General features: G+C 55.2%; 97 protein-coding genes and 2 tRNA genes (1 of these 99 running past the window's edge). 77 read left to right on the top strand and 22 right to left on the bottom strand.

What is annotated here, in order from left to right; translation table 11 throughout:
- From NFR25_RS05600 to clpB, 15 genes are all read left to right on the top strand, one after another.
- Positions 1-194: the end of a TetR/AcrR family transcriptional regulator gene (locus tag NFR25_RS05600; protein WP_251198266.1), read on the top strand. The gene continues 448 nt to the left of window position 1, outside the view; the window shows 194 of its 642 coding nt (coding positions 449-642); its start codon lies off the left edge, out of view; it ends in the stop codon at positions 192-194.
- A gap of 135 nt (positions 195-329) precedes the next feature.
- On the top strand, positions 330-1,553 hold the full coding sequence (locus tag NFR25_RS05595) for a glycosyltransferase (protein WP_251198265.1): 1,224 nt from the start codon (positions 330-332) through the stop codon (positions 1,551-1,553).
- Between the two features lie 107 nt (positions 1,554-1,660).
- Positions 1,661-2,323: an HAD family hydrolase gene (locus NFR25_RS05590; RefSeq protein ID WP_251198264.1), complete on the top strand. Its 663-nt coding sequence runs from the start codon at positions 1,661-1,663 to the stop codon at positions 2,321-2,323.
- A 9-nt stretch (positions 2,324-2,332) separates the two neighbouring features.
- Entirely contained in the window at positions 2,333-2,815 is a 483-nt protein-coding gene (locus tag NFR25_RS05585; RefSeq protein ID WP_251198263.1) for a hypothetical protein, read from the top strand.
- A gap of 110 nt (positions 2,816-2,925) precedes the next feature.
- Entirely contained in the window at positions 2,926-4,050 is a 1,125-nt protein-coding gene (gene galE, locus NFR25_RS05580) for a UDP-glucose 4-epimerase GalE (protein ID WP_251198262.1), read from the top strand.
- A gap of 245 nt (positions 4,051-4,295) precedes the next feature.
- The gene (locus NFR25_RS05575; protein ID WP_251198261.1) at positions 4,296-4,550 is read left to right on the top strand and encodes a dynein gamma chain protein; all 255 of its coding nucleotides are present in this window, start codon (positions 4,296-4,298) and stop codon (positions 4,548-4,550) included.
- Between the two features lie 21 nt (positions 4,551-4,571).
- Positions 4,572-4,994 (top strand): nickel-responsive transcriptional regulator NikR, encoded by a 423-nt coding sequence (gene nikR / locus NFR25_RS05570; RefSeq protein ID WP_251198260.1) that lies wholly within the window; start codon positions 4,572-4,574, stop codon positions 4,992-4,994.
- Positions 4,995-5,014: 20 nt separating this feature from the next.
- Entirely contained in the window at positions 5,015-6,034 is a 1,020-nt protein-coding gene (hypE, locus tag NFR25_RS05565; protein ID WP_251198259.1) for a hydrogenase expression/formation protein HypE, read from the top strand.
- A 228-nt stretch (positions 6,035-6,262) separates the two neighbouring features.
- Positions 6,263-6,532 carry a hypothetical protein gene (locus tag NFR25_RS05560; protein WP_251198258.1) on the top strand — a complete coding sequence of 90 codons (270 nt, stop codon included), beginning with the start codon at positions 6,263-6,265 and terminating at the stop codon, positions 6,530-6,532.
- Between the two features lie 419 nt (positions 6,533-6,951).
- Positions 6,952-7,140 (top strand): DUF362 domain-containing protein, encoded by a 189-nt coding sequence (locus NFR25_RS05555; RefSeq protein ID WP_178478207.1) that lies wholly within the window; start codon positions 6,952-6,954, stop codon positions 7,138-7,140.
- Positions 7,141-7,584: 444 nt separating this feature from the next.
- Positions 7,585-9,492 carry a molecular chaperone DnaK gene (gene dnaK / locus NFR25_RS05550; RefSeq protein WP_251198257.1) on the top strand — a complete coding sequence of 636 codons (1,908 nt, stop codon included), beginning with the start codon at positions 7,585-7,587 and terminating at the stop codon, positions 9,490-9,492.
- A 2-nt stretch (positions 9,493-9,494) separates the two neighbouring features.
- Positions 9,495-10,133: a nucleotide exchange factor GrpE gene (locus NFR25_RS05545; RefSeq protein WP_251198256.1), complete on the top strand. Its 639-nt coding sequence runs from the start codon at positions 9,495-9,497 to the stop codon at positions 10,131-10,133.
- A 72-nt stretch (positions 10,134-10,205) separates the two neighbouring features.
- Entirely contained in the window at positions 10,206-11,183 is a 978-nt protein-coding gene (locus NFR25_RS05540; RefSeq protein ID WP_251198312.1) for a DnaJ C-terminal domain-containing protein, read from the top strand.
- Between the two features lie 3 nt (positions 11,184-11,186).
- Positions 11,187-11,567 carry a heat shock protein transcriptional repressor HspR gene (locus tag NFR25_RS05535; RefSeq protein ID WP_251198255.1) on the top strand — a complete coding sequence of 127 codons (381 nt, stop codon included), beginning with the start codon at positions 11,187-11,189 and terminating at the stop codon, positions 11,565-11,567.
- A 165-nt stretch (positions 11,568-11,732) separates the two neighbouring features.
- Positions 11,733-14,495, top strand: coding sequence for an ATP-dependent chaperone ClpB (gene clpB / locus NFR25_RS05530; RefSeq protein WP_251198254.1), 2,763 nt, complete (start codon positions 11,733-11,735; stop codon positions 14,493-14,495).
- A gap of 229 nt (positions 14,496-14,724) precedes the next feature.
- Here the strand turns inward: clpB and NFR25_RS05525 are convergent, their stop codons facing one another.
- The gene (locus NFR25_RS05525; RefSeq protein ID WP_251198253.1) at positions 14,725-15,528 is read right to left on the bottom strand and encodes a nitroreductase family protein; all 804 of its coding nucleotides are present in this window, start codon (positions 15,526-15,528) and stop codon (positions 14,725-14,727) included.
- A 222-nt stretch (positions 15,529-15,750) separates the two neighbouring features.
- A complete protein-coding gene (locus NFR25_RS05520; RefSeq protein WP_251198252.1) occupies positions 15,751-16,113 on the bottom strand; it encodes a hypothetical protein in 363 nt (120 codons plus the stop codon).
- A gap of 222 nt (positions 16,114-16,335) precedes the next feature.
- Here NFR25_RS05520 and NFR25_RS05515 point away from each other — a divergent pair, with 222 nt between their 5' ends.
- Entirely contained in the window at positions 16,336-16,899 is a 564-nt protein-coding gene (locus NFR25_RS05515; RefSeq protein WP_251198251.1) for a hypothetical protein, read from the top strand.
- Between the two features lie 166 nt (positions 16,900-17,065).
- Here the strand turns inward: NFR25_RS05515 and NFR25_RS05510 are convergent, their stop codons facing one another.
- A complete protein-coding gene (locus NFR25_RS05510; RefSeq protein ID WP_251198250.1) occupies positions 17,066-18,781 on the bottom strand; it encodes a hypothetical protein in 1,716 nt (571 codons plus the stop codon).
- A gap of 436 nt (positions 18,782-19,217) precedes the next feature.
- On the opposite strand from NFR25_RS05510, the gene rpsF reads away from it, so the two are divergent.
- The 27 genes from rpsF (at position 19,218) to purB (ending at position 54,687) form a co-directional block, all read left to right on the top strand.
- Positions 19,218-19,511: a 30S ribosomal protein S6 gene (gene rpsF, locus NFR25_RS05505; RefSeq protein ID WP_251198249.1), complete on the top strand. Its 294-nt coding sequence runs from the start codon at positions 19,218-19,220 to the stop codon at positions 19,509-19,511.
- A 101-nt stretch (positions 19,512-19,612) separates the two neighbouring features.
- Complete coding sequence (locus NFR25_RS05500; protein WP_251198248.1) at positions 19,613-20,083, top strand: single-stranded DNA-binding protein; 471 nt, start codon at positions 19,613-19,615, stop codon at positions 20,081-20,083.
- A 22-nt stretch (positions 20,084-20,105) separates the two neighbouring features.
- On the top strand, positions 20,106-20,366 hold the full coding sequence (gene rpsR, locus NFR25_RS05495) for a 30S ribosomal protein S18 (protein ID WP_251198247.1): 261 nt from the start codon (positions 20,106-20,108) through the stop codon (positions 20,364-20,366).
- Positions 20,367-20,378: 12 nt separating this feature from the next.
- Positions 20,379-20,957: a 50S ribosomal protein L9 gene (gene rplI / locus NFR25_RS05490; RefSeq protein WP_251198246.1), complete on the top strand. Its 579-nt coding sequence runs from the start codon at positions 20,379-20,381 to the stop codon at positions 20,955-20,957.
- 112 nt (positions 20,958-21,069) lie between these two features.
- Positions 21,070-22,458, top strand: a complete 1,389-nt coding sequence (gene dnaB / locus NFR25_RS05485) for a replicative DNA helicase (protein ID WP_251198245.1) — start codon at positions 21,070-21,072, stop codon at positions 22,456-22,458.
- A 159-nt stretch (positions 22,459-22,617) separates the two neighbouring features.
- Complete coding sequence (locus NFR25_RS05480; RefSeq protein ID WP_251198244.1) at positions 22,618-23,874, top strand: metallophosphoesterase family protein; 1,257 nt, start codon at positions 22,618-22,620, stop codon at positions 23,872-23,874.
- 6 nt (positions 23,875-23,880) lie between these two features.
- Complete coding sequence (locus NFR25_RS05475; protein ID WP_251198243.1) at positions 23,881-26,115, top strand: ATP-binding protein; 2,235 nt, start codon at positions 23,881-23,883, stop codon at positions 26,113-26,115.
- A 40-nt stretch (positions 26,116-26,155) separates the two neighbouring features.
- Positions 26,156-27,445, top strand: a complete 1,290-nt coding sequence (locus NFR25_RS05470) for an adenylosuccinate synthase (RefSeq protein WP_251198242.1) — start codon at positions 26,156-26,158, stop codon at positions 27,443-27,445.
- A gap of 67 nt (positions 27,446-27,512) precedes the next feature.
- A complete protein-coding gene (gene purD / locus NFR25_RS05465) occupies positions 27,513-28,811 on the top strand; it encodes a phosphoribosylamine--glycine ligase (protein WP_251198241.1) in 1,299 nt (432 codons plus the stop codon).
- Positions 28,812-29,032: 221 nt separating this feature from the next.
- Positions 29,033-30,169, top strand: coding sequence for an acyl-CoA dehydrogenase family protein (locus tag NFR25_RS05460; protein ID WP_251198240.1), 1,137 nt, complete (start codon positions 29,033-29,035; stop codon positions 30,167-30,169).
- 12 nt (positions 30,170-30,181) lie between these two features.
- Complete coding sequence (locus tag NFR25_RS05455; protein WP_251198239.1) at positions 30,182-31,000, top strand: electron transfer flavoprotein subunit beta/FixA family protein; 819 nt, start codon at positions 30,182-30,184, stop codon at positions 30,998-31,000.
- 20 nt (positions 31,001-31,020) lie between these two features.
- Entirely contained in the window at positions 31,021-32,016 is a 996-nt protein-coding gene (locus NFR25_RS05450; protein WP_251198238.1) for an electron transfer flavoprotein subunit alpha/FixB family protein, read from the top strand.
- Between the two features lie 331 nt (positions 32,017-32,347).
- Positions 32,348-32,423: transfer RNA gene (locus NFR25_RS05445), tRNA-Phe, on the top strand.
- 583 nt (positions 32,424-33,006) lie between these two features.
- Complete coding sequence (locus NFR25_RS05440) at positions 33,007-35,205, top strand: hypothetical protein (protein ID WP_251198237.1); 2,199 nt, start codon at positions 33,007-33,009, stop codon at positions 35,203-35,205.
- A gap of 14 nt (positions 35,206-35,219) precedes the next feature.
- Positions 35,220-40,544 carry a SpaA isopeptide-forming pilin-related protein gene (locus tag NFR25_RS05435; protein ID WP_251198236.1) on the top strand — a complete coding sequence of 1,775 codons (5,325 nt, stop codon included), beginning with the start codon at positions 35,220-35,222 and terminating at the stop codon, positions 40,542-40,544.
- Between the two features lie 116 nt (positions 40,545-40,660).
- Positions 40,661-41,482 carry an Mrp/NBP35 family ATP-binding protein gene (locus tag NFR25_RS05430; RefSeq protein ID WP_251198235.1) on the top strand — a complete coding sequence of 274 codons (822 nt, stop codon included), beginning with the start codon at positions 40,661-40,663 and terminating at the stop codon, positions 41,480-41,482.
- Positions 41,483-41,542: 60 nt separating this feature from the next.
- Positions 41,543-43,264, top strand: coding sequence for a glucose-6-phosphate isomerase (locus tag NFR25_RS05425; RefSeq protein WP_251198234.1), 1,722 nt, complete (start codon positions 41,543-41,545; stop codon positions 43,262-43,264).
- Positions 43,265-43,333: 69 nt separating this feature from the next.
- Positions 43,334-45,832 (top strand): carbamoyltransferase HypF, encoded by a 2,499-nt coding sequence (gene hypF / locus NFR25_RS05420; protein ID WP_251198233.1) that lies wholly within the window; start codon positions 43,334-43,336, stop codon positions 45,830-45,832.
- A gap of 34 nt (positions 45,833-45,866) precedes the next feature.
- Positions 45,867-46,103 (top strand): HypC/HybG/HupF family hydrogenase formation chaperone, encoded by a 237-nt coding sequence (locus NFR25_RS05415; protein WP_251198232.1) that lies wholly within the window; start codon positions 45,867-45,869, stop codon positions 46,101-46,103.
- 2 nt (positions 46,104-46,105) lie between these two features.
- Positions 46,106-47,188: a hydrogenase formation protein HypD gene (hypD, locus tag NFR25_RS05410; protein WP_251198231.1), complete on the top strand. Its 1,083-nt coding sequence runs from the start codon at positions 46,106-46,108 to the stop codon at positions 47,186-47,188.
- Between the two features lie 130 nt (positions 47,189-47,318).
- Complete coding sequence (locus NFR25_RS05405) at positions 47,319-47,813, top strand: PH domain-containing protein (RefSeq protein WP_251198230.1); 495 nt, start codon at positions 47,319-47,321, stop codon at positions 47,811-47,813.
- A gap of 3 nt (positions 47,814-47,816) precedes the next feature.
- Complete coding sequence (locus NFR25_RS05400; RefSeq protein ID WP_251198229.1) at positions 47,817-49,820, top strand: PH domain-containing protein; 2,004 nt, start codon at positions 47,817-47,819, stop codon at positions 49,818-49,820.
- A 62-nt stretch (positions 49,821-49,882) separates the two neighbouring features.
- A complete protein-coding gene (trhA, locus tag NFR25_RS05395) occupies positions 49,883-50,581 on the top strand; it encodes a PAQR family membrane homeostasis protein TrhA (RefSeq protein ID WP_251198228.1) in 699 nt (232 codons plus the stop codon).
- 283 nt (positions 50,582-50,864) lie between these two features.
- Entirely contained in the window at positions 50,865-51,632 is a 768-nt protein-coding gene (locus NFR25_RS05390) for a septal ring lytic transglycosylase RlpA family protein (RefSeq protein ID WP_251198227.1), read from the top strand.
- A 182-nt stretch (positions 51,633-51,814) separates the two neighbouring features.
- Positions 51,815-52,474 carry a potassium channel family protein gene (locus NFR25_RS05385; protein WP_251198226.1) on the top strand — a complete coding sequence of 220 codons (660 nt, stop codon included), beginning with the start codon at positions 51,815-51,817 and terminating at the stop codon, positions 52,472-52,474.
- A gap of 17 nt (positions 52,475-52,491) precedes the next feature.
- Positions 52,492-53,163 (top strand): potassium channel family protein, encoded by a 672-nt coding sequence (locus NFR25_RS05380; RefSeq protein ID WP_251198225.1) that lies wholly within the window; start codon positions 52,492-52,494, stop codon positions 53,161-53,163.
- Positions 53,164-53,343: 180 nt separating this feature from the next.
- The gene (gene purB, locus NFR25_RS05375) at positions 53,344-54,687 is read left to right on the top strand and encodes an adenylosuccinate lyase (protein WP_251198224.1); all 1,344 of its coding nucleotides are present in this window, start codon (positions 53,344-53,346) and stop codon (positions 54,685-54,687) included.
- Between the two features lie 177 nt (positions 54,688-54,864).
- Here the strand turns inward: purB and NFR25_RS05370 are convergent, their stop codons facing one another.
- Entirely contained in the window at positions 54,865-56,367 is a 1,503-nt protein-coding gene (locus NFR25_RS05370) for a Tat pathway signal protein (protein WP_251198223.1), read from the bottom strand.
- A 238-nt stretch (positions 56,368-56,605) separates the two neighbouring features.
- Between NFR25_RS05370 and NFR25_RS05365 the strand changes: the two genes are divergently transcribed.
- From NFR25_RS05365 to NFR25_RS05315, 11 genes are all read left to right on the top strand, one after another.
- Positions 56,606-57,316: a response regulator transcription factor gene (locus tag NFR25_RS05365; protein ID WP_251198222.1), complete on the top strand. Its 711-nt coding sequence runs from the start codon at positions 56,606-56,608 to the stop codon at positions 57,314-57,316.
- Positions 57,317-57,350: 34 nt separating this feature from the next.
- Entirely contained in the window at positions 57,351-58,820 is a 1,470-nt protein-coding gene (locus NFR25_RS05360; RefSeq protein ID WP_251198221.1) for a sensor histidine kinase, read from the top strand.
- Positions 58,821-59,087: 267 nt separating this feature from the next.
- Positions 59,088-59,963, top strand: a complete 876-nt coding sequence (locus NFR25_RS05355) for a phosphoribosylaminoimidazolesuccinocarboxamide synthase (RefSeq protein WP_251198220.1) — start codon at positions 59,088-59,090, stop codon at positions 59,961-59,963.
- 84 nt (positions 59,964-60,047) lie between these two features.
- On the top strand, positions 60,048-60,725 hold the full coding sequence (locus tag NFR25_RS05350) for a hypothetical protein (RefSeq protein WP_251198219.1): 678 nt from the start codon (positions 60,048-60,050) through the stop codon (positions 60,723-60,725).
- A 5-nt stretch (positions 60,726-60,730) separates the two neighbouring features.
- A complete protein-coding gene (locus NFR25_RS05345; protein WP_251198218.1) occupies positions 60,731-61,522 on the top strand; it encodes an exodeoxyribonuclease III in 792 nt (263 codons plus the stop codon).
- A 108-nt stretch (positions 61,523-61,630) separates the two neighbouring features.
- Complete coding sequence (gene folE, locus NFR25_RS05340; RefSeq protein WP_251198311.1) at positions 61,631-62,188, top strand: GTP cyclohydrolase I FolE; 558 nt, start codon at positions 61,631-61,633, stop codon at positions 62,186-62,188.
- A 178-nt stretch (positions 62,189-62,366) separates the two neighbouring features.
- Positions 62,367-62,636 carry an ACT domain-containing protein gene (locus NFR25_RS05335; RefSeq protein ID WP_251198217.1) on the top strand — a complete coding sequence of 90 codons (270 nt, stop codon included), beginning with the start codon at positions 62,367-62,369 and terminating at the stop codon, positions 62,634-62,636.
- Positions 62,637-62,743: 107 nt separating this feature from the next.
- The gene (locus tag NFR25_RS05330) at positions 62,744-63,529 is read left to right on the top strand and encodes a nuclease-related domain-containing protein (RefSeq protein WP_251198310.1); all 786 of its coding nucleotides are present in this window, start codon (positions 62,744-62,746) and stop codon (positions 63,527-63,529) included.
- An 11-nt stretch (positions 63,530-63,540) separates the two neighbouring features.
- A complete protein-coding gene (gene mazG / locus NFR25_RS05325; protein WP_338024384.1) occupies positions 63,541-64,443 on the top strand; it encodes a nucleoside triphosphate pyrophosphohydrolase in 903 nt (300 codons plus the stop codon).
- A gap of 27 nt (positions 64,444-64,470) precedes the next feature.
- Complete coding sequence (locus NFR25_RS05320; protein ID WP_251198216.1) at positions 64,471-65,169, top strand: SOS response-associated peptidase family protein; 699 nt, start codon at positions 64,471-64,473, stop codon at positions 65,167-65,169.
- Between the two features lie 55 nt (positions 65,170-65,224).
- Positions 65,225-65,301, top strand: a tRNA-Arg gene (locus tag NFR25_RS05315).
- A 149-nt stretch (positions 65,302-65,450) separates the two neighbouring features.
- Here the strand turns inward: NFR25_RS05315 and NFR25_RS05310 are convergent.
- Both NFR25_RS05310 and NFR25_RS05305 read right to left on the bottom strand, forming a co-directional pair.
- A complete protein-coding gene (locus tag NFR25_RS05310) occupies positions 65,451-67,079 on the bottom strand; it encodes a Na+/H+ antiporter NhaC family protein (protein WP_251198215.1) in 1,629 nt (542 codons plus the stop codon).
- A gap of 18 nt (positions 67,080-67,097) precedes the next feature.
- On the bottom strand, positions 67,098-67,790 hold the full coding sequence (locus NFR25_RS05305; RefSeq protein ID WP_251198214.1) for a DUF5662 family protein: 693 nt from the start codon (positions 67,788-67,790) through the stop codon (positions 67,098-67,100).
- A 93-nt stretch (positions 67,791-67,883) separates the two neighbouring features.
- Here NFR25_RS05305 and NFR25_RS05300 point away from each other — a divergent pair, with 93 nt between their 5' ends.
- The 3 genes from NFR25_RS05300 to NFR25_RS05290 all read left to right on the top strand — a co-directional run bounded on the left by NFR25_RS05300 (position 67,884) and on the right by NFR25_RS05290 (position 73,056).
- Complete coding sequence (locus NFR25_RS05300) at positions 67,884-69,227, top strand: citrate/2-methylcitrate synthase (protein ID WP_251198213.1); 1,344 nt, start codon at positions 67,884-67,886, stop codon at positions 69,225-69,227.
- Positions 69,228-69,552: 325 nt separating this feature from the next.
- The gene (locus NFR25_RS05295; protein ID WP_251198212.1) at positions 69,553-71,499 is read left to right on the top strand and encodes an MDR family MFS transporter; all 1,947 of its coding nucleotides are present in this window, start codon (positions 69,553-69,555) and stop codon (positions 71,497-71,499) included.
- Positions 71,500-71,700: 201 nt separating this feature from the next.
- Positions 71,701-73,056, top strand: coding sequence for a glycosyltransferase (locus NFR25_RS05290; RefSeq protein ID WP_251198211.1), 1,356 nt, complete (start codon positions 71,701-71,703; stop codon positions 73,054-73,056).
- 24 nt (positions 73,057-73,080) lie between these two features.
- Here NFR25_RS05290 and NFR25_RS05285 read toward each other — a convergent pair whose 3' ends face one another.
- Positions 73,081-74,415, bottom strand: coding sequence for a DNA-binding protein (locus NFR25_RS05285; protein ID WP_251198210.1), 1,335 nt, complete (start codon positions 74,413-74,415; stop codon positions 73,081-73,083).
- Between the two features lie 218 nt (positions 74,416-74,633).
- Between NFR25_RS05285 and pyrE the strand changes: the two genes are divergently transcribed.
- Positions 74,634-75,311 carry an orotate phosphoribosyltransferase gene (gene pyrE / locus NFR25_RS05280; RefSeq protein ID WP_251198209.1) on the top strand — a complete coding sequence of 226 codons (678 nt, stop codon included), beginning with the start codon at positions 74,634-74,636 and terminating at the stop codon, positions 75,309-75,311.
- A gap of 197 nt (positions 75,312-75,508) precedes the next feature.
- On the opposite strand, the gene NFR25_RS05275 is transcribed toward pyrE, so the two are convergent.
- Positions 75,509-76,222 (bottom strand): putative ABC transporter permease, encoded by a 714-nt coding sequence (locus NFR25_RS05275; RefSeq protein ID WP_251198208.1) that lies wholly within the window; start codon positions 76,220-76,222, stop codon positions 75,509-75,511.
- On the bottom strand, positions 76,222-77,607 hold the full coding sequence (locus NFR25_RS05270) for a serine hydrolase (RefSeq protein WP_251198207.1): 1,386 nt from the start codon (positions 77,605-77,607) through the stop codon (positions 76,222-76,224). The genes NFR25_RS05275 and NFR25_RS05270 overlap by 1 nt, the downstream gene beginning before the upstream one ends.
- 176 nt (positions 77,608-77,783) lie before the next feature.
- Here NFR25_RS05270 and NFR25_RS05265 point away from each other — a divergent pair, with 176 nt between their 5' ends.
- From NFR25_RS05265 to NFR25_RS05250, 4 genes are all read left to right on the top strand, one after another.
- Positions 77,784-79,109 carry a hemolysin family protein gene (locus NFR25_RS05265; protein WP_251198206.1) on the top strand — a complete coding sequence of 442 codons (1,326 nt, stop codon included), beginning with the start codon at positions 77,784-77,786 and terminating at the stop codon, positions 79,107-79,109.
- Positions 79,110-79,113: 4 nt separating this feature from the next.
- Complete coding sequence (locus NFR25_RS05260) at positions 79,114-81,147, top strand: MDR family MFS transporter (RefSeq protein ID WP_251198205.1); 2,034 nt, start codon at positions 79,114-79,116, stop codon at positions 81,145-81,147.
- Between the two features lie 120 nt (positions 81,148-81,267).
- Entirely contained in the window at positions 81,268-82,539 is a 1,272-nt protein-coding gene (locus NFR25_RS05255) for a molybdopterin molybdotransferase MoeA (protein WP_251198204.1), read from the top strand.
- Positions 82,536-83,003: a MogA/MoaB family molybdenum cofactor biosynthesis protein gene (locus tag NFR25_RS05250; protein ID WP_251198203.1), complete on the top strand. Its 468-nt coding sequence runs from the start codon at positions 82,536-82,538 to the stop codon at positions 83,001-83,003. Before NFR25_RS05255 ends, NFR25_RS05250 begins: the two co-directional genes overlap by 4 nt.
- 146 nt (positions 83,004-83,149) lie before the next feature.
- Here NFR25_RS05250 and moaC read toward each other — a convergent pair whose 3' ends face one another.
- The 5 genes from moaC to modA form a co-directional block, all read right to left on the bottom strand.
- Positions 83,150-83,692, bottom strand: coding sequence for a cyclic pyranopterin monophosphate synthase MoaC (moaC, locus tag NFR25_RS05245; protein ID WP_251198202.1), 543 nt, complete (start codon positions 83,690-83,692; stop codon positions 83,150-83,152).
- Between the two features lie 87 nt (positions 83,693-83,779).
- Positions 83,780-84,790, bottom strand: a complete 1,011-nt coding sequence (gene moaA, locus NFR25_RS05240; RefSeq protein ID WP_251198201.1) for a GTP 3',8-cyclase MoaA — start codon at positions 84,788-84,790, stop codon at positions 83,780-83,782.
- A 60-nt stretch (positions 84,791-84,850) separates the two neighbouring features.
- Positions 84,851-86,017: a sulfate/molybdate ABC transporter ATP-binding protein gene (locus NFR25_RS05235; RefSeq protein ID WP_251198200.1), complete on the bottom strand. Its 1,167-nt coding sequence runs from the start codon at positions 86,015-86,017 to the stop codon at positions 84,851-84,853.
- Positions 86,014-87,432, bottom strand: coding sequence for a molybdate ABC transporter permease subunit (gene modB / locus NFR25_RS05230; protein ID WP_251198199.1), 1,419 nt, complete (start codon positions 87,430-87,432; stop codon positions 86,014-86,016). Before modB ends, NFR25_RS05235 begins: the two co-directional genes overlap by 4 nt.
- Positions 87,432-88,268, bottom strand: a complete 837-nt coding sequence (modA, locus tag NFR25_RS05225) for a molybdate ABC transporter substrate-binding protein (protein ID WP_251198198.1) — start codon at positions 88,266-88,268, stop codon at positions 87,432-87,434. Before modA ends, modB begins: the two co-directional genes overlap by 1 nt.
- Before the next feature lie 128 nt (positions 88,269-88,396).
- Here modA and NFR25_RS05220 point away from each other — a divergent pair, with 128 nt between their 5' ends.
- Positions 88,397-88,744 (top strand): winged helix-turn-helix domain-containing protein, encoded by a 348-nt coding sequence (locus NFR25_RS05220; protein ID WP_251198197.1) that lies wholly within the window; start codon positions 88,397-88,399, stop codon positions 88,742-88,744.
- A gap of 132 nt (positions 88,745-88,876) precedes the next feature.
- On the opposite strand, the gene NFR25_RS05215 is transcribed toward NFR25_RS05220, so the two are convergent.
- Positions 88,877-90,145, bottom strand: a complete 1,269-nt coding sequence (locus tag NFR25_RS05215; protein WP_251198196.1) for a 4Fe-4S binding protein — start codon at positions 90,143-90,145, stop codon at positions 88,877-88,879.
- Positions 90,146-90,498: 353 nt separating this feature from the next.
- Between NFR25_RS05215 and NFR25_RS05210 the strand changes: the two genes are divergently transcribed.
- The 4 genes from NFR25_RS05210 to dmsD all read left to right on the top strand — a co-directional run bounded on the left by NFR25_RS05210 (position 90,499) and on the right by dmsD (position 95,450).
- A complete protein-coding gene (locus NFR25_RS05210) occupies positions 90,499-92,997 on the top strand; it encodes a DMSO/selenate family reductase complex A subunit (RefSeq protein ID WP_251198195.1) in 2,499 nt (832 codons plus the stop codon).
- Between the two features lie 11 nt (positions 92,998-93,008).
- A complete protein-coding gene (locus tag NFR25_RS05205; RefSeq protein WP_251198194.1) occupies positions 93,009-93,629 on the top strand; it encodes a DMSO/selenate family reductase complex B subunit in 621 nt (206 codons plus the stop codon).
- Between the two features lie 5 nt (positions 93,630-93,634).
- Positions 93,635-94,495, top strand: a complete 861-nt coding sequence (locus tag NFR25_RS05200; protein WP_251198193.1) for a dimethyl sulfoxide reductase anchor subunit family protein — start codon at positions 93,635-93,637, stop codon at positions 94,493-94,495.
- 301 nt (positions 94,496-94,796) lie between these two features.
- Positions 94,797-95,450 carry a Tat proofreading chaperone DmsD gene (dmsD, locus tag NFR25_RS05195; protein ID WP_251198192.1) on the top strand — a complete coding sequence of 218 codons (654 nt, stop codon included), beginning with the start codon at positions 94,797-94,799 and terminating at the stop codon, positions 95,448-95,450.
- 70 nt (positions 95,451-95,520) lie between these two features.
- Here the strand turns inward: dmsD and mobB are convergent, their stop codons facing one another.
- Both mobB and NFR25_RS05185 read right to left on the bottom strand, forming a co-directional pair.
- On the bottom strand, positions 95,521-96,717 hold the full coding sequence (gene mobB / locus NFR25_RS05190) for a molybdopterin-guanine dinucleotide biosynthesis protein B (RefSeq protein ID WP_251198191.1): 1,197 nt from the start codon (positions 96,715-96,717) through the stop codon (positions 95,521-95,523).
- Positions 96,718-96,770: 53 nt separating this feature from the next.
- Positions 96,771-97,190: a molybdopterin biosynthesis protein gene (locus NFR25_RS05185; RefSeq protein WP_251198190.1), complete on the bottom strand. Its 420-nt coding sequence runs from the start codon at positions 97,188-97,190 to the stop codon at positions 96,771-96,773.
- Between the two features lie 255 nt (positions 97,191-97,445).
- Between NFR25_RS05185 and glf the strand changes: the two genes are divergently transcribed.
- Positions 97,446-98,585 (top strand): UDP-galactopyranose mutase, encoded by a 1,140-nt coding sequence (gene glf, locus NFR25_RS05180; RefSeq protein ID WP_251198189.1) that lies wholly within the window; start codon positions 97,446-97,448, stop codon positions 98,583-98,585.
- A gap of 108 nt (positions 98,586-98,693) precedes the next feature.
- Here the strand turns inward: glf and NFR25_RS05175 are convergent, their stop codons facing one another.
- Positions 98,694-99,176 (bottom strand): aminoacyl-tRNA deacylase, encoded by a 483-nt coding sequence (locus NFR25_RS05175; protein WP_251198188.1) that lies wholly within the window; start codon positions 99,174-99,176, stop codon positions 98,694-98,696.
- A gap of 41 nt (positions 99,177-99,217) precedes the next feature.
- Positions 99,218-100,549, bottom strand: a complete 1,332-nt coding sequence (locus tag NFR25_RS05170; RefSeq protein ID WP_251198187.1) for a glycosyltransferase family 4 protein — start codon at positions 100,547-100,549, stop codon at positions 99,218-99,220.
- 187 nt (positions 100,550-100,736) lie between these two features.
- On the opposite strand from NFR25_RS05170, the gene NFR25_RS05165 reads away from it, so the two are divergent.
- A complete protein-coding gene (locus NFR25_RS05165; RefSeq protein WP_251198186.1) occupies positions 100,737-101,843 on the top strand; it encodes a glycosyltransferase family 2 protein in 1,107 nt (368 codons plus the stop codon).
- A gap of 182 nt (positions 101,844-102,025) precedes the next feature.
- Here NFR25_RS05165 and NFR25_RS05160 read toward each other — a convergent pair whose 3' ends face one another.
- Both NFR25_RS05160 and NFR25_RS05155 read right to left on the bottom strand, forming a co-directional pair.
- Positions 102,026-102,499 (bottom strand): universal stress protein, encoded by a 474-nt coding sequence (locus NFR25_RS05160; RefSeq protein ID WP_251198185.1) that lies wholly within the window; start codon positions 102,497-102,499, stop codon positions 102,026-102,028.
- A gap of 92 nt (positions 102,500-102,591) precedes the next feature.
- Positions 102,592-103,089: a VanZ family protein gene (locus NFR25_RS05155; RefSeq protein ID WP_251198184.1), complete on the bottom strand. Its 498-nt coding sequence runs from the start codon at positions 103,087-103,089 to the stop codon at positions 102,592-102,594.
- A gap of 172 nt (positions 103,090-103,261) precedes the next feature.
- On the opposite strand from NFR25_RS05155, the gene NFR25_RS05150 reads away from it, so the two are divergent.
- The 4 genes from NFR25_RS05150 (at position 103,262) to nrfD (ending at position 109,581) form a co-directional block, all read left to right on the top strand.
- Positions 103,262-104,638, top strand: a complete 1,377-nt coding sequence (locus tag NFR25_RS05150; RefSeq protein WP_251198183.1) for a DHA2 family efflux MFS transporter permease subunit — start codon at positions 103,262-103,264, stop codon at positions 104,636-104,638.
- A 372-nt stretch (positions 104,639-105,010) separates the two neighbouring features.
- Positions 105,011-107,680, top strand: coding sequence for a molybdopterin-dependent oxidoreductase (locus tag NFR25_RS05145; RefSeq protein ID WP_251198182.1), 2,670 nt, complete (start codon positions 105,011-105,013; stop codon positions 107,678-107,680).
- A 3-nt stretch (positions 107,681-107,683) separates the two neighbouring features.
- Positions 107,684-108,424 carry a 4Fe-4S dicluster domain-containing protein gene (locus NFR25_RS05140; RefSeq protein ID WP_251198181.1) on the top strand — a complete coding sequence of 247 codons (741 nt, stop codon included), beginning with the start codon at positions 107,684-107,686 and terminating at the stop codon, positions 108,422-108,424.
- A gap of 2 nt (positions 108,425-108,426) precedes the next feature.
- Positions 108,427-109,581 carry an NrfD/PsrC family molybdoenzyme membrane anchor subunit gene (nrfD, locus tag NFR25_RS05135; RefSeq protein ID WP_251198180.1) on the top strand — a complete coding sequence of 385 codons (1,155 nt, stop codon included), beginning with the start codon at positions 108,427-108,429 and terminating at the stop codon, positions 109,579-109,581.
- Between the two features lie 258 nt (positions 109,582-109,839).
- Here the strand turns inward: nrfD and NFR25_RS05130 are convergent, their stop codons facing one another.
- On the bottom strand, positions 109,840-110,433 hold the full coding sequence (locus tag NFR25_RS05130) for a GNAT family N-acetyltransferase (protein ID WP_251198179.1): 594 nt from the start codon (positions 110,431-110,433) through the stop codon (positions 109,840-109,842).
- Between the two features lie 137 nt (positions 110,434-110,570).
- Between NFR25_RS05130 and NFR25_RS05125 the strand changes: the two genes are divergently transcribed.
- The 4 genes from NFR25_RS05125 to NFR25_RS05110 all read left to right on the top strand — a co-directional run bounded on the left by NFR25_RS05125 (position 110,571) and on the right by NFR25_RS05110 (position 115,296).
- Positions 110,571-111,425, top strand: coding sequence for an amino acid ABC transporter substrate-binding protein (locus NFR25_RS05125; RefSeq protein ID WP_251198178.1), 855 nt, complete (start codon positions 110,571-110,573; stop codon positions 111,423-111,425).
- 162 nt (positions 111,426-111,587) lie between these two features.
- Complete coding sequence (locus NFR25_RS05120) at positions 111,588-112,241, top strand: amino acid ABC transporter permease (protein WP_251198177.1); 654 nt, start codon at positions 111,588-111,590, stop codon at positions 112,239-112,241.
- Between the two features lie 177 nt (positions 112,242-112,418).
- Positions 112,419-114,311 (top strand): DHA2 family efflux MFS transporter permease subunit, encoded by a 1,893-nt coding sequence (locus NFR25_RS05115; RefSeq protein WP_251198176.1) that lies wholly within the window; start codon positions 112,419-112,421, stop codon positions 114,309-114,311.
- A gap of 256 nt (positions 114,312-114,567) precedes the next feature.
- Positions 114,568-115,296, top strand: a complete 729-nt coding sequence (locus NFR25_RS05110; protein ID WP_275556939.1) for an amino acid ABC transporter ATP-binding protein — start codon at positions 114,568-114,570, stop codon at positions 115,294-115,296.
- Positions 115,297-115,343 lie beyond the last annotated feature (47 nt).

Here is a 115,343-nt window from a genome sequence, read left to right as displayed (position 1 = left end):
GCAACGAACTTGCCATGCGCGATCTGTACCTGAGGCTCATCTATCAGGCTCCAGGACTTTACGACCATTTTCATTGCGCCGATCGTACCGCCGAAGCGATGCGTTTGGCTGGCATGCAGCCCTTCACGGGTACGTTCGAAGAGGCTTATACCGATTTCGTGCTCATGTGCCTCGATCACGCGGCAGCGGTGTAATCAAAAGAAGGCGGAAGAAGACACGAAGCGCAGCAGCGCCTCAACCGCCATTGCTCTACTCGATGATGAACGCGTTCGTTTCCCGCAGAGGGTTGAGCTCAAAACAAGACAGAAAGGTTGGAACGAAGACCACCTATGAAGATCCTGATGATCAACCATTTTCCACTTGAAGGTTCTGGCAGCGGCACGTATACGAAGAATCTTGCAACTCAGCTGGCAAAACACGGTCACGAAGTTTGCGTGATCCTACCCGAGAACACTCCAGATTTTCCGCACTATGAAGGCATCCGTATCCATCCTGTCCACTTCACGGATCCACTGCATCCCGAAGCGGCCACATCAGAAGCGGTCGATTTCAACTTTCCGTGCTTCACCACGCACCCGCGTTCGACGACCTCGTTCGCAGACTTGAGCGACCAACAACTCGAGCAGTATTGCACCGCTTTTCAGGAAGCGATCGACTTTGAAATAGAGAGCTTTTCACCTGATGTGATCCATGGGCAGCATGTTTGGATCTTGCCTTCGCTCGCGTGCGATCATGGCGTTCCGCTCGTGCTGACAGCGCATGGGACCGACCTGATGGGATACGAGAAATGGCCGCATTTGCACGCATTCGCCGATCGCGCGATCGAAGATTGCGAGAAGGTCATTTGCATTTCGGAAGATAACGAAGAGCTGGTGCGTGCAACATTTCCCGAACAAGCGCACAAGATCGTGCGTCGTCGCAATGGATATAACCCCGACATCTTCAAGGTAGAAGACATCGATAGAGAGGCAGTTTTGGCTGACCATGGCGTTGACGCGCGGGATCGCAACGTGATCTTGTTCGCGGGCAAGATGACTCGCTTCAAGGGTATTGATGTACTGCTGGATGCAGCCGCGATCTATGAAAAGGATCTGCCGAACGCCATCACCGTGCTGGCGGGCGATGGCGAAGAGCGCGAGGCGTTGGAGCGCCAAGCTCGCGAACTCGGTCTTGGGCGTGTGTTCTTCATCGGCAATGTTTCTCAAAGCGAACTGGCGCGACTCTATAACAGCGCTGATGTGAGCGTGGTCCCTTCTCGCCGAGAGCCGTTCGGTTTGGTGGCGGTGGAGGCGATGGCCTGCGGAACTCCTGTGGTAGCTACCGATCAAGGTGGGCTTCCGGATTTCGTCGATCGTGAAGTGGGAGAACTGGTCGAACCCGAAGATGCGACCGACCTAGCTCGTGGTATCGAAGAAACGCTCGAACGCGCCTTGACGGATAAGGATTGGCGAAAAAGGATCGCCGCTTATGCTGAAAGCAACTATTCCCAGGAGGTCATCTTACAAGAGCTGGTCGACCTCTATGAATCCGTCGGGCTTGTTGGGCACAGATAGCCTGTCCTATCTGTTATCTACTTCATCGCTGCATGCAGCTGATAGAATAAAGGCGAATGGATAGTGCGCGACCGATCGATCTTGCGCGAGTTCAACAAGGAAAGCACATGTGCAACCAGCCCGCATACAAAGCATTCATCTTCGATCTGGATGGCACGCTGCTCAATACGCTGCCTGACTTGGTGAACGTCACCAACAAAGCGCTCGAGGAAGAGGGCTTTCCTACTCACACACCTGAACAGATCCTTACCTACATTGGCGACGGGGCGGCATCGCTCATAAGCCAAGCCGTTCCCTCAGACGCATCTCAAGAGGAATTCGAGCGCACGTTCAAACGCTTCAAGGACTTCTACCACGATTTCGGCATCCTCTATACCACCGAGTTCGAAGGTATGAGCGAAGCGCTGCAGCAGGCAAAAGCCGCCGGTGTGAAGTTGGCCATCATGTCCAACAAGTTCGAGCAGGGCGTGCTCGATGTGCGCGATCGCTTCTTTCCTGATCTGATCGATGTGGCTCATGGTGAATCTGCGCAGGTTCCTCGCAAGCCTGACCCCACGGGGATCTTGCTGTGTGCCGAAGAGCTTGGTATCGACCCTGCGGAGTGCTTGTTCTTTGGCGATTCCGCGAGCGATATCGAAGCTGGACATAATGCTGGGATGAAGTCGGTGGCCGTGAAGTGGGGCTATCAACCTCACGAGCGCCTGATGGCCGCGAACCCTGACTACGTGCTCGAACGCCCTGAAGACATGCTCGTTCTGGCAGGGCTTTAGGAAACCATGATGCCAAACCCCGAGCAGATCTCTCCGCTACCCCAAGCTCAGTCGGTCTATGAACGACAGATCCAGGCCGAATGCGCTTCGTTCACTGCCAGCTTCGAAGGCAGTTTGAATGCGCTCTTCTGCATCATCTTCAGCAAACCAATAACCAGCTCTACGCGAGAAGCCCTGCTGGCAACAGCCAAGCGCGGTGGCTTTTCTGCATCAGATATCGTATGGATGAACACAGAAGCGCTCGAACCTTCCGATCTTATGCATCTGATCGAAGCCATCGATCCGCTTTGCGCGGTAGTGCTCGATCAGCGTGCTGCCGAAACGCTTTCGCGCGCCTATAACCAGCCTATCAAGCTAGCCGGATGCGATTTCATCCTGGGCCGTCCGTGCGCAGCCTTCGTCGATTTCGAACGTATGCTCAAGACTGAAGAACGCAAGCAACAGGCCTGGTCGTTGATGAAAGAGATGCTCTCTCAGACCAACGACGTGTAGGCCACCGCGATACGGCGACCATGCATCTGCAGGGCCGCGACTCACGTGCTTCTGGCGACTATAATATGAAGCGAACACAACACCCATGACGCATGAACGAAAGGCATTTCATGGCGAACAAGAGCTTAGCGACCAACCCCGATCAGCAGACCATCCTCGTAACAGGTGGTGCTGGTTTCATTGGCAGCCACACTTGTGTCGAGCTGCTGGAAAAAGGCTATGACGTGGTGGTGGTCGATGACCTTTCGAATTCGAGCGAGGTTGCGATCGAGCGCATCCGTAAGATCTCGGGCAAACCCGACAAACTTACGTTCTACCAGGTAAACATCCTCGATCGCGAGGGCCTTGAGAAGGTCTTCGCTACACACGATATCGATGCCATCATCCATTTTGCTGGCTTCAAGGCGGTGGGTGAGAGCACGCAAAAGCCGCTCGAATATTATTGGAACAACGTCACGGGCTCGCTCGTGCTCTTCGATGTGGCGCGCAACCACAACGTGAAGAACATCATCTTCTCCAGTAGTGCCACCGTCTATGGCGACCCCGAAATGATCCCCATCACCGAAGAGTGTCCGTTGCATGAAGCTACGAATCCCTACGGCGAGACCAAAGCTATGCTCGAGCGAATCCTCACTGACTTGTATCGCGCAGACAACGAATGGAACGTGGTGCTGCTTCGCTACTTCAATCCTATCGGTGCGCATGAAAGCGGCATGATCGGCGAAGACCCCAAGGGCATCCCGAACAATCTGCTGCCTTATGTGGCGCAGGTGGCAACGGGCAAGCTCGAATGCATCCAAGTCTTCGGTGACGACTATCCCACGCCCGATGGCACTGGCGTGCGCGACTACATCCATGTGGTCGACCTAGCACGCGGGCATGTGAAAGCGCTCGACTATATGGGCGGTAAAGTGGGCACGGGCAAAGCCATTGGCCTTGGTAGCTACGAAGGCCCCGTTGCGGAAGATGGAACGCGCAGCGGCGTGGCCATCTTCAATCTGGGTACGGGCAAAGGTTCGAGCGTGCTCGAAGTGATCAAGGCTTTCGAACAGGCATGCGGCAAAGAACTGCCCTATAAGATCGTCGATCGCCGTCCTGGTGATATCGCTGAGAATTATGCAGCGTGCAATAAGGCAGCCGACGAACTCGAATGGAGAGCCGAATACGATCTGGCTCGTATGTGCGAAGACACCTGGAATTGGCAAAGCCAGAACCCTAACGGTTACAACGCCTAAAAACACCTAAAGAGCGCCTAAAGAGGGACGGAGGCAGAAGTGGCCTGGATGTAGCTGCCTCGACCCCATCAGATGGGGGTACGCGCCGCTGCCCCTCTCCGTTAACACTAATTACGGAAAAATTCACACCGTTAGTAAAAATGAGAGTGCGACCCTCGCATTTTCGGGTCGATAATACAGCCAGCGATCAATAGCCTTTGTGGGTGCGTTCGAAACGTGTCCATCGACAGAAAAGGATCGAAGATATGTGCACTAACGGAGTGAACACCGACCAATTCAAGATGATGCTCGAGCAGATGGACGACCAGGTTGCCCTGAACCGTCGCTGGACGCATAAGCTCTTCCATAAGGCCGATGATAGCGGATACGAGAACACCGCAAAGGTCCTCAAAGAGATCCAGAGCCTGATGGATGAAGCACGTGCATTGCTCACCGATGCGCAAGATGCAGTCGACAAGGATGCCAGCTCCGCACCTGGCGTTACCGTCAATTTGGTCTAATCGCGGGCGAAGGCAGTATCCATGAGCAGTGATCTGGTTCGTTTTTCGGTAGCCATGCCGGAAGACCTTCTTATCAAGTTCGATCGGCTCGTTGCGCGCCGTGGCTTGGCGAAGAACCGTAGCGAAGTGATCCGTGATCTGGTGCGCGACGCGCTCGTCGAAGGCGAGTGCGCTACTCCAGGCCGCATAGTCATGGGCACGCTCACCATCGTCTATAGTCATCACGCGAGCGACTTGCAGGAAAAGCTGCACTACATTCAGCATAACTATCTCGATCACATCATCACTTCCACGCATGTGCACGTGGATCACGACAATTGCCTTGAGGTGATCATCCTCAAAGGCGAAACTGGTGAAGTGCAAGATGTGGCGAATCTCATCCTCGGAACCAAGGGCGTCAAGACTGGCCGTTTGGTCATGACCACCACCGGCGCTTTCATCTAGGAATCATCAAGGAATCGAATATGGACGAAACAGTACTTCTCGGGCACGGTAGCGGCGGGTCTATGATGAAGCGTATCATCGACCAAGTCTTCTTCGAGGCATACGCGGGCGATGAACTGCGTACGGGTGACGATGCTGCGCGCCTTGCAGCTCCCGAAAGCGGACGCATCGCGTTCTCTACTGATAGCTTCGTGGTCACGCCGCAGTTCTTCCCCGGGGGAGATATCGGCCGCTTGGCAGTATGCGGTACGGTGAACGATGTAGCAACGAGTGGCGCAATCCCGCAATACCTGAGCTGCGGATTCATCCTAGAAGAGGGTTTTCCCATGGAAGATCTGAAGCGCATTTGCGCCAGCATGGCCGAGATGGCGAAAGAGGCTGGTGTGCGCATCGTAACGGGCGATACCAAGGTGGTGAATCGCGGCCATGGTGATGGCGTGTTCATCAACACTTCGGGAGTGGGCTTCATCCCTGAAGGTATCGATCTTTCAGGCGCGTATTGCAAGCCAGGCGATAAGATCTTGGTCACGGGCACGCTCGGCGACCATGGCATCACCATCATGAGCTGCCGCGAGGAGCTTGGCTTCCAAGCCGATCTGCAGACCGATGCGGCTCCGCTCAATCATCTTATTCAAGAAGTGCTCGCGGTTGCGCCTTCCACGCGTTGTTTCCGCGATCCTACTCGTGGCGGCATCGCTTCCACGTTGAACGAACTAGCCGATCAATCTCAGGTGGACTTCATCATCGAAGAAGACGCGGTGCCCGTGAAGGATGCGGTGCGCGGTGCATGCGAGATGCTCGGCTATGACGTCTTTCAAGTAGCCAATGAAGGCAAGATGGTGTGCGTGGTGGGTGCTGAAGATGCCGAAGCAGCGCTCGCGGCGATGAAGGCCAACAAATATGGTAAGGATGCTGCCGTCATTGGCGAAGTGGTTGAAAAGCCCGCAGATCGCGATCCGCGTGTTTCTCTGCGCACAGGGTTTGGCTCACTGCGCATCATGGATATGCTCGTAGGCGAGCAGCTCCCCCGCATCTGCTAACAAGAAGGGGGACGGGTTCGTTTTTGTCCGGGACAGTTTGGGGACAGGCTAGAGGTATCAAAAGATATCTCTGGCCTGTCCTTTGTTCATCAGGGACAAAAAACGGACCTGTCCCTCAAGAATCTGTTTCCAAGCATTAGGTTTCAATTAGGCAACCATCGACAAAAGCTGCTCCACCTGCGCAGGAAAGCTATAATAATAGAGCTATCCGAACAGAAAGGATCTCTCATGGCACGCATTGACGCATTTGGTATGCCCAGCGCAGAACTGCTCGAAAGCATCAAAGTACTTGCTGGCGCTGGCGACCGCGATATCATCGTAACCACCGACAGCAAGGACACGCTCGAAGATCTTACCTCCTACGCGAACAGCTCTGACAGCTATATGGAAGTGCATGACATCGACAATGGTTGGGAAGTGCATCTCGGTATTGGCGAAGTGAACACTACGCCCGTGCCCCACTCCAGCAAATCCTCCGTTCCCGAGGATGCTGTCTAGTCTAGCCCCTCATAAATAGGCAACCGATCAACGACCCAGGAAGAATCCTGGGTCGTTTTTATTTGGGGAATCGTACACGTGCTGTAGCTGTAGGGCAGGGGTGAGGGGGTAGAGGTCGTAGATTCATTCTGAACGCCTATACGAAACGGAGAAAGCAACCCTAGGGTTGCTTTCGTGTATCAATGTATGAGGCAGTGCAGCGCATGAGCCCGCAGGGCGAACAGCGAAACGGATGAATCCGAGACCTCCACCCCCCTCGCCCCCAGTTCTTGAGGCAGCGTATTCCATATACTGATCAACCACTTACAGAAGAATTGTGTTGGCGGGTTGCATCGCTGCGCATCCGTGGTATTTTCCTACAGAGGGGTTTTCGCCCCCGACCTAGTTTTTTGATTAAAACCGAGGAGAAGAGGTACACAATGGCACATCCAGTTATTCTGGAAGAAGAATGTATTGGCTGCGGCATTTGCGTTGACGATTGCCCTCAAGAGGTTCTTGAGGTCGTAGATGGTGTTGTAGCTGTTATCAACGAAGACTCTTGCATCGCTTGTGGCGACTGCGTAGAGAGCTGCCCGATGGGCGCTATCCCTGAGATCGTAGAGGACTAACTTCTAAAGTAACCTTTCGGTAAGCAATCTTTCAGCCGTGCAACGAAATGCGCACTTGGCTGGAAACCCGTTCTAAGATGTGCTCAGTTCGTTTGACGTAATGGATCGAGTGAGCACTGCGTAAAGGCAATGCGGGCTGCTGGTTCAGAGGTGAAGTCGAAAGGGCAAGGAGCCCTCAAGATTTCAGACAGAACATACCTTTTGTGTATGAATTGTGGAGGCGAACGAACCGTTCGCCTCTTTCTTTTTGTCTGAAGATTGCCGATGAACAGCACAAACGTGAATTCGCGCCAAGATATCAGAATTCGCAACGCATAAAACTTTACAATGACTCACTTAGATTATATTATGTCAAACCGTGGAGCTTTCATGATTAGGCTCCACTTACTATGAGGTAATACAAGTAGGTTCGTAAAACGGGTCTAAATTTGAAAGGATACAACAATGGCAAAGATCATCGGCATCGACTTGGGCACGACCAATTCCGCAATGGCGGTCATGGAAGGCTCCGAGCCAGAAATCTTGGTAAACGCTGAAGGCGACCGCACCACTCCTTCGGTCGTTGGCTTCGGCAAAGACGGCGAGCGCACCGTCGGCAAGGCTGCGAAGAACAAGGCAGTCACCAACCCTGAAAATACCGTAGCTTCCGTGAAGCGTTTCATCGGCCGCTCCTTTGGTGAGACCGACGAAGAGCAGAAGACGGTCGCATACAACGTGAAGAACGGCAATGGCGGCCGCGCAGTGGTCGACATCGACGGCAAGGACTTCATGCCTGAAGAGATCTCGGCAATGGTTCTCCAGAAGATCAAGTCCGACGCAGAGAAGCGCGTGGGCGAGCCCATCACTCAGGCGGTCATCACCGTTCCCGCATACTTCAACGATGCACAGCGTCAGGCAACCAAGGACGCAGGCAAGATCGCAGGCCTCGAGGTTCTGCGTATCATCAACGAGCCCACTGCAGCAGCGCTGGCATATGGCTTGGACAAGACCAACAAGGATGAAAAGGTCTTGGTATTCGACCTTGGTGGCGGTACCTTCGACGTTTCTGTTCTTGAGCTTGGCGATGGCGTGTTCGAGGTTTGCTCGACCGCAGGCGATAACCACCTTGGTGGTGACGACTGGGATCAGCGCATCATCGACTGGATCGCTGACAAGTTCCAGGCAGATAATGGCATCGACCTCCGCAAGGACAAGATGGCAATGCAGCGCCTGAAGGAAGCAGCTGAAAAGGCGAAGATGGAGCTTTCCTCCACCACCCAGACCAACATCAACCTGCCGTTCATCTCGGCTGGCGAAGCTGGTCCGCTTCACCTGGATTACACCCTCACGCGTGCAGAGTTCGAGCGCATCACCAAAGACTTGCTCGACCGTTGCAAGGGTCCTGTGGAGCAGGCACTGAAGGACGCAGACCTGAAGACTGGCGACGTTGACGAGGTCATCCTGGTCGGCGGTTCCACCCGTATGCCAGCAGTTCAGGAACTGGTCGAGAAGATCACTGGCAAGAAGCCGAACATGTCCGTGAACCCTGACGAAGTGGTCGCAATGGGCGCAGCTGTTCAGGGCGGCGTTCTGGCAGGCGATGTCGAAGGCATTCTGCTTCTGGACGTGACCCCGCTTTCGCTCGGTGTTGAGACCATGGGTGGCGTTATGACCAAGATGATCGAACGCAACACCACCATTCCTACGCGCAAGACCGAGATCTACTCCACCGCGGCCGATAATCAGACTTCGGTAGAGATCCACGTTCTCCAGGGCGAGCGTGAGATGGCAGCGGGCAACAAGACGCTCGGTAAGTTCCAGCTCACCGGTATCCCAGCGGCACGTCGCGGTATGCCTCAGATCGAGGTCACCTTTGACATCGACGCGAACGGCATCGTGAACGTTTCCGCTAAGGACCTGGGCACGGGCAAGCAGCAGCAGATCACCATCTCTGGTTCCACCGCGCTGACCGACGACGAAGTCGATCGTATGGTCAAGGATGCAGAAATCCACGCTGAAGAGGACGCTGCACGCAAGCAGGAAGTGGAGATCCGCAACAACTGCGACTCGCTGATCAATGCTACCGAGACCACCCTTGCAGAGATCTCTGACAAGGTGGGCGACGACATGAAGAAGCAGGCAGAAGACGCCATCGCTTCGGCTCGTACCGCACTGGAAGGTACCGATCTTGAGGCTATCAAGTCTGCTACCGAGAACCTCCAGCAGGTTGGTTACAAGCTGGCTGAAGTGGTCTATTCCACCGAAGGTGCACAGGCAGGTGCCGCTGCAGAAACCGCAGAGAGCACTCCAGCTGAAGACACCATCGAAGCCGACTTCGAAGTGGTCGACGACGACGAGAACAAGGACAACTAGTCATGATGAACCGTAAATCTGAAGAAGAGGTAGAAGAAACTCCTGCCACTGAAACAGATCCGGAAGCTGAAGTAGTCGATGCCGAATTGGTCGAGGAGGTCGAACCCGAAGAGGGTCAGGCCTCCGAGGCCACGGCTGAGGGCGAAGTTACAGCCGAAGGCGAAATTGCCAAGGCAAAAGCTGAAGCGGCTGATTGGCAGGGCAAGTACCTTAGGCTTCATGCGGAATGGGATACCTACCGCCGTCGCATGAAGGAACAGCGCGAAGAAGAGAAGATGCGCGCAACGGAAAAGCTCGTCGAAGACATCATCCCTGTCCTCGACGATTTCGAGCGAACCATCAACTATGCCACCGACAATGGCGAAGCTGGTTTGCTCGACGGTGTGAAAGCCGTACATAACAAGCTCAATGAAGTGCTGGTGAAAGAAGGGGTCGAGATCATCAACCCTGTGGGGCAACCCTATGAAGCACTTGAAGCTCAGGCAGTGGCAACTGTCGACAATCCCGCGGTCCCCGACGAGACCGTGGAAGAGGTTTACCAAAAGGGATACCGCATGGGCAACAAGGTCATCAGGCCAGCCATGGTAACGGTTGCTGTTGGTGGACCGAAACGTGAAACCGACGACGAGGACAACGAATAGTTCTTGGGGACAGGCGGGCTCACGGGCTCGCCTGTTTTAGTCAACGACCAAAAAGAAAGTGAGGTGGAACGAATGGCATCCACACCCGATTACTATCAGACGCTAGGCGTTCCACGAAGCGCAACTGCTAGTGAGATCAAAAAAGCCTATCGCAAGCTTGCTCGCCAGCATCACCCCGACACTGGCGGCGATGAGGCGAAGTTCAAAGAGATCAACGAAGCTTACGAAGTGCTTTCTGACGATAAGAAACGCCAAATGTACGACCAGTACGGCACCGCGAACGAGAACCAGATCCCCTTTGCCGGAGGTAATCCCTTCGGGGGTGGCAATCCTTTCGGCGGCGGCCAGTACACCTATACCACCACAGGCGGAGGCAATCCCTTCGGCGGCGGAGGCATAGATTGGGCCGACATCTTGGAAAGCCTGCGTCATGGTGAAGGTGCCTTTGGAACCGACTGGGACTTCGGCGGTGGCGGAAGAGCCCGTGCTGCGCGTCCAGAGAACGGCGCAGACAAGAAGGTGTCACTGACCGTTACCTTCGATGAAGCCTTCAAAGGCGCAGAGAAGAAAGTGCGCGTCGTGAACCCTGACACCCAGGAAAAAGAGACGCTCACCATCAAGGTTCCAGCGGGAGCCATGGAAGGTGGCCGTGTTCGCCTGAAGGGCAAAGGTCATCCTGGCATGAATGGTGGTGCTGCGGGCGACCTGCTGGTCACCATCAAGATCGCACCCGATGCGCAGTTCGCACGTGATGGCGCGAATGTGCTGATGAAGCTGCCGGTCAGCATCGACGAGGCGGCACTTGGTGCTCAAGTGGTCGTACCGACCCCAGCAGGTAAGAAAGTTCGTTTGAGCGTTCCGGCGGGAACCCAGAGCGGCACCGTCTTAACGCTGAAGGGCCAGGGCGCACCGCGTCTGGGCAAGAACGCTTCGGGCACGGGCGATCTGAAGGTCGAGGTCGAAGTGAAGATCCCGACCAGCTTGAACGACGAACAAAAGGCGGCTCTCGAAGCATTCAAGGAAGCCACCACTGAAAGCGTGAGGGGGTAAGTGATGAACGATCGCAACCGACCGCTGTACATGATCGGCGTGGCAGCTGAGCTCGCGGGAGTTCACCCCCAGACCTTGCGCATCTACGAGCAGAAGGGTTTGGTGAACCCGCAGCGAACGCGCGGTAACACCCGTATGTATTCCCAGGCGGATATCGAGCGTTTGCAGCTCATCAACGAACTGACGAGCGAGGGTATCAACCTGGCAGGTGTCATCCGCATCCTGGATCTGCAAGGACGCCTTGATGAACGAGAAGCCGCTGTGGAAAGCTTGCACAAGCGTGTCCAGCGACTGGCTGATCGCGTTCAGGAATTGGAGACCTTCGACACGGTCAGCACGCTGATGGCTCACTCGAGCTCCGTCGAGCTTCGCCGCATCCGCTGACCAAACAAACCGGGGACAGGTCCAAAACTGTCCCGGACAAAAACGGACCCGTCCCCAACGTGTCCGGGACAAAAAGGGGACAGGTCAGCACTGAAATAGAACTTACAGACGGCCAGGAAATAAACCTTGTCGTCTCCGTGATGACGAAACGAAAGGAAAAGCTTCATGGACCTCCAGAAGATGTTAGAAAAACTGGCGCGTTCAGCACAAGAAGCTCTGCAATCTGCAATGAGCATCGCATCTGATGCCAAGGCGGCCACCGTGGAGCCGATCCACATGTTGGCTGCATTGCTCAACTCTGACGAGCATAACTTGAATGCCATCATCAAGCGCATCGGTGCCGACCCAGCGCTGCTTCGCAAAGAAGTAACAGCCGAGATCGACCGCATGCCCAAGGTGGAAGGTGGCGGGATCATGGGAATGACCGCACCTTCGATGGCGCTGGTCTCCCTGCTCGACAAGGCAGTGAAGATCGCAGAGAAGCTGGGCGATTCTTATGCGACCAGCGAACATCTGCTCATCGCTCTTTCTGAAGAGAACGATGCAGCAGGAAAGCTGCTGAACAATGCAGGAATAGAAAGAAACAATATTGAAAATGCGTATGAAGAATTGCGAGGTGATACGCGCGTGACTGATCAAGAATCAAAAACAGAATTTGAAGTGCTGGAACAATACGGCAACAACCTTACCAAGGCTGCGCGCGAAGGCAAGTTGGACCCGGTCATCGGCCGAAACGAAGAGATCCGCCGAACCATCCAGGTGCTATCGCGCAGGACGAAGAACAACCCCGTTCTCATCGGCGAGCCAGGCACTGGCAAGACCGCTATCGTAGAAGGTTTGGCTCAGCGAATCGTAGCAGGCGATGTCCCTTCATCACTGCAGGACCGCGAGCTTATCGCACTCGACCTGCCTTCCATGTTGGCAGGTGCGAAATATCGTGGTGAATTCGAGGACCGCCTGAAAGCGGTGCTTCGCGAAGTGAAGGAATCCGATGGCCAGATCATCCTGTTCATCGACGAGTTGCACACCATCGTGGGTGCGGGCTCTTCGGGTGATTCCTCGATGGACGCGGGCAACATGTTGAAGCCTGCCCTGGCACGTGGCGAGTTGCACACCATTGGTGCTACTACGCTCGATGAATATCGCAAGTATATCGAAAAGGACGCAGCGCTCGAACGTCGCTTCCAGCCCGTTATCGTAGGCGAACCTTCCGTTGAGGACACCATCGCTATCTTGCGTGGTCTGAAAGAAAAGTACGAGATCCATCATGGCGTTCGCGTGACCGACTCGGCTATCGTTGCCGCAGCGGAACTGTCGAACCGCTACATCTCCGACCGTTTCCTTCCTGATAAGGCGATCGACTTGATGGACGAGGCAGCATCGCGTCTGCGTATCGAGATCGACTCTATGCCGGAAGAGGTCGACTTGGCAGAGCGTAAGCTCACCCAGATGCAGATCGAAGAACAGGCCCTGATGAAGGAGTCCGATGAGCCGAGCAAAGAGCGCCTGGAACAGCTGCGCAAAGACATCGCAGCTGCCAAGGAAGCGCTCGATTCACGCAAGGCTGAATGGAAGAACGAAAAGGACGCCATCGTTTCGGTTCAGAATCTCAAAGCCGAGATCGAAGCGGCTCAACTCGAAGAAGAGCGTGCAACCCGTGAAGGCGACCTCGGTCGTGCATCCGAGCTGCGTTTTGGCCGCATCCCTGAATTGCAGGCGCAACTGGCGCAAGCAACCGAAGCACTTGAGGCCCGTCAGGCCGATGGCTCCATCCTGAAAGAAGAAGTTACCGAAGACGAGATCGCAGAAGTGGTCTCAAGCTGGACAGGTATCCCTATCACCAAGATGATGCAGGGTGAGATGGAGAAGCTCATCGACCTGGAAGAGCGTTTGCATGAGCGCGTCATCGGTCAGGACGATGCTGTTTCTGCGGTGGCTGGCGCGATTCGTCGTAGCCGCGCAGGTTTGGCCGATCCTGAACAGCCCATTGGCAGTTTCCTGTTCTTGGGCCCCACGGGCGTTGGTAAGACCGAGTTGGCGAAAGCGCTGGCAGAATGCCTGTTCGACGACGAAAAGGCCATGATCCGCATCGATATGTCGGAATACATGGAGAAGTTCAGCGTGCAGCGCCTGATCGGTGCGCCTCCGGGATATGTAGGTTATGACGAGGGCGGTCAGCTGACCGAGGCCGTGCGCCGCAAGCCCTATAGCGTCATCTTGCTCGACGAAGTCGAGAAGGCTCATCCAGATGTGTTCAACGTGCTGTTGCAGGTGCTCGACGATGGTCGCCTGACCGACGGCCAGGGTCGCGTGGTCAGCTTCAAGAACGCCATCATCATCATGACCTCCAACATCGGCAGCCAGCTCATTCGTGAACGCGATGCTGCTCAGCAGGAGACCGTGGGCGATATGGTGGAAGACATGCAGAACATGACGCCCGAAGCAGCCGCAAAGCGCATGGCGGAATTCGCTCAGCGCATGCAGGAAGCTCTGCGCACCACGTTCAGGCCAGAGTTCTTGAACCGAATCGATGACATCATCACGTTCAACGAGCTCAACATCGCCAACATCGAACCTATTGTTGACCTGCAGCTTTCTGAAGTTGAAAGCCGTCTGAAGGATCGCCATATGACCCTCGAGGTCTCGCCTGCAGCTAAAGAGCGCTTGGCGATCGATGGCTATGATCCGGTCTATGGTGCACGTCCGCTCAAGCGTCTTATCCAGCGCCAGGTGGTCGACCGCATCGCAACGGGCATCATCGAGGGCAAGATCTTCGATGGTTCCACGGTGATCATCGACCTGGATGCAGAAGGCAACTATGTGGCTGACGTGAACAACCACGGCAAGGACACTCCGCTGCCCGAAGGCGCAGCTGAACTCCTCGAGGAAGCCAACTCCTTCCTCAACGATGTCGAAGACAACAACTAACCGGGGACGGGTTCAAATCTGTCCTGGACAAAATGGGGACAGGTTCAAACGGAGAATCTTCGGTTCCCTATGCGGCGCTCTCCAGCATCAATTACAAGAACCCAGTCAAGCGGCTGGGTTCTTTCTTTAGAATCTAGGGGCGGGTCGAGAATCTGAGGGCGGAGCCAAAACTGTCGCACTCGTAAAGGGGACGGGGCAAAACCGTCCCGGATACTCTTGTCCCGTCTTGTTAGCGCAGGATAACGCTGGGGTAGCGGCGAGGAGCGGTACGCACATAATGCCTGGCCTGATAACCCAGCAACATGCAGGCGTTCAAACCGCGTTCATCGCTCATGTCGAAATAAGCACGCGCCTGCGGGCAGGCAGCAACGATGCGCTGCAAGAAGCCGTTATAAAGCACCCCAATGCCAAGCGAGCGCGCCACCATCTCGATGGACGCAGCAGCCAGACCTGCATCGAGCGGGTCGACGGATTCGATGAATAATACTGCTGGAGCATTTCGGAAGAAGTAGTCGTCTTTGGGATCGGTGCGCTTACGGGCGATGAACCCGCTCAGTACATCGACTGGAATGGGCATGATGCGATCAGTCTCGTACACATCCTCGAGCCACGACCAGATCAATTCCCTGAATTCAGGAAGACTATCCTGCACGAAATCGAAACGGTTCATCTGGGTATTCTTCGCCGTGGGCATATGTCCGCCCGCTTCGATGAGCAAACGAAGATGCTCCATCGATATCGGCTCATCCTTGAACGCACGAATGCTGCGACGGAATTTCACGCTATTGATGATGTTCTCGGTGGGAAGATCGAACGTGGCTGGATCATATTCAACAGGAACATCTGCGTAACAGGGTAGGCTCGGCGCTCCTTCAGGGCAGATAGCCACGCAGTGACCGCACTTGAAACAGCTCGAGAGAACCACCGCTTTGCCGTCGCGCAACTCAAGATTGAGCTTGCTGCAATCGCGCACGCATGCACCGCAGCCCGTACAAAGTTCATGGTCGATGATTACATCGGTCTTGAGGGTCATAGGATCGCCCGCCTTCATTACCGGGATCGTTTGCACTTCTATTATCGCTCACTGAAGCGCAAGCGCAAAAAGCGAATCGCAGGCACCGACTGTCGAAGCTGGTCCGATGAACCCAAAAAGAAAGCGCACCTAAGGGCACGCTTCAGTTCAAGAAAAGGTGGTTTCAGCTCAAAAAGGTGGTAAAGATTCGAGCAAACCGAGGCCGGCACTCCCCGGTTCGCTCTAGTCGCCAAACGCCATTTCAAGGATGACGAGCAATTCCAACACGCTCTTGAAGGTCGCTTGTTTTTGTCCAGAATCCCAGCGGACGCGACCCTGCCAGGTGTGGTTGTGGCGGAATAGAACTTCGAGTTCGATCGTAGGAACGAAGGATGGATCGATCTGCCTGATAGTGGGTTCGATCGCTTCTTCCTGCTGATCGAGCAGGTTATCGATCATGATGATAAGGCTTGAAAGGCTATTGAATTCGCACGGACCTGACATGCTCACGCTGTCAAACGCGCCCTTCATCGCCCCGTCGTCGAAAGAATCGACGCGGACGAAGAACGTGTCTGATCCTGGTGTTGTCACATGCAGTTGGCGCACGAGCCCTCCTTATCCAATATAGAGCGAACTATAGCGCATCCAACTATGATTTCGCTATGTTTTGAACGTTTTGACACAACTTTTTTGAAAGTTTTTCGCTGAACCTGTCCCCATATTGTCTGGGACAAAAATGAACCCGTCCCCAGCCCCCAGCCTGTTTGTCTGCGTGGACACGCGGGCGATGCGCTACACTTTTAGCATCCTGAAAAGAAAGGGTTCACCATGGCAGATAGAATGATCGATCCTACGAACAACGAGCCTCAAGGCGAAATCACTGACGAATTGAAAGCCGTTGTCCAAGCGGTTTTGAACGAAGCAGTCTCCAAGATGGAAGCTGGCGAGGATATCATCCCCTTCACGGGTCTGGCGGTAAAAGAGAACCTCTTCATCGAAACTCATCCTGGCGACGACGCTGAGACATGTTTCATGTTGGCCCGTCGTGAGGTCGAAGGCGCGCGCGGTGCAACAGCGTATGCCTTCTGTTATGACGGCTATATCGAAACCGATGAAGGCGTGAAGGACTGCATCATCGCTGAAGGTGGCCTGCCTGGCGTTCCTGAAGCGTATGCATTTGGCTATATTTACGATGAAAACGGCATCAATAAGGACATCGTTTACATCGGTCCTGCTCCGAACTTCATGGAAGGCCTGAAGCTCGAGCTTGATATCGAAGGCACGCTCGACCCTCGCGATGCGCTCAAAGATGCTTGGGACGAGAACGACACTGCAGCTGTCGAACTTGCTGAAGAAGACTTTGATACCTCGGACGCAGTCTCTGAACAGTAGATCGACCACGGTCCATGGTCGCAGCGAACGCTGCGGCAACCAAGGCAACCACAGCAAGCACGAACAACTACAGCAATCAAAACAATCGCAGCAACGAAAAAGGCCACTGTTCCCAGTGGCCTTTTCATGTTCAGAATGAAGCGCCCGCAAGCGCCTGTTGCATGGTCTATGCGCGATACAGGTCGATGCGTGTTGCTTTCCAGACCTGCTTGACCGACTTCTCCATCTCACTACGAAGTACCACGTTCACGGTCTTGCCAGTGTTGTCTTCGATCATGGAAACGAACAGATCGGCGTACTTGGACTTGAATTTGTCAGCTTTCACGCACAGGTCGATGGTGTCCTGCTCGATGGCGCCACCCGTGGCAGCATTACCGAAGAGCCAGACCTTTTCGATCATTGGGAACTGTTGAGCCACCAAGCTGACCGCGTCTTCAAGATCGGTAAGCGCCAGTGGTTCCACGTAGACAGCCTCTTCGATATCAAGCTCGTCTTCATCAGAGCCCTCCGAAACAGCAGAGCCAACGGACAGGTCCAAGTTCGCAGCCTCATCGTGCGAATAGGAGTCCATGCCTTCAGTGGAATAGGCTGAATAGAACGTGTCTTCAACTTCGACCACTTCATCAGAATCGTTGAAATCTCTTTCGTCCTCTACCTCATCTAGTTCATCGGCCTCATCATCTTCGACCTCAACGGCATCGGAAGTGGAGAAGAAACTGAAGGTCGGAACATCCACCTCGTCCTCTTCATCATCCATGTCCTCGGGGTCGATCTCTTCATCAGAAGCATCGAATTCATCAAGTTCTTCTTCGAACTCATCATCATCTTCGAAGCTAGAGTCGTCTTCGACTTCAGAAACGTTCTCGAAGACCGCATCAGAGCTGCTGAGATCGTCAACTTCCTCTTCAGCTTCGTCCTCGTCCGTTTCTTCTTCGTCTTCATCATCAGAACTGGAGAAATAACTCGAAGAAACGAAGGGATTGGGGCTGGTCTCAACGACCACTTCCTCTTCAACGGTCTCTTCTACAACTTCTTCGGTGTCGGTCTCTTCGATGAGCGCATCAGAATCGCTGAAATCTTCTTCAGCTTCTTCCTCGGCGGCAGCTGCGGTCTCTTCATAGTAGTTGGAAAGCGTTTCCATGGGCTCTTCTTCAACATCGACCTCGTCCTCATCCTCAGACTCGATCGCTGCTGCAGGCTGATAGTTAGGAGAAAAGACGTTGCTCACTGGAGCAGAAGCTACGGGGGCAACTTCCTCGACGGGCATTTCATCAGGGGAAGCAACGGCATCGGAAGCATCGAACAGTGCTGCGGTTTCGTCCTCTGCACCTTCGGCGAAGCTGGGCTCGGTAGCCGCCTCGGTCTTCTCAACCTCTACAGCACCTTCGTACACAGCATCAGAGGTCGAATAATCCTCATCAGCTTCCGCTTCGGCTTTCTCTGCATCGGTCAGGGGTGCAACTTCGCGAACGTTGCCCTCGTAAACAGCATCTGACGTGGTGAATTCTTCTTCAGCCTCTTCTTCGGCTTCCTCTTCAGAAGTGAGCGAAACGGGCACCATCGTGTCTTCTTCGACCGCAGCAGTTGCCGTGCTAGAGGTTGAACTAGGAGCTGCAGCAGAAGCAGGCATGTTCGCACCGCCAGACATCAACATGGCCTTGATGTCGGCCAGTTCAGCTTGGATGCTCTGGAGCAGCGCTTCATCCGCGCTGGGTTCGTTAGCTTTTTCGTCAGAGATCTCGAGACCCGTCTGCAGATAGTGAACGAATGCTTCGGTACGAGAGATGCTCTCGCGTTCCGCATGCGCATCGATGCTCTCCAGCAGATAGGTGGGGAGTCTGAGCGAGACGTGTGTTTTGGCTGTGGAGTTGTTTGAAGCCATAATTTCCCTTTGAGATATCGAATTTACCTGAAATTTGAACGCACACTATTATAAAGGTTCGCGCACGGCTCACCTTGTAAAAAGTCGAAATGGGAAAAGGTTATTCGGCGCAAGGAACACACTGTGAACACAGCGCAGATGAAGCGCGGCAAAATCTCAGAAAAACGTAAGTAAGACATGAGAAAAAGTTCAAATTCCTTTAAGGTCTTGCGCGTAAAGTAAGCGAAGGAACAACCCTGCTTGGCCGATTCTGACATCTCCAGGTCCATAGTCCTTCCAGGTGACGCAGGGTTGTTCGCCAAGTTTGTGTGGAATCGCGGGGTAAACGGATAGTGCGGTTTGTCACAGGAACAGCTATTTGTTACGATTGTTCGGCTATTCCTGTTTCGGGCTGGCCTTCATGTCCCGAAACCGTAAGTCCAGAGGAGGTGACCAGATGAAGGCTTATGAACTTTTGTTTTTTGTAGCCCCGTCAATCGACGAAGAATCTCGTGCAGCTGTTATGAAGCGTATCGAAACCACCATCACTAACGATAAAGGTGAGATCGATAACGTTGACAACTGGGGTAAGCGCAAGCTCGCTTACGAAGTTAACGGCTTGACCGACGGTGATTACACCCTTATTGATTTCCATGCAAATCCTGACAGCATCGCAGAGTTGGATCGTGTCCTGCGCATCACCGACGCTGTTGAGCGTTTCATGATCGTCAAGCGCACCGATCGCGATTAATTGGCGGAAACGACCGGCTCTTCGCCTGGCGCAAGAGCCATCAAGTAAGAGGAAATCAAAGGCAAATGGGGAATCGATTTGCCCGTTGAAAGAGGTATCAAATGAGCATCAATAGAGTAATCATCAGCGGTAACCTGACGCGCGACCCTGAATTGCGCTCCACTGCCAGCGGCATGCCCGTGCTTGGCTTTGGCGTTGCCGTGAACGACCGTCGTCGCAATCAGCAGACGGGTGAATGGGAAGACTACCCGAACTTTATTGATTGCACCATGTTCGGCGCACGTGCCGAAAGCGTTTCTCGCTTCCTGTCCAAGGGCAGCAAGGTGGCCATCGAAGGTAAGCTTCGTTGGAGCCAGTGGGAACGCGATGGCCAGAAGCGTTCGAAGATCGAAGTGATCGTTGACGAGATCGAATTCCTTACGGCTCGCAACGATGGTGGCGCACGCCCCGCAGCTCCGATGGCGGCTCCCGCCGCAGCACCAGCTGCAATGCCGGCGGCGGCTCCCGCGCCTGCTCCAGTGGCTACGCCCGTGGTCGATGCTTCTGTCTACGACGAAGATATCCCCTTCTGATCACTAACGAAAGAGGTTAATAATGGCCGAATATAATAAGCAGCCTCGTCGTAAGTTCTGCCAGTTCTGCAAGGATAAGGCAGACTTCATCGACTACAAAGACACTCAGATGCTGCGCAAATATGTAACCGATCGTGGGAAGATCAAGCCTCGTCGCGTGACGGGCGCTTGCACCCAGCACCAGCGCGATATTGCTAACGCAGTGAAGCGTGCTCGCGAAATGGCTCTCATGCCTTACGCCGTGCCCGCTGTCAGTGGCCGCAGCAATCGTCGCGATCGCTAAAAGGAGGCTAACATGAAGGTCATCCTTTTATCTGAACTCAAGGGCAAGGGCGGCGAAGGCGACATCATCGATGTTGCTGACGGCTTTGCTAACAATTACCTGTTCCCTCAGAAGATCGCGGTTCCTGCAACCAAGGGCAATCTGAAGCAGCTCGAGCAGCGCAAGCACAATATCGCAACTCGTGAGGCTACCCGCATCGAGGAAGCAGAAGCACTCAAGGCTGCGCTCGACGCGCTCACCGTCCAGGTCGAAGCTCGCGTTGGCGAAGAAGGTGTGCTCTTCGGTTCTGTCACTGCTGCGATGATCGCAGATGCGCTCATGGAAGCAGAAGGCATCGAGATCGATCGTCGCCGAATCGACCTGAAGAACCCTATCAAGGTCGCAGGCAACCACGAAGTTGTTGTGTCGATCTATCGCGACATCAAGTCCAACCTTTCTATCGTTGTTGGCAATGATGAAACCTTCAATGGCACTGAAGCGGCTGCCGAAGCTGAAGCTGTTGCCGAAGACGAGTTCTCTGGCTCCGATGCTGTTGCGGAGGAAACTCCTGCTGAAACAGCCGTTGAAGTCGAGGTCGAAGACGCTGAATAAAGCGCCTGCCTTTATAGGCAAAACCATAGCAAGCTGGTAGACTGTTTACCCCAGCTTGTTGATCGAACTTCCCGATGCCCTCTGGGTGTCGGGAAGATTTTTAAGGAATGCTATGCCAGCCAATGTTGCAACAGACCAGATGAACGCTACGGCGCCATCCCAGAAAGGCCGCAACCTACCTCAGAACATCGAGGCAGAACAGACGGTCTTGGCTGCATGCTTGCTTTCTGCGGGCGTGTTCGAAGAAGTATTGCTCAGGCTGAACCCTGACGATTTCTTCCGCCCTGCGCATCGCATCATCTTCGAGACCATGCGCGACATGAACGCGCGCTCCATCCCTATCGATACTGTTTCGGTCGCGGACAATCTTCGCGCTGCTTCTCAACTAGAAGCGATCGGCGGGGAAGCGTACCTGCTCGACCTTGCTGCGAACACCTTCGCTCTTACCAGTTGGCAGCATCACAGCGACATCGTACATCGCGACTCGATGCGTCGTCAGCTGCTGTTGGCTTCTGCTAATATCGCATCGCTTGCCTACGACTCTCCGGTCGATGGCAAGGAACTTATCTCTCAGGCAGAAGCATCCCTGTTCAACGTGACCGAAAAAGAGGTCAATGCTTCATTCAGGAGTATCAAAGAGCTCATCATCGAAGCGAACGATCAGATCGCCGAGATGGCGAACCGTGGGGAAGCCCTTCAGGGCGCGCCGACTGGCTTCAAGGATGTAGACAAGCTCTTCAATGGATTGCGTGGTGGCCAGCTTCTTATCTTGGCGGCTCGTCCTGGTGTGGGCAAGTCTTCCTTCGCTATGAACCTAGCCGTGAATGCAGCGAAGATGAAATCGACCGTGGCATTCTTCAGTCTGGAAATGGCATCGATCGAGATCATCAAGCGCCTGCTCTCTTCAGAGGCGGGTGTCGAACTGTCCATGTTGAACAACGGTCGTATCAACGACAACGCATGGGCGCCGCTCTTCGATGCCTCTGAGACTTTGAGCAACATCGACCTGTATATCGACGATTCGCCAGGCCTTTCGCTTGTCGAGCTGCGCACCAAGGCGCGCCGCATCATGCGTGATGTCGACAATGGCCTCATCATCGTTGACTATCTTCAGCTCATGAATCCCGTGATCCCGCATCCCAACAATCGCGCCCAAGAAGTTGCTGAGATCTCTCGTGGTCTTAAGATGCTCGCTAAGGAATTGAATGTGCCCATCCTGGCGCTCGCGCAGCTTTCTCGTGCGGTCGAAACGCGCACCGATAAGCGACCAATGCTTTCTGACCTGCGCGAATCAGGCTCTATCGAGCAAGACGCAGACATCGTCATGTTCATCGACCGTTCGCTCAACGAAGCTGAAGCCGAATCCGACAGACGCCCTGACTGGGGTACGGCTGATCTGCTGGTTGCCAAGCATCGAAATGGACCAACGCGCGACATCAAGCTTACGTGGGTTCCTGAACGCACCAAATTCATGGATCATTTCGACGACTCCGAATACTAACCAATGGGGACGGGTTCAATTCTGTCCCGGACAAAATGAGGACAGGTTCACGGCCGCTATTAGTGGACAAAAAGGGCTACGCCCCCAATTTGTCTACTGCAGTCTTGCTGCTTGCGGGACAACACTCCAAGCATGTTCCCCTTTTGGTAAACTCGAACCATGGCGAAATCGACGACATTCATCCATGCATCTGACTTGCATCTTGGCGCCGCTTTTAGAGGCGTGCGCGATCTTTCGCCTGTGTGGGCCGATCGCATGCTCAAGTCCATTCCTGATGCCTATCGCCAATTCATCGACTACGCGCTTACCGAGTCGATCGATTTCGTGATCATCTCGGGTGATGTGTTCGACAGCTCGCATCCTTCCTATGCGGACTTTTGCCTGTTCTGCGATGGACTTGCCAAGCTCGGTGAAGCGAACATCCCTGTTTACTATTGCACGGGCAACCATGACCCCTTCACCATGTGGATCCACGACTATGGCGATCTGCCCGACAACGTTTTCATGTTCGATCCCAACGAAGCCAGCTTCTTCGTGTTCGAAAAGGATGGCGAACCGTTGGTGGTGCTGGGTGGCCGAAGCTATTACAACCAAACCTGGCCAGCAGGCCAAGATATCTCCGAAGGTATTTCACGTGAAACAGCCCTGCGCGAATCTCCTGATGCGCCGTTTTGCGTAGGCGTGATACATACTGGTTTGGACATCGATCCTACGCGCAGCCCAGTGAAGCCAAAAGAGCTGCTCAAGCGCCATATGGATTACTGGGCATGCGGCCATATCCACCATGTTGAGCTGGTCCCCGAACGCGATCCTTCCATCGCATTCGCGGGCTGCATTCAGGGTCGCGATATCCATGAGACGGGGCCCCATGGCGTGCTGAAGGTAACGCTGCGCCAGAACATGCCCGCGGATATCACCTTCCTGCCAACAGCGCAGGTGGTGTGGGAGCGCATCGAAGTTGACGTAGCATCTTGCACGACCATCTCTGACATTCAGGAAGCTATAACCACCCAACAGTTCGAACGCAATGCCGACTCTCAGTGTCAGAACATGCTCTGTCGCATCACGCTTACCGGCGCAACACCACTTCACCGAGAACTGAGTACGCGCGTGCTCGAAGATCTTCGCTTGGTGATCAACGACCGTTATCCATTCTTCTTCATCGATGCCATCGTGAACGATACGCGTGCGCAACTTGATCGCAAAGCGCTCGAAAAAGAGGGCCTGTTCCCAGCTGTGTATCTTTCGACCATGGCGCACCTGGCCAATGACAAGACCGAAGGCCTTACCTATATTGAGCAGCAATTCGCCGATCGCGACCTGCCCGTTCCGCATTTTCAACGCCATTTTGAAGAGCTGTGCTCTCAGGCTGAAACGCTGGTGTTAGACCTGTTGAACGAAAAGACCAATAAGTAGGGCACCATGGCGAAGAGCACGAACAAGCAAGATCAGCCCAAGAAGCAATCCAAGCAGCGCTATTTCGGCAGCGCTTATTTGGAATATGTGAAGCTCACGAACTTCGGCAAGTTCGCGAACCTGATCGTGGGTCCTTTCAAACCAGGGCTTAACGTTGTCTATGGCCCCAACGAAGCAGGCAAGACCACCGTGAGCGAGCTGATCAAGGGTGTCATGTTCGGTTGGCTTCCCGCGCGCAAGGGCGTGAACAGCTACAAGCCCGAAAACACCGATCGTATCGGCAGTCTTTTCTTCAAGGATGTGCGCAGTGGCGATGTCGAAGAACTGAAGCGCGTGAAGAATGCTGAAGGCGTGAGTGATGCGCTTCATGTGCTGGACGACATCGACAAAGAGACTTACGAAACGATGTTCGCACTGAACAGCGACGAACTGCTCAATCTTGACCGCCACAACGAAGTGACCGCGCGCTTGCTCACGGCGGGTTCGGGCACGGCATCATCCCCGGCTCTCGTGCTAGGCGAGATCCAGAATCGTCTACGCGAATCGCTGTCGCGTTCGGCCCAAAATCCCGATTCCATCACGCTGCTTCGTGAAGAGCAGGCCAAGGACAAGGCTGAAGTCCAGGTGTTGCTGGATGAAGCAGAGGGTTTCCGCGAGCAGGAGCATCGTCAAGAATCGCTGCTTGCGCGCAAAGAGGCTTTGACAGAAGCGCAAAGCAATCTCAATTCCGAGATAGAAGAGCTGAAGAGCAACCGCGCGCGCCTTGAGAGCATCGATGAATCCACCGAACAGAACACAGCGCTGCTCGAAGATACGCGGGCCACCCAGGAGCAGATGGCGGCAACCACCACTGAAGAAGCCAGTAGCGAGATCCTGCGCTTGAGCAAGCTTTCGGCTTCTGAGGAATACCAGCTCAAAGCCGCCCTTGATGACCTGGACGAAGAGCGCATGAAGCGCGAGCACGCCTACGACAACGCTAAGCGCGATGCTAACAAATCGAAGGCTTCCTACGACACCTTCATCAATGATCACGACTATCATACCGAGCAGGATCGCGCGAAGAATCAGCGCCGTATCCGTATCGTGGTGGCACTGGTCATCATGGTTGCTTTGGGAGTCGTTGGCCTGTGGCTCTTCAGTCACGGTCGAGCGGCTGGGTCGCTCAGTTATTCTGCCTTCGGTCTGGTGCTTTGCTTGGGTGCCCTCTTAGTTGCTGCTGCTGGCATCGTGGCTAACATCCATCCTTCGAAAGTTGAGGAAGCCTTCGAAGAGAAGCGTCGCAATCATGAGTGGATCAAGCAGCAAGACGCGCAGCATCTTGCCTTAGCCCAGCAGGAACTTGATGAACATCACGAAAAGACCAAGCGCTACCTGGATACCCACGGTCTTGTCTCTGCAGAAGGGTCCATCCGTCAGGCACGCCACCTGCTCGATCTTGCTCACGACCTGCGCAACAATGAAGAGGTGACGCAGCAGAACCTCCAGGCGCTCACTCTGCAGCGTGCTTCGCTCGAGTCGCTGTTGGCTAACTTGGCAGACCAGCGCCGCGAGCTTTGTCTGGCCATGAACCTCGATCCGCGCGCACCGCTTTCCGATCTTGACCAACTGATCGCGCGCAAAGACGAAGAGCGCGCCAAGACCATGCAGCTCATTTCGGAGACCAATCGCCAGCTGGGCGAGATATCCGCCGAACTTTCTCGTGCTCGTCATGCCACTGCCTTCGATGAAGCGAAACAGCGCAAAGAGATCGTGGACGCACGCTTGCAAGAACAGTATTGGGAGCTTGCAAAGCTGTTGTTGGCTGAACGCACGCTTGAAGTGGCCATCGCTGAATGGGAGCGCAAGAGCCAGCCCGAGGTCTACCAACAGGCATCGCGCCTCTTCGCCCAGATGACCAAGGGAGCCTGGCAGACCGTGCGCATGAATGCCGAAGGCGAGATCGAAGTGCTCGATAGCGTGAAGACCGCCACCCCACCGCAACTTCTTTCGCTCGGTACGCGTCAGCAGCTCTATCTGGCTCTGCGTGTTGCGCTGCTGATGACAGCCGAGAACGTGGGTCATTCGTTGCCCATACTTTGTGACGATATCCTGGTCAATTTCGACGATGATCGTCGCCGCGAAGCCGTGAAGGTGCTCATCGAACTTTCCCAGTATCGACAGGTGATTCTGTTCACCTGTCATCCCAGTGTCGCTGCCCTTGTCCGCGAATACGATTGCTCCTGTAACCTACTGGAACTGTGATATATTTTCTAGGTAGCTTGAACTGTCGAAAGGACGAACCATGCCAAGCACTGTGCTCCTTGGCGCCCAATGGGGCGACGAAGGCAAGGGCAAAATCACCGACTTGATCGCAAACGATTATGACTACGTCGTACGCTACCAAGGAGGGAACAACGCAGGGCATACGGTCATCGCTGGCAGCGTCAAGCTTGCACTTCACCTTATTCCATCAGGAGTTATGTACGAAAACGTCACACCTGTGATCGGAAATGGTTGCGTCATCGACCCGCGCGTGCTCATCGAAGAGATGGGCACCATCAATGAAGCGGGATTCTCCACGGATAACATGGTGGTCTCTTGCGATGCGCACGTCATCATGCCTTATCATATCGAGCTCGATGGCGCGAATGAGCAGAAGCTCGGTGCGAAGAATATCGGCACCACCAAGCGCGGCATCGGCCCAGCTTACGAAGATAAAGTAGCACGCCGCGGCATTCGCATCCAGGACCTTATGAGCGAGCATGTCTTCCGCGAGAAGGTTGGCGAAGTGCTCGAATACAAGAACCAGATCCTTTCGAAGGTCTACGGTCTGCCAACCTATACGGTCGATCAGATCTGCGAGGCATATCTGCCATTGGCTGAGGCCATCCGTCCTCACGTGAAAGAAACAACGCACCTGCTCAACGCCGCACTTGCACAAGGTAAGAGCGTGCTCTTCGAAGGTGCTCAGGGCACCATGCTCGATATCGATCACGGCACCTATCCTTTCGTTACGTCGTCTTCGTGCTGCGCAGGTGGCGCTCCCATCGGCACGGGCGTTGGCCCCAAGGCCATCGATCGTGTGCTTGGTATCGCGAAGGCTTACATCACACGCGTCGGCTCTGGTCCGTTTCCGACCGAGCTGTTCGACGAAGTGGGCGAAGCGCTCTGCGAAGTTGGTGGCGAATACGGCGTAACTACCGGGCGCAAGCGTCGTTGCGGTTGGTTCGATGCAGTGGTCGGACGCTATGCGGCCCAGGTCAACTCCATGACCGATATGGCGCTCACCAAGCTTGACGTGCTCTCGTGCGTTCCGCGCATCAAGGTGTGCGTGGCTTACGAGATCGATGGCCAGCGTTACGACTATTTCCCCATGGATCAGGAGCTCATTTGCTCGGCGAACCTCAAGCCCATCTATGAGGAATTGCCTGGTTGGGAAGGCATCGATATCTCTACCTGCAAGCATTTCGAGGACTTGCCTCAAAATGCACGATCCTACGTGAAATATCTCGAGGAAGTTACGGGCGTTCCCGCTTCCATCATCGCGGTCGGCCCCGATCGCGATCAAACGATCTTCAACGGCTGGGAGTAGCGCGAGCGCTTCTGGCGAAACGAAAAGGGGAGTCCTTGCTCCCGTCATCATGCGTGAAAGGTCTTTCATGAACATCTTGGTTCTGGGTAGTGGCGGCAGAGAGCATGCGCTCACGTGGGCGCTTGCGAAGAGCCCGAAGTGCAGCGAGATCTATATCGCTCCTGGTAATGGCGGCACCGATTCTCTGGGCACCAACATCAAGTCGTTGAATATCGAAGACGGTGAAGCGGTGCTCGATTTCGCCCAGCGAAACGACGTCGACCTGGTAGTGATCGGCCCTGAAGCCCCGCTGGTCAAAGGCGTGGCCGATGTGTTGCGTGCGGCTGGCATCGCGGTGTTCGGCCCCGATGAGCAGGGTGCTCAGCTCGAAGGTTCGAAGACCTATAGCAAAGAGTTCATGGAAGCCAACGGTATCCCTACTGCGCGCTATAAGAGCTTCACGAACAGAGATGAAGCTCGTGCGTATTGCGAAGAGCTTGGCGCGCCGCTCGTGGTGAAGGCCGATGGTCTAGCAGCAGGCAAGGGCGTCATCATCGCTGAAACGCTCGATGCAGCACTAGGTGCGGTCGACGCGTGCTTCTCGGGTGAATTCGGTTCGGCTGGCAATACGGTGGTCGTCGAAGAGATGCTCACGGGTCCAGAATGTTCGCTGCTCGCGTTCGTTACGAATGGCAAAGCGTTTTGCATGGCCCCTGCTCAGGATCATAAACGAGCCTATGATGGCGACCTTGGCCCGAACACAGGTGGCATGGGTGTTTATTCGCCAGTGCCCATTGTCACCGAAGAAGAGATGGCCGAAATGGTCCGCATCATGGAGGTTGCAGCGGCTGCGACAGCCAAGGATCCTTTTGTGAATGACTATAGAGGCGTGCTCTATGGCGGCTTCATGCTCACCCCTGAAGGCCCGAAGGTCCTCGAATTCAATGCGCGCTTCGGCGATCCTGAAACGCAAGTTATCCTGCCACGCCTGAAGAGCGACCTGGTCGACGTGATGATGGCGGTCGCTGAAGGTCGCGACGGCGATATCTCGCTAGATTGGGCCGATGACTGGGCAGTGAGCGTAGTGCTCGCATCCGAGGGATACCCTGGCAGCTACGAAAAAGGCAAGGTCATCCTGGGTGTTCAGGATGCTGAAGAATTCGACGAAGGTAAGATCATCGTCTTCCATGCGGGCACGGGTCTGAATTCCGATGGCGAATTGATCACTGCTGGTGGTCGTGTTCTGAACGTGGTGGGCTTGGGTTCCACCTTCGATTCTGCCCGCCATCGTGCTTATGAAGCCGTGAAGCGCATCAACTTCGAAGGCAAGCAATTCCGCACCGACATTGGCAAGAAGGCCCAAGAAGGCCGCTCCGCCTGGAACTAACCCAAAACTTGGGGACGGGTTCATTTTTGTCCCGGACACTTTGGGGACAGGCCTCAGCCTGCCCTCGGGTCGACTCCAGGTCTCCTTCAGTCTATTCATCAACAAGGCACCCGTCTGACTTCCATCCATAGGCAAAAACATATGAATTATGAATAAATGATATGGTATAACCTATATATCGACTAAGAACGCCAAATTTGGCACGAATATAGGGAGCCAAGATGACGCTGCTATATACCAAAGAGCAGAAAGCGCTCATTTCGCTTGTGCATGACGTGGCAGAACAGGAACTGAAGCCCTACGTTGCTCAGGCCGACCGCGATGGCAAGTGCCCCGAAGAACTATACGAATTCGGATTCGATCTGGGTCTTCACCTGGTAGAAGTGCCCAAGGAATACGGCGGCACGGGCCTGGACTATGAGACCACCGCTATGATCTTCGAAGAGCTGGCGAAGATCGATGCAGGTTATGCCATCACCTTCGTCACCACGTTCGTGGCGCTGCGAAACGTTATCCTTGCTGGCACACCTGAACAAGCCCAATACTTCGCTGACGTAGTGAAACAACGGAAATTCGCCGCATTTGCGCTCACCGAACCCAATGCTGGCTCCGACGTTGCCGGCATGCGCTCGACCGCTACCAAGGTAGACGGCGGCTACGTGTTGAACTCAACGAAGACCTTCATCACCAACGGCGGTATCGCCTCGATCTACATCGTGTTCTGCAAGACCGATTTCGAAGCGGGCGCCCACGGCATCACCGCTTTCATCGTCGACCGCGACATGCCTGGCGTGCGTGTTGGAGCCGAGGAAGACAAGATGGGCCTGCGCCTTTCGAACACCACCGAGCTTCTTCTCGACGATGTTTTTGTTCCCGAAGATCGCGTGCTCGGCAAGGTGGGTGAGGGCATGAAACTTGCCCTGAACGCTTTGAATCTCTCACGCGCGTTCGTGTGCACCATGGGCGTTGGCATCATGCAGCGCGCATTGGATGAAGCGCTCGCTTACGCCACGGAACGCAAGCAATTCGGCAAGCCGCTCGCTAGCTTCCAGCTGGTGCAAGGCCTCCTGGCCGACATGGCCATCAAGACTGAAGCCGCCCGCTGCGTAGTGAACAATACCATGCGCTTGATGGATGCAGGCAGCTTGGTGCAACTCGAGGGCGCCATCTGCAAGACATTCGTTACCGACTCCATGCAAGAAGTGGTCTCGAACGCAGTGCAGGTCATGGGCGGGTATGGCTACAGCCGCGAATACCCTGTTGAGAAGCTCATGCGCGATGCCAAGGTGTTCCAGATCTTCGAAGGCACCAACCAGATCCAGCGCACCACCATCGCAAAATTGCTGGCCAACGGATAAGGGAGAGCGATCATGAAAATTGCAGTCTGCATGAAACAGGTTCCCGACACCACCGAGATCAAGATCGACCCGGTGAAGAATACGCTCATCCGCAAAGGCGTACCCAGCATCATGAACCCATACGATCGCCACGCGCTTGAGATGGCGCTGCAGCTGAAGGACCGTCATGGCGCCGAAGTGGTGGCGCTCACCATGGGTCCAAGCCAGGCTATCGATATCCTGGAAGAAGCCTACGCGATGGGTGCCGACGAAGTCTATCTGATCACCGACCGCAAATTCGGTGGTTCCGACACCTTCGCCACCAGTTATATCTTGAGCGCCGCGCTCGATCATCTTGGTCCTTTCGACCTGGTACTGGGCGGCAAACAAGCCATCGATGGCGACACGGGCCAGACCATTTCATCGCTCGCGCAGCATATGGATTGTGCATGCATCAACCAAGTGCTCGACCTGCAGGTGGAATCTTCTCCTGCGGGTGCCACGAACAGTAATCCCACGGTAACGGTCAAACGCAAGACCGACGAAGGCGTTGAAGTGCTCGAAACCACGCTTCCGCTCGTGTGTACGGTGATGAAAGAGAGCAACAAGCCTCGTTACGCCAGCATCCAGAGCACGCTCGATGCACTCGAGCACGAGGCGCAGCAGATCTGCCTGGACGATCTAGCCGCGCTGCTCGATGAAAGCAAGATCGGCTTGAAAGGCTCGCCCACACGCGTGCAGAAATCATTCGTTCCCGAACGCTGCGCCGAAGGCGTATTCATCGAGGGAGCGCCTAAAGATCAGGCTCATGACCTGGTAGAACAACTTGTCGAAGCGAAGCTGCTCGTTTAATTCGGAAGGTGGAGCGCATCATGCAAGAAACGAACGACCATCGTGATATCTGGGTGTTCCTGGAGCAGTTCGATGGCCAACCCAAGCAGGTTGGCTGTGAGCTGCTGGGTCAGGCACGTCGTCTGGCAGACCAGATCGGCCAACAGGTAGGTGCGGTGATCATCTCCAACGAACCACAGGATGCTATCGATATGGCGCGCACGTATGGCGCCGACTATGCCTACGTTATCGAAGGTGCAGAGTACGCCCAATTCACCACCGACGCCTTCAGCGAAGCATTCGAGCATCTGTGCCAAGAACATAAGCCCGAGATCATCTTGGTCGGTGCTACAGCAAACGGCCGCGAATTGGCTTCGCATCTGGCGGTGGCGCTCGAGGCGGGTCTTACCGCGGACTGCACGTCGCTTACCATCGATCCTGAAACAGCAACCATGGCCTGGGAGCGCCCGGCATTCGGCGGCAATCTTTATGCGCGCATCTGCGCGAACACTCATCCGCAGATGGGTACGGTCCGCCCAGGCGCGATGCCTGTCCCTGATCCGCATCCTAACGAAAACATGCAGGTCATCCACGAGAAATTCCATCCAAGTCGCATGCGCGTGAAGGTGAAGGAATTCATCGAAGATCTGAAGGATCAAGGCGTTTCACTGCAAGATGCTGAAGTTATCGTGTCGGGTGGTCGCGGCATGAAAGGCCCCGAGAACTTCAAGATGCTCGAAAAGCTTGCAGAACTGCTCGGCGGTGCTGTGGGCTGTTCGCGTTCGGTAGTGGAAGAAGGCTGGCTGCCTGCGAGCAAGCAAGTCGGTCAGACCGGCTCGTCCGTTTCGCCACGCATCTATATCGCTTGCGGCATTTCGGGCGCGGTCCAGCACGTGGCAGGCATGGATCATTCCGATGCCATTGTGGCCATCAACCAAGATCCACATGCCCCTATCTTCGATGTGGCCGACTACTGCATCGTTGGCGATGTGTTCCAAGTGGTCCCTGCCTTGATCGAAGAGCTTTCTGCGCAATAGACAGATTCGAGACAAATTGGACAAATTGGGGGCAGCCCCCTTTTTGTCCACACCGCAGTTGCGAACAAAAGATGGGTCCTGAGGTGCCCGAGCCGTCCTATACGACGAGAAGTTTGCCCAAGCTCTGCTCGGGTACCTCAAGGCCCATCTTCTATCGAAGGCCGAACAAGAAGCGAGAACAGGAAATCTGAACACGAAGATCGAGCGAAGCGGTAGGGCGTTCACCGCGCATCTTGCCCCTACTTATGCGCTTTGCTTGACCATAAAAATGTTAGTGAGTACAATAACAACTCGCGTTACCGCATGAATCACGGTGAAACGCACGCCAAATGGTCGGATAGCTCAGTTGGTAGAGCAGCGGACTGAAAATCCGCGTGTCGAGGGTTCAAGTCCCCCTCCGACCACCATGAAACCAAAAGGCCCCCACTTCAGGGGGTCTTTTTTATATCGACACCTCCGACCAGTCTTCAAGCTCATCAGCTGGCGTTGTTTTACCATATCCGGCCCATGAAGCCAGCAGCGCGCCAATCTTATGTAGATACTGTTCATATTGCATGAATCCCCCGATAGAACTTAAAAAATTACCCCTGAACTCGAAAAAGCTCGCCAAATCATAGCGAACTCATAGCCGAAGATGCATAATGGAACATGGTAGATTGACAGAAGAATAGTCAACCAGGATTCGAATGCTTGTCTGAACTGGTGTTTTATGTTAAAATCGACCAACGTGTCGAATGCTGATGAAAAAACGTCACCTGCGGTTTTTCAGGCGAAGTACCAAGATGGCATTTCGAACAAGCAAGCGCACTGTTGGATGCTCCTTATATAGGTAGTGAAATATCTGTGAAGGAAGACAACAGAACAAGCGCGATCATTGCACTAAAGTGCCTGATGGTTGTACTATTCGATGTCCGATTGTTGTTAACGATTTTGCAGTTAGCAGCAATTGAAAGAAAGAAATAATGTTCGCGGTCCAATGAGGGGGATAATATGCGAGCACAAGTGAAGAGCAAAGCGAATGCGCTGATCGCTGCCATCATGGCGGCTATTTTCGCATTCAGCCTTTCTGGCGTGCCAGCTTCGGCTTTGGCAGAAGGTCCAGAAGGCGAAACGAAAACACCTTCAGTACGAGGTGTAGACTTCATGCAGCCTACTGCACAAGGCTGGGAAGTTATCAAGGTAGATAATCTGGGTGACCAGGAGATCTATGTTCAGGTCAAAAAGAACGGCAAACCGCTCAGCAACCCGATGAAGTACACGGCTGATATGAATTCTTTGAACGATGGCTCAGGCGTCCAGGTTGCCCAGATCGTTGCGGTTCAGATCATGGCCAATCAGAATGCAACGGGCGCACAGACCGCAGCCGACCTGCTTGGTCCCGATGTCGCTGATCGTGGAACCTATACGGTCGAGGTCACCGATGCGTTCATGCAGGGAAATACGCTCTTCAATGGTACGGTCTACCCCGTATATGCAAACATCACAGATGTTAATGGCAACATCGAAGATACCGTTTTGCTTGGCATTAGAACTACAGATTCCCCCGATCCTGCAACGCTAAAGAAGAATCTTGGTGTGGGCCAGAGCTACTATAAGCAGGCTGAAGGCCAAGCGAGCCCGACGAGCTACAGCTTGGTTAGCCGCAACGGCATCGATAATGAATTCGAATCAGGTGCATTCTACGTAACCTATGAGCAAAACAGCAGCAACACGGTCGAAGGCTCTATCAATTATGTGAACGCAGATACTGGCGAGGTCGTGAAGACTGAGAAGGTCAGCGGTATCGGCAAAGACGGCAAGACCGTCAGCATCATGAAGTCCTTCTCTGCAGTGGTGAAGGATGGCGACAAAGAGAAAGTCCAATCGTATCGCGTTATCTCTCGTCTTGCGGGTGAAAAGGTAACGCTCTCATATACCAATGCTTCTTATACGGTCCAGGTTGTCCCCCTCGATGAAAATACAACCTATCCCGTGACCATCAATTACAGGAGCATGGATGGCACGCTGCTTTGGAGCGACAATGTCGACGTTAAAGGTAAGGGCTATCGTTATACGCTGCCCAATACCTTCTCGATGAACAAGGGTTCCAAGGTCGATGCGGCTGACGGCGTTAACCTTTATCATCTCGAATATGTTCAGGGTGGTCAGGTTGTGAATCCAGGCGAACCTGCTGAAGGTGGCATCACTTCACAAGATGGCGTCTCTGTTGCGACTGCAAGCAACGATAACGGCACGATCATCAACCTTACGAACAACATGACCGATGACCAGTTCGTCCTTGATGAAAATGATCACCGCGTGATCAATGCGTACTATCAGAACCAGGACGCAGACAAGGAAGTTGAATTCACCCTCATCGAAGTAGATGGCGAAACGGGCGAGCAACTCACCACCATCACCGCTACGGTCGATCCGAACCATGTCTTTAGCTACACTCCTGAAAAGAAGGAGATCAACGGCAAGACCTATGTTCCATGGGCTGGCAACACCGAAGAGATCACGTACTCTTGGGAGAGTTTGGGCCAGAGCGTTGATCTGCTGCAGTATGTTTACTATGTCCCCGAAGACTATGTGCCAGGCGATGCCTATGGCGTTACCGTTCAGTATGTGAACGTCGCAAACGGCGCAGTCCTTCGTTCTGAGACAGTGAACATCGATCCCGAGATCACGAACTTCGTTGAGATCACGGGTCCGCAGAGCTTTACCCAGGACGGAAGCGAATACGTTCGTCTGGATGGCCAGGATACGGCTATTCGTCATGCGTTCCTTTCACCTAACCGCACCTACACTATTTACTACCGTGACGTCGATGATGTTATCAACGCGCAGACCATGATCGACCGCGTACAGATCATCGAAACAACCATCCCAGGTACGGGTGGCGGCTTGACTGCGGCCCCAACGGAAGTTGAAGACGCGGGTGATGGTCCTGATGTTGATGCGGGCGTAGGCGCTGGCGACGGTACGGTCGTTATCAATGACGACGATAATCCGCTGGCAAACCTTGATGGTCAGGATACGACCACTGAGCGTACTATCGCGGAAAATGAGAACCCCTTGGCGTCTGGTGTGACCCAGAACGGGTTCGCGATCGCAAGCTTCGCAATCGGAGCGATCGCACTGATCGGCATCGTGGCATACTTCTTGCTTCGTCGCCGTAAGCAAGCAACCGACAATCAGAACGCATAAGGGAGGTGGATCACATGTCTAAGTTGAAAGAAAAGTTCTCTGAAAACAAGAAGCTTATGCGTTGGGCAAGCATTGCGTTTGCCGTCGCATTGGCTGTGACAGTGCTTCCATACATCTATGCATGGGGCGAAGGCGGCGGAGATCCCGTCCTTGATGAGACTATCCCAGAGGCTGTACCCATCACTCAGGCCGAACTGAGCGATGAGCCAGAAGCGGAAGAGCCGATCGTTGCAGAAGAGGTCCAGGCGGCCGAGGAAGTTGCTGATGAAGGCCTCGAGGAAGCTGTAGTCAATGAAGAAGCTGCTGGCATTGTAACGATGAGCAATGATCCAGATTGGATCAAAGTAGGCGGCGGAGCTACGGTTACCTTTAATCCTGCGGACGATCCCAATGCGCTCGAAGCAACCGTAGAAGGCAACGGCACCATTGATCGACTCTATCTTGGCAGTCCCACTGATTACAACGAGATTCAAAAGACTTATAAGCTCACCATCAATGGTGACTTAACAGGCAAGATCGTGGTTCCGAACCATGTTACGCTCATTTTGAATGGTAACGGTACTCTTCGCGGCAATGATGGTAGTGTTATCGATGTCAAAGGCTACAAGAGCAAGCTCATCCTCAACGAAGATCTTAAAGTTAATGACACGAAAGGCAACACCGAGCGTAACAGTGATGGTTCTTTGAAGAATAAGGGCCTCACGATCACGGGTGGTACAGGCTCGCCTATTTGGATGACAGATACCTCAAACAGTCAAACGAAATGCCCTGTTGCGCTTTCTTCGTTGGCTGGTGGCGGCATCCATGTCGAGCGTACCAAGATATCCCAACAGAACGATGGTGCTCCGTCTCTTATCATGTACGGTGGAACGATCGACAATAATACCGCAGATGTTGGTGGTGGTATTTACGTTGACCGTCAATGTCATTTCAAGATGTACGGTGGTACCGTCTCGAACAACACCGCTGAAAAGTACGAAGGCGGTGGCATCTACACGGCTTCGCCTGATGCGGTTATCAATGGCGGCAATATCAAGCACAACACTTCCAAGACCTCTACAGAATGGGGCGGCGGCGGTCTCTTCATCGAATCCAAGGGTAAAGTGACCATCTCAACGGTTGCGGTTACTTCGAACACCGCGGGTGGTCTTGGTGGCGGCGTTGCAGGTTGTCCCCATGCTCATATTTCCATGGGTCAGGTGACAGAAGGCGCTGCGATCTATGGCAATACCGCGAAGAAGAACGGCATGGGCGGCTCTATTGGGCGTCCACAGAATGCGGGTCTTTACGCTTTGACATCAGAGAGTAAGTTCCCTTCAGGGGGTAATGCAAATAGCAGCACCGCAACGATCGATCAGAATGTTCTGAAATATCCAAAGGATGGCATCACGGTCTCGGGCGATGTTTATGCGTACAGTGATACGTTCGCCAATGCAGCATTTACCGCCGATCAAGCAAGCGATTTCTATTGCACGTTGTCAAGTATCGTCTTCGGTCAGACTGTAAGCGGCAATATCGATTCCAGCAAGACGGCTTGGACGGGCATCTACGCAGGTCCTGATGCGAAGAAGGGCGCTTCCGTCACGATCAACGAAGGACAGACGTGGGCGGAAGGTCTGTATTCTCTCGGTCTGAAGGCTACAGCGAACCCAGGCTATGTTGAACGCGATCTTATGATCACGGACAATACAAGCTATACCCATGGTGGCGGCATCGGCTGTAACGGCCAGCTTGAAATTGGTAACCTTACCGACAGGACGGTAGAGAATTACGGTTTCGAGGTCGAGTTCACTAAGGTGCTCAACTTCCAGAAGGCCGACGGTACGACCGAGAATGTCATCAAGGACTATGCTCAGCAGGGCAAGAAGTTCACCTTTAATCTTTATGGTTCTAACGCTGACGGCACGATCGATGAAAGCAAAGTAGTTGCAACTGCAACGAATGATGCAAATGGCAAGATCGTCTTCAAGGTCAAGGATAAAGCCTACGCTGAAACTGGTACCTATACTTTCTATGCAAAAGAAGTTGCGACGGATGATATTCCGAGCAATATCACTAAAGACAATAGCGCTTTGAAGGTGAAGGTACAGGTCGTTAAGACTACCACTACTGCTGTGGTGGGTAGCCTTAAAGTTACCTCAAGCAATTCGCTGGTCCCAGAAGATGGGATCACGTATGGTGATGACGGCGTAGATAACGACGCCCAACAGAAGGTCTTCACTAACCAGGTGGAAGAAAAGCACGAAGATGCTCTCGAGGGTTCTGGCGAACTAGTTCTTACCAAGAACTATGTTGATGCAGAAGGTAATCCGATCTTGAGCAATGACAAGGTTGCTCTGGAAGACAAGACCTTCGAATTTAAGATGTATCGCGCAGACAACGAAGGCAAGATCGATGATTCAGAGCCCATCGCGGTAGCCTCCAACGATGCGAACGGCAACATCACGTTCAAGTTCGAGAACACGAATGCAAAGATCGATGAGCCGATCGCTTCTTCTGATGAAGGCAAGCAGAACACTGTTCTGGTAAACATGTTCCCCGATGGTGTGAACACTACTGAAAAAGAGATCACGGTTTTCGTACGAGAGACGAAGAAGGATGTCGAAGGCTCTCAGACCACCTATGATGAAGCCGATCACAAGATAACGCTCAAATTCACGGTTTCTAAGTCTGATCCCGTGTGGAACAACGACAAGCTCAATCCAGTCTACAAGACCACCTATACAGCTGCTTTGACCGAGGACAACATCACGTTCGATGAGAACGGTGGCGTATTTACGAATACTGTTTGGCCGAATGAAGCAGCAGAGTTTGAAGGTGCAGGAGAGCTGGTCTTCACCAAGGCGTACCTGAACGGCAACAACGATGACATCATGAACGATGATGCTGTTACTGACTTGTCCAAGACCTTCACTTTTGAGATGTATGCTCCTGGTAAGGGCTTGTTTGGCGGCCAGACCGAACCTGGACAGGATGCTGAACCCATCGCGGTAGCCTCCAACGACGCGAACGGCAACATCACGTTCAAGTTCGAGAACACGAATGCAAAGATCGACGAGCCGATCGCTTCTTCTGATGAAGGCAAGCAGAACACCGTTCTGGTCAATATGTTCCCAGAGGACATGAACGCGGATTCGCTGGAGCGTACGGTAACTGTTTACGTCAAGGAGAAGATCGACGAAGACGGTCATCCGCAGACCACCTTCGATGAAGCTTGGCATAAAGTCGAGCTCACCTTCACTGTTGACAAGAAGGTAAGGTTTGAAGGCGATACGCTTACCCCAACCCGCATTACTACCTATGTTGCTTCTTTGAGTGGTGACGATGTTGCGGATAATGTCCAAAATGGTGGAGTCTTTGAGAACGAATATCACCCCAGCGGCTCGTTCAATGTCAACGCGACCAAGACCTACTATGGCAATACCGCAGACGCAACAGGTAAGTTCAACTTCAGCATGGTTGGTATCGCCGCTCCTGAGAATGGCAAAGTTAACACCGATAAGACCTTGAACGACATGGCCGTATATACAGCCCAGAACGCTGCTTTCCCAGCCGGAAGCAACCAGGCTGGCATCGAGTTCAAAGACATTACGTTCACTGAACCTGGCGATTATTGGTTCATGGTCGGCGAAGATGATGTCGCAGGCGTTGTGACTGATAAGCGCGTGTATGTGATCAAGGTCACGGCTAATGTGTCCGCTGATGGTATGAGCTTGGTTCCCGCAATTACTGAAATGTATTATGCGGAGGGCATCACTAAGGAAGACAACTGGCCGTTCGGTTCGTCCGAATACCTTGAGCTCAAGCAGCTCAATGAAGTTGATGGTCAGCTTCCTACCATGGAATTCAGCAACTTTGATAACGCCATGAACCTTTATGGCTACGCGATCAATGCGGCATCTGAAGAGCCGATCGAGGAAGAATGCTTCGTTGACCCGAAGATCATCAAGAACCTCGAAGGCCGTTCGCTCACCGAGGGCGAGTTTAACTTCAAACTCATTCAGCTTGATGGCGATGCCGATCATCAGCCTGACTGGTCGGCAACCCAGGGTCCGGTTATCTCCGAGACTTCCAATGACCGCTATGGCATGGTCGACTTCGACAAGGCGAACAACGTCAGCGGCGACTGGGAGAACCCAAGCTGTCTGCTCTATACCGCACCTGGCACCTACTACTATCGTGTGGTCGAAGCTAACGAGTCTACCGATCCTTCGGTCGAATACTCCCAGCAGATCATCACCTTCACCACAGTGATCGAGCGTATCGATGGACATCTGGTTTGCACCGATATGTACTATGGCCACGTTGAAGACGGCGTGAATGTTCGCTATGAAGAGTCCGCTGACGCGAACTGGCATCCGGACATGACCAACTACGCTAAGGGCATGGACCTGCAGGTTCGCAAGACCAGCGCACTTGATCGCAATAACGGTCTTGAAGGCGCGACCTATGGCCTCTATGCGGTCAACGATGGCGCTCAGGCAGACATCTTCATGCAGGAGGCAACCTCCGATGCAGATGGTTGGATCACTTTCGAGGACGTAAGCCTGAAGACTGGTACGCTGTACTACTTCAAGGAGCGCGAGGCTCCGGCGGGTCATACCGTAAGCGAGTTCCGCAGCGCCTACTTCTACCTGACCGAGGACAACACGGCTCCTAACGGATACGTGATGAACTACACCGATGACAAGATCGACCTGGGCGTCCAGGCTGAAGAATCGGCGATCATGGTCATGTCTGAAGACGACGGCATCTCTACTCAGAGCGATAACGCTCCTGTTGGTCCGCTGTCCGACGACGGCGACATCCTACTGACCTTCGCGCGCGATGGTGGTGTCTATGACGAAGCCACCACGGTCGACATCAACAAGCTCGACACGCGCACCCATGAATGGGTCGAAGGTGCTGCACTGCAGATCATCGAGAAGAACAGCGGCACCGTGGTAGACAGCTGGGTCTCTGGAAAGGCTCCTGAAAAGCTGCAGGGCAAGTTGAACGTTGATACGGTCTACATCCTGCGCGAAGCTGAGGCTCCAGAAGGCTATTCGAAGGCTGACGATGTCGAGTTCAAGATCGGCCAGTATGGCGCGGTCGAGATCTTGAGCGGCTCCAGCAATGGTAACGCCGACATCAACGGCGAGACCATCACGCTCTACGACACCATGCTCGATGGCGAAAACGTGCTCACGGAATATCGTGAGGTGCCTGAAGATGGCGATGGCAGCTTCCTGGCGAAGACTGGCGACATCCTGAAGATCGCAGGCATCGTGATCCTGGCGATCGCAGCAATTTGCGGCATCGTGTTCGCACTCCGCCGCCGCAGCAAGGGTCAGGCATAAGCCAGATCAAGCGTAGCGGCCAGTCCGCACTACAAGTTAAAGGGCTTCGGGATTGTTCCCGAGGCCCTTTCTTTGCGATAATGCTTGTTCAGACAGGATTGGATTAAGGAATCAACATGAGTGAAGAATGCAACGATAGCTGTAAGGCATGCGGGAAAGATTGCGGGGAGCGTCGCGAACCACAGAGCTTCCTAGAAGCGCAGAACCCAGCTTCGAATGTGAAGCGAGTGATCGGTATCGTCAGTGGCAAGGGCGGCGTGGGTAAGTCGCTCGTCACCTCGTTGCTGGCTGCAGCGCTGGCGCGCCAAGGCAAGCGCGTGGGCATCATGGATGCGGATATCACTGGTCCTTCCATCCCGCGTATGTTCGGCATTCAAGACAAAGCGCAGGGCAGCCCCGATGGTCTGCTACCAGCGGTGGCGGCTGACGGCACCAAGATCATCTCCACCAATTTGCTGCTCGAAAACGAGACCGATCCCGTTATCTGGCGCGGTCCCATGATCGCTGGCGTGGTGAAGCAATTCTGGACCGATGTAGTATGGGGTGAGCTGGACTACCTGCTGGTGGACATGCCCCCGGGCACCGGCGACGTGCCCCTAACGGTCTTCCAATCGCTGCCCGTTGACGGCATCGTGGTGGTTACTTCTCCGCAAGAGATCGTGGGCATGATCGTGGGCAAAGCGGTGAACATGGCACATTCACTGAACATTCCTGTGCTCGGCCTTGTCGAGAACATGGCCTATTTCGTGTGCCCGAACTGCGACGAGCGTCACTACATCTTTGGCGAGAGCCAGGTGGACATCTTGGCGCAGGAATACTCCATCGCAGCCACTGCACAGATTCCCACGAACCCCAATATCGCGGCGCTCTGCGACGCAGGCCATGTGGACGAAGTGGAATCTCCATGGCTTCAGAACATCGTCGTCGCCATCGCGTAGCCTCGCTGCACCATCTTCGGTAAAATGAGGCAAGCTTCTTAAACCGTAAAAGTAGGGACTATGATCAATTTTGATGCGATCGAGCCGGGTCCTTCCGCCCAGACGCTCATCGACAAGAATGTGGCGAGCCGCATCCGCCAAAAGGACAGCGCGCTCTATAACTTCTCAGAAAACGCGCAGCTCTTCGCGCGTGAATTCATGGGTTGGACCACGCTGGCAAGCGAACCGCCGCTGCCGCTGGTAGAGATCCAGAACTTCGCCGATTCGCTCATCGCGCGTGGCCTACAGACCGTTGTGCTCATCGGCCAGGGTGGATCGACCCAAGCGCCCATGACCATGACCAAATACAACAAGGCGGACTCTTCGTTCATGTCCTTCAAGACACTCGACTCGGTCTCGCCTGTGCGCGTGCGCGCTATCATGGCTGAATGTGACCCAAGGACCACGCTGGTCATCCATTCGTCCAAGTCGGGTGGCACCATCGAGCCGCAGACCATCATGGAAGCGGTCATCGCTATCCTGCGCGAGCAGCTGCCTGAAGACGAGGTGTTCAACCACCTTGTGGCCATCACCGATCCTGGTTCCGACCTGGAAAAACGTGCGAAAGAAGAAGGCTGGCTGCGTGTCTTTTCTGGCGAAGAGAGCGTGGGAGGCCGCTATTCGGCGCTCTCTATCTTCGGCTTGTTGCCAGCAGCGCTCGCGGGCATCAATCTGAATGCGCTCATGAAAAGTGCTGCTCAGGCCGAAGAGCTCTGCAGTACCGACAGCCTGGATAACCCTGCGCTCATGCTGGCATCGTTCTTGTACGACAACTACACCACCGGACGCAACAAGTTCTCATTCCTTTCGCCCAAGCGCGGTCGTGTTCTGGGCCTGTGGATCGAACAGTTGGTAGCAGAAAGCCTGGGTAAAGAAGGCCAAGGTATCTTGCCGAACATCGAGACCGACTCGCTCACCTTGAGCGAAGACGCAGGTGATCGCAGCGTTATCGTTTACGAGACCAAGACCGACCTTTGGGACGAACGTGCGAACTATTTTCAGTCGCTGCAATATATCAGCCCCAGCATCCCGCAGATGACCTTCAAGGTTGAAAACGTCATCGACCTGGCGGGACACTTCGTCATGTGGGAATACGCTATCGCTATGGTGGGTTACCTGATGCAGATCTGCCCCTTTGACCAGCCCGACGTTCAGGTGGCGAAGACCGAGGTGCTGCGCATCTTGGCTGAAGGCGGCGAAGAGCCCTGCTTTGTGCAGAACGGTCTTTCAGGCGTGCCCATTGGCGAAATAGAGGTCTACGTATCCGAAGCGCTCATGCCTGATCTGCTTGAAGAATCGGTCGCGGGTGCGCTCTCAGCATTGTGCCGCAGCATCCATCCAGGTGACTACTTCTCGCTCAATGCGTTCCTTCCCTTCACGGGTGAGGGTCGTCGCGAAGCGCTCGAGCAGATCCGCCATAGCGTGGCAGAAAAATGCGGCGTGGCTTCGTGCTTGGAGATCGGGCCGCGCTACCTGCATTCAACAGGTCAGCTGCACAAGGGCGGTCAGAACAATGGTGTGTTCTTGATCCTGTCGGCGAACGAACCACGCGATATGCCCGTGGAGAACGCTCGTGCACGCAGCTTGGGAGAGCTGGAAAAGGCCCAGGCCATGGGCGATTTCGCTATTCTTTCAGCCCGCGGTAGGCGTTGCGTTCATCTGCACTTGCCCAATCATTCAGCGGTCACGCTGCGTTTACTCTCCAAGGGTCTGCGCAACGTGGTCGATCGCGTTACCGAATAAGCGGCGCAGTCTGTGTTGCCGCGTTTGCGAAGCAACTTTCGAGTCAATACTGAAAGCGGAGTAGATGCCATGGAGCAGAAGATCGAAGCGCTCGACATACAAGTGAACGGAGTTGTGCAAGGGGTCGGCTTTCGACCCTTTGTGTATCGTTGCGCCCATGAACTGGGGCTTGCTGGATGGGTGCTGAATGCGCTCGATGGCGTATCCATTCATGCGGAAGGCACCGAGCAAGCGCTCGACCTGTTCGTTATCATGCTCTCGGAAAAGGCCCCCGAAGCTGCGCACGTGAAAGAGATCGAGCTCCACGAAGCGCCAGTCGAAGGCTTCGAGTCCTTCGAGATTCGCTTTTCCGATCAAGTGGATGCTGGTCGCACCACGCTGGTCTCGCCCGACCTGGCAACCTGTGATGAATGCGTGAAAGAGCTGTTCGACTCTGAAGATCGCCGCTATCATTACCCATTCATCAACTGCACAAACTGCGGTCCGCGTTTTACGATCATCGATGATCTGCCCTATGATCGCGCGCGAACCTCAATGAAGGATTTCACTATGGACGAACCCTGCCAGACTGAATACGACGACCCGATGGATCGTCGCTTCCATGCTCAGCCGAATGCCTGCTTCAATTGTGGCCCGCGCTTGGGCTGGATCGATGCAGTGGGCATGTTGCCCGATGAAGTGCAAGCGCTCACGCTCGATGATGCGGAATGGGCTTTCACGTCAGACGAATCCGACCAATTTATCGCCGATTGCGTTGCGCTGTTGAAAGCGGGCAAGATCGTGGCGGTGAAGGGTTTGGGTGGATATCACCTGGTATGTGATGCGTCTAACCCTGAAACGCTGGCTACGCTGCGGCAACGCAAGCAGCGCTATGGCAAAGCCTTTGCGGTCATGGCGGCATCGGTCGACCAGGCACGCGAATACGTGGAAGTGAGCGAAGCGGAGGCTAAGCAATTGGAATCTGCTGTGCGTCCTATTGTGTTGCTGCGCAAGCGCGCAGGTGTTGATCTGGCCATGGGGTTGGCCGATGACCTACCTGAGCTGGGTGTGATGCTCCCCGCAACGCCCGTGCAGCATCTGCTGGCGCGCGCGTTCGGTGGCTTGTTGGTGATGACCTCAGGCAACGTTCATGACGACCCGATCGTCATCGAAGAGCATGAAGCCTTCACGCAGCTTGCGGGCATTGCGGATGCGTTCTTGATCAATAACCGCGCCATCGTCGAGCGCTTCGATGATTCGGTGGTGCGCGTGCTGGAGCCCGTGGGCGTGGACCCTGTGGTGCAGGTCATCCGCCGTGCACGTGGCATGGCACCTTCGCCGCTGAAGCTACCTGCGGTAGTAGCGGGCGAGGACAAACCTCAGTTGCTTGCAGTAGGTTCTGAATTGAAGAACACCTTCACCATCACCCGTGGCGCCGAAGCATTCGTTTCCCAGCACTTGGGCGATATGGAGCACGTGGCGGCCTACGATAACTGGCTGGCCACCAAAGATCTGTATGAGAAGCTGTTCCATCTGGAGCCTGCTAAGCTCGCATGTGACCTGCATCCTGAATACGTGTTGAGCAAGTGGGCGCGCAACCAGGCGAACAGCCAAGAGCTGCCGCTCATTGAAGTGCAGCATCATCATGCGCACGTGGTTTCTGCTATGGCGGAAAACGAACTCGAAGGTCCTGTTTGCGGTATCGCCTTCGATGGCACGGGCTATGGCATGGACGGCGCTATTTGGGGTGGTGAAGTGCTGCTCTCGAACCTGCAAACGTTCGAGCGATTCGCCAATGTGGCATACTTCCCGCTGCCAGGCGGAGCGCAAGCTATCCACCATACCGATCGCTGCGCATTCGGTGTGCTGTGGTCTTTCGATCTGCTGGAACACCCCTATGCGCAGAAGTTCTTCGCGGACAAGCAGCAAGAGGTGGAGGTCATGACCAAGATGATCGAAGGCGGGATCAATACGCCCTATACCTCGTCAATGGGGCGCCTGTTCGATGCCGCTTCCGCGCTGCTGGGTATCTGCAACGAGCCTCGCTACGAAGGCGAAGGCGCGATCTTGCTCGAGGCGGAAGTGAATGAGGGTTTTGGCCCGAATGCGGCGGCTGACGTGAGCAACGCACGTGCTGCTGCCATTCAAGCAGGCACGACCCAATCGGGTAATGCTACGGCTGAATTAGTCGATCCTGAATCCGTGCGCTACCAATTCAACTTGCTGAAGAACACTGCCACCGAGCAGAGCACCGCACAAGACACATCGGTGTTGCTCTTCGACCCTGAACCAGTCTTCCAGGCATTGCTCGACGATCTTGAGGCAGGCGTGGACAAGCCCCTTATCGCGCGCCGTTTCCATGAAGCGGTGGTTGCCGCGGTCCTTACGCTAGCCGAGGCTGTTCGTTCGCTCTATGACATCAACATCGTGGTGCTTTCTGGTGGAGTTTTCATGAACCGCTACCTGATGGAACGTGTTTTATGTGAATTGCAGGAAGCTGGGTTTACCATTGCCCTTAACCGCGAGCTGCCGCCTAACGATGCTTGCGTTTCGTACGGCCAGGCTGTGATAGGATTGCACTCGAATTAAGAGGTCGCACTTCGACCGAAATGGAGATCGCATCATGTGTTTAGCTATCCCTGCTCAAGTTAAAGAGATTGGCGAGAACAACCTTGCCACCGTTGATATCCTAGGCGTTACGCGCGAGATTTCGCTCGACCTTACCCCTCAGGCTGAAGTGGGTAGTTTCGTGCTCGTGCACGCGGGCTTTGCCATCGAAGTGGTGGACGAGCAGTTCGCTCAAGAAACGCTCGACCTGATCAAGCAATTCCCTGAATTAGCTGACCTAGAGAGCGCCTAGTCATGACCTTGGACCTTACGGCTTTCAAAGACCCTGCGTTGGCGAAGGGTCTGATCCATTCTATCGACACGTGGGCGCCCGAACACGCCACTCTCATGGAAGTGTGCGGTACCCATACGGTTGCTATCGCGCGCAATGGCTTGCGTTCCATGATGCCTGAAGGCACGCAGTTGGTATCGGGCCCTGGTTGTCCGGTCTGCGTTACTGCGAACAAGGACATCGACACGGTCATCGCGCTCTCGCGCATTCCTAACGTGATGATCGCCACCTTCGGTGACATGACGCGCGTGCCTGGTTCTACCTCTAGCTTGCTGAAAGAACAGGCCGAAGGCCGCTCCATCAATATCGTCTATTCTCCACTCGATGCCCTAAAGCTTGCGCAGGAAAACCCCGATAAAGAAGTGGTCTTCGTAGGCGTTGGCTTCGAGACCACCACGCCGCTCGTGGCCATGGCCATCCAGCGCGCGAAGGCCTTAGGCTTGAAGAACTTCTCGGTGTTCGTGGCGCACAAGAACATGCCCAATGCACTCGAAGTTATCGTTTCCGACCCAGCGCTGAAGGTCGATGCGCTCATCTTGCCAGGCCACGTGAGCACCATCATCGGTACGAAACCGTATGAGTTCCTGGCTGAGAAGTACGGCATCCCAGGTGTTGTTACGGGCTTTGAGCCAGTGGACGTGCTCCAGGGTGTTGCTATGATCATGCGTCAGCTGCACGAAGGCCGCGCCCAGATCGAGATTGCTTATTCCCGCGGCGTTATGCGCGAAGGTAATCCTATTGCGCTGGCAGCCATCGATGAAGTGTTCGACACCATTGATGCCGATTGGCGAGGGCTGGGCGTCATCCCCGATTCCGGCTACGCTATTCGCGATGAATATGCGCAGTTCGATGCGGTGAAGCGCTTCGATCCTGAAGTCGAACCTACGGTGAATCCCAAAGGTTGCCGCTGTGGCGATGTTCTTCGTGGCGTGATGGCTCCCGATCAGTGTCCTCTGTTCCGCAAGGTCTGTACGCCTGAAAACCCTGTTGGTCCCTGCATGGTGTCTTCCGAAGGCTCTTGCGCCGCCTATTATCGCTACTACTAACGGGGACAGGCTCAGAATCTTGTTTGACCATTTGAACCTGTCCCCAAAGTGTCCCGGACAGAAATGAACCCGTCCCCGGTCTACGGTATAATCGCTCCATGTTCAAATCGTAATGCCGCAGGAGGCCTTCATGGAAGTGACGCAAGGACAACAACTCGATCCACGCATCAAGCGCGTGTGGCGCATCAGCGACACCATCGTGCTCACGCTCATCTTCCTGGCTGTGCTGTTCGTTCCAGCGATCATCTTTCTGGTCGACGATGCAGCCGAAGACGTAGCTGGCGTGCTGTGCCTGGTGGTCTTTCTGCTCTATATCGTTTCACTGTTGGTGTTTTGGTTCGTCATCACACCGCTGCGTTATATCCGTTGGCGCTACCAACTTTCGCAAGATTTCCTTGATATCGTGCGCGGCATCATCGTTCACAAGCACACGGTCGTCCCGTTCATTCGCGTACAGAATACCGACACGCGTCAGGGGCCATTGCTGCGCATGATGGGCCTGGCATCAGTGACCATATCTACCGCCGCAGGCTCTATGGAGATCCCTGGTTTGCCCACCGCAGAGGCCGAGAAGCTGCGCGATCAAGCGGCTGAATTCGCACGTATCGCAAAAGAGGACGTGTAAGCGATGAATGCCGAATATCCCGAACCCACGGGCGCCCCGGTCATTCCAGCACAGCCCGTTCAGCAGACCGCGCCTGGTGATGCAAGAATTTCCAGTGATATCAACGTTGCTGGTAATGCCATTGCTGTCAGTGACGACATTGCTGCCAGCAATGCCAGCAATGCTAGCGATGCCAGTGTTCCCAATGTTCCCGGTGCTGCGCCCACCGACCCTGTGAAGCATCGGCTGAATTCGAGCTATATTTGGCTTGGAGCCATCCGCGTGCTGCCCTATATCCTCATCGCCATCCTGGTTTCCGCAGGTGATTCGCTCTACGAGCTCATCACCGATTCGCGCCTAGCGGGTTATGGGCTTATCGTTGGCATCATCATCGTTGTCACGCTCATCGTAGCCATGGGTATAGCCATGTTGGCGCGCTTCATCAGCTACAAATACATTTGGTATGAATACACCAACGACGAATTCAGCTTCTTTTCTGGCATCATCTCGAAGAAGCGCGTGCATATCCCGTATACGCGCATCCAGTCGGTGAATCAGCGCGCCAGTCTGCTCCAGCGCATCGTAGGGGTGTGCACGGTCAGCATCGAGACCGCGGGCGGTGCCGAGAACAAGGCAGTCATGTTGCCCTACATCGAAAGATCCGCAGCTGAAGCCTTGCGCAAAGAGCTCTTCACCCGCAAGCAGCTCGCTCAACTGGGACAAAATGGGGACAGGTCCCAAACTGTCCGGGACACTTTGGGGACAGGCCAGAACCCGGAGGCACCGAACACCAACCTGAATGCACTCGAAGCTCCTGCGCAAATCGCGAATGATTTCCGTGGCGTGTTCGGCGGCGATGCCATCGATACTGGCCAGGTCACTTATGAATACGGCCTCTCCAACAAGGAATTAGTGCTTTCGGCTATCACGGGTAGAACTTCGTTCGGTATCATCCTGGCTTCTATCATCGCTGGTCTTACCACGCTCATTTCATGTGCGAGCTTTCTCTTCGGCACCACGGAAGATCAGATCTACGATGCAGCATTCAGCCTGATCAGCTACATCCCTACGTCCTGGCTCGTAGGTGCGGTAACCAGCCTGGTCGGCCTCTTCATCGCTATCATGGTCGTCGCGTGGCTCATTACCGTTGCCAGCACCTGCCTTTCATATGGCGGCTTCCGCGCTCGACGCAGGGGAGCGCGCATCGAGACCGAATACGGCATCATCAACCATAATTTCAACGGCATCGATATCGACCGCATCCAGTCGGTCGAGATCAGCCAATCGTTCTTCCAGCGTTTGCTGAAGTCCTGCACCATTTCGCTCGCGCGTGTTGCCAGCGCCGTGCAAGATTCTTCCCCTGAATCCAAGAACGTTTCCCATGCGAAGCTTGTCGTACATCCCTTCGTGAAGGTCGATCGCGTGAACGATATCTTGGCGAACCTGCTTCCTGAATGGGAGAACCTGCCCGCGTCCACTCAAAAGCTTCCTACACGTGCGACCCGTCGCGCCATCGTGCGCCGTGCGATCTTGCAAGGTGGCGGATTTTGGTTGGCTATCATCACCTTCATCACCATGTCCATCCTTGCGTTGCCGCTCCAGTTCGATCTGCTCGATCCTTCCGAGGTCACATCATTCATGGGAGTCTATGTGGTACTCGAGATCGCTGCGCGCATCTTATACGCGTTGTGCCTGTTGCTGATCATCCTGGACATCATCGGGGCCATCTTGTGGCGCCGTGGTTCGGGCTTTGGTTACGACCAGTCATTCGTCACCATCACGAACAGCGGCTTCAGCACCGATCGCACTATCATGCCGCGAGGAAAGCTCCAGATGGCTGAGCTGCGTACGAATCCGCTGCAACGTCACAAGCGTCTTATCACCATCATCGCTATCACGGCGGCAGGGGTGGGTAATTCCGCAACGCGCCTCATAGACGTAGAAGAAGCCGATGCGCAGGCGTGGTTCGCCTGGTGTCACCCTGGTGGTAACAAAACAGCCGCACCGAGCGATAATCCGCTACAGTAGAAGGCCCCAAGACCCGAGAGCGGCCCTTATCCTAGGTGCCCGCTTCCAGAAAAGGAACGCCCATGGCCGCCATAGTAGCAAGGTTCCCTTCCGCAAGCGAACAACACGCCGAAGCTGAAAAGAGGAAGAAGCGCGACTATTCTGTCGGCGAAGAGGTCTTCAATGTGGTCACCCATGGCGTGGGTGCATTGCTTGCCATCGCAACCATTCCGCTCTGCGTGGTGCGTGCGGTGAATCATGGTGCCGGCATCGTGCTTGCGGCCGCGCTCATCTACTCCATCACCATGGTGATCGAATACCTTATGTCCACGCTTTATCACGCCATCGCTGCACCCAGAGCGAAGAAGGTCTTTCGCATCTTGGACCATTGCGGTATCTACCTCTATATTGCTGGATGCTATACGCCGTTTTGCCTTCTGACCTTGATTGATAGCAACGGTATTCCTTTATGTGCCTTCGTTTGGGCTGTGGCCATCGCGGGTATCATCGCCGAAGCATTCTGGGTAGGCCGTCCGCGCTGGATATCTGCGGTGCTCTATCTGTTGCAGGGCTGGGCAGTAGCCGTGTGCATCCCAGCGCTCTGGACGCTGCTCGACCCCGTGGGCTTTTGGCTGCTGGTGATCGGCGGCGTGTGCTACACCATCGGAGCTGTGTTCTATGTCTTCACGAAGAAGAAGAGATTCATGCACTCGGTCTTCCATATTTGGGTGCTGGCAGGATCCATCTTCCAGTTCTTCGCCATCTTCTTGTTCGTGCTCTGATCCAGGATCCGTGCCCTTCAATTTGCTCTTCATTTGGCCTCCAGCAGGCAGTGTTCGTACAGGAAATCCATGCTAGCCTGCTGTTATAGCAGGGGTGTGTGCAACGCGTGTGCGCACCGACCGTTTACGGTGTTCCACAGTTGCTCTCAGAGATGGCTAAAGCTATAATTTGAAGACGCTCTTAAAGCGTTCCATGCAGTAAAACGCACTTCAATCAAACTCAACTGCATAGTCTAAACGGGTTTCTTGCAAGGGTTTTCCGCTTGCAGGCCAAGGACCTGTTGTGTTTATTGGAGGATGTTTGGCTGTTGCCAACACACATAAAAGAAGCGGCAATTCTCGTGCTCGCTTCGCAAAGGGATTAGTAACGCTCATTGCTATTGCAGTCATCTCTTTGTTCGTTGTTAATCAAGCTCAAGGTTATGGTGAAGTGGATTCGTCCACGATCGGTATCGGTGCATCTCAGTCCACTAGCGCCACTGCCATCAACCCAGCCGATCGTTTGGGCGTGAAGGCTACCAACACCGATCCCTCCGAAGTTTCTGAAGCTCTCGAACCTTCCGATAGTGCTGAACGCTCTATTACCGTGAAGGACCCTGATCCAGTGCTCGCTGCGGTCGCGGTAGACTACACGAATCCTGAAGCCGTTGAGAAGGGCAGCCAGGTCTGCACGCTCGATCCGCTTCCCACGGCTCCGCGTCTTGCTCCTAACTTGAACGACGGCACCTGGTCTACGGGCATCGCTTCGGCTTACAGCGTTGCCACCAACGACGATGGTCGCGGCAACTTCGGCGTTTCCACCACTGCTTCAGGCCGTGGCATCAACGAAGGCAGCGTTACCGTAGCAGTTCCAGCAAGCCAGTCCTACTTGCTCGGTCGCGTTGTAGAGATCTGCTATGACAACAAGATCGTCATCGCAACGGTCACCGATACGGGCGGATTCGGCAAGTTCGGTCGTTGCCTCGACTTGGCTCCAGGCGTATACCATGCGCTGGGCTTCTCTTCCACCACCGATTGGGGCACGCGAACCATCCACTATCGTTTCCTCTAAGTAGGATCACGGCTTTAGAGCCGATAGCTATCAGGCTGCCGCGCCCACCCGCAACTCATTCGCACATTTCCAGACAAGCGCCCCTCTGGGCGTTTTCTGTTGTATGATGCAAAGACATGGTTCACGTGCGCAAAACGCACGCTTCAAGAATACCCGGCAAGAGCACGAAAGGGGTTAACGCTGTGAGCAATATCATCGTTGTAGGTTGCGGTCGCGTTGGATCCCGTCTTGCGCTCATGCTCTCCAACTACGATAACAACGTATGCGTGATCGACAAGGACCCGCATGCATTCGCCACGCTCGGCCGAGACTTCAATGGCGTCACGTTCGCAGGCGCTGGATACGACGAAGACATCTTGGTGAAGGCTGGCATCGAAGAATGCGACTTCCTTGCGGCGGTAACTCAGAGCGACAACGTGAATTTGATGGTGGTCGAGATCGCACGCCGTCTTTACGATGTGCCCAATGCCGTGGCGCGCCTCTACAACATGGGGCATGAACGCGCCTACCTACAACTTGGCATCGACTATGTGTGCGGCACGGCTCTGGTCGCTGAAGAGATCTTCTCGAAGATAACCTCAGGCCTGGGCGACCACATCACCACCCTTGGTGATTGCGAAGTGGTCCAGTTCGCGCTCGATCTGTCCCATAGTAGGTCGGACTCCATCAAGGTGAGCGAACTGGAGAAGCGTCATAAAGTGCGCGTATGCGCCTTCGAGCGCGCCGATGGCAACATCAGCTCCATTCCCACTCCCGATAGTGTTCTCTATCATGGCGATACGGTGCTCGTGGCAGTGCGTCATGGCATGATCCCCGAGATCGCGAAATACATGCAGAACTAGGAATCGCAGGTGGCATTATGTATTGCGTGATCGTTGGCGGCGGAAAGATCGGCGAATATCTGGCTCGTACGTTGCTCGGTGACGGTAACCGTGTGGCTATCGTTGACGAAGATGAGCAAACGGCAGCCCATCTTTCAGAGATACTTGAAGGCCCCGTACTGGTCATCCAGGGCGATGGCTGTGAAGTTACCATCCAAGAAGACGCAGGCGTTCAACAGGCCGATATCTTCGTTGCAGCAACAGGTCAAGACGAAGACAATCTTGCAGCATGCGAGATCGCTAAGCGAGTTTTTGGCATCGCCCGTACGCTCGCGCGCGTGAACGATCCCAAGAATCTGCGCATCTTCAGGCGTCTGGGCATCGAGAGCGTGTCTTCGACTGCCCTTATCGCGCGCATGATCCAGGAAGAGGCCATGATGGGCTCCATGTCCGTTGCAGTGGCCATGACCCACGACCAGATCGGCCTTATCGACATCACCGTGCCCACTATGCGCAACCACGATAACGATCAAGGCGTGTTGGCTGTTGATATCGAATTCGACGACGGCATTCGCCTGGTGGCTGTTTCTCATAATGACGACATCGAAGTAGTGCGCGACACCACGCGTATCTACCCTGGTGACCAGGTGATCGTCGCGGCCGACACCGACCTCATCGCTCAAGCGCGCTCCATCATCCGCTCCCTTTAGACGATCAGGAGGAGACGGGGCAAAAGCGTCCCAGACGATCGGGATACATCTACCTCCGCCCCCCCCTTCTAACGTTAGGACCGAACCTGTGAAGTCGTTCTATCGACGGCGCAACGCATCAGGTAGAATTGAATCAACTGCTGGAAGCGCCGCCGTGGCGCTCGCGCGAAAGGACTTTCGATGATCGGTCGCTACACCCGTCCAGAAATGGGCAAGATTTGGGAAATGGAAAACAAATTTGCCATCTGGAAAGAGATCGAGGTGCTTGCGTGCGAAGCCCAAGCTGAGCTCGGCCAATCTGGCATCACCAAAGAAGAAGCCCAATGGATCCGCGATCACGCAGACTTCACCGTTGAGCGTATCGACGAGATCGAGAAGGTCACGAACCACGACGTCATCGCTTTCACCACCTGCATGGCCGAATACATCGATGCCGACATCCCCGAAGGCTCAGAACCGCCTTCGCGCTGGGTCCATTACGGCATGACCTCCTCCGACCTGGGCGATACCGCGCTTTCCTACCAGATCACCCAGGCATGTGACATCATCATCGAAGACATCAAGCAGTTAGGCGAAACGTGCAAACGTCGCGCGTTCGAATTCAAAGACGTGTTGTGTGTTGGCCGCACCCATGGCATCCATGCTGAACCGATGACCTTCGGCATGAAATTCGGCAGCTGGGCTTGGGCGCTGAAGCGTGCGCTCACGCGTATGGAAGAAGCACGCGCAGTTGCTGCAACGGGCGCTATCTCTGGTGCTGTTGGAACTTACTCGAGCATCGACCCGTTCGTCGAGCAGTACGTGTGCGAAAAGCTCGGTCTTACCCCCGATCCGCTCTCTACCCAGGTGCTCGCACGCGACCGTCACGCTCAAGTGATGGCTGCGCTCGCTGTTACCGCTTCTACCCTCGAGTCCATTGCGATGCAGGTGCGCCTGCTGCAGCAATCCGATGTGATCGAAGCCGAAGAACCCTTCACGAAGGGCCAGAAGGGCTCTTCGGCAATGCCTCATAAGCGCAACCCTATCACCGCCGAGCGCGTGTGCGGTCTTGCGCGCGTTGTGAAGGCGAACGCTCAGGTAGCATTCGACGATGTGGCGCTTTGGTATGAACGTGACATCTCGCATTCTGGTGCGGAACGTGTTGCATTGGCAGATAGCTTCATCGCGTTGGATTATATGTTCGGCAAGATGCAGTGGATGCTCGATGGCTTGCAGACCTATCCCGCCAAGATGGAGCATAATCTGTGGCGCACCAAAGGCCTCATCTTCTCATCGAAGGTGCTGCTTGCGCTGGTAGACACTGGTATTTCGCGCGAAGATGCCTACGTTATCGTGCAGCGCAATGCTATGCAGGTGTGGGAAGATATCCAGAACGCTATCGATGGTCCTTCGTATCGCGAACGCCTCGAGGCTGATCCTGATGCGAACCTTTCGAAAGAAGTGCTCGACAAGATCTTCGATCCGTGGGATTTCCTCACGCGTAAGGATATCGTCTTCGATCGCTTGGAGTCGCTGGAGTTCTAGTTAGCTCTGCAACCACGGCGAGAAGAGTCAGGTGCCAGTGAGGTATCAGATTCTCTCGATGCGCAAATATAGATTAATAGGACATCGAGCGATCGCACGAGCCCGAAGGGCGAGCAGAGTAGCGCGAGAATATGAACCTCGCAGGCACCTGACTCTTCGGTGTTGCGGTCGCTTTGTTTAATTCGCGAACGGATCGCCTAAGCTCTTGGACGTGGGGGCGAATACGCGCAAGAGCGTGTAGTCGTTCTCGCCTTCGGTGGTGCTGGTGATCTGGCTCAATCCTACGATATTCTTGCACGAACCGGCCGAAACCAGGTATTCGCCATAGGTGTCGGTGTCGTTGGGGATGTCGATCATGAAGAAGTTCTTGCTGGCGAAGTGAACGCCGCAGATCGCGCGCGATGATTTCACCACGAACCAATCTTCGCACCAGGTAGGCGTTGCTGAAGGCGTGCGTCCGAAACGAAACCATGGCAGGTCTTCGTAGTGATAGGGGTCGACCGCGTGCATGGGCGTATAGGTTCCCAGGTTCGAGATGCCTTCGCCATAGTTGTAGATGTTGTCGAAGGCGAATGCGAAGCCGCTACGGCCATAACCTAGATTGCAGGGCGTCATGCGCTGTGGCAGCGTGAGTTGATCGACCACGCTGAAGTCTTCGGCGCTGAATTTCGTAAGCTGGTAATAAGGCGTTGACGTATTGAGGCGCGGAGCGGCCACCACGCCATCTTCCACCGCAACGATGCGGCATGCGAAGGTGCGCAGCGATTCGCATACTTCCTGATAGTTCGCTTCACCGAAACGAGCAGCACGAAGCACGGCCTTCTCTTTGGCAGCCTCTCCTTCAGAGTTGGGGATGACCTGCCAGAACGCTGCATTCTTGCACGCGGCGATAGAGGGCGTTTGCCAGTTCCCATCACCTTCATCCACCATCTGGATATTGGAAAGCTGCGCGTTGCCTAACTGCGCGGTATAGATGCGCCAGGTGTCTTCGTAGATGTTGCATTCGGTCCAGATCACACCATCGGTGCTGCAACGAACATCGTAGATATCGAAACCGTCGTCGAATCCGTGGGGCTTCTTCAGTACCTCGACCAAGTTAGCCGATCCGAAATAGAACAGGCGGATGGTGTTGAGCGGATGCGCTTCTTCGGTGGGACAGAGGCACGCGGCCACCGTGTTGTTGTCAGCCCACACCAAGCTGCCGAAAGGCAAGCGCTGCGAGATAGAGAGCTTCACGTAGTCACCAAAGGGTACCTCGTTGAAGTCGGCTAGTTCGCTCACCGCGTCCTGGGGAACTGAAAGGGTCTTGATGGATTCGGTTTCGGAAAATGCGCTCGAGACCGCGCTGCTGATGCCACCCACGGCGGCCAGGCCACCAACAGCGCCAGCGCCTATCAACAGATTGCGACGTGTGAGCAGCACTTCAGGACTGAAAGGGCCTGCCCCGTTCGTGCTGGCGCCCGATCCAGTAGAAGCGCCTGCTCCAGCACTTCGAGTTCGCGAAGAGCCATCGAGGCGTCCATGACTGCCCAATGGCTTGCGACGCTTCGTGCCCACTGCGCGCACGCGCGAAAACGATGAAGCACCTTCATGGGTGTGAGCGCTCTTGCCCACCTTGCCCTTGCGCTTGGTAGGGCTTGGCTTCTGAGCTGGTGATTTGGGAGTGCGTTTTTGCGGCACGATACCTTCTTCTGCAGGTGTTTCGGATCATTCATCTGCGCTCGTGCATGAACTTGGCCGTGAAAACAGGCTGCGATATGCACGAACACGCAGGGCTATTGTGACATTTGGGTGTCAAAACATCGAGAAAAGATGCTAATTGATACAATAAACCCAAACACAAAATCTGCCTCGCAGATAACCTTCGTTGGTCGCTGTGAGGTTTCGAACCGTTCCTTTAAGGCAAAGGAGATATATCATGAGCAACGATACCCGCCGTATCTTATTGGTCGAAGATGAAAAAGCTATCCGCGATGCCGTGGCTGCGTATCTTCAGCGTGAAAACTATCAGGTCGTCGCTGTGGGCGATGGTCAAGAAGCGCTCGAGGAATTCTCGCGCCACCATTTTGACCTGGTCATCCTTGACCTCATGCTTCCGCGCGTTCCTGGCGAGCGCGTCTGCCGCGTCATCCGCGACAATTCTGACACACCCATCATCATGCTCACCGCAAAGGGCGAAGTTGAAGACCGAATCATCGGCCTTGAACTGGGCGCTGACGACTACTTGGTGAAGCCCTTCAGCCCGCGTGAGCTGGTCGCTCGTGTTCGTGCACTGTTGCGTCGCGTGCATTCCGATTCCGAGCCGCAGCGTGAAGTGCTCGAGTTCGGCGAACTTACCATCGACATCTCAGGTCACAAGATCTTGGTCAATGGCGAAGTGGTCGACCTTACTGCAAGCGAATTCAAGCTGCTCACCACGCTGTGCCGCTATCCCGGCCGTGTTTATTCCCGCATGGAGCTTGTGGAAAAGGTGCTCGGCTACGACTTCGAAGGCTATGAGCGCACCATCGACTCGCACGTGAAGAACTTGCGCGCGAAGATCGGCGACAATCCGCGTAACCCCAAGTGGCTCCATACGGTCCACGGCGTAGGTTACCGCTTCGAAGATCCCACCAAGGCAAGCCAGTAAGCTCTTCGAGCGACTGACCAGCTGATCGAGGCGCATGAGCGAAGAAGAACTGGAATACGAAGAGCCCAGCGACGAGAAGAAGCATAAAGGCTTCTCGTTCACGGCGCGCATCACCGTATCCTTTGCCGCTATCGCATTGATGACCGTCATGGTGGCAGTTGGCATGCTCTCGTTCGTGTGGGAACAGTACTTCCAGAGCTATACGCGCGACAACATGGAGAATCTGGCGGAATCCATCGCTGATTCGGTCGAGCAGAACTTCAAGACCATGCCCAATGACTGGTACAACGGGGCATTAGCTGCGGCCACTTCCGCGAATGCCCTTTATGACACCGTGAATATCCAGATCGTTTCTTCAGATGGATGGGTGGTCTACAACAGCGGAGCTCAAGGGAGCATCGGCAATCTGTCCTTTTCTGACAATGAGCGCAATACTGCCTCGGCGCCCATTGTGGTGAACGATGAACAAGTGGGTACGGTCTATGTGCGCGTGTTCGGTTCAGACACGCTGCTCACGCAAGCTGACCAGGACTTTCGTAACAAATCATATCAAGCGATGATCTTCGCTTCGGTCTTTTCCGTGTTGGTCGCAGTGCTTGCCGGGTTCATCCTGGCGCGCCTGCTCTCATACCCCATCAACCTGGTCACTAACGCGGCGCGAGCGCTGAAGGAAGGCGACTATTCCGCGCGTACGGGCATGGTCGGCGAAGACGAGATCGCGCGTCTGGGCAAGACCTTCGACCAGATGGCCGATGCGGTCGAAGCAAATCGCGACATGGAGCGCCGCCTGGTCACTGACGTTGCTCACGAACTGCGAACCCCGCTCATGGCTATCCAGTCTACGGTCGAAGCCATGATCGATGGCGTGTTCGAAGCCGATGAAGAGCGCCTGGAAACGCTCAATTCCGAAGTGCGCCGCCTGAGTCGATTGGTCGATGCGCTGCTGAAGCTCTCGCGTTTGGAGAACCGCGCGAACAAGGTGGAATTTGCCAAGATCGATCTGGTGGAACAAGTTGAGCGCGTCGTGCTCGCTCATCAGGCCTATGTTGAAGAATCAGGGCTCGATTTCACCTACGAGCACGACGATCACGTGATAGTCTATGGCAATGCCGATCTGCTGCGCCAGGCTACGGCAAACCTTATCTCGAATGCCGTGCGCTATACCCCTGAAGGCGGTTCTATCACCGTGCGCGTTACCCAGGGCGAGCTCATGGGCAAGATCATGGTCCAGGATACGGGTATCGGTTTCACGCCTGAAGAAGCCAAGAACGTCTTCGCGCGCTTCTGGCGTGCGGACGCAGGTCGCGCCCGTGAATCGGGCGGTCTGGGCATCGGTCTTTCCGTGGTAAAAGAGATCGCTGATCGTCACAATGGCTGGGTGCGTGCCGAAGGCCGACCTAATGAAGGCGCTCGCTTCACCATCTACATCCCGCTCTACAGCCGCAGCACCTCGCTTCGCAAGGGCAAGACCGCTCAAGCCAAGCGCCTTGGCATCAATAATTAGAGCCCCTGTTTCAGAGATCGGTTTTGCTTTCGCCCCTTTGCAGCCACTTGGGCGCGATCCACTTGGGGACGGAGGCAAAAGTACCCCGCAGGTTCTACCGCCAGCTCTAAAAGCCCCTCTACAGCACCTCAGGTAATTTACAGCGAGAAAATCGCTCTTGCGCTCCCGTGTTCGCACGAAATGGAGCATAATAGAGACTTGCGAAAAACTCGGCGCGAGCCTTTGCGAATGCTCGCGAATCGAACGTCTTAGCCAGAAAGGACCCGCATGTCTGGAATCGATATCAAACCCGACGCGCAAGGTAAAGTTCGCGATCTTTATGACCTGGGTGATCAGCTGTTGCTGGTGGCATCCGATCGTATCTCCGCGTTCGACTACATCCTGCCTGACGAGATTCCCTACAAAGGCCAAGTCCTTACGCAGCTTTCCTGCTTCTGGTTCGATCTGCTCTCCGATGTGGTAGAGAATCATCTCATCTCCGCTGACGTGGCCGATCTGCCTGAGAAGTTCAAGCCCTATGCAGACTATCTTGCCGGCCGTTTCATGTTGGTGAAGAAGGCGAATATGTTCCCCGTCGAATGCATCGTGCGCGGTTACTTGACCGGCTCTGGCCTGAAGGACTACCAAGCAACAGGCTCGGTCTGCGGCATTGAACTGCCAGCGTGCCTGGTGAATTCTTCCCGCCTGCCCGAAGCTATCTTCACGCCGTCCACGAAGGCTGATATCGGCGACCACGACGAGAACATCAGCTTCGATCAGACCGTCGAGCTCATCGGCGAGGCGGACGCGCAGGCTATCAAAGAGTTGACGCTGGCCATCTACAACCGTGCTGCAGAGCATGCACGCGAACGTGGCATCATCATTGCCGACACCAAGCTCGAGTTCGGCAAGGTGGGCGACACCATCATCCTGGGCGATGAAGTGCTCACTCCCGACTCTTCGCGTTTCTGGGCAGCGGATACCTATATCGTGGGCGAAGAGCAGCCCAGCTTCGATAAGCAGTTCGTGCGCAACTGGCTCAATGCCAACTGGGACCGCACTGGCGAGCCGCCGCACCTGCCCGAAGATGTCATCAAGGCCACCAGCGAAAAGTACATCCAAGCCTATGAGAAGATCACGGGCAAGACCTTCGTGGCTCAGTAGGATCGCAGGTCAAGTTAACATTACGAATTCTTGTTACGAACTCTTCGAACACCGTTCAGTCTTTCATAAAGGAGATCACCACAGATGGCACAGCGCAACCCGTTGAACGAACGCTACCAGCAGCGCGAGGGCGGTAAGACCCGCAAATCCGCGGCTTCAGCAAAGCCTGTTTCAAAGGCGGCGTCGTCGGTCTATATCAAGGACCCGAATGCTAAGCCCAAGAAGAGCTTCCTTGATCGTTTCAAGAAGAACGATCCCGAACCCGCCAAGAAGAGTGCGAAGGCTCAAGTTGCCGAAGCATCTGATCAGCCCAAGAAGAAGGGCGGCAAGTGGACGCTCAACGACATGACCGGTGAAGAGGCTACGGCTTCAGGCGAAGGTCTTTCCGAAGAAGCAAGGAAGGAAGCTCGCAAGAAGTATTTGAACCCAGGCACCAAGGATTACAAGAAATGGCGCACCCTGTGGTGGATCGTCATCGCTTGCGGTATCATCTCGCTCATCCCGCCCGTCCTGGTTCCGCAGTACTTCGTTGACAACGAACAGAATTCCATCATCTTCTTCGCGTTGGGCTACGGTTTCCTTATCGCTGCTGTTGCTATCGATGCGATCAAGATCCGTCCTCTGCGTAAAGCTGCTCGTGGCGGCAGCATCAACAGCGACCGCTCCAAAGAAGCGACCGCTGCTCGCAAGCAGGCTAAGAAGGAGGCCATCGCCAAAGAGGAAGCGAAGGCTGCCAAGAAAGCTGCACGAAAGCGCTCCTAGTTCCTATGCGTCTGGTTTCCTGGAATGTGAACGGCCTGCGTGCCGTTATGAAAAAAGGCTTCATGGATGTGTTCACTGAGCTGAACGCTGATGTTTTTGCGCTCCAAGAGACCAAGCTGCAAGAGGGTCAGATCGATCTTGACCTGCCCGGATACACACAGAACTGGAGCTATGCCGAACGCAAGGGTTATTCGGGCACTGCGGTGTTCTCCAAGGAAGAGCCCTTGCAAGTGCTCCACGAAGTGGGGGTCCCCGAACTGGATACGGAAGGCCGTGTGGTCATCTGTGAATTCGAGAAATTCTGGTTCGTGAACGTCTACACCCCTAATGCTCAAAACGAACTGAAGCGTATCGATCATCGCATGCAATGGGACGACACCTTTCGCGATGTATGCAGCGGTCTAGAGCAAGGTATCTTGCCTGATGGTACGCCTGGTAATGCCAAGCCTGTGGTGATGTGTGGCGATTTCAACGTGGCTCATCAGCCCATCGACCTGAAGAATCCGCGCACCAATGTGGGCAATCCTGGCTTTTCTGATGAAGAGCGTGGCAAGTTCACCGAGCTGCTCGATGCAGGCTTCATCGATACCTACCGTACGCTGCACCCCAACACCGAAGGCGCATACAGCTGGTGGAGCTATCGTTTCAACGCGCGCGCCAACAATGCAGGATGGCGCATCGACTACTTCTTAGTGAGTAAAGCGCTCGAAGATCGTCTGGTGATGGCGCACATCTGGCCTGAGATAATGGGCAGCGACCACTGTCCGGTCTCGATCGAGTTGGACATAGACGGCTAGCTGAGCGGCAACGAATAGCGAAGGGCCGCGGCGATGCGGCAAACAAGCAAAGTACCAGCGCGGATGCGCTGTAGAGAAGAAAAGGGATCGAAGGAATATATCATGGCAATGGATCTGGATAAGATTGAAGAAGGCGTTCGACTGATTCTCGAAGGGATTGGCGAAGATCCTCAGCGTGAGGGCCTGGAGAAGACCCCCGAGCGCGTTGCGCGCATGTACGCCGAATGCTTTGCGGGTCTGGAGGAAGACCCTGCGCAGCATTTCGAGACCACCTTCGATGAACATTCTGAAGAGCTCATCATCTTGCGCGATATCCCGTTCTATTCCATGTGCGAACATCACCTTGCACCTTTCTTCGGCAAGGCGAACATCGCCTACATTCCTGCAGCTGACGGCCGTATTTGCGGGCTGTCGAAGCTTGCACGTTTGGTGGAGGTATTCGCACGTCGTCCGCAGGTGCAAGAGCGCCTTACCTCGCAGATCGCTGATACGCTCATGAAAGAACTGAATCCCCAGGGCGTTATCGTAGTGATCGAGGCGGAGCATCTGTGCATGAACATGCGCGGCGTGAAGAAGCCTGGGTCGAAGACGGTAACGCGTGCGGTGCGCGGTCTGTTCAAGCAGGACAAAGCGGCTGCCAACGAGGCGCTGGCTCTTATCAATTAAGGGGGGGGACAGGTTCAAATTCGCTACTTAGCAATCTGAACCTGTCCCCAAAGTGTCCCGGACAAGAATGGACCTGTCCTCGATCCGTTGCATTTTGTTCGTGACGAGCCATACGGTACTATAGCTATAGCTGCCCTGCGCGAAGCGAGCGGCGGCGAACCAAACGAAAGGATGCAGTATGCGCTGTGTGATATCTGTTCTTGGTAAGGACCGTTCAGGAATCGTTGCGGCAGTTTCGGGTGTGCTCGCTGAAAAGGGCGCGAACATCGACGATATCAGCCAGACCATCTTGGACAGCATCTTCTCCATGACCATGCTCGTTCGCCTCGACACTGATGTGGCCGATTTCAACACGGTACAGACTGCGCTTGAAGAAGTCGCTGAAGACCTGGGCGTTCAGATCATCCTTCAGCGCGAGGATCTGTTCCAGTTCATGTACAAGATCTAGACTGAAGCACGAGCGGCTAGGGTAACACCTTTGCCGGTCATCTTCATACATTGCTCGCCCAGCCAAAACGCCTGGGTCCATTCAGATAGGGGAACTTCGTGGAAAGCATGCAAGAGATCATCATCAATATCCTGTTCATCGCCGTTTTGGTGGTCATCGGCGCCACGCTGGCATGGGATGTTTACAAGAAGCGCAAGCGCCTGAAGACCGCGCAACGCGAAGAAGTCGAGCTTGCCGATAGTCTCGAGACCGAACTGCCTGAAGGATTTGTGGTGTTGAAGGACATCTACCTGGTCACGAAGCTCGGACGCAGCCGCGTGGACTTCGTCATCCTGTCCCCATACGGCATCTTCGCACTTGAATATCGCCAGCTCTACATCTACATTCGCGCTGATGAAGAGATCAGCCGCTGGACGTACGCACCTGGCATCAAGGGCAAGCCCTTCACCAGCCCGCTCTATCAGTCCAAGGTCCATCTGCTGTGCATCGAAGAGCTGATCGGCGACAAGCCAGGCCTGAAGACCTACCCCATGGTGGCCTTCCCGACCATCGCCGAGATCGAGCTGAAGAATCCTTCCGAAGATTGTTTCGTTGGTCTGGTCTCAGGCGTCATCCCCTTCATCGAGAAGTGGAGCGAAGGCGAATGCCTTACCGCAGAAGAAGTTTCCGCCATCGCTGAGCTGCTCCAGCTGAACAGCGAAAAGGTGCTTGAGATGGAGAAACCTGAGGTCAACAACGAGACCCCCGAAGAATACAAAGCGTTCATCCCTGGCGACTTCCGCGAAGACGATGAAGACGAGGATGACGAAGAATACGACGACGAAGACGAAGAAGAAGCCGAAGAGGACGAAGCGCAGGACGCTGAATCTGAAGAGGCTGAATCCAACAAGTAGTCGAATCTCCTATGGCCGCGCAACCTGATAACGCACAAGCAGATATCCCTGTCGAAATGGGCGTCTCTCATGCCGAAGCAGCATCTAAGTCCTTCGGCGGGTTTGTAGATACCATCGCAGCACTGCGCCGTCCTGACGGTTGTCCGTGGGATCGCGAGCAAACCCACGCTTCCATCGCTTCGAACATGCTCGAAGAAGCCTATGAAGCGGTCGACGCGATCGAAAAGGGAGATGCGCAGCATTTGCGCGAAGAACTGGGCGATGTGCTGCTCCAAGTTGTGCTGCAAAGCCAGATAGCTGCCGACCTGGGTGAATTCACCATCGATGATGTGTGTCGTGATGTTGATGCGAAGATGATCCGTCGTCATCCTCATGTGTTCGGCGACGCGCAGGCTAGCGATGCCAATAGCGTGTTGGACCTGTGGGATCAGGTGAAGATGGCCGAGCGCAATGATGCCGAAGAAGGCTCTGCAACCAAGACCGAAGGCTTGCTCGATGGCGTGCCCGTGTCGTTTCCAGCGCTCATGCAAGCGCAGAAGATCTCGCGTAAGGCAGTGGCAGCGGGCTTCGAGTGGGACACGGTCGATCACGTGTGGGAAAAGGTTCGCGAAGAGGAAGCTGAATTGCAAGCGGCATACGCCAGCGCGCCTAAGTCCAAAAATGGCAAGATGGTGAAGAGCACGCCCGAATTCGCCGAGGCTGAACTCGAGATGGGTGATGTTCTGTTTTCCCTGGTCAATGTGGCACGCAAGATGGGCATCGATGCTGAAGCGGCGTTGCGAGCAACCTGCATGAAATTCCGCAAGCGCTGGTCTGCGATGGAGTCGGCGGCAGCCGAACAAGGCGTGAAGCTCGAGGATCTTCCCATGGATGACATGCAGGCGCTTTGGGACAAGGTCAAGACCTCTGAGTAACGTGCAGGTCGCAAAGGAGAAGCTGCCATGTGCAGACGCATGACCGTCATCGAGTTCGACGAGCTTCTTGGTATCATCCATGCGATCGAATATCACACGCCATTCAACGTGCGTCCCGATTGGCCCGCGCGTCCACGTGATGCGTTTCCTAATGACATGGTTCCGCTGTTGATCGCAGGTACTTCGGAAGATATGGCTGTTGAGGAATTCGAATGGAACAAAGAGATGATAGCCGCCGCGTCCGTCGATGAGGCGTGCATCATTCCTGCGCGCAAGCAATGGGGCTTTGAAGCCGCGGGCCGTTCGCAAGTGATCTTCAACACGCGCATTGAAACCGCCAGTGAACTGCCCCTTTGGAAGGACTCACTCGAAGAGCGTCGCTGCATCATCCCTGTTCGAGCGTTCTACGAAACGCACGGAACTGAAACTGCGATCAGCCCTCGGTCGGGTTGTACCGTGAAGCAAGTCTATCGTTTCACAGATGATATCGGTTTGATGTTGTTGGCGGGGATCTGGAAGAACGACCGCTTCTCAGTGGTGACAACATCGCCGAATATGAGCGTTGCTCCGGTGCACGACCGCATGCCGCTCGTTCTTTCTCGCGACAATGCTCACGCATGGCTTATGGGTGATTGGCGTACGGTCCCGAAAACGACCGACATATCACTTGCAAGCGCACCGATCTATCAGCCTCAGGCTTCCGTCGACCAGCCTCGCCTGTTTTAATTGTTGACAAGTCCAACCACTATTGGGACAATAACCAATGCTGCAAAGCGCATATGCGCCCTTACCTCAGCTGGATAGAGGGACTGACTACGAATCAGTACGTCGGGGGTTCGAATCCCTCAGGGCGCACCACTTACGTTCTTCAACCTCGCATCGTCGAGGTTGTTTTGTTTTTGGGGCGGGTTCAATTCTGCCCGGAAAAAAAGACAGGTTCACATTCGTCATTCGGTGTACTGAACATGTCCCCAAACTGTCCGGGACAAAAATGAACCCGTCTCCGGTTAGGCGGACTGGCGGTTCTTGATGACCAAGACGGCGATAAGGATGGCGATAGCAACGATGCCGCCAACCAAGGAAGGCCAGGGGGATACCGTAACGGCAGCAGCCAAGTAACCCACGAAGCAAACGACCGCTACAAAGCTGGCGTAGGGGAGCTGCGTGGTCACGTGAGCCAAGTGGTTACAGCTGGCACCCGCAGACGACAAGATGGTCGTATCCGAAATGGGCGAGATGTGGTCGCCGTAGACTGCACCGGCAAGCGTGGCTCCGATGGTCAGCAGATAGAACGGGTCGCTTGCAGGGAACACGCCAATAACGATGGGAATGACCAGTGCGATGGTGCCCCACGAAGTGCCCATAGAAAAACCGATGAACGCTGAAGCCACGAAGATGATCGCTGGTAAGAACTGCAGCGCGAAGCCCGATGCATCCAGCACGCCCGCGATGAACGTACCCGTGCCGAGCATATAGCGACAGCAGCCGCCCAGAGACCAGGCAAGCACCAAGATCATGATGGCTTCCACCATGGAGCGCATGCCCTCCGATGCGCCTGCGATATATCCCGAAAGATCGAGCAGCTTGCGTGGCAGATACAGCAGTGCTGCGACCACCAGCGCCACCAGCGAACCGATGCATAGGCCCGTGATGGGGTCTTCACCCATCGCAGTAGCAAAATCCACACCTTGGAAGAAACCGCCCGCGTACATCATGCCCAGCACCGAAAAGACTATCAGGACCAGGATAGGCCCTACTAGGTCGTAGACCTTGCCGTTCTTGGAAATACCCAGCTGAGCATACGTTTCCATTGCCTCACCTGCGGTTTCCTGCAAACGAGCGCTATCTTCGATGGTCTCTTCCAGGTCTTCGAGCACGGCTTGCGTGCTAGGTGCCAACGATTCTTCCGCCGCATGCTTGATACCCTTACGCGGGCGCGAGAAGCGCGTCTCGAATGCTTGCTGTGCGCGCTTCATGGGACCCCAATCGCGTCCGCATGCGCACATGGCGAAAACGAACACGATGGTGAGCAGCGCATACAGGTTGTAAGGAATCGATGCCACGAAGGTGTTGAAACCGTCTTCGCCCAAATAACCGCCCACGGCCACCGCCCATGAAGAGACTGGTACGATGATGCAGATCGGCGCTGCAGTGGAATCGATGATCCATGCCAGCTTCTCGCGGCAGATCTTGAAGCGGTCGGTAACAGGACGCATCACGGTACCCACGGTCAAGCAATTGAAGTAGTCGTCCACGAAGATGATCAAGCCTAACACTGCGGTAGCGATCGAAGCTGCACGCGGGTTCTTGATGCGCTTCACGGCCCACTTGGCATAAGCGAGCGAGCCGCCTGCCTTGGTGATGAGCGTGGTGAGCGCGCCTAATAACGCCAAGAACAAGATCAGCCCTGCATTCGCAGATATCTGTTCGATGAAGATGCTGGGCAGCAAGCTCAAGCCCTCGATGGTCTGCTCAACACCCACGCCCGTAAGGTTGAATTGATAGATAAGAAGCCCTGAGACCACGCCGATGATCAGCGAAGAATATACTTCCTTGGTGATGAGCGCCAGCGCCAGCGCCAACAGCGGCGGAACGAGCGACCAGGCACCTGTATCGAGCAGAACGAAACCTTCCACGTGAACCAGCCTTACGCTTTAGTCGAATGTCGCGCCTGGTGCGTACACATAGCGCGCCTCGATGATGTTCTTACGGATGAAACGCAGCGTCTCGTCTTCGCCGTGTTCGGCTAGATGCTCGAGCAGCACATAAAGGAACGCCGCCGATTCTGGATGGAAGGGCAGATTTCCTGCGGTCAATTCCAGCTGCAGATATTCGAGTGGCGACGAATCGCGATAGTTGTCTTTGGCGTACACCTTCGATGCAGCCACACGGTCGCAGAACATCTCGACCATGTACTTCGTTGGGATCAGATTTCCCACGAGCATACCGCCCTTGCCAGGACGCATGTCGGTCCAGTATTCGTAATGATGCTTGTTGCGCCCCTTATGATGGATCCACGCGCGCGAAAATCCGTTGGCGTTACGTTCGGCCGTATTCGGCGAACGATTCCCCTGGTAAAAGCGCACCCCCGTTAAGAATTCCTCGGGCGAATACTTCGACAGGTCGTGCACGAGCCCCTGCCAGGGAATGCCGCATCGCACGCACAGTTCGAACACCAGCGCTTTATGGTGCGAGATCGTACCGAAGTGAGCCCAGGCATTCTTCAGATACTGCACGGGCGTTGTTGCCCGCTTGTCTGGCGTTCGAAGCGAAGCCTTCAGCTCGGCAATATGTTCAGCGTGCTGGCTGTTCTGCTGCTCAGAAGCCGGCGTGCTCTTCTCTGGCATCGGTCATCCTGTCGTCCGATAAGACGGTGAGTCCTGTACGTGTATGCTGCAATTCGCGCTACAATACAACTTTACTGATGAAAGGACTGCAGCATGAGCGAAGCAAAAAGCAACACACTTCACACTGATATTGTAGCGGTTAATTCGGTCGATCCCGCCCTCTATGACATCTATCCCGTTAAACGCGGTCTGCGCAACAACGACGGTTCGGGCGTTATCGCTGGCATCACGAACATCTCTAACGTGCATGGTTACATGATGAACGAAGGCGATAAGGTGCCTGTTGAAGGTCAGCTCACGTTCCGTGGTTACAACATCTATGATCTGCTCTCCGATCCGAATCCCGAAAAGCGCTTCGGCTTCGAAGAGGTTGCCTACCTGCTCATGCTCGGCCATCTTCCCAACCAGGCGCAGCTCGATGAATTTGTGGCTGCTATCGATGAACAGCGTGAACTGCCCGATGGCTTCACAGCTGATCGCATCATGCGCCATGCTAGTCCTCACTTGATGAACGTGCTGGCACGCTCGGTGCTTTCGCTCTACGCAGACGATGAAGCCGCCGAAGACCGCTCTTACGAACATGAGCTGCAAACGGCTATTTCGCTCATTTCGCGCCTGCCGCGCATCATGGTGCTCGCTTATTACGCAAAGCAAGCATTCTTCAACGGTGACTCCATGATCATGCATCGTTTCGTGCCTGGTCAGAGCTCTTCGGAGACCATCTTGTCCATGCTGCGCCCCGACCGCGAATTCACGCCCGAAGAGGCGCGCATGCTCGATATCATGATGTGCCTTCACGCTGAGCACGGCGGCGGCAACAACTCTACCTTCACCTGTCGCGTGCTCTCTTCTTCTGACACCGATCCTTATTCTGCTTACGCAGGCGCTATCGGTTCGCTCAAGGGATCGAAGCATGGTGGCGCGAACCATCAGGTTTTGGCCATGCAGAAAGAGATCAAAGAGAACGTGAAGGACTGGGAGAACGAAGATGAAGTTGCTTCCTACATTGCCAAGATCGTGAACAAGGAAGCCTACGACAAGACCGGTCTGATCTATGGCATGGGCCATGCGGTCTATACGCTCTCCGATCCGCGCGCCATCATCTGCAAGGACTTCGCAACACGCCTGGCCGAAGGTACCGAATTCGAAGCTGAGCTGAACTTGCTGAAGTCGATCGAGCGCTTGGCTCCGCAGGTCATCCTGCAGGAAAAGGGTACCGATAAGGACATGTGCGCTAACGTTGATATGTATTCAGGCTTCGTCTATTCCATGATGGGCATCCCTGCCGATCTCATCACGCCGCTGTTCGCTTGCTCGCGTATGTCGGGCTGGGCAGCGCATCGCATGGAGGAGCTCGTTTCGGGCAAGCGCATCATTCGCCCGGCGTACAAGACGGCCGTGAAGCCTCAGGAATACGTGCCTATCGAGCAGCGCTAGGTCAGCCGCACCTTAGCGCTCGGTCTGCGCACCGTGGGCCTTGGATAAGTAAGCTTTGATAAGGCTGTATCCGGTCAAGGCTCGGGGTCTAGGTTAGGGGTGTTCTGCCTGCGAATATCCTTGAGGCGCCAGATGCCCGAAGCAAGACTTCCGAATATGGAAAAGATACGCCGATGACCCTATCGGCGTATCTATTTTGTTCAGGGTTTCTATACCCTAGATAGTGTGAAACATCGCAAATGCCCCTTGGGCGTCTTGTTCGAAGGACGGAGTACCGTCCTTTTTTAGCGGAAAAATCCCTGTTGTCTTGGAAAGGACAGTTCGAATGGGTCTTACACGTAATCAAGTGAAAACCGTGGCAGTGCTGCTCATCGGCACGTTCGTTGTAGTGCTGAACCAGACACTGCTCTCGCCGGCGCTTGCTTCGATCATGCGCGACTTGCAGATCGATGCACCTACGGTTCAGTGGGTCATGTCCATCTACTCGCTCGTCGAGGCGGTCATCATCCCGCTTTCAGCCTACCTCATCGGTCGCTTCAGCACGCGCCAGCTCTTCATCACAGGCCTGATCATCTTCACGGCAGGCAGTCTGCTCTGTGCGTTTTCGCCGGGCTTCCCGTTCTTGCTGCTTGGCCGCGTGTGCCAGGCTATCGCTGCTGGTATCTTCATGCCTATGATCTTCACGGTATTGCTGCTCATCTTCCCCCGTGAGAAGCGCGGCTCCGCCATGGGTTTGGTCTCGCTGGTCATCGGCTTCGCGCCGGCGGTTGGTCCCACCCTCTCGGGCATCCTGGTCGACAGCATTGGTTGGCGCATGCTCTTCGTGGTGATCACCTGCGTAGGCGTGCTGCTCATCCTTGCGGCAGCGAAGTTCCTTGAGAATTACGGCGATTTCGAACGCACCACCTTCGACAAGCTTTCCGTGGTGCTCTCCACCATCGGTCTGGTGTGCTTGCTCTATGGTCTGTCCACGTTCTCTTCTACCACCAACCCTGCCATGACCGCAGGCTTCATCGTCGTGGGTCTGGTGGTCATCGCTATCTTCGTCCGCCGTCAGCTCAAGCTGAAGAATCCGTTGCTGAAGGTTTCGGTGCTGAAGACGCGCAACTATCGCATCGCCATCATCGTGGCCATCATCAACTTCGGTGTGCTCATCGGACTTGGTACCATCTTGCCGCTCTATCTACAGAATCTGCGCGGATTCACGGCGCTCGAAACCGGCCTTACCTTGCTCCCGGGCGCGCTCATCGGCGCGATCATTGGTTACTTCTCGGGTCGTCTGTTCGACCGTTGGGGTGTGCGCAAGTGCGTGGTTCCAGGCGTTACCATCTTCTTCGTGGGTACGCTTGGCTTCCTCATGTTCGACATGAATACGGACCTGCTGGTCATCTGTGCGATCTATACGGTGGTTGCTTTCGGCATCCAGTTCCTCACCACGCCGATGAACACCTGGGGCATCAATTCGCTCGACAATAGCGTCATCCAGCATGCGAATGCGGTCACCAACACGCTGAATCAGGTCTCGGCTGCATTCATGACGGCGCTGATCGTGTCCATTTCCGCGCTTGGTTCGGTCATCGCTCCTGGCGCAGATCCTGTCACGCAGCTTTATGAAGGTGACCACCTTGCCTTCTTGGCTACTGCGGTCTTGGCAGCCATCGCGTTCATCGTGGTCATCGCATTCGTACGTGACAAGAAGACAGCGAACGCTCATATCGCTCCCAAGAGCATGCAGCAGTTCACTCCTGCCGAAGATCCAGACAAGATCCCGGTCAGCCGTGCGATGAATACCGACCCCTATTTCGTTACCAGCTCTGCATCCATCCGCGAAGTGGCGCAGATCATGGTCGAGAACAAGACAGGCGGCGTGTCCATCGTCGACAACAACAAGAAGGTGGTAGGCTTCATCTCTGATGGTGACATCATGAAGTACATCGGCCGCGACGACGGTATCCTCGACTCCACCTACATGCTCTATCAGGTGCCCGATCCGCAAACGTTCCCACAGCGCGTCAGCACGCTCATCGATATGAACGTGATGAAGATCGCTACCAAGAGCGTCATCGCAGTGACCAGCACATCTTCGCTGGAAGATGCGTGCCGCTTGCTTTCCGAAAAGCGTATCAAGAAGGTGCCGGTCGTAGAGGATGGCAACCTGGTGGGTTCGCTTTCGCGCAGTGATGTGATCCGTGCGACCATGGCCAATATCGTCACCATCAAGGCGATGGCTGAAAAGGACGACGAGCGCCAGAGCCATAACCAGCACGAATAAGAGCGCGCGATCGGACTAGCGCCTCACCCTGGCAGTACGCAATCGCGTCCAAAGCGCACGATACGATCGAACAACAAAGGTGGTTTTCTGCTCAGCAGAGGCCACCTTTGCTTTTACTATTGAGATTATCAGGACATCTTCACGAATGATGATATGGTCAGTATGATGAAGTGAACTTCTTGCGCGAAGAAAGGAGGCGCCATGATCACCCCTCAGCCAGCTGAAGGCCGCGGCCGCAATGGGCACGATGATGCTCAGGCAGAGATGCTGCCCGAAACGGGTATGATCGGCGCATCCGAATTGTTCCCTGTTAGTACGGTTGCCAATGAAGATTCTGAAAGACCGCTGATCATCGCGCTCTATTCTTCGGTCGGTTCAGGCCATCGCAGCGCTGCTGCGTCCACCGCAGAAGCCTTTGCGCGCTTGCGCGGCAAGCATCCGCTGGTTCCTGAAGACTGCGATATCGAACTGCTCGACATCCTCGACTTCGGCCGCATGAGATTCGATGGCGAAAAGACCACGACGCTCTTCACGGGCCCTACGCGCTACATCTATGACATCACCTGGTACCACGTGTTCACGGGCCGTATCCTTTGGGGTGGCGGCAGTGGGTGGTCGTATTGCATGTATTCGCCATTCACGCGCTACGTGAAGAAGCGCAAACCCATCGCTATCGTGGCTACGCATATCGTAGCGGCAAATGCGGCGGTGGCCGCCCGTATGATATCCAAGCAGGAATTTCCCGTAGTATGCGTACCGACCGACTATGGCGTTGAAGGCTTGTGGCCTCATTGGTTCAGCGATCTGTTCTGCGTGGCAGACGACCTTATGGAAGAAGAACTGCTTCCGCGCAGAGTGAAGCCCGAGAACATCGCTGTTACGGGCATCCCCGTGAAACCAAGCTTCGATCGCGAATACGACCGCGATGAAGTGCTGAAGCGCTATGGCTTGCCCGTGGATAAGACCGTAGTGCTGGTCATCGCAGGCGCACGTTTACGCCAGCCCTATGTGCTCTTCCGAGAAGTGTTGTCCCAGATAATGGGCGACCTATCACAATTCGAAGACATGCATTTCGCCTTCCTTTCGGGAAGTGATGATGAATATGCCGACGAGCTGCGTAAAGTCTGCCTTGATCACGAATTGGATAACGTGTCCGTGTTCAATTATGTTGAGAACATGCCCGAGCTGATGAACGCGTGCGATATGGCTATCGCGAAATCAGGCGGTTTGGCAGTGACTGAATGCTTGTGCGCGAAGTTGCCCATCATCATCGTAGGTAAGTCATTCGGACAGGAGCGCGCGAACACCACTACGGTCACGCGCGCAGGTGCCGCGAAGCAGGTCATCACGGCAGAAAATCTGCTCTCTGAACTGCAGAACATCCAGCGTGACCCAGCTATGCTCCAAGCCATGATTGAAGGTGGGTCGACCTTGCGCAGGCCCAGTTCAGCGGCTGATGTTGCACGCGCTACGCTCGATAAAGTGGGAAAGGTCGGTCGGAAGAGGAGTATCTTTGCCTTCCTTTACTGGGGCAAGAAACCCCTTCGCGTCCGTTAGCCCCATACAGCTAAGCGCAATCCATTAAGAAGCGATCACCAACAGGCGCTCGATGCGCTGTTCCAAGAATTGCTTGATGAAGGGAAGACGCTCGGCAAGGTTCGCATCTTCAGCAAGAATCCCCATCGCTTCATCCACGAACCCGTCCAATCCATTGGGATCGAACCAAGAATAGTCGCTTACCAAGCGCAGCTGCTGGTTCGGATCGACGTCGAAAGGTTTGGTTGCAAAGCTCAGGTCGCCCGATTCCAGCGAGGTCAAAGGCTTGTCGCAGAGCAGGCTCATGCCCGTATCGAAGAGTGGCGCAACGCGATAGTCGAGTGTTTCAACATTCCTGATCAAGCCGAAGTTGCGTAGATGGCGGTCAGTATTTCCTAGGATGTCGTCAGTTGCGATCATCTTTGCGAGCGCCTCTTCCACACCCTCCACCTTCAGCTTCGCGCAGCATTCCAGGTAATGCTGGTAAGTGGAATGATTTCCTGCCTTGGTCTTCGCTTTCATCACATAGTAGGCTGGGATGAATTCCTCTTCATCGTTCAAGAAATCAGGACAGAGCGAGACCGGTACACCCTGCGCGATGCGCTCCAGTGTGTAAGGGACATAGTCCAGCGATGCCAGCAATCGCTCATACAAGTGCGTAGCCACTACCTCATTGAAGGGTTCTTGCTCGAGCGCCGACGACCCCTTCATAAGAAACGGCCATCCATTTCGGTAGACCCATCGCTTGGAAAGCTGGCCTTCCGAAGTATTGTCAGGGGATTCCAGGCCCACACGATCGAGCCAATCTCCCGTTTCCAGTTCCGTGAAGGGATTGGTGAAGAAATTGACCGATTTCCAGGTGATATTCGATCCTTGGGGCTTGATCCAGTATTGGTCTGAAAGTGAAAGCCCCAGGCTCTTGAAGGGGATGCGCGACACGTCTGATATGCCCAGCTCGGAAAGCCTGGCATCAATACCAGCGCGTGAATGGGGGATGGCGCGGTGATTCCACCAATAGGTAAGCGCGCTGAGCGATACCTTCGTTCCGCGCGGCGAAATGAGCCCGAGTGGTGCACGCGAAGGGTCGATCATGCGCGTGACTGCAGCGAATTCGCCAGAGAGATCGTCGTAGATGAAGTCGAATACCTCATGTTCACGGTTCATCAAGGTGAAGGGGAGGGGAGCTTCCGCGCCATGTTTCGATGGTCTACCAGGAGCTGGTTTTGCTTTCGCGCGAGCCTCAACAGCATCTTCATCGATGAAGTAGCGTCCGGCAATATGTTCGGCAGGAAGCAACCCATCCTTGATCAGCTGATAGACGCGAGCCTCGCTAACTCCAAGTTTGTTCGCACATTGCCTAACGGTATATTCGAATGCCATGGCGCTTCCTTTCAAACTGGAGCAAAACCCTCTAATTCATTAAAGGTTTTCCTGAAATACCAACTATAGAATAAATCTTGAATGAATTTTAGGGTTTTCGCACGAACCCATCAAAAAGTCATGCCCATTTCGTCTGAGCTTGTCATTCGCCAAAGATAACGGACTGGTAAGATAGAGATATCGACAGTGCGATGCTTAACGGCGCGAAGGGAGCTTTGATGGAAGCCTACAAAAAAGAGTTCATCGAATTCATGGTGGAAAGCGACGTGCTCAAGTTCGGTGAATTCACGCTGAAGAGCGGCCGTAGATCTCCCTTCTTCATGAACGCAGGCGCTTACGTTACAGGCGATCAGCTTCATCGTCTCGGTCTCTATTATGCTCGCGCTATCAAAGAGAACTTCGGCCTCGACTTCGACATCGTGTTCGGTCCTGCCTATAAGGGCATTCCTCTGTCGGTGGTAACCGCCATGGCCATCCATGAACTCTACGGCAAGGAAGTGCGCTACTGCTCGAATCGCAAGGAAGTGAAGGATCATGGCGACACGGGCATCCTGCTCGGAAGCCCGCTTCACGATGGTGACCGTGTGCTGATGGTCGAAGACGTGACCACTTCTGGCAAATCCATCGAAGAGACCTATCCCATCATCACGGGTCAAGCTGATGTTGAAGTGGTGGGTCTTATGGTGTCGCTCAATCGCCAGGAAGTGGGCAAGGGCGGCGAGAAATGTGCACTGGATGAAGTGTCCGAGCGCTATGGGTTCCCTACGGCTGCTATCGTCACCATGGACGAGGTGACCGAATACCTCTACAACAAAGAAGTTCAAGGCGCGGTTCGTATCGACGATGCCCTTAAGGCTGCCTTGGATGATTACTACGCTCAATACGGCGCCAAGTAAGTCCAAACTGTTCACAAGTAGCAAGGCTGCAGGGGCAAGGTCTCGGATTCATCCGTTCCGCTATTCGCCCTGCGGGCTCATGCGCTGCACTGCCTCATGCATTGATACACGAAAGCAACCCAAAGGGTTGCTTTCTGGTTTAAACATTAGCGTTCAGAATGAATCTACGACCCTGCCCCTGCAGCCTTACTCTAGGGTTAATCAGCGCGGCCGATACCACCCATGTTCTCGAAGCGCGCCTGCAGCACTTCATTGGGATAGAATTCATCGAGCATCTGCTCGAAGGGCGTTGAGGCAGGAATGCCGTTAGTGCGCGCATCGGCACGAAGCATCACAGCAATGGTCATGGCTGCATCACAGATAAGAAAGACGAACAATGCCCAGGTGATGATGCGATACGCAAGTCCTTGGGTATTCACCTTGGCTAGCGAGCGTTTCACGAAGGGGTAGCCCACGCGCACCCAGACAAGACCCAAGGCACCCCACAGCACCATATGGAAGATATCGGTACGGCCGTTGAAGTTGCCGGGTACATCCAAGTAGCTCCAAGCTACCACGCCCCAGAACGTCTCCATGGCCCAACTGCACAGATATTCAAGCCCGCCACCTACGAGCGCAGCAACGCAGAATACCCTGAGGGCAGAGCGCTGCTTGCCATCTTCGAAGCGCAGCGCCAAGCAGGTCAACAAGAATGCAGCCAACCCATAGATGGGTGAGAATGGTCCCCAGATGAAACCTGCGCGACTCTCCAATTCGCCATCGAAGAACAGGTAATGCTGCAGCGTCTCACCTGCCAGACCCACTACTGACATGATGGCGAACACCCAGGTGAGCATCAATATGGCAGGAGATTCTTTGCGGTCTTTCTCAGTGGTAGCTTCTACCGTGGTCGTGCTGGCTGCGGCGCTCATTAGCGTACCTCGGCGATGCGATAAGATATTCCGTCTTCACTGGCCGTGACCAATTCATATTCCGAAGCGGGCTCCACTGCCAACTGAGCACCTGAAGCATGGTCGATGATGATCTGACCTGAATCAGAAGAAGCAGATGCGTCATCGGAAGGTGCGGTCACGATCTCGTATTGGTTGCCATCGCTGCCTTCAACTGAGATAGATGTGCTCGCGCCTTCGCCTTCAGCTGGAGCAACCTCGACGTATTCCACGTTGTCCCAGGTAGCATTCGAAGCATCCAGGCTGTGACGCACATTCAAGAGCGCTTCGAAGAGGTTAGCCAGATTCGCTTCGGTGCGAGGGCTGTCGGGTTCGCTAGAAAACGCCACCACCAGGTATGCGTTGTCGCCATCGACCACGATGCCTGCATCATTGACAGAGTCAGCCTGTTCACTGCTGGAAACGCACCAGCCCGCCTTGTTATAGACCGTGGCATTCTCCATGCCAGCCTGGATAGCGCCGGTGCGCAAGAACGAAGTTTCGGTACGAGAGAACAAGCCCTTGAGCCATTCGGCTGTGTCGCTGTCGGAATTCAGATACTCCCAGGCATGCATCCACAGCGTGGCTGAATCGCGCACGGAATAGGTGGGGAAGGTGGCCGAATAATCGGACGGATCGATGTCCATCTCGAGCAGCCATTCGTTGTGGGTGGAGCCATCGAAGCCGTGTTTGAGCGAGCGATAGGAATTGTTGTCCGACCAGATGATGGAGTTCTCGATACGCTCACTGACCGAGGATTTCTTGATGTTGCCCGCATCGATGTACTCTTCGCAGAGGAACACGCTCAAGGGGCCTTTGTACGTGCTCGCTCCGTAGATCTCGGTGTCGATGTTGTAGCAATAGCCGCTGCCCGTATTCAGGTTCATGATCAGGAAGCCAACGTCTTCGTTGTCGGTCTTATAGATGGAAAGCGCGCTGGTTATTGCCTTGTTGTCTTCCTCTGAAAGTTCAGGGTACATCTGGTTGCCGCTTTGCACGAGCGAGAACGACGTGATGGTATTGGGGTTAGCGTTCAGGCTCTGCACATCGGTCTCGTTGGGCGAATAGGTGACCACCGGTGCCTCTTCCTCCGCGGGAGTCTCTTCTTGCGGAGCAGGGCCCGAACAGCCATGACCGGTGAAGATCAGTGCGGCACCCACCACGATGACCGCTACGACCACTGCCAACAAGATGGTCTGTCCGCGCGGCGACATATTCAGACGGATCCAGGTGATCAGCGCGCTCAAGCCGTGCAAGATCGTGCGTCCCAGCCAAAGCAAGAAACGCCCGATGGCCTTGAGCGCCGCCCAAAGATACTGCACCAAGAAGCTGAGCGCATGCCATAGTTTTTCAAAAAATGTCGACATGTACTGAATTTTACCGATTCGTACAAGAAAACAGGCATTACAGCTAAGAATAATCAGACAAGAGGTGCACACACCAAAAGGATGGTTACGTTTTGATGTATATTCTTTGATGTGCGTGATAAAAACGCAGACTGCGCGACAATGAAAGGTAAGTCCTTTAAGGAGTAGATGAATCCATGACGTTTGTCATAAGCATAGTTCTTGTAGTCTTCTTTTTGCTCATGAACGCCTTTTTCGTTGTCGCAGAATTCTCGCTCGTGCGCGTGAGGAAATCCCAGATCGATCTGCTGTTGGAAGATGGCGCGCGCGGCGCTAAGCGGGCCAAGGCCATTTCTGAGAATGTGAATGCTTATCTTTCCGCTTGCCAGCTGGGCATCACGTTGGCATCGTTGGCCATTGGCTGGTTGGGCGAACCTGCGGTTTCCAGTGTCATCCATGAACCGCTTTCGAGCATCGGCATTCCTGACACTGCGGTATCTGCCATCGCCGTAGCTATCGGCTTCATCATCATCACGGCTCTGCACGTGGTGGTGGGCGAATTGGTTCCCAAGTCTTTGGCTATCCTGAACACTGAACGTTATGCGCTCTTCACGGCAACGCCACTGTATTGGTTCTATCGCATCACCTATCCCATCATGTGGTTGTTCAACTCCACCACCAACGGGATCATGCGTCTGACCGGCCACGATGTTACCAATGAACATCAGGCCTACACTGAAGATGAGATCAAGATCCTGCTCGAGGAAAGCGCTGAGAGCGGCGAGCTTGACACCGATCAGTACGAGATCTTAGACAATATCTTCGAACTGGATGACAAGGATGCGAAGGCGATCATGACGCCGCGCACTGAAGTGGTTGCTATCGATATCGACGATGACCTGGACACCATCCTCGACATCATGGGCAAGAACAAGTTCACCCGCTACCCTGTATACAAAGAGAATAAGGATAACATCATCGGGTTCATCCATATCAAGGATGCGTATCGTTTGCCGCCTGATGCCACGAAAGCCGACTTGAACATTCGCCCGATCCAGCCCGTGCCAGAGAGCATCGCTATCGATACGCTCATGCAGGTGCTGCAAGATAACCACACTAAGATCGCAGTGGTGGTCGACGAACATGGCGGTACGGCTGGCATCGTTACCATGTCTGACGTGATCGAGCAGATCATCGGCAGCGTCGAAGACGAATACCTCCACGACGACCAGGACGAGATTCTGAAGGTGGGCGAGAACACCTATGAGGTGGACGGTTCGCTGCCAGTCGATCAGTTCGTTGAATTCCTCGGTTTCGAACCTGTTCCTATTTACGATTATGAGACTGCAGGTGGGCTTATGCTCGACCTGCTCGATAAGATACCTTCCGAAGGCGATTCGGTGGAGTTGCATCACGACCACAAGATGATCGTGCTGACCACCAACCTTATGGACGCGCTACGCATCGACAAGATCGGCGTCGAGTTCAAGCCCGAACCGGTCGAGGAAGAACCCGAGGAGTAGCTCTATGTCCAATGAACCCGCAGGATCGGCCACGGCCTCTGCACAGAATTCAACCGAAGCCCAAGATCCTGCTTCAGTTCAAGGATCAGAGACCCTGGAGCAACCAGGCATTCCTGCCGCGCCTAAGAATGCGAAGGTGAACAAGTTAGGAATCACCCATAAGCAAACGGTCATGATCATGCTGCTGTTGTTCGGCACGTTCGTTACCGTGTTGAATCAGACGGTGGTTGCCCCTGCGCTCCCCTCGATCATGGTGGACATGAACATCAATGCTGCCACGGGACAATGGCTCACCACGGGCTTCACGTTGGTGAATGCCATCATGGTCCCGGTCACCGCGTATCTGATCGATCGCTTTCCGATCCGTAACTTATTCCTGTTCTCGATGTCCGTCTTCGCCATCGGTTCGTTGATGGCAGCATGGGGTCCGAACTTCCCCGTGCTGCTCGGTGGTCGTATCGTCCAAGCAATAGGTGCAGGCGTGCTCATGCCAATGGTCATGACGGTGCTCATGCTCACGTTCCCGCTCGAGAAGCGCGGTTTTGCGATGGGCCTGTTCGGCATCGTGATGGCATTTGGCCCAGCTATCGGCCCTACCGCCGCAGGTGTGATCATCGATGCAGCCGACTGGCACATCATGTTCTATGTGGTCACCATTCTGGCAGCCATCGTGGCGGTGGCTACACCGTTCACCATGGAAAAGATCGAACCGAAATCCAAAGATCTGCATCTGGACATTCCTTCGGTGATCATGTCCACCATCGGTTTCGGCTCGCTGCTCTACAGCTTCTCTATCGTGGGCAATGGCGGTTTCGGTATCGAATTCGCTGTTTCCTTCATCTTGGGCGCGGTGTTCATCGTGCTGTTCTTCAAGCGGCAGCTTTCGATGGAGCATCCTATGTTGCGCGTGCGCGTGCTGGAGAACAAGACGTTCTTGATGGGCACTATCATCGGCATGGTGGTGCAAGCAGCGTTGCTCTCGGTGGGCATCTTGTTGCCCATCTACTTGCAGTCGCTGCTCGGTTATTCGGCAACGGAATCAGGACTGGTGTTGCTTCCAGGTGCCCTGATCATGGGCATCATGGGTCCTATCGCGGGTCGCTGGTTCGATCGGCATGGACCGCGTACACTGGCTATCGTCGGTACGCTCATGCTCACCCTCGGTACGGTCTTCCTTGCTTTCCTCGGTCCCGAGGTCAGCCTTGTTTACGTTGCGGTGGTCATGGCGGTGCGCTTGTTCGGTATGGCGCTGATCAATATGACCATCACCACGTGGGCGATGAACGCGCTAGGGGACGACCTCATCAATCACGGTACTTCGGTCAACAATACGTTCCGCCAGATCGCGGGCTCCCTTGGCACTGCGATCCTCACTTCGGTGTTCGCTATGGTCTCGGTGGCGCTCATTCCGAGCGAAGGCAATACGCTTGCAGGTGTTCATGGCGTTGATGCGGCATTCGGCGTTTCGGCGGTGCTTTGCGCCATCGGTTTCGTGCTAGTGCTCATCTTCGTGAAGGATGGTTCTTCTGCCGCACAAGTTGACCTGAAGAGCCATGATCGCACCGTGCTCGAGTCCATCATGAAGTCCGATGTGTTCACCATCCCTGCCACCTCTTCGGTGCTCGATGTTATGCGCATCTTGGTCGATAAGCAGATCAGTGCTGCACCCGTGGTGGATGGGGAAGGTCGCGCTGTTGGTTTCGTGTCTGATGGCGATATCATGCGCTTCCTGTCCAAGCGCAGCCATCTTTATACCGATCCGATCGTTATGATCATGCAGGCAAGCCCCGACAACGATTCTTTCGATGAGAAGCTTGCGGCGCTCATGCGCATGAACGTGATGGACGTGGCTACTAAGGGCGTGATCGGCATCAGTCTCTATGCGAAGCTGCCCGAGGTATGCCGCGTGCTCGGTGACAATCACCTGAAGAAAGTTCCTGTGCTCGATGATGGCAAGATCGTTGGTGTGGTGAATCGTAGCGACATCACCCACTATGCGATGCGCAACTACATAACAGCTCAAGACCATCTTGTCTGATAGATAGTGAATGGTGTGGCGCAGGTCTCGTTCGGAGCAGTATGGCGCCAGCGTTGAAAGTGGACGAAAAGGTAGCGTGGCTTCTATCCGTCCACGAATAGAAGATCTTGGAGGGATGCCATGGAAGATCTGCCAATGGTAAGCGTTGAAGAGGGGCGCAAGATCGTGCTCGATGCGGTGCGTCCACTGGAAGTCGAGCGTGTCGGTTTGGTCGATGCGGTCGGGCGCGTTGCAGCACAAGACCTGACCAGCGATATCGACATCACGCCGTTCGCACATGCAGCCATGGATGGCTTTGCTATGAAAGCAGTCCAGCTCGAAGGCGCTTCGGCCGAAGCGCCCGTGTTGCTGAAAGTGGTGGCGGAAGTGCCTGCTGGCTCGACCTATGAAGGGAGTCTCGCTGCCGATGAGTGCGTGCGCATCATGACCGGTGCCCCGCTCCCAGATTGCGCCGATTCGGTGGTCAAGTACGAACTGGTGGATTACTTGGGCACCGATGGCCGAGAAGGTTCCACGGTGGCATTCGTCGAGCCCACTAAGGAGCGCAGCAACGTGCGCGAAGCAGGTGAAGAGATCGCGCGCGGTGAAGTTGCCATCCATGAAGGTGAGGTCATTCGTGCAGCAGGGGTGGGATTCCTTGCCAGCTGCGGCATCACTGAAGTGCCCGTCTATCGTCGTCCGAAGGTGGCCATCATCGCCGTGGGAAGCGAGCTGGTCGAACCAAGCGAAAAGCCTGGTCCTGGTCAGATTCGTGATGGCAATTCGTACGCATTGGCCGCCTGTGTGAAAGAAGCTGGCGGCATCCCCACCATCTATCCCATCATCAAGGACGATTTTCGTGCGCTGCGTGACGCGGTCGTGCTCGCGCGTGAGAACCACGACTTCGTAGTCTCTTCAGGCGGTGCAGCCAATGGCGACTACGACTTCATCAAAGATGTTATCGAGCAAACCGGAACGCTCATGATGACCTTGGTGAACATGCGCCCAGGTAAGGCTCAGGCCTTCGGCGTGATCGAAGGTGTGCCCGTGTTAGGTCTTTCGGGCAACCCTGCAGCAGCGTTCTGCGGCTTCGAGATGTTCGGCCGTCCGGTGCTTCGCAAGATGCAAGGTTTCAGCGCTTTCGAACGACCGACGGTGAAAGCTGCGCTCGCTTCTGACAAAAAGAAGAAGGACCCGCGGCGCTTGCTCTTGCGCGCTCATCTCGAACAGGGAGATGATGGCTTGGTGGTAGTGCCTGCCAAGAACCAGAATTCGGGGCTGTTCAGCACTATCCAGCGAGGTACTTGTTTTGCTGTGTTGCCTGATGGTGTGGCCGATGGTGGTAAGGTCCTAGCGGGAACCGAAGTGGATTGTATCCTGCTCGATGTGGATGAAGGGACGATCATCTCATGAAGTTTGCGATCATAACGTGCTCTGATACGCGCACGCTTGAAACTGACAGTGCAGGCGCAGCGCTTGAAGAACTAATCACGCAAGCGGGATGGACATGCGCCTCACGCGTGGTGATCGCCGACGACCGCGCCATCATCGCGCAAGCGATCGTGGAGGCTTGCGACAACATACAGGCCGATGTGGTGCTCACCTGCGGCGGAACAGGACTTTCTCCGCGAGATGTTACGCCTGAGGCAACGCAAGACGCGTGCGAGCGCATGGTTCCTGGGATTGCTGAAGGCTTGCGTGCATATAGCTTGAAGATCACCGATCGCGCGATGCTCTCGCGTGCGGTATGCATGCAGCGTGGAACGTCGCTGGTCATCAACTTCCCTGGTAGCGAGAAAGCTGCACGCGAAAATTGGGAAGCGGTTGCTGATGTGCTCGAGCATGCCGTTCATATGATGGCAGGTGGCGGCCATTAGAAAAGCCCGCGTGATCACGCGAGATTTCAACTTCGATCAGGTGCCGATGTCGATGGATAGGCAAGCGCCTAGGTGCCCATAATGGTCCATTGCAGCCCATTGCCACCTAAGAGCCAGGAGCTTTAACGCAAGGCTTCGGTATAGGGTTAGCGCTCCGGGCGTTCCCACACGCCGCTCTTACCGCCTTCTTTTCGCAGCAGGCGCACTTCGTTGATCTCCATGCCGCGGTCGATCGCTTTGCACATGTCATAGATGGTCAGGCAAGCGACCGAAACTGCGGTGAGCGCTTCCATCTCCACGCCTGTTTTACCTACTAGTGAGGCTTGAGCCACCACGTGGATCCCGCAGGGGTGTTGGCCGTTCGAATGAATGGCGCGCGCCTGGGTCGGGTCGGCATTCGTGCCCCAGATGGGCACCAGATCGATGGTCACATTGGTGAGCATAAGAGGATGGCAGAGCGGGATCAGCTCGCTGGTCTTCTTTGCTGCCATGATGCCCGCCACACGTGCGGTAGCCAGCACATCGCCTTTTTTGACGCGTTGCGACATGATGGTTGCGAGCGTTGCCGTTTGCATGTGGATGAAGCCCTCAGCAATAGCGGTGCGTTTGGTCTCTGCCTTTTCCGAAACATCGACCATGTGAGCATGCCCCTGCTCCGTCAGATGCGTCAACTTCATCTTGTCAGCCATATGAATTCCTCCCCAGGATCAATGGTTCTATTCTAGCGAATTGCACCATAAAACCAACTAAGGTAGCTGATCCGATCATGGCCTGGGTTAGCCGCCGACTTGCACCATTTCTCTTCGCGTGCCAGTACGGAATTCATGGCTTTCAGGTTTTTGAGCAAGCGCCTGCGCGAAGAGCTTTTCAAGATCCTCGTTCGTTCCATGACGCAGCGCATCTCGCAGATCGATCTCTTGATCAGAGAACAAGCAGAGTCGCAACTTCCCATCGGCGGTCAGGCGCAATCGATTGCATGAATCGCAAAAGTGATCGGAGACTGAAGTGATGAACCCGATGGTGCCTTGGGAATCGGGTAGCTTCCAATAGCGTGCAGGCCCCCAGCCCTCAGGGGCTTGTGCATCCGCTTCTTCGAGCGGATAGGGCGTTCCCAGCCCGGCAGCTTCGCAAGCTGCCGTGAGCGAATCGATTAGCTCGGGCAGCGGGATGACCTCATCAGCATTCCAGCGCGCTATCTCTGTAGAACATGAAGAACCGAGCGGCATGTACTCGATGAAGCGAACATGCAGCGGACGATCCTTGGTCAGCGCTGCGAATGCCGCCAAGTCCTGGTCCATGCTGCGGATGACCACGGTGTTCAACTTCACCGGGTCGAATCCAGCTTCGAGTGCCGCTTCAACCCCTGAAAGCGCCTCATCTAAGTTTCCGCAGCGGGTCATCGTGCGATAAACCTCGTCATCGAGCGTGTCGAGCGAGATGTTCACACGAGAAAGCCCTGCTTCTTTCAGCTCTTCAGCGAAGGTGGGCAACAAGATACCATTGGTGGTAAGTGCCACGTCTTCGATCCCTTCGATCTGCTGGCAAGCACGTACCAGGTCGGTCATGCCTTTGCGCACGAGCGGCTCGCCGCCCGTGAATCGCAGATGACGGATGCCGAACTTCGTGGACATGCGCACCACACGTTCGATCTCTTCGAACGACAAGATCTCATCATGCGAGCGTTGCTCAACACCTTCTTCAGGCATGCAATATACGCAGCGCAGATTGCACCGGTCGGTGAGCGAGATGCGCAGATAATCTATGTCGCGTCCAAAGGTATCTTTCATAAGAAGCCCAGTCAGCCCTCCTCGGGCAAAGCCGATCTCTTCCTGGTCTAGTGCGTTGGTCTAGTGCGTTGCTAGATAGAGCGCATCGGGAGGGAAATGAAGGTGGAGAAGATCCCCTTTCACGGGTAATTCAGCGTCGGCGGTCATGTGCTTATCGATGTTCCATCGTACATGAGTCTTGAAGAAAGTCTGCTCGGCGTGCTGCTTAGCCACCGATCCTTCACAGCTGGCGCTCACCGCGTTAGGCAAAGGGTTGCCAGCGTTATCCACGAAGCTTGCCATCACCGCACGTTCGAAGCGCGAATCGCTCACCTGATCGCAGCGCATCTCGAAGGTATTCGCGGCGCTAACGAGCGAATTGTCAGGCAATACGCGCTTGATATAGTAGGCACGAACGCCTAGCCATGCCACATCGTGCGGCACTGTGCGCGCCGTTTCCATCTCTACGCCCCAGTCGGGCAGGTACACACGATGCTCGCCGCGATACTGAGCAGGCGTGGTATTCTTGCAGCCCGAAAGACGGATGGCCGCCAGGCTTTGTGGGTCGCGGATGAGCTCGGCCTTTGGCGATAATTCCTCAATGCGACCGTTGCTCACCACGGCGATGCGATCGCAGAAGCGAAAAGCCTCATCGATGTCGTGGGAAACGTAGAGGATGGTACCTTCGTACGAAGAGAAGAGCTCCAAAAGGCTCTGCTCCAGTTCGGTCTTCAGGTGCGCATCAAGGGCAGAAAATGGTTCATCGAGCATGAGGATGTCAGGGTTTGCCGCCAACATGCGCGCAAGCGCCACGCGCTGTTGCTGCCCTCCCGAAAGCTGCAGCGGGTAGCGCTTCTCGAGCCCCTCTAACCCGAAACGTCGTATCTGCTGCTCGATCATGGTTTGCCCAGTGCTCTTCATCTGGTCGCGCGGAATGCCAGCCGCGATGTTCGCAGCTACGGTCAGGTTCGGGAAGAGCTGATAATTCTGGAACAGCAGTGCGCTCTTACGTTCTTGAGGTGAAAGGTTCACCGTAGCTTTCTTGCCCGTAGCCTTATCGAAGTATACGCGGTCATTCACCACGATCTTGCCTTCATCTGGTTCGATGATGCCTGCTATCGAGCGCAAGGTGAGCGACTTGCCGCATCCTGAAGCGCCCAAGAAGCCCAACGTTTCATGCTGCGCTTCAAAGGAAACATCCAGGTCAAAGGCATCATAATGCTTATGGATGTCAACGATCAAGCTCATTGGGTGGCCTCTTTCCGGCGATACTTCGTCGTGCGTTTGCTCCAGAGATTCAGAGCGAAGATGACCGCGAATGACACCACGATCACTACGATGGTCCAGAACAATGCTGCTTCGATATTGCCACCCATCCACTCGAAGTAGATGGCAATGGGGATGGTGCGCGTGATGCCCACGTAGTTGCCTGCTAAGAAGAGCGTGGCGCCGAATTCACCGAGCGCACGCGCGAACGAGAGCATGGTGCCCGCAGCGATGGACGACCATGCCAGCGGCAGCATCAAACGGAAGAAGATGCGCCCTTCGCCCCAGCCAAGAGTGCGCGCCGCATCGAGCATATCGGTGTCGATGGTCTCGAATGCGCCACGCGCCGAACGATACATCAAAGGAAATGCCACCACGAACGCTGCGATGACCGTAGCTTGCCAACTGAACACCAGCGGAAAGCCCACCGAATCGAACCAGGCGCCCAAGGGGGTATTGCGCCCTAGGCACAGCAGCAGCAGAAAGCCGCACACGGTGGGTGGAAGCACCATGGGAATGGTCAAGATGGCGTCCACTACGCTTTGCACACGTGGGCTCAAACGCAGCGTCCACCAAGCAGCGAGCAACCCCAATACGAAGATGAACACCAGCGCAGTGCCCGTGGTCTTCAAGGTGACCCACAGCGGTGACCAGTCGAGCGTTGCGAAGAACGAACCTAGTTGCTCGATACCGCTCGGGGCGGCGGCGATGGCAACGGCATCGCTTTGCTGGATGTTCGCGTAGTCAACATGAGAAAGGCGCAGGCCAGCGACAGCTTGTACGAGCGGATTGCTGGAGTCGGTCACGTCTGATCCGTTGGCGCCTCGCACAGAGGTGTACCAATAGCCAGGTTGGTATTCTTGAGAGAAGCCGAACTCGATACCGTTTTGGGTGAAGCTCTGCTCGCTCGTGAAATACCACGGCACCGTATCCTTCACCACAGAGTTACCTTCGGCGCTGTAGCCATCGAGGGCAGACAAGAGCAAGGTCAGATCGCGTTGGGTGCTGGGGTCATTCAGGTCAAGACCGTGCTCCTGTATGAGCGCCGCAGGAACATAGACCACCACCATTGAGGTCATATCCACTACGCACAGTGAATCGGCGGGTGCATCCATGAGGTAGCAGTAGCCGCGATAGACGCCATCGATGGCGCGGTTCGATCCTTTTTCCACGCGCGAGAAATCGCTGATGCCGAAATTGGCGTTGGCCAGGCGCGCAGCACTGCCTTCAGCAGAGACCTCTACTGCTTCAGCTACTGGCGCGCTCGCGTTCTCGGTGCCTTCGTTTTGGGCACCAAAAGCCAAAGCAGGCGTGCCTCCATAAAGGAAGCACGCCGCCAAGATAAGCGCGAGGGAAAATACCGCGCTTAGAGCGTTCTTTCGGAATTGCTCACCCATTAGCCTTCAAGCTCGAAGCCCCACTTCTGCCAGATCTTCTGAGCCTCAGGATCGGTGGTGCACCACTCGAGGAATGCGGCTGCCGCCTCTGCATGCTCGGAATCCTTGGTCACTGCTGCAGGGTAGAGGATAGGCTGATGATCGGTGGAGGGAACGATGCAGACCACCTTCACGCCACCATAACGCATAACGTCAGAGCTGTAGACGAAGCCCAGATCAACTTCGCCGGCTTGTGCATAAGAGCACACAGAACCGACCTTGTCGGCTTCGGTCACTTTGCCCTTGATCGGGCCAGTGATCTCGCCATCGGTGCCGCTCTCATTGGTGTAGCAGCCTACGGTGTAGAGAGCCTGCTTCGCATAGGTGCCAGCGGGGACGTTCTTGTCGCCCACAGCGATGGTATAGGTGCCGCTTGCTGCTTCCTGCAAGGTCAGCTCGTTCAGATCGGAAGAGTCGGCCGCAACGATGACCAGGTCATTCGCGAACATATCGAAGGGCGCATCTTCAGCGACCAGGCCATCTTCGACAACCTTGTCCATGTTCTTCTTGTTCGCGGAGATGAAGATGTCAGGCTTGCCGCCAGCTTCCATCTTCTGTACCAGCGTGCCCGATGCTTCGAATTGAGAATCCGCGAAGGTCACTTCTGGATGAGCTGCGGTGTAGGCTTCCTGAGCCTCGGTCATGGCGTCAGTGAGCGAGTTGGCCGCATAGATCTCGAGTTCGACCTTTTCGTTGCTCGAAGCGCTGCATCCAGCCAACAGGCATGCAGCGACCAAGCTGAGCGCAACGGCGAAGCCTACCGTTATCTGCTTGAACAAAGTTTTCGTTTCCTTCATGGATCCCCCTTTTAAGTTCTCTATTATTCTCAAATGAGAATATATCCTTGTTCGAGAATAATACTATAACCTCATAGCTTGAGCGCGAGAAGAATTACAATAAGAAGCAACCCAAGATCGGAGCGCCAATGGACCTCAGCAAATTCGGTGTAGATGTCAAGCTGATCATCAAGAACGACCAATCAGATCCTCACGCAGCAGCCATGGGACGTGGCATCGTGAACCTCTGTCGCTTGGTCGATGAAACGGGCTCGCTCAACAAAGCTGCCCATGAAATGGGAATGGCCTATTCAAAGGCTTGGAGCATCATCAAGCACACCGAAGAGGCGTTTGGTTTCCAACTGCTGGAGCGCAAAGGCAACAAAGGTTCAGAGCTCACTGAGGAAGCGCGCCGCATCGTGAATATCTATGAGGAACTGCAACAGCGCATGAACAGGGAAGCGAATAAGCTGCTCAAGCAGCTGCTCGCCAAATAACATCTGAACAAGACCAAGTGAAGATAAGTCAAGGTCAGGCTAGACCAGCCAAGGTCAGGCCGGGTCAGGCAAGACCAGCCAAAATCAAAACCAGGAGCAAGACCAGGAATTGAGCAAGCAGGCCGTCCTGCGCTATCGGACGATCAATGGCCGCGGTTCGAGCGTGAAGAGGTCTTCGCGCTCGATCCCACTCCTGATCGTAAGAGCACCGTGGGGGCACACGTCCACGCAAAGGCGGCAGTTCACACAGTCATTGGCACGGAAGTTCAATTCGCCTGTTATCGAAATGCCCCGCGTTGCTGCCACGAAGGGGTTGACTGGTTCACGGGCAATGCCCGAAAGCGCTTGGGTAGGACAGAAGGTCATACATATCCCGCATAGGTCGCACAGCTTCTCATCAAGGATCGCTTCTCCGAAGAGGCGCGAAGGGATGACCTGGTCGAAGGAAGCGTTTCCTGCGCAAGCTGGCCCCAACACGGCATCCATATCTTGGCTTGACTGCAAGCGATAAAGATCATCCAGCACCGAAGCGTTGCGGGGAACATCCACGGTCTTCAGCGTGTCGGGCGAAGCCTTCAAGGTCTGAGTGAGCGTTGGCTTTTGTTCAGGATTTGCTTTGGTCACATAGAGCGTATGGACTGCGGCTTCCGCTACGGAATCGGTGGTGCGCGCCACAAGCTGATCGAACATGCCGCGGCGTGTCATCTCGGGTGAGGTATCGCGCAGGGCGGGCGCTTCGTCAGCAGTTACAGCCTTTACAACTTCCCAGGAATATTCGAGCAGGCAGTCTTCATCGAGACCTTCCGAAAAGCGTAAGAGCAGTCGCTCGGCTTGAGCAAAGATATCTTCGATCAGTGCACCATTGGCATTAGGGCATTGGGTGCAATCAGCACTGAAAGCCTTGATCGCCACCCTGGCGCAAGCCCCGTGGATCAGCACCGATTCATCTAATGTTGCCAGACAGGGAACACCCAATGCATCAGTACTCCAAGGGGGTAGCACCTCACTTGTGCCTGCATCTTCACCGTGCAGCGTGGCTTGCACATTGCGGGCATGCTCGCAGGTAACTTCGAGCGCAGAAGATCTGCTGGTCTGGTCTTCTCCTATGGCGTCTGCCTGTATGCGATCGATGGCAGCCATGGCCATCGCATCAATATCGTCCATTGATCTGAGCGCCTGGGTCGGGCATGCGCTCGTGCACGCCCCGCATCCTGTGCATGAAGCATGATCGATAGATAATTCGTTGTTCTCGATGGTTATGGCTTCATGGGAACACACGCGCAAACAAAGGTCGCAGCTCGCGTGGCGGTCGCGCACACGTACACAAGCGGCTTCGTACGCTTCGACAGACTGCTTCCCAAGCTTCGAAAAGGCATTTGCAGCATCGAACAGGGAAGGCATTCGTCATCCATCTCCAGGAAGCGTTCGGGCAGGGACGCGGGTGCAAGCTAGAGCACCGCACATTCATCAAATGTCATTGTAGTGCATCCTCCTTCATTATTCTCGAAAAAGAATAATGAAATGCCCTGATGGCTGCAAATAAAGCTATTCCCGTGTAGATAACGGGCGTAAAATGGAATCGAACGTGTTCACGCACGGTCGAGAGGCTCGCGCTTCTACAAGGTTTGTCGCAGGCATGCATCATCCTCTAACGTGCTGGCAAACGTTGTGAAAGCGCGGAGAAGAGGAAAGCCCAAACGTTGCGCAAAGGGGAAAGCGCAACGCCTTGGCTCAAGAAAAGAAAGGGGAGAGCTATGTCTGAAATGCTACCGGCAGTTTCACGTCGTACGTTCGTGAAAGCCACCGGCGCTTTGGGTGCTTTGGCCGCTGCAGGCGGAACCATGGCGGCGTCAGAAGCCGTCTTCGGCAACGCAACGCAGGCACATGCCGATGAACCCGAAAAGCTCGTATGGAGCCAGTGTAACGTCAACTGCGGCGGACGCTGCATCTTCCACTGGCACACCAAGGGCGGCAAGATCCAGTACATGACCACCGACGATATCGGTGATGACAACTTCCAGGCACGCGCGTGCTTGCGCGGTCGCGTCATGCGTCAGTGGGTCAATAATCCAGATCGCCTCCAGTATCCGATGAAGCGCGTAGGTAAGCGTGGTGAAGGCAAGTTCGAGAGGATCAGCTGGGATGAAGCGGTCCAGACCATCGCGGACAAGATCCGCTACACCATCGACACCTACGGCAACGATTCCATCTATGTGAACTACGCAACGGGCATGTATTCCGCTACAGGCCGCTCGGTCGAGCGCCTGCTCAATTGCGTGGGTGGTTATCTGCCCATGTATGGCGACTATTCCACGGGCATGCATCAGTACGTCATGCCGTTCATGTACGGTATCGGTGTTTCGCCTTATGAGAACGTTTCGGCATCTTCGGTCGACCAGGCACAAAACGCTGACCTGGTCCTTATGTTCGGCAATTCTCCGGCCGACAACCGCATGGGTGGCGCGAACGTGGTCTGGGACTACAACGCCGTGCGCGAAGCTGGCCCCGAGATCATCCACATCGACTACCGCTTGAACGAGACTGCGGCAGGCTATCCTTCTGAATGGCTGCCCATCCGTACGGGTACCGATGCTGCATTGGTTGCGGGCATCGCTCATGAACTCATCAAGAACGACTGGGTCGACCTGGATTTCCTGCATCGTTGCTGCGTCGGCTACGACGAAGAGACCATGCCCGAATCCGCAAAGGGCCAGAACAAGTCCTATCACAGCTACATCATGGGCTTGGGTTACGACAAGGTAGAGAAGACCCCCGAATGGGCCGCCGAGATCACCTTGGTCCCTGCAGAGAAGATCCGTGAATTGACAGCGAAGATCCACAACGCTAAGGCGATGTTCGTTGTTCAGGGCTGGGGCCTTCAGCGTCATTCCAACGGCGAATCCGCAACGCGTGCAGTCTGCATGCTGGCCCTGCTCACGGGCAACATCGGCAAGCCTGGTACGAACTCTGGCATGCGCGAGGCTGAACCTCCTGGAGCACCAGTGGGCAGCTTGCCTTCATCTGACGAAGATCCCAACGGCGCACCTATGAATATGGTGAATGCCAAGATCTCGTGCTATTCCTGGCTCAAGGCTATCGATGAAGGCTCCGACTTCCAGAAGGAACTCGATGCTACCGACGAGATCGCACTGTTCATGGGCGCTCAGAATCCGGAGATGGCCGAAGCCGCTGCTAAGATCGAAGCGCCGAAGAACGGCATCAAGATGCTGTGGAACTATGCAGGCAACTGCATCACCAACCAGCATGGCGACATCAATAAGGTCTACGAAGTGCTCTCCGATGAATCCAAGTGCGAATTCATCGTTGGCTGCGATACCTTCATGACCGACTCGGCCAAGTACTGTGACATCTTGCTGCCAGACGCAATGCGCGCTGAACAGCTCAATATGTCCACCAATGGCTATTCCGAATACTACTGGGGCGTTACCGTTGGTGGTCCTGCTCAGGAACCGCCCTTCGAGTGCCGTCCGATCTACGACGTTCACGCTGATATCGCTGAGAAGCTGGGCGTGCGCGACAAGTTCACCTTGGGCAAGACCCAGGATGAATGGATCGAAGAGCTCTACAAGGCCGGCGCTGCAGCAGACCCCGAGATGCCCAGCTGGGAAGGTATCCTTGAGCAGGGCGTATTCAAGCGTCAGCTGCCTACGGCCATCGCATTCGAGGCTAACGTTGCCGATCCGGTGGGCCATCCTTGGAACACCCCCTCGGGCAAGATCGAGATCTATTCCGAATGCTTGGCAAAGATCGCTGAGGACCGCGAACTGGAAGGCCGCCTTACCGAAGGCCAGGTCATCGCACCCATCCCGCTGTTCGACCCCGGTGTTGAAGGCTACGGTTCGGTCACTGATGAATTCCCGCTCTACATGTCGGGCTGGCACGACAAGGCACGTACGCACTCTTCGTTCGGTGCGCTCGAAGTGCTGAAGGACTACAACCGTCATCGTCTGTGGATCAATCCGCTCGACGCTCAGCCGCGCGGCATCAACGATGGCGACAAGGTGCGCGTAAAGAGCCCAGCAGGCGAAGTTGAGATCGAGGCTCACGTAACGAGCCGTATCGTTCCTACGGTAGTGGCCATGCCCCAGGGCTTCTGGCACGACGCCGACATGACGGGCAACAAGCTCGACAAGGGTGGCTGCATCAATACGCTCACCACCTATGTGCCTTCTCCGCTGGCCCATGGCAACGGTCCTTCCAATTCCATCATCGCTGAAGTAACTAAGGCTTAGGGAGGTGCATCATGGTTCAGTACGGTTTCTATTACGATAATTCCCGCTGTACGGGATGCAAGACCTGCGTGATGGCCTGCAAAGATTATCACGACACGGCGCTCGATGTTGCTTATCGTAAGGTCTATGACCTTGAAGGTGGCACATGGGCGAAGGATGCAAACGGCACCTATTCTACGGACTGCTTGTTCTATCACCTGTCCATGGCGTGCAACCACTGCGAAGACCCCGCATGCGTTGCGGCATGTCCTACCACTGCGATGCACAAGGAAAAGGATCGCGGGCTCGTGCTCGTCGACGATTCCAAGTGCGTTGGCTGCGGCTATTGCGTGATGGCATGCCCCTATAACGCTCCGAAGGTCAGCCGCGATCTTGGCCATTCGGTCAAGTGCAATGGTTGTCAGGATCGCCTCGACCAGGGCTTGCAGACCATCTGCGTCATGGCTTGTCCGTTGCGTGCATTGGATTTCGGTCCTATCGATGAACTGCGTGCTAAGTATGGGGATAACGCTCAGATCCACCCCATGCCCGAGCCCAGCTACACGAAGCCCAACATCACGATCAAGCCTTCACCGGCAGCACTCGATCCCGCAGCAGCGAACACGCGTGTTGCGAATCCTAAGGAGGTGTAGCAGTCATGGAATTAGCTATGCATGAATTGCCCTTGGCATGCTTCACAACGCTTGCGCCTCTTGGTGCGGGTGCATTCTTCATGCTGGCGCTTTCGTTCTGCTTCGGCGAATTCACGAAAGACCAGCTCAAGAAGATCGATCGCTTGACTATCATCCCGCTTTTGGTAGCCTTCGTTGGCTTGCTCGCTTCGGTGTTCCACTTGGCGAACCCGATGCACATGTTCAGCGTGGCGAATACGGTCGGTTCCAGCCCGCTCGCGAATGAGATCACGGCATTTGGCGTGTTCATGATCGTTGCGGCGGTGTATTGGATCGTCGCGCTCGCTGGTGGTCTGAAGAGCATGGCAGCGCGTAAAGCGTTCGCGATGGTCGCAGGTGTGCTCGGCTTGATCGCAGCCATCTTCATCGGCTGCGCCTATCTGCTGCCCACCATCCCCACCTGGAATAATCCCTGGACACCACTATCCATCCTGGGCTTCACGCTCTTCGGTGGTACGCTTCTGGGGCTCCTGGTCACCACCTGCGCGGGTGCTGGTGAAGCATCCGTGAAAGGTAAGGCTGGTTCAGCGATCTTCGCTGCTTTCACCATCGGTGCGGTATTGGCGCTCGTGAGCGTCATCGCGCTGTGGATCATGGGCTCAACTGCTCCAGATGCTGTGCTGCGCGTCGGCGACCTGGCTGGCAGCATGATCTGGGCCTTCGTGCTCTTCATCATCCTCACTGTGGTGGGCTATGGTGTGGGCTTCGCGGCCATCAAGATCTCGCCGCTCATGGTCTTCGTCGTGGTTGGCGTAGTGCTGGCAGCTATTGCGATCTTCCTCGCGCGCCTGTGCTTCTATGCGCTGCAGATCGGTGTTGGCCTCTAGGCTAAAACGCTACGATCGCGATACATATCGTGTGGCATCGAGTCGCACCTAAGGACCCGACCGCTTGGCCGGGTCCTTTTCGTTGGACTGATTCGGGGACAGGTCCGTTTTTGTCCCGGACACTTTGGGGACAGGCCGGCGATCCCATTTGGTAAGTCTGGCCTGTCCCCTTTCTGTCCCGGACAGTTTGGGACCTGTCCCCAGATATTTTTTCTGTAGAATGGAAGAGCGGGATGCCAAGCAGATTTCGTATATCTGTTGGTCGGCACGCTCGCACAAAGGAACGATCTCAGGAGGGGCCATGGCAGAACTTGACGAACAGACGCGCGAGGCGATCGCGCTCATTGGGGCAACGCTCGGGCCTTTCTTCCTGAACGATCCCGAACACGATGCCGAACGCATCGCACCTGGTCTTGAAGCGGTTGCTGCGCTTGAAGTCGATGCCGCAGCAGAAGAATGGCCTTTCGTTGTTGACAACGCAGCGCTCGCGGCGCTTACCAAGATGCGAGACGGGCTCGCTGAAGGAATCGATGACGAAGACCTGATCTGGGAATATCGTCGCCTCTTCGTTGGCCCTGCAGCAAAGCCTGCGCCGCCTTGGGGTTCGGTCTACACCGATAAGGACATGGTGGTGTTCGGGGCTTCGACCATGGAACTGCGCAACTGGATGCATCGCAACGGCATCGAGATGCAGAAAGGCGAAAGCGATGAGCCAGAGGATCATATTGGCATCATGCTCGAATTGCTGGCGTGGCTTGCCCAAGAGCGCCCAGAATTGGTGGACGAATTCCTCTCGCAACACCTGCTCACGTGGTCATCTCACTTTTTGGAGCAGTTGAGCGATGCAGCTCAGCAACCGTTCTATGAAGGTCTGGCTGACTTGGCTCGGCTGAGCTTGGAGGGCATACAAGATCAGCTCGATCTGGAAGTGGAATATCCGCGTTACTATCGCTAATGTTCTAACGCCCTAACGCCTTAGCGATCCAACTGGGCCTGTTCCGAGCTCGCACCGATCGAACGTGCGCTCAGTAGCGTTCGGCTCGCTTCAGATCATCAGGCGTGTTCACGTTCTCGAAGCAGCCTTCAGGACACAATGGATTATCGTGCGGATCAATGATGCACACATTCAGCATCTCGAGCACATGGCGCATGCGTACCTTCTTCAAGTTGATGCATTCTTGCGTTGGCCCCATGCAACGATCGCGCTCGTAGACACCACAAAATGGTTCGAACCCATCAGCGCCCATCGGCACGACCGCATCGTAGGGAATATACGCGCTCGAACGTTGCGACTCTTCGAGCAGGGCCGCTTCGTGCTCGATCAGATCGGGCGAAAGATTCACCACATCACAGGCGATCACCGCAACCGAAGGAAAGCGTGCGGCCTCGAGCGCGGTGGCAAACCCCTGGAGTGCCCCGCGCTTCTTGTGCGTGTCTGTTATGAGGCGCAGCCCTGGGTAACGTCCTTGCAGAAAGAAGAGCTCCTCGGGTTCATTCGTGGTTACGAAGAGGTCTGCAGCAATGGGTGCGAAGCGGCTTACCATATGTTCGATCAACGGGCGACCATGGAAGGGTATGAGCGCCTTCGAGCTGCCCATGCGTCGCGATTCGCCCCCAGCTTGGATGGATACCGAGAGGAGCGGTTTGGAGAAGTTCTCCACGATCCATGCCGAGATCTGCGAGATGTCGTAGAGCTTGAAGTGGGGAATGCCCATGATCTCAGCGGATGTAGCGATCTCGGGAATGTCGGTCACTACGGCGGCTGGGAGCGCTGATGCGCCCAGGGTCAAACCCAGCATGCGGTCACGGAATTCTGGCACTGCTTCAACATCGCGCGGATTATCTTGGCGGAATATCTCGATAGCAGGAAGCCCAGCCTGCTTGAAACCTTCAACGATCACTACATTGGACGCGGGGAGCAGCGAGATGGCGGTGTTGGCCTGCTGCTGTAGCGCATACATCCCTTCGGTGCGCCAGTCTTCCACCATCGCGAAACGCGTAGCGCTGGCAATGGCGGTCGCTTCGGTGCCCGCAAGATGGTGTTGATAGGAATCTTTGCCAGGGATATCGATATCGAAATCATCGTGGCTGTGATGCTTCAGGGAGGATACTACTAGATCCTGACGGCGCAGCTCACGGATTATCTCGGTCACCAGTGTGGTCTTGCCAGAATTCTTCCGACCGATGATGGCAACAACATTGTCGAGACGATTGTTTCTCATGCTCAAGCTCTTTCTTGGTTGTGGCAGACAAAGGAGCCGCCCCAAAGGTCTGCTTAGATGTCGAACACCTCATGCTCTTCAACGAGGTTCGATTTGATGTTACCCACCAGCTTCTCCAAAGCGCTGATGGCGTGAGGACGAATGTCGGCTCCGATCAGCACATACATGAGCGACTCGCCCACAGCAACTCGGCCTTCGTTCAGCCAAGCACGCGCAAAGAAGACACCTTCCCAGGTGAGCGCTTCTTCGAGTGCTTTTTGCAATCCTGCTTCATCGTAGGAGAAGTCCACTGCCACTACCATGGCATCATGTGAGGGCGCGTGATCAGGAGCGGAGGCTTCAGAGCGCACGGAATGACGCGGTGTTGCGCGCACGACGCCATTGTGCAAAAGATACATGCCTACCTGTTCAGCATCAGCTGCTTGCTTGGCTTCCGCAAGCCATGCGGTGATATTAGGTTCAGCTTTAGCCATCGATCTCTCTTTTCTTGGTTGCCCCGCATCTTGTTCTGCATCTGTGCCTACAGGGTGTCTTCCGAAGAGGCTCTGTTCATTTCTTTTGCATTGTACTATTGGCGCAGCGCTGCGCACAGAAGAAAATGAACCATGAACCGTCACGAGCCACTATGCGCCTGCGAACCAAGGCACGATAGCTTATCATGGAAGGGTCAACCTGCAGGCCTCCGCATAGCACCTTGCAGGTCGCAAACCCGAAGAAAGGACACGAACATGACCGTGGTCGAAAAACCCTCGCTTTCTCATTACGATTACCTGATCGTGGGCGCTGGCCTTTCCAGTGCTGTTTTCGCACACGAAGCACAGAAGGTTGGCAAAACATGCCTGGTCATCGACAAGCGCGACCACATCGGCGGTAATATCTACACCGAAGAGATCGATGGTATCAACGTGCACAAATACGGTGCGCATATCTTCCATACCTCGCTCAAGCCCGTGTGGGAATACGTCAATCAGTTCGCGGAATTCAATCACTATGTGAATTCCCCAGTGGCCGTCTATAAGGACGAACTCTACAACATGCCCTTCAACATGAATACGTTTTCGAAGATGTGGGGCATCCGCACGCCTGACGAAGCGCGTGAGAAGATCGAAGAACAGAAGGCAGCTGAGGGCATCACCGATCCGCAGAATCTTGAAGAGCAGGCACTTTCGTTGGTTGGCCGCGACATTTTCGAGAAGCTGGTGAAGGGTTACACCGAAAAGCAGTGGGGCCGCGATTGCAAGGATCTGCCAGCATCCATCATCACGCGCCTGCCAGTGCGCTTCACCTACGACAACAATTACTTCAACGATCGTTATCAAGGTATTCCGATGGGCGGTTACACGGCCATGATCGAGAAGATGTTCGGCAGCACGGAGATCTTGCTGAATACAGAATATCGCCAGTTCATCGCCGCGAATCCTGATATCGCAGACCGCATTATCTATTGCGGTCCGATCGATGAATACTTCGATTACCGCCTGGGTAACCTGGAATATCGCTCGCTTCGCTTCGAGACAGAGTCGGTCGATTCGGCTAACTGGCAGGGCAATGCGGTGGTGAATTATACTGAGCGCGAGATTCCCTACACGCGCATCATCGAGCACAAGCATTTCGAATTCGGCGACCAGCCTACCTCGGTCATCACGCGAGAATATCCTGCGTCTTGGGAGCCCGGTGATGAACCGTACTATCCCATCAATGACGAGCGCAACACCGCGCTCTACGAGCAGTATCGTGAACTTGCAGAGAACGAAGGCAACGTAGTGTTTGCGGGCCGTTTGGGCGGTTACAAGTATTACGACATGGACAAGGCCATCGATGCTGCCTTTGACTTGGTCGAATCCGAGCTTGGTGTATCGCTTCGCTAAGCTTTCCGAGCTGCGGCTGCAAGGTAAGGGTGCATAATTTACCCGCTACCCTGTTCGCCCTTCGGGCTCATGCGGTCGCTCGAACCTAAGCCTTGACTCTGGCACTGTTTAGGCGGTGAGGGAGGCGAAGTTGAGGGGGATGGCTTTAGCCAGGGAATCAACGCTGGTGTCGATCTGACAACCGAGCTTGCCACCCGAAAACGCGATGCGCTCGAAGTTGCGCGCAGTCTCATCGATGGTGGTGGTAAACAGCTTCTTCATACCCAGAGGCGAGCAGCCGCCGTGGATGTAGCCCGTTAGGGGCAGTAGCTCTTTGGATGGGATCATGTGGACGGACTTTTCGCCTACGCAGGCCGCAGCCTTCTTCAGGTCAAGCTCCTGGGCAACAGGGATCATGAACACGTAATGATCGCCCGACTTCCCTACAGTGACCAGCGTCTTGAATACGCGTGCAGGATCAAGCTCTAGCAGTTCAGCTACTTCAACGCCGCTCAGTGCCTCAGGGCAATCCCAGGTGCGCGTTTCGTAGACAGCGCCTACGTTGTCCAGCTCGCGCATGGCGTTGGTCTTCTTTTCGTGCTTCTTACCCATTGAAGTTCGTCCTGTTCAAGCGGTCGGTCGAACGCACCATGCTATTTTGAGCGCTTATGAGGTTGAGCATTGTTGCGCGCAGGCTTCGTGCGCGAACGAGGAGACACAGTCCCATCGGCCGTACTCGAGCGACTTCCGCTTCGCCTTTCAGCAGTGGGCTGTTGAGTGGCGCTACGTCCTGATCCGCGCATGGTGCGGATGGGAATATAGTCCTCTTCCTCGACCATCCATTCAGCATCTTCGCCACCATCTGCAGTATCTCCGCCGCTCATGCGGGTGCCGCGTCGCGGATTGTAGTGATGCAACAGTACTGGTTCGAGCAGGTGAAGCTTGAAAACGATAACGCCCGTGATGATGGCCAGAATAGCGAACACGATGAAGCGCGGTGGTCCATCAAGCTCGGTCACCAGCACAGCACCTGCTGAGAGCAGCGCCGTCCAGGCCCACATGATGAAGACGGTCGCGCGCTGGGAATAACCCGCCTGTAGCAGGCGATGATGAATATGCCCGCGGTCCGCGGAGTCGATCGGCTGATGCGCGCGCTTACGACGGATGATAGCAACCGCGGTATCGATGATCGGTACGCCAGCAGCCAGGATGGGCACCAGCAAGGAAACGAAGAACGCCGAACGAGCAACTGCCATCAGCGAAACGATGCCGAGCGCAAAACCTAACAACAACGCTCCCGAATCGCCCATGAAGATGCTCGCTGGATGGATGTTCGACTTCAGAAAGCCAAGACACGCACCCACGATCACGAAGCTCATCAGCGCAGCGCCTGGACGACCAGTGAGCACCGCCAGCACGCCGATGGTGGCAGCCGTGATAGCGGTGATGCCCGCAGCCAGACCATCAAGGCCATCGATCAGGTTGATGATGTTCGCAAATGCCACAAGATAGAACACGGTCAGCGGGTAAGCAAGCAACCCGAATTCGAAATACCCGTCGCTGATGAAGTTATGGATGCTCGAGAAGAGCAAGCCCGAACCTGCCACTACGCAGGCAGCAACGATCTGCCCCAGCAGCTTGACCTTGGGTCTCAAGTTGTAGATATCGTCGATCACGCCCACGCCGAACATGATGAACACGCCAACCGCAACGCCCAGATAATTCACGTTGTGACCAAGACCGCCCTGAAGTGGTGTCGCCCAGCCCCACCATTGCATGCCAGCGAATGCAACTACCACTGCAGCCGCTAAGCCGCCGAAGATAGCCACGCCGCCCATGCGTGGGATGGGTGTCTGATTCACGCGGCGTGCACTGGGATAGTCGATAGCGTCGAGTGCGATAGCCAAACGGCGCGCGAGGGGAGTAAGAAGGATCGTCGTGACCAGGGCAACCAAGAAGAGAATTATGCATTCCAACCAATTCACTCTTGGGTGCGCTCCTTTCACGCGATGATCCTACAGGATGCCTATAGCGCCTAGGCTGAAGGCATTCAATCTATTATAAATCCTTTGACGAAAGGCCGTCCTGCTATAATGAATCTTCGCGAGGTCCGTGCTGAAATTGCACGTGAGCAACCCGCCATCCAGCACCCAAGGCTCTGTAGAGAGGCGCATGACCACAACCCCCCAACAGACGATCGGTTCCGAAGATGCACCTTTTGGCACTGCGCCAGCGATCAGCATCATCATTCCCGTCTATAACGTGCGTGCCTGGCTCGAGCGGGCGGTGAAGTCGCTCCAGGCACAGACCTTTTCCGATTTCGAATTGTTCCTGATCGATGACGGCAGCACTGATGGCAGCGGCGAGGTGTGCGATCAGCTGGCAGTTCGCGATGCGCGCATTCGCGTGATCCACCAGGAAAATGCAGGTGCGGCTGCTGCGCGTAACCTGGCGATCGAGCAGGCTCGCGGCGAATACCTTTACTTCATGGATGGCGATGACTGGGTCGACCCCACTGCGCTTGCCGATATGTACGAGTTTGCGAAGGCCAATGATCTTGACCTGGTGGTAACAGGCTTCTACATCGAAACCTATTACAGCGATGACAAGTTCTATCAGGAACTGCGCAATGCGCCCGATCGCGTATTCGCATCGCAGGATGAATTTCGTCAGAGCGCGCATGAGCTCTTCGATGCGCAGCTGCTCTATGCGCCGTGGAACAAGCTCTATCGCCGCGCATATCTGATGGAAAAGGGTATTCGATTCCCGGCCACGTTCTGGGATGATCTGCCCTTCAATCTAGACGTGGTGCGTGAAGTGGAGCGCGTGGGAACGCTCGATGGGCATTACTATCACTTCCTGCGTGCGCGCCAGGAAAGCGAGAACACCCGCTATCGTGCCGACATGTACGAAAAGCGCGAAGAAGAACACCAATGGCTTCAAGAGCTCTACACCCAGTGGGGCATCGACTCACCCAAGATCCAGGAATTCCTCGCGCGCCGCTATGCCGAGCGCCTGGTGGGCTGCGTTGAGAACATCACCAACAAGAACTGCACGCTCTCACGCCAGGAAAAGCGCGCCCAGATCGCACACATGATATCGACCCCGCAGGCTCGTGATGCACTCGCGAAAACGGTACCAGGCACCTTCATGATGAAGGTCCTCTTCGTGCCCTATCGCATGCAGAACGTCACGTTAGTGATGGCTGAAAGCGGATTCATCTCCTTCGTGAAGCAGCGTTCCACCAATCTCTTCGCCCGCCTGAAGGCGAATCGTTAGCCAGCCCGAGACAATTTGAACAACATGGGGACGGGGCGAAAGCGCCTTTGGGTGTCCCTGGGGACGGAGCGAAAGCGTCCTACTTATCCTATCGGCCAAGGACTACCCACGCCAACGTCTCAACGCAATAAAAAAGGGCGCACCAACGCGCGCCCTTTGATCACAGTCTGTTTTGCACGCTGCTATTTCACGGTGAGTACAGGGATCTTGGTCGCACGGATAACGCCATAGCTCACGCTGCCAAGAAGCCCGCGTAAAGCACCTAAGCCGCGCCTACCCATGACGATCAGGTCGCAGTTATGATCGGAAGCATAATCGATGATGCCTTCAACAGCAGAAGGATGAGCGATGACCTCATACGTGACCTGGTCTTCCTTCAGTTCGTCGAAGGTATTGCCGATGGTGCCCATCATTTCTTGATGGATCTGGAGCAGCGTGTCATCGAACAGTTCGGAATAGGTCTTTTGGGTCACGTAAGAAGGGCTTACCACGGCTGCTGGGTCAGTGGATGCTACTTCAGGGAAGATGTTGATGGGTACCACGTTCACCACATGAACTTTGGTGTCGTGCCCTTTTGCGATCCCGCAAGCCGCCGCCAGCGCGCTTTGCGCATGATCTGAACCGTCATAAGGAACTACGATGCATTCGTAAGCCATGGTCACTCCTTGGATCGAGCTATAGAGAGGCTGCGCAGCGTGCGCCGCCTAGGTCTCTTCCATTATAAAGAAATGTCCACGGAGCGCCTATGCTAAATCAGGTGCTGTTCTGCGCGTTTTTCGCGCAGTTTCAAGAATGCAGTGACCAGCACCGCAGCCAGCAGAGCAGCGATAGTGTCAACCACCCAATCGAGCGGGTCGCACGTGCGGCCAGGCACGAAGATCTGATGCAGTTCATCGGTCACACCATAAAGGCTTGCGATCACCGCTGCCAGTACGCAAGCTCGATTCAGCGGTAGGTGAAGGCGCAGTGCATTGGCAAGCGCCCCACCCAGCAGGAAGAATTCTGTGAAATGCCCGATCGGCGATACATCAACAGGATGTCCGAAGAGCGCCGTGGTAGCAGCAGCAAGGGCATCCTTGATCACGGTGATCATCCCCGTGCTGGTATCAAGGTCAACATCGGATCGCGAGCTCATATAGAAGATAATGCAGGCCATCGCCGCAACGAACAGCCAGCTTAACACTGCGAAAACCTGCGAATACTGCGAGCGCGTATCAGGCGCGAATATGTTCTTCTTTCGGCTCATGCCTCCAGCTTATCACGCTCACGCTGGGCTCGCGCCACTCTTACACCATTGAAAGAGTTCCAGCCGAAGGCGAACAGCGCCATCGGGCTAAGTTATGCACGATTGCCTTGCAGCCACAGCACCCCGGGGGATTCGCGGTAAGATAGCAACAACGATCGAAAAGGAGGATGAGATGCAGCAAAGCGCAGAACGCTCGCACACGAGCCCGCACATCATCATCCCCGTGGTCATCATCATTATCAGCTCGGCAGTAGGCAACCTATCGCAAACCGCCATGAATGCCATGTTCGGCGGCATTGCTGCTGACTTCGACCTGAGCATGGCGCTGGGCCAGTGGGTTACTACGCTCTATATGCTCGTTATCGGCATCACGGTGCCTGCGGTCACCTACCTTATGCGCAAGTTCGCGCTCAAGAATCTCATCCTCATCTCGCTGTGGCTCTTCCTCGCGGGCTGCTTGGTGGATATCTTCACCCCCAACTTCGCGATCCTGCTGGTCGGACGCGTGCTTCAGGCTATCTCGGCCGGCATCCTCATGCCTATGATGATGAGCGTGATCATGACCTCGTTTCCGCCCAACAAGCGCGCTACGGTCATGGGCATCGCTGGCATCGCGCTCGGTTTCGCACCTAATATCGGCCCCACTATCGGCGGCTACCTGGTCACGGCTTCGGGTTGGCGCAGTCTGTTCGTTATCCTGGCGGCAGTGATGGTGGTGCTCATCCTTGTCGCATTCATCTTCATCAAGCCCGGGCCACGCGTGCATCGTGAAGCATCGCTCGATGTGCTTTCACTTGTGCTCTCGGCGCTCGGTTTCGGGTTCCTGTTGCTGGGTTTCTCTAATGCATCCGATACGAGCAGCTCGCTCGTGTCCATCTGGCTGCCGTTAGTTGTTGGTGCTGTGGCATTGGTGGTGTTCATCCGCCGCCAAAACCGCATTGACCACCCCCTCATCAACATGCGCATATTCAAGTCAAGCCAGTTCACAGTTGGTTTTTGGGCATCGAATCTGCTCTATGCGAGCTTCATGGGTATCACGCTCATCGTTCCGCTGTTCGTCGAGAACGTTTGGGGAGGCACGTCCATCGAAGCAGGTGTTGCGCTGCTTCCAGGCACCATCGTCGCGCTCTTCGTGAATCCTCTGGCCGGCATTCTCACCGACAAGATAGGCGTGCGCCCCGTCACCATCTTCTTCGGCCTTTCGCTTACGATAGGTTCGATCTCCATGACGTTCATCAGTGCTGAAACGCCGTTTTGGCTCATCTTGTTGTTGCAAGGGATTCGAGCAATAGGCGTATCTGGTTTGATCAGCCCGCTCACTTCGTGGAGCATGGAAGAACTTCCTGGTGATCTTATGACCGATGCTTCATCTTTCAGCACTGCCATCCGTCAAGCCATCGCCTCCATGGGCACCGCTCTCATGGTCCTGCTCGTCACGGTTGGCGCTCAATTCTTCGCCTCGGTCACCTTCGGCTTCCAGCTAGCCCTAGCTCTCTCCGGGCTCTTCGCCCTAGCCGTACTAACCCTCATCCTAGCCCGCGTTCGCTAGACGAAATAGTGCACGGTGCTGTGGATGTAAGGTGAGGGTGCAGAACTTACTCTGAACACCATCTAAAAAAGAACCCAGCTAAGCTGGGTTCCATAAAAATGCATGAGGCAGTGCAGCACATGAGCCCGAAGGGCGAACAGTGGAACGGGTAAGTTATGGACGATCACCTTGCGGTCGCAGTACCTTGGTAGTCTCTGGGAAAGACTGGAGCTGGGGGTGAAAGCATCCGAGGTGCTGATTCTAAAATTGCTGTTCAGACGTGAGAGCGACCGTTCTTTATTCTCGTACGAGAATAATGCCCATGCTGTACAAATCCCTGTTCGTTCTTCACAATGGTAGATAGCAATCAAAAGAGGAGAAAGAGGTGGGTTCATGTTTGGCTTGGATAAAGACGAACATGCGATATCGCGCCGCTCGTTCGTAGCTGCCGGCACCGCTGCGGCCGCAGGAGCGATGATCGGAGCAGGTGCTCCCTTCGATGTGCGCGACGCTGAAGCACTCACAGAAGCAGAACCGCTCGGCGGCGAGTGGATCCGCACCACGTGTTCGCCCAACTGCACCGGCGCATGCGGCATCAAAGCATGGGTCGAAAACGGTCAGGTTCGCATGCTCAAGCAGGCGGCCGACTACCCCTACGAACACTACAATCCGCGCGGATGCCTGAAGGGTCTGTCCATCAACACCATTCTGCACGGCCCCGACCGACTTACGAAACCGCTAGTCAAAGGCGATGATGGCAGGCAGGTTGAAACCGACTGGGACACCGCGCTGAATACCGCAGCCGACAAGCTGCGCGAGATCGCGGAAAAGTACGGCCCCGATTCCATCGGCGTCATCTACCAGGTTCAGGGCACGGGCCACATCCAGAAGGGCTCGCTCGTGCGCATCGCCAACACGTTCGGCTGGTCCATAATCGGCGGCTACGAACTCAACGGCGACCTGCCCATGTTCTGGCCCGAGACCTTCGGTTGCCAGAGCGAAGAGCTCGAATCCTACTGTTGGGAAGACTCGAAGCTCACGCTCGTGTTCGGCTCGAACGTCATGGTCACACGCATGCCCGACGCCCACTTCCTCACCTATTCCCAGGAAAACGGCGGCAAGGTGATCTATTTCGACCCGAACTATTCTGCATCCGCTGAAAAGGCTGACGAATGGGTCCGCATCGCTCCCGACTCGGACGGCGCTTTTGCGCTTGCCATGGCCAAGACCATCATCGACGAAGACCTCTACGACGCACACTTCATGCGTACTTACACCGACGCACCGCTGCTCATCAATCTGGAAACCGGCAAGAAGATCTTGGCCGATGAAGTCCAGGGCGTTTCCGCGGTGCCCGGCATTCCCGATTTCCGCCAGAGCTACATCGCAGTCGACGAAGGCACGGACCTGGTCCATGCTACCTCGCCGCTCAAGCTGGAAGACAACAACTTCGCGCTCACCGGCACCTATGCCGTGCCCCTGAAAGACGGCACTACGGTTCAAGCGAAGACGGGCTTTCAGATCATACTCGACAAGCTGGAAGAATACACGCCCGAAAAAGTGGCCGACATCTGCAACATCGACGCTGATACCATCGTGCGCATCGCCCGCGAAGCGGCTACCACCAAGCCGATGCACATCATCTTCGGCGGCGGCACGCAGCAGTGGTACCACGGCGACCTGAAAGGCCGCGCCTGCGCGCTCGTTGCTTGTCTTACGGGCAACGTCGGTCAGCTCGGCGGCGGCATTTCCACCTACGTTGGTCAGTACAAGACGCGCTTCAACACCGCCAGCTGGATGGTTCCCGAAGGCGCGGTGAAGAATTCCTGCCCGTTCCATTACTGGGTCAACGGCCCCACGCCGCAGATGAAGGCGAAGTATCCCAAGGATGGCTTCAAGGCCATCGTGGTGGGCTGGGGTAACCCGCTCGAGCAGCACAACGTTGCGAACTGGTTGCGCAACGCGTACGCCACGGGCGAACTGGAATACCTGGTGTGCATGGAATTCCAGAACACGCTCACCGCACGCGAGGCCAACGTCACGTTCCCATGCGCCAGCTGGTACGAGAAGACCGAGCTTACTACCACGCCGCTGCACCCCTACGTGCAGCTTCAGCAGCGCATCGTCGACCCGCCCGGAGAAGCCCGCGAGGAAATCTGGGTGCTCACCGAACTGGCGAATCGCATCGATCCATCCAAGGAGCCGCTCTGGCCGCGCTTCGCGCCGGAAGATTCCGAAAAGCGCGCTGACGAAGTGTTGGCGCTCCTGCTCGAGAACGGCGGCGAGACCATCGATCATCTGACGCCCGCTGAACTGCGCCAAGGCCCCGGCAAGTTGGCTCACGCCAATCCTGGCGAGAAGAAGATCCCCTTCTGGGAACAGATCAACAACCGCGTGCCGTTCCCCACGGTGTCGCGTCCGAACCCCATCGATGCTACGGCGCATTTCGTGAAGTCGGGCCGCATCGAGTTCTACCGCGATGAGGACATCTTCCTCGAGCTGGAAGAGCAAGTGCCCTGCTACAAGCCGCCGTTCGAGGACACCGAATACAAGGACGACCCGAACGCGCGCGAGCTCTATCCGCTTGGCTACACCACGCGTAATAGCGCCTTCCGCGTGCATGCCACCTACGTGAACAACCCGTTCATGCTCGAGATCCAGGACAACACGCCCAAGGTGTGGCTGAACCCCGAAACGGCCGCCGAGCGCGGTCTGAAGAACGGCGACTGGGTCGAGGTCTACAACAGCCGCGGCACCGTCCAAGGCCAGCTCATCGAAGACCCGGGCGTATACCCCACGCAGTGCATCTTCGACCAGGGTTGGTGGTCGGCCTACGACAACGGCAGCAGCTACAACTCGCTCATCTGGCCGTGGATCAACCCCACCAACGAGGTCTACTACATGGTTAGCGTGTGGTCGCCGAACATGGCGTGGAACGAAACGGTCTGCAACGTGCGCCTGTGCAACGGCGGCGTGCCCGAGGTCGTACAAAACGCGGGCAAGAGCTCTCTTGACAGCAACATAGAACCTGGTCAGGGCATCGAATACGGAAGGGAGGCATAAGCCATGAGATACGCAATGGCAGTCGATCTGAGCCGCTGCATCGGGTGTCGCACCTGCGCGGTGGTCTGCAAGAATTATAACTCCCAGCCTCAGGGTATCTGGTGGAACCGCGTGTTCACCAGCGGAACGCCCGAATACGACGTGGCCGTTGAAGTAGGCGATCAGCTGCGCATGGAATTCGTTCCAGTCAGCTGTCAGCACTGCTCGGACGCGCCGTGCGAAACGGTCTGCCCCACGGGCGCGACCTACATCGATTCGAAGACGGGCACCGTGCTGGTCGACTACGATCGCTGTATCGGGTGTCGCACCTGCGCGAGCGCCTGCCCCTACGGTGTACGCCAGTTCAATTGGGGAACGCCTGCGGAGATGGTCGGCCTGGACGACACCACCTATAACTACGGTTACCCCTACGACTATCGCGACGATGGCAAGCTGGTCTACACGCCGCATCGTCCCGAAGGCGTGATGGAGAAGTGCACGTTCTGTGCGCAAAATGTTGCGCAGGGTCTTGAGCCCGCATGCTGTAGCGCGTGCCCCGGCAACGCCCGCATCTTCGGCGATATGGATGACCCGAATTCCGCCATTCGCAAGCACCTCGAAGGCAAAGAGGTGGTTCAGCTGGGCGAGAAGTACAACACGCATCCCAACGTTTACTATGTGGTCTCGCACGAGGTCACGCAGGTGAATCGTGTGGGCAAAGACGGCGACACCAGCACCGCCACCACCGAGAAGAAGGAGGGCTAGCTATGGAAAAGACGAATCGTACCATCTTGTGCGTGGGCGCAGTCCTTCTTGTCGTGGGCCTGATCGCATGGATCATCCAGCTGACTGGTGGTCTGATCGCTGGCTCGAACATGACCAACGTGTTCCTGTGGGGCCTGATGATCGCAGTCTTCGCGTTCCTGGTCGGCTTTGGCGCAGGTTCGCAGTTCGTAGCGAGTGCCATCTTCCTGCTCGGGAAAGAAGAACTGAAACCGCTCGGCCGCATTGCGGCAGTGTGCGGTTTTTCGTGTGTGTGCGGCGCGGGTCTGGCCATCATGGCCGACCTCGGCGCGATCCGCAACGCGCTGTGGATGGTGCTCGGCATCAACCTCTCATCGCCGCTCGCGTGGGACATGATCGCCATGGTCACGTTCCTTGTGCTCTCGTTCATCCAGCTCATCCTTATCATGCGCGGGTCAGGCGCGGTGAAGGTGTTCGCAGTGCTCGCAGGTCTTGCGGCGCTGGCTCTGCAGATCGTTGAGGGCTTGCTCTTCTCGACGCAGACCGCACACGCCTGGTGGGCAACGCCCATCATGCCCATCGATTTTCTAGCAGTGGCGTTCGTCAGCGGTTCGGCGCTCATGCTGCTGGTTGCTTGCGCGAAGCGTTATTCGGACGCTGCGCGCGCATGGCTCGGCCGCTTCTGCGCTATCGCGATCCTGGTTCACCTGGTGCTCGCACTGGCTGATCTGGCACTCGTAGCATTCGAAGGCACACCTGAGTCGGCAGGCATCCTGGCAGCCATCGGCTCGAATATCGTGCTCTATCTGGCGGAACTTGTGCTGCCGGCTATCGCGATGATCATGCTGTTCACCAGTGGTAGGAAGGGTGCGAAGAAGCCTGCGCTCATCGCGGCCATCCTGGTTGTCATCGGCATCTTCGCACATCGCTTGATGCTGCTGTTCCCGGCCTACAACGCGCCGTCGCTCTACCTCACACTTTCGGGCACCGACCTCACCACCGGTCCGTACCCGCTCTCGACGGGTCGCTATCTGGATTGGAACCTTACCTTCGCGAACACCACGCCGTATTTTCCAGCGTTACCTGAATGGGTCGCGATGCTCTTCCCGATCGGCTTCGCCATGGTTGCTGTCGTGGTGATCCTTGCCATCATGAAGAAGCTCCAACCCAAGCATTAATTCTTTCTCAAGTTTACAGAAGTGAAAAAGCACCTGTTCGCAGGTGCTTTTTTATTCCTAGAAATAGTGCACGGTGCTGTGGATATAAGGTAAGGGTGCAGAACTTACTCTGAACACCATCTAAAAAAAGAACCCAGCTAAGCTGGGTTCCATAAAAATGCATGAGGCAGTGCAGCGCATGAGCCCGAAGGGCGAACAGTGGAACGGGTAAGTTATGCACCCTTACCTTGTAGTCGCAGCACCCCAAAAGATTCCCGATCAGGCGCTCGCAAGAATCTCAGCAATCTCGCGTGGATCAAGCTCCGGAAACGGGATGAACGGATCAGGGTCGTTCGGGATGGGAGAGGTCAGCTCTTTCTGCATCCAGATGATCCCGTACCACCGGTCGAACTTGCGCCCGCAATTGGGGATATGCGCACACAGCTTATATCCCATTCGCTCGTGGAACAATCGGCTGGTCTCAGGGGAGTATTCATCTGCGGGATCGATGAAGGAGATGCAGGCGTTCGCGGTATAGACATGCTGCAAATGCAGGATCGCTTCGAGTGCGCCGTAGAGCTTGCGGCCTGTGCCATTGCCCTTGAAATCTTGGCGCACGTACACCGAAGTTTCGATCGCATGCACATATGCAGCGCGTGGGCGGAACGCCGAAGCATAGGAATAGCCTACGATCGCACCGTCTTCTTCCGCTACCAGGAACGGATAGCGCTCCTCGATCGATTCGATCTTCGTACGGAGCTCTTCCACCGTTGGCGGTTCTATATCGAAGGTGATCGCGGTATTGCGTACGTAATGAGAATAGATGTCGCAGATAGCCGCCGCATCTTCTGGCGTAGCTAGACGAATTGTCATCGCATCAGTATGTTTCCGTGCTATATTATTCATGCTTTAATGCTCCATAGCGCTAAAGTGGTAGGGCCAAACGACATACGCTCCATTCGAATCAAGCGTTTGGTTAAGTGTAGAAAACCTATAGCAAAGAGGTAAACATGAGCAAAGCACTAAACATGAAAAAGCTATTTCTGGCGGTCTTCGCTGCAGCTTGCATGGTCTGCCTGTCGGCAGTTCTCATGACGGGTTGCTCCAGCAACTCCAATAGCTCGAGCAGCGAGACCCCTGAATATCTGGGTGACGACGGCAAGTTCGTCATCGGTTTCGATGAGACCTTCAAGCCATTCGGCTATAAGGACGACAACGGCGAATATACTGGCTTCGACCTGGAGCTTGCTCAGGCTGTAGCTGAGAAGAACGGTTGGGAGATCGAGCTCATGCCCATCGATTGGGACACCAAGGATGCTCAGATCGACGCTGGCACCATCGATGTCATCTGGAATGGCTTCACCATCGAAGGCCGTGAAGATGCGTACGAATTCACCGATCCTTACTACCTGAACGACCAGGTCATCCTTGTTCGTGAAGGCTCTGACATCAATTCGCTTTCCGACCTGGCTGGCAAGACCGTCGTTGCTCAGGTGAACTCTCCTGCATACGACAATCTTGCTGAAGGCGGCGACTACTACGATTCTCTCGGCTCCACCCTTGGTGCTCTTGAGACCGCTCCTGAGTATCAGACCGCGCTGATGCAGCTCGAGTCTGGTGCTTGCGATGCAGTTGCGATCGACTATCCCACCGCTCAGTCCCTCATCTCTGGCAAGGACGGCTACGTCATCCTTGACGAAGTTGTTTCCTCCGAGAACTATGGCGTTGGTGCTAAGAAGGGCAATACCGAGCTGATCGAGCAGATCCAGTCTGCCCTCATCGAACTCTACAACGATGGCACCATCGAAGAGATCGCTTCTCACTATCCTGAAGAGATCTCCATCGACAAGTGGGTCCTCAAATAAGCGCTTCCCGTTAAGGGAACACGCGCGAAACGCGTAACGTGAAAGCCCTGGCTGCTGAATCATTCAGCCCGGGGCTTTCGTTTGTGAACGAATCGAGACGAATTGGGGGCGTGGCCCTTTTCATCCCACGAGTAAACTGAACCGATCACTTGAGGTTAAGCAATGGAATTCTCAACAATGCTCGCTATGCTGGGCGAAGGCTTCTTGGTCACGCTGCAGCTCTTCTTCGTAACGCTGCTGGGCGCACTACCATTGGGCGTTCTGGTGGCGCTTGGTCGCATGAGCCGCTTCCGCCCCGTTTCCTACATCTTCCGTTTCTATATCTCCATCATGCGCGGCACTCCGCTGATGCTGCAGCTCATGTTCATCTTCTTCGCGCCCTATTACATCTTTGGCGTGCAGCTTTCGATGGACTGGAAGTTCGGAGCTTGTGCGGTCGCATTCATCATGAATTACTCTGCCTACTTCGCGGAGATCTATCGAAGCGGCATCCAGTCCATTCCGCGCGGTCAATATGAAGCTGCGCAGATCTTGGGCTATGGCAAAGCGCAAACCTTCCTGCGCATCATCTTCCCGCAGGTATTCAAGCGCATCGTTCCTGCGCTCGGCAACGAAGTTATCGTGCTGGTGAAGGATACGTCGCTGGCGTTCACCATCGGTGTGGCGGAGATGTTCACCACGGCGCGCGCTATCGTTTCTTCCCAGGGCACGCTCACTGCGTTCGTGGTGGCCGCGGTGTTCTACTGGGTGTTCACCTTCGTGGTCGAGTTCTTCATCTCGCGCGTTGAAAAGCGCCTGGCCTATTATCACGACTAGCACTTCTGCCTGCAGAACTTGGCTTACCTTAAAACCCTCGCGCCTAAAGTGCGAGGGTTTTTTCATGCCGCTCGCGAAAAAGCATTCTCCGTTAATCGAGCTTTGTTGGCAAAGACGGCCACGCGCGACCATAGTACACACCCGGCATTCAACAATAGAAACACGAGGTAAGAGCATATGAGCAGCAAAGAGCACTATTTGGACAAGAAGCAGATCATCATGGTTGCCGTACTCATCATGGGCGCGGCCATTTCGGTCCTGAACCAAACCAGCATCACGCCGATGCTTCCTATCATCATCCAGGAAATGGACGTGACATCCTCAACGGCGCAGTGGCTCGTTTCCGGGTTCTCGCTGGTCACTGCCGTTATCATTCCTGTGTCGGCATATCTTATGAAGCGCTTTTCCACGCGCGCGGTCTACTTCGTGTCCATGGGCTTGTTCATTGTCGGCTCGGCCCTGTGCTGCATAGCGCCGAATTTCGCCATCCTTATGACCGGCCGCATCATGCAAGCTGCCTGTGCGGGCGTGCTCATGCCACTGGCCACCAGCATCATGTTGTTGGTGTTCCCGCCCGAGCGCCGCGGTTCGGCCATGGGTCTCTATTCGCTCATTACTTCGCTGATGCCTGCAGTCGGTCCCGCGGTCGCCGGTGGCCTTACCGACACGGTGGGCTGGCGTTTGGTCTACATCATCATGCTGGTCATCGCACTTGCCATCACGGTGTTCGCCATCGCGACGTTGCGCAACTACGGCAGGGCTGAGCGTGTAGCGCTCGATGTTCCCTCGGTCATCCTTTCAGCACTTGGCCTGGTTGCACTGCTCACGGGCATCAGCTTGGTGGGCGATGGCGGTTTCACCCTGTTCTCGGGTGGTCTGATGCTCGCGGGTATCGTGATCATCGCGCTGTTCGTCTTCCGCCAGACGCGCCTGGATCAGCCGGTGCTGAATATGGCGGTGTTCAAATATCGCCGCTTCGTCATCGGCCTTTCCATCGTGGTGGTGGTCATGATCATCGTGGGTGCGCCTGCGGCCACCATTCCGCTCATCGTTCAGCAGGGCTTGGGCGAATCTCCCACTATCACTGGTTTGCTCTCGCTACCCGCATCGCTCGTGGGTGCAGCTACCGCGTTGACCGCTGGTCGCCTGTTCGACCGCATCGGCGGCCGCCCGCTGGCGCTGGTGGGCTCTTCGATCCTGGTGATCGCCTATCTGGGTGCGATGTGCATGGTCGAAGAATATGGCGTGCTGTGGATGGCGGCATTCATGATCCTGACGAACTTAGGCATGATGTTCGTTACTACGCCGCTCAACACCTGGGCGCTGGGCTTTTTGCCCGACGAGCTCATCCCGCACGGCAACGCTATGTCCAATACGTTGCGCCAGGTGGGCATGTCTATCTCCATTTCGTTCTTCGTGGTGCTCATGGCGGTGGTGGCCAACACCCAAGGCGGCATGGCAAACCCTCAAGCGGTCATCTTAGGCGGCCGCGCAACCTTCCTTTGCGAAGGGATCCTTGCCCTTATCGTGCTCGCTGCTATCGCGATCTTCGTAAAACAGGGCCAAGAAGCCCAGATCGATGCCGCGCAGCCCAAAGCATCCAGCGAAGCCCTTGCGCGCGACTTCATGCGCATCGATACCCCATTCCTTACTGACAAGGCAACCCTGCGCGAAGCCATGGCGCTCTTCAACCGCGAAGGCACCACCGACTCGCCCATCATCGACGAGAAGGGACGTGTGGTGGCATTCCTCTCATCAGGGGATATCATGGCGCAACTGGTTGAGCGTCAGGTGATCGCGCCTGACCTTACGGGCTGGTCGATGCTGGACACGAATGAAACCTTCCGCACGCGCCTGACCGATCTGATCGACCGCAATGTGATGGGCGTGGCAACCCAGAATGTGGTCACGGTTCGCGCCGACGACTCCTTGGACGATGTCTGTCGACTGCTCTCAAAACGCCAGTTCAAGAAGGTGCCCGTGGTCGAAGATGGCCGTCTGGTTGGCACTATCAACCGCGATGACGTGGTGCACCACATCATGGACATCTTGGCCAAAGCGAAGATCTAGCACCTGTCCACCAGGCTTTTCATCCGCCAGAGCGGCAAGCTGGGCGCAGGGCACTTTATTACGCTAAACTAGCCATAGATAAAACACGCATGACCGAAGCGCCCCCGCGCTCTTCGGTCCGCTTTAAAGGACGAACCCTATGACCCAGGAAACCGTGATCGAAGTGAGCGAGACCGCCACTGCGCAGCCCGCGCCAGCCAAAGACACCACCCCTGTGCTGTCGGTGGAGCATCTGGAAAAGAGCTTCGGCGACACCATGGTGTTGAAGGACATCTCCTTCGAGGTGCGCCCTGGCGAGGTGGTGTCCATCATCGGACCATCGGGTTCGGGTAAGTCTACCTTGCTGCGCTGCTGTACGCTGCTCGAGACCTTCGAGTCGGGAGCGCTCCGCTATGACGATCTGGTGGTTGCCGAAAACGATGCGTCTGGTAAGGCGCACTACAGCGGCAAAGAAATGGACAAGCAGGCCCGCGAACGCTTTGGGTTGGTGTTCCAGAACTTCAATTTGTTCCCGCATTATTCGGTGCTGCGCAATGTGATGGAAGCGCCCGTGGTGGTGCAGAAAAAGGATAAGGCAGAGACCGAGGCACTGGCCCGCAAGCTGCTCAAGCAGATGGGTCTGGAAGGCAAGGAAGACGCCTATCCGTGCGAGCTTTCGGGCGGTCAGCAGCAGCGCGTGGCTATTGCGCGCGCCTTGTGCCTGCAGCCCGAGATCCTCTTCTTCGACGAACCCACCTCCGCACTCGACCCTGAGCTTACCCAAGAGGTGCTGAAGGTCATCCGCGCGCTGGCTGAAGAGCACATGACCATGGTCATCGTCACGCACGAAATGGCGTTCGCTCGCGATGTGTCTGACAAGATCATCTTCATGGATGGGGGCGTGATCGTTGAAGAAGGCACCCCCGATGAAGTGATCAATCACCCTCAGCACAACCGTACGAAAGCTTTCCTCTCTCGCTATCAATCCGACGGAGCCACGGACTAGGAAGCAATTGGGGACGGGTTCATTTTTGTCCCGGACAAAAATGAACC

Source organism: Anaerotardibacter muris, from assembly GCF_943192915.1.
GTDB lineage: Bacteria > Actinomycetota > Coriobacteriia > Coriobacteriales > Eggerthellaceae > Anaerotardibacter > Anaerotardibacter muris.
This window is presented reverse-complemented; position numbering and strand designations above follow the sequence as displayed.

What these genes read in the sequence shown, in the direction of transcription:
- NFR25_RS05440 (WP_251198237.1), top strand. Translation starts at nt 33,007, where the DNA reads ATGCGAGCACAAGTGAAGAGCAAAGCGAATGCGCTGATCGCTGCCATC.
- moaA (WP_251198201.1), bottom strand. Translation starts at nt 84,790, where the DNA reads ATGAAAGATACCTTTGGACGCGACATAGATTATCTGCGCATCTCGCTC.
- moaC (WP_251198202.1), bottom strand. Translation starts at nt 83,692, where the DNA reads ATGGCTGACAAGATGAAGTTGACGCATCTGACGGAGCAGGGGCATGCT.
- NFR25_RS05415 (WP_251198232.1), top strand. Translation starts at nt 45,867, where the DNA reads ATGTGTTTAGCTATCCCTGCTCAAGTTAAAGAGATTGGCGAGAACAAC.
- NFR25_RS05480 (WP_251198244.1), top strand. Translation starts at nt 22,618, where the DNA reads ATGGCGAAATCGACGACATTCATCCATGCATCTGACTTGCATCTTGGC.
- NFR25_RS05345 (WP_251198218.1), top strand. Translation starts at nt 60,731, where the DNA reads ATGCGTCTGGTTTCCTGGAATGTGAACGGCCTGCGTGCCGTTATGAAA.
- purD (WP_251198241.1), top strand. Translation starts at nt 27,513, where the DNA reads ATGAACATCTTGGTTCTGGGTAGTGGCGGCAGAGAGCATGCGCTCACG.
- hypE (WP_251198259.1), top strand. Translation starts at nt 5,015, where the DNA reads ATGGACGAAACAGTACTTCTCGGGCACGGTAGCGGCGGGTCTATGATG.
- dnaK (WP_251198257.1), top strand. Translation starts at nt 7,585, where the DNA reads ATGGCAAAGATCATCGGCATCGACTTGGGCACGACCAATTCCGCAATG.
- NFR25_RS05295 (WP_251198212.1), top strand. Translation starts at nt 69,553, where the DNA reads ATGGGTCTTACACGTAATCAAGTGAAAACCGTGGCAGTGCTGCTCATC.
- trhA (WP_251198228.1), top strand. Translation starts at nt 49,883, where the DNA reads ATGGCCGCCATAGTAGCAAGGTTCCCTTCCGCAAGCGAACAACACGCC.
- NFR25_RS05110 (WP_275556939.1), top strand. Translation starts at nt 114,568, where the DNA reads ATGGTGTTGAAGGACATCTCCTTCGAGGTGCGCCCTGGCGAGGTGGTG.
- NFR25_RS05115 (WP_251198176.1), top strand. Translation starts at nt 112,419, where the DNA reads ATGAGCAGCAAAGAGCACTATTTGGACAAGAAGCAGATCATCATGGTT.
- pyrE (WP_251198209.1), top strand. Translation starts at nt 74,634, where the DNA reads ATGGAAGCCTACAAAAAAGAGTTCATCGAATTCATGGTGGAAAGCGAC.
- NFR25_RS05150 (WP_251198183.1), top strand. Translation starts at nt 103,262, where the DNA reads ATGCAGCAAAGCGCAGAACGCTCGCACACGAGCCCGCACATCATCATC.
- NFR25_RS05400 (WP_251198229.1), top strand. Translation starts at nt 47,817, where the DNA reads ATGAATGCCGAATATCCCGAACCCACGGGCGCCCCGGTCATTCCAGCA.
- rpsF (WP_251198249.1), top strand. Translation starts at nt 19,218, where the DNA reads ATGAAGGCTTATGAACTTTTGTTTTTTGTAGCCCCGTCAATCGACGAA.
- NFR25_RS05175 (WP_251198188.1), bottom strand. Translation starts at nt 99,176, where the DNA reads ATGGGTAAGAAGCACGAAAAGAAGACCAACGCCATGCGCGAGCTGGAC.
- dnaB (WP_251198245.1), top strand. Translation starts at nt 21,070, where the DNA reads ATGCCAGCCAATGTTGCAACAGACCAGATGAACGCTACGGCGCCATCC.
- NFR25_RS05540 (WP_251198312.1), top strand. Translation starts at nt 10,206, where the DNA reads ATGGCATCCACACCCGATTACTATCAGACGCTAGGCGTTCCACGAAGC.
- NFR25_RS05285 (WP_251198210.1), bottom strand. Translation starts at nt 74,415, where the DNA reads ATGGCATTCGAATATACCGTTAGGCAATGTGCGAACAAACTTGGAGTT.
- hypF (WP_251198233.1), top strand. Translation starts at nt 43,334, where the DNA reads ATGGAGCAGAAGATCGAAGCGCTCGACATACAAGTGAACGGAGTTGTG.
- NFR25_RS05475 (WP_251198243.1), top strand. Translation starts at nt 23,881, where the DNA reads ATGGCGAAGAGCACGAACAAGCAAGATCAGCCCAAGAAGCAATCCAAG.
- NFR25_RS05155 (WP_251198184.1), bottom strand. Translation starts at nt 103,089, where the DNA reads ATGAGCCGAAAGAAGAACATATTCGCGCCTGATACGCGCTCGCAGTAT.
- NFR25_RS05405 (WP_251198230.1), top strand. Translation starts at nt 47,319, where the DNA reads ATGGAAGTGACGCAAGGACAACAACTCGATCCACGCATCAAGCGCGTG.
- modB (WP_251198199.1), bottom strand. Translation starts at nt 87,432, where the DNA reads ATGGGTGAGCAATTCCGAAAGAACGCTCTAAGCGCGGTATTTTCCCTC.
- glf (WP_251198189.1), top strand. Translation starts at nt 97,446, where the DNA reads ATGACCGTGGTCGAAAAACCCTCGCTTTCTCATTACGATTACCTGATC.
- NFR25_RS05140 (WP_251198181.1), top strand. Translation starts at nt 107,684, where the DNA reads ATGAGATACGCAATGGCAGTCGATCTGAGCCGCTGCATCGGGTGTCGC.
- NFR25_RS05335 (WP_251198217.1), top strand. Translation starts at nt 62,367, where the DNA reads ATGCGCTGTGTGATATCTGTTCTTGGTAAGGACCGTTCAGGAATCGTT.
- galE (WP_251198262.1), top strand. Translation starts at nt 2,926, where the DNA reads ATGGCGAACAAGAGCTTAGCGACCAACCCCGATCAGCAGACCATCCTC.
- NFR25_RS05250 (WP_251198203.1), top strand. Translation starts at nt 82,536, where the DNA reads ATGAAGTTTGCGATCATAACGTGCTCTGATACGCGCACGCTTGAAACT.
- NFR25_RS05145 (WP_251198182.1), top strand. Translation starts at nt 105,011, where the DNA reads ATGTTTGGCTTGGATAAAGACGAACATGCGATATCGCGCCGCTCGTTC.
- NFR25_RS05430 (WP_251198235.1), top strand. Translation starts at nt 40,661, where the DNA reads ATGAGTGAAGAATGCAACGATAGCTGTAAGGCATGCGGGAAAGATTGC.
- NFR25_RS05265 (WP_251198206.1), top strand. Translation starts at nt 77,784, where the DNA reads ATGACGTTTGTCATAAGCATAGTTCTTGTAGTCTTCTTTTTGCTCATG.
- NFR25_RS05450 (WP_251198238.1), top strand. Translation starts at nt 31,021, where the DNA reads ATGCAAGAAACGAACGACCATCGTGATATCTGGGTGTTCCTGGAGCAG.
- NFR25_RS05535 (WP_251198255.1), top strand. Translation starts at nt 11,187, where the DNA reads ATGAACGATCGCAACCGACCGCTGTACATGATCGGCGTGGCAGCTGAG.
- NFR25_RS05235 (WP_251198200.1), bottom strand. Translation starts at nt 86,017, where the DNA reads ATGAGCTTGATCGTTGACATCCATAAGCATTATGATGCCTTTGACCTG.
- purB (WP_251198224.1), top strand. Translation starts at nt 53,344, where the DNA reads ATGATCGGTCGCTACACCCGTCCAGAAATGGGCAAGATTTGGGAAATG.
- NFR25_RS05300 (WP_251198213.1), top strand. Translation starts at nt 67,884, where the DNA reads ATGAGCGAAGCAAAAAGCAACACACTTCACACTGATATTGTAGCGGTT.
- NFR25_RS05125 (WP_251198178.1), top strand. Translation starts at nt 110,571, where the DNA reads ATGAGCAAAGCACTAAACATGAAAAAGCTATTTCTGGCGGTCTTCGCT.
- NFR25_RS05545 (WP_251198256.1), top strand. Translation starts at nt 9,495, where the DNA reads ATGATGAACCGTAAATCTGAAGAAGAGGTAGAAGAAACTCCTGCCACT.
- NFR25_RS05275 (WP_251198208.1), bottom strand. Translation starts at nt 76,222, where the DNA reads ATGAGCGCCGCAGCCAGCACGACCACGGTAGAAGCTACCACTGAGAAA.
- NFR25_RS05510 (WP_251198250.1), bottom strand. Translation starts at nt 18,781, where the DNA reads ATGGCTTCAAACAACTCCACAGCCAAAACACACGTCTCGCTCAGACTC.
- dmsD (WP_251198192.1), top strand. Translation starts at nt 94,797, where the DNA reads ATGGCAGAACTTGACGAACAGACGCGCGAGGCGATCGCGCTCATTGGG.
- NFR25_RS05210 (WP_251198195.1), top strand. Translation starts at nt 90,499, where the DNA reads ATGTCTGAAATGCTACCGGCAGTTTCACGTCGTACGTTCGTGAAAGCC.
- NFR25_RS05595 (WP_251198265.1), top strand. Translation starts at nt 330, where the DNA reads ATGAAGATCCTGATGATCAACCATTTTCCACTTGAAGGTTCTGGCAGC.
- NFR25_RS05575 (WP_251198261.1), top strand. Translation starts at nt 4,296, where the DNA reads ATGTGCACTAACGGAGTGAACACCGACCAATTCAAGATGATGCTCGAG.
- NFR25_RS05260 (WP_251198205.1), top strand. Translation starts at nt 79,114, where the DNA reads ATGTCCAATGAACCCGCAGGATCGGCCACGGCCTCTGCACAGAATTCA.
- NFR25_RS05460 (WP_251198240.1), top strand. Translation starts at nt 29,033, where the DNA reads ATGACGCTGCTATATACCAAAGAGCAGAAAGCGCTCATTTCGCTTGTG.
- NFR25_RS05165 (WP_251198186.1), top strand. Translation starts at nt 100,737, where the DNA reads ATGACCACAACCCCCCAACAGACGATCGGTTCCGAAGATGCACCTTTT.
- NFR25_RS05585 (WP_251198263.1), top strand. Translation starts at nt 2,333, where the DNA reads ATGCCAAACCCCGAGCAGATCTCTCCGCTACCCCAAGCTCAGTCGGTC.
- NFR25_RS05205 (WP_251198194.1), top strand. Translation starts at nt 93,009, where the DNA reads ATGGTTCAGTACGGTTTCTATTACGATAATTCCCGCTGTACGGGATGC.
- nikR (WP_251198260.1), top strand. Translation starts at nt 4,572, where the DNA reads ATGAGCAGTGATCTGGTTCGTTTTTCGGTAGCCATGCCGGAAGACCTT.
- NFR25_RS05380 (WP_251198225.1), top strand. Translation starts at nt 52,492, where the DNA reads ATGTATTGCGTGATCGTTGGCGGCGGAAAGATCGGCGAATATCTGGCT.
- clpB (WP_251198254.1), top strand. Translation starts at nt 11,733, where the DNA reads ATGGACCTCCAGAAGATGTTAGAAAAACTGGCGCGTTCAGCACAAGAA.
- NFR25_RS05185 (WP_251198190.1), bottom strand. Translation starts at nt 97,190, where the DNA reads ATGGCTAAAGCTGAACCTAATATCACCGCATGGCTTGCGGAAGCCAAG.
- NFR25_RS05350 (WP_251198219.1), top strand. Translation starts at nt 60,048, where the DNA reads ATGGCACAGCGCAACCCGTTGAACGAACGCTACCAGCAGCGCGAGGGC.
- mobB (WP_251198191.1), bottom strand. Translation starts at nt 96,717, where the DNA reads ATGAGAAACAATCGTCTCGACAATGTTGTTGCCATCATCGGTCGGAAG.
- NFR25_RS05320 (WP_251198216.1), top strand. Translation starts at nt 64,471, where the DNA reads ATGTGCAGACGCATGACCGTCATCGAGTTCGACGAGCTTCTTGGTATC.
- NFR25_RS05555 (WP_178478207.1), top strand. Translation starts at nt 6,952, where the DNA reads ATGGCACATCCAGTTATTCTGGAAGAAGAATGTATTGGCTGCGGCATT.
- nrfD (WP_251198180.1), top strand. Translation starts at nt 108,427, where the DNA reads ATGGAAAAGACGAATCGTACCATCTTGTGCGTGGGCGCAGTCCTTCTT.
- rpsR (WP_251198247.1), top strand. Translation starts at nt 20,106, where the DNA reads ATGGCCGAATATAATAAGCAGCCTCGTCGTAAGTTCTGCCAGTTCTGC.
- NFR25_RS05255 (WP_251198204.1), top strand. Translation starts at nt 81,268, where the DNA reads ATGGAAGATCTGCCAATGGTAAGCGTTGAAGAGGGGCGCAAGATCGTG.
- folE (WP_251198311.1), top strand. Translation starts at nt 61,631, where the DNA reads ATGGATCTGGATAAGATTGAAGAAGGCGTTCGACTGATTCTCGAAGGG.
- NFR25_RS05305 (WP_251198214.1), bottom strand. Translation starts at nt 67,790, where the DNA reads ATGCCAGAGAAGAGCACGCCGGCTTCTGAGCAGCAGAACAGCCAGCAC.
- NFR25_RS05215 (WP_251198196.1), bottom strand. Translation starts at nt 90,145, where the DNA reads ATGCCTTCCCTGTTCGATGCTGCAAATGCCTTTTCGAAGCTTGGGAAG.
- NFR25_RS05355 (WP_251198220.1), top strand. Translation starts at nt 59,088, where the DNA reads ATGTCTGGAATCGATATCAAACCCGACGCGCAAGGTAAAGTTCGCGAT.
- NFR25_RS05590 (WP_251198264.1), top strand. Translation starts at nt 1,661, where the DNA reads ATGTGCAACCAGCCCGCATACAAAGCATTCATCTTCGATCTGGATGGC.
- NFR25_RS05515 (WP_251198251.1), top strand. Translation starts at nt 16,336, where the DNA reads ATGGCAGATAGAATGATCGATCCTACGAACAACGAGCCTCAAGGCGAA.
- rplI (WP_251198246.1), top strand. Translation starts at nt 20,379, where the DNA reads ATGAAGGTCATCCTTTTATCTGAACTCAAGGGCAAGGGCGGCGAAGGC.
- modA (WP_251198198.1), bottom strand. Translation starts at nt 88,268, where the DNA reads ATGAAGGAAACGAAAACTTTGTTCAAGCAGATAACGGTAGGCTTCGCC.
- NFR25_RS05500 (WP_251198248.1), top strand. Translation starts at nt 19,613, where the DNA reads ATGAGCATCAATAGAGTAATCATCAGCGGTAACCTGACGCGCGACCCT.
- NFR25_RS05290 (WP_251198211.1), top strand. Translation starts at nt 71,701, where the DNA reads ATGATCACCCCTCAGCCAGCTGAAGGCCGCGGCCGCAATGGGCACGAT.
- mazG (WP_338024384.1), top strand. Translation starts at nt 63,541, where the DNA reads ATGGCCGCGCAACCTGATAACGCACAAGCAGATATCCCTGTCGAAATG.
- hypD (WP_251198231.1), top strand. Translation starts at nt 46,106, where the DNA reads ATGACCTTGGACCTTACGGCTTTCAAAGACCCTGCGTTGGCGAAGGGT.
- NFR25_RS05360 (WP_251198221.1), top strand. Translation starts at nt 57,351, where the DNA reads ATGAGCGAAGAAGAACTGGAATACGAAGAGCCCAGCGACGAGAAGAAG.
- NFR25_RS05220 (WP_251198197.1), top strand. Translation starts at nt 88,397, where the DNA reads ATGGACCTCAGCAAATTCGGTGTAGATGTCAAGCTGATCATCAAGAAC.
- NFR25_RS05270 (WP_251198207.1), bottom strand. Translation starts at nt 77,607, where the DNA reads ATGTCGACATTTTTTGAAAAACTATGGCATGCGCTCAGCTTCTTGGTG.
- NFR25_RS05330 (WP_251198310.1), top strand. Translation starts at nt 62,744, where the DNA reads ATGCAAGAGATCATCATCAATATCCTGTTCATCGCCGTTTTGGTGGTC.
- NFR25_RS05560 (WP_251198258.1), top strand. Translation starts at nt 6,263, where the DNA reads ATGGCACGCATTGACGCATTTGGTATGCCCAGCGCAGAACTGCTCGAA.
- NFR25_RS05455 (WP_251198239.1), top strand. Translation starts at nt 30,182, where the DNA reads ATGAAAATTGCAGTCTGCATGAAACAGGTTCCCGACACCACCGAGATC.
- NFR25_RS05160 (WP_251198185.1), bottom strand. Translation starts at nt 102,499, where the DNA reads ATGGCTTACGAATGCATCGTAGTTCCTTATGACGGTTCAGATCATGCG.
- NFR25_RS05120 (WP_251198177.1), top strand. Translation starts at nt 111,588, where the DNA reads ATGGAATTCTCAACAATGCTCGCTATGCTGGGCGAAGGCTTCTTGGTC.
- NFR25_RS05365 (WP_251198222.1), top strand. Translation starts at nt 56,606, where the DNA reads ATGAGCAACGATACCCGCCGTATCTTATTGGTCGAAGATGAAAAAGCT.
- NFR25_RS05525 (WP_251198253.1), bottom strand. Translation starts at nt 15,528, where the DNA reads ATGACCCTCAAGACCGATGTAATCATCGACCATGAACTTTGTACGGGC.
- NFR25_RS05130 (WP_251198179.1), bottom strand. Translation starts at nt 110,433, where the DNA reads ATGACAATTCGTCTAGCTACGCCAGAAGATGCGGCGGCTATCTGCGAC.
- NFR25_RS05200 (WP_251198193.1), top strand. Translation starts at nt 93,635, where the DNA reads ATGGAATTAGCTATGCATGAATTGCCCTTGGCATGCTTCACAACGCTT.
- NFR25_RS05470 (WP_251198242.1), top strand. Translation starts at nt 26,156, where the DNA reads ATGCCAAGCACTGTGCTCCTTGGCGCCCAATGGGGCGACGAAGGCAAG.
- NFR25_RS05435 (WP_251198236.1), top strand. Translation starts at nt 35,220, where the DNA reads ATGTCTAAGTTGAAAGAAAAGTTCTCTGAAAACAAGAAGCTTATGCGT.
- NFR25_RS05425 (WP_251198234.1), top strand. Translation starts at nt 41,543, where the DNA reads ATGATCAATTTTGATGCGATCGAGCCGGGTCCTTCCGCCCAGACGCTC.